This is a genomic window from Rufibacter roseus, from assembly GCF_001647285.1.
Classification (GTDB): domain Bacteria; phylum Bacteroidota; class Bacteroidia; order Cytophagales; family Hymenobacteraceae; genus Nibribacter; species Nibribacter roseus.
This window is the reverse complement of the sequence record NZ_LRML01000007.1, coordinates 173015-279439: the sequence shown is the minus strand read 5'-3', so window position 1 is coordinate 279439 and position 106425 is coordinate 173015. Positions and strand designations below refer to the sequence as shown.

The 106425-nt window shown below is 48.8% G+C and carries 112 protein-coding genes, 2 tRNA genes and 2 pseudogenes (1 of these 116 running past the window's edge); 77 read left to right on the top strand and 39 right to left on the bottom strand.

Going from position 1 to position 106425, the window contains the following annotated elements; translation table 11 throughout:
- Window positions 1-265 precede the first annotated feature (265 nt).
- The 3 genes from A8O23_RS12960 (at window position 266) to A8O23_RS12950 (ending at window position 2875) form a co-directional block, all read left to right on the top strand.
- Window positions 266-958 carry an ABC transporter ATP-binding protein gene (locus A8O23_RS12960; RefSeq protein WP_066621846.1) on the top strand — a complete coding sequence of 231 codons (693 nt, stop codon included), beginning with the start codon at window positions 266-268 and terminating at the stop codon, window positions 956-958.
- 297 nt (window positions 959-1255) lie between these two features.
- Window positions 1256-1759: a hypothetical protein gene (locus tag A8O23_RS12955; RefSeq protein ID WP_066621845.1), complete on the top strand. Its 504-nt coding sequence runs from the start codon at window positions 1256-1258 to the stop codon at window positions 1757-1759.
- 294 nt (window positions 1760-2053) lie between these two features.
- Window positions 2054-2875, top strand: a complete 822-nt coding sequence (locus tag A8O23_RS12950) for a hypothetical protein (RefSeq protein WP_066621844.1) — start codon at window positions 2054-2056, stop codon at window positions 2873-2875.
- Between the two features lie 113 nt (window positions 2876-2988).
- Here the strand turns inward: A8O23_RS12950 and A8O23_RS12945 are convergent, their stop codons facing one another.
- Complete coding sequence (locus tag A8O23_RS12945; protein ID WP_066621894.1) at window positions 2989-3936, bottom strand: gamma-glutamyl-gamma-aminobutyrate hydrolase family protein; 948 nt, start codon at window positions 3934-3936, stop codon at window positions 2989-2991.
- Window positions 3924-4927, bottom strand: a pseudogene (locus A8O23_RS12940) (amidoligase family protein). Before A8O23_RS12940 ends, A8O23_RS12945 begins: the two are co-directional and overlap by 13 nt.
- A 237-nt stretch (window positions 4928-5164) precedes the next feature.
- Between A8O23_RS12940 and A8O23_RS12935 the strand changes: the two are divergent.
- Together A8O23_RS12935 and A8O23_RS21990 are read left to right on the top strand one after the other, a co-directional pair.
- Window positions 5165-7072 carry a RecQ family ATP-dependent DNA helicase gene (locus tag A8O23_RS12935; protein ID WP_066621843.1) on the top strand — a complete coding sequence of 636 codons (1908 nt, stop codon included), beginning with the start codon at window positions 5165-5167 and terminating at the stop codon, window positions 7070-7072.
- A 390-nt stretch (window positions 7073-7462) separates the two neighbouring features.
- On the top strand, window positions 7463-7597 hold the full coding sequence (locus tag A8O23_RS21990; RefSeq protein ID WP_262506449.1) for a hypothetical protein: 135 nt from the start codon (window positions 7463-7465) through the stop codon (window positions 7595-7597).
- A 273-nt stretch (window positions 7598-7870) separates the two neighbouring features.
- On the opposite strand, the gene A8O23_RS12930 is transcribed toward A8O23_RS21990, so the two are convergent.
- From A8O23_RS12930 to A8O23_RS12915, 4 genes are all read right to left on the bottom strand, one after another.
- Window positions 7871-9076: a phosphoglycerate kinase gene (locus A8O23_RS12930; protein ID WP_066621841.1), complete on the bottom strand. Its 1206-nt coding sequence runs from the start codon at window positions 9074-9076 to the stop codon at window positions 7871-7873.
- Between the two features lie 423 nt (window positions 9077-9499).
- Window positions 9500-10297, bottom strand: a complete 798-nt coding sequence (locus tag A8O23_RS12925; protein ID WP_066621839.1) for a hypothetical protein — start codon at window positions 10295-10297, stop codon at window positions 9500-9502.
- Between the two features lie 240 nt (window positions 10298-10537).
- Window positions 10538-10741, bottom strand: a complete 204-nt coding sequence (locus tag A8O23_RS12920; protein WP_066621837.1) for a helix-turn-helix domain-containing protein — start codon at window positions 10739-10741, stop codon at window positions 10538-10540.
- Window positions 10742-10743: 2 nt separating this feature from the next.
- Window positions 10744-11271 (bottom strand): DUF2975 domain-containing protein, encoded by a 528-nt coding sequence (locus tag A8O23_RS12915; RefSeq protein WP_066621836.1) that lies wholly within the window; start codon window positions 11269-11271, stop codon window positions 10744-10746.
- Between the two features lie 399 nt (window positions 11272-11670).
- Here A8O23_RS12915 and A8O23_RS12910 point away from each other — a divergent pair, with 399 nt between their 5' ends.
- The 4 genes from A8O23_RS12910 to A8O23_RS12895 are packed head-to-tail and all read left to right on the top strand — an operon-like array spanning window position 11671 to window position 17290.
- A complete protein-coding gene (locus A8O23_RS12910) occupies window positions 11671-14373 on the top strand; it encodes a D-alanine--D-alanine ligase family protein (protein ID WP_066621835.1) in 2703 nt (900 codons plus the stop codon).
- The gene (locus tag A8O23_RS12905) at window positions 14370-15158 is read left to right on the top strand and encodes a PASTA domain-containing protein (RefSeq protein WP_066621834.1); all 789 of its coding nucleotides are present in this window, start codon (window positions 14370-14372) and stop codon (window positions 15156-15158) included. The genes A8O23_RS12910 and A8O23_RS12905 overlap by 4 nt, the downstream gene beginning before the upstream one ends.
- Window positions 15159-15167: 9 nt before the next feature.
- Complete coding sequence (locus A8O23_RS12900; RefSeq protein WP_082883037.1) at window positions 15168-16988, top strand: T9SS type A sorting domain-containing protein; 1821 nt, start codon at window positions 15168-15170, stop codon at window positions 16986-16988.
- Window positions 16985-17290 carry a rhodanese-like domain-containing protein gene (locus A8O23_RS12895; RefSeq protein WP_066621826.1) on the top strand — a complete coding sequence of 102 codons (306 nt, stop codon included), beginning with the start codon at window positions 16985-16987 and terminating at the stop codon, window positions 17288-17290. The genes A8O23_RS12900 and A8O23_RS12895 overlap by 4 nt, the downstream gene beginning before the upstream one ends.
- An 873-nt stretch (window positions 17291-18163) precedes the next feature.
- On the opposite strand, the gene hrpB is transcribed toward A8O23_RS12895, so the two are convergent.
- Window positions 18164-20602 (bottom strand): ATP-dependent helicase HrpB, encoded by a 2439-nt coding sequence (gene hrpB / locus A8O23_RS12890; RefSeq protein WP_066621892.1) that lies wholly within the window; start codon window positions 20600-20602, stop codon window positions 18164-18166.
- A gap of 134 nt (window positions 20603-20736) precedes the next feature.
- Between hrpB and A8O23_RS12885 the strand changes: the two genes are divergently transcribed.
- Complete coding sequence (locus tag A8O23_RS12885) at window positions 20737-23304, top strand: AAA family ATPase (protein WP_066621824.1); 2568 nt, start codon at window positions 20737-20739, stop codon at window positions 23302-23304.
- A 279-nt stretch (window positions 23305-23583) separates the two neighbouring features.
- Here the strand turns inward: A8O23_RS12885 and A8O23_RS12880 are convergent, their stop codons facing one another.
- The gene (locus tag A8O23_RS12880; RefSeq protein WP_204377691.1) at window positions 23584-23790 is read right to left on the bottom strand and encodes a GNAT family N-acetyltransferase; all 207 of its coding nucleotides are present in this window, start codon (window positions 23788-23790) and stop codon (window positions 23584-23586) included.
- Between the two features lie 557 nt (window positions 23791-24347).
- Between A8O23_RS12880 and A8O23_RS12870 the strand changes: the two genes are divergently transcribed.
- Together A8O23_RS12870 and A8O23_RS12865 are read left to right on the top strand one after the other, a co-directional pair.
- A complete protein-coding gene (locus tag A8O23_RS12870; protein ID WP_074988375.1) occupies window positions 24348-25007 on the top strand; it encodes a GNAT family N-acetyltransferase in 660 nt (219 codons plus the stop codon).
- Between the two features lie 177 nt (window positions 25008-25184).
- Window positions 25185-26096: a hypothetical protein gene (locus tag A8O23_RS12865; RefSeq protein ID WP_066621820.1), complete on the top strand. Its 912-nt coding sequence runs from the start codon at window positions 25185-25187 to the stop codon at window positions 26094-26096.
- 251 nt (window positions 26097-26347) lie between these two features.
- Here A8O23_RS12865 and A8O23_RS22095 read toward each other — a convergent pair.
- The 3 genes and pseudogenes from A8O23_RS22095 to A8O23_RS12855 all read right to left on the bottom strand — a co-directional run.
- Window positions 26348-26509 (bottom strand): annotated as a pseudogene (locus A8O23_RS22095) (GNAT family N-acetyltransferase); the annotation flags it as partial.
- A 28-nt stretch (window positions 26510-26537) separates the two neighbouring features.
- Window positions 26538-27128 carry a TMEM175 family protein gene (locus A8O23_RS12860; RefSeq protein WP_066621817.1) on the bottom strand — a complete coding sequence of 197 codons (591 nt, stop codon included), beginning with the start codon at window positions 27126-27128 and terminating at the stop codon, window positions 26538-26540.
- A gap of 177 nt (window positions 27129-27305) precedes the next feature.
- Window positions 27306-27608, bottom strand: coding sequence for a GNAT family N-acetyltransferase (locus A8O23_RS12855; protein ID WP_066621815.1), 303 nt, complete (start codon window positions 27606-27608; stop codon window positions 27306-27308).
- A gap of 165 nt (window positions 27609-27773) precedes the next feature.
- On the opposite strand from A8O23_RS12855, the gene A8O23_RS12850 reads away from it, so the two are divergent.
- A complete protein-coding gene (locus A8O23_RS12850; protein WP_082883035.1) occupies window positions 27774-30923 on the top strand; it encodes a DUF7948 domain-containing protein in 3150 nt (1049 codons plus the stop codon).
- Window positions 30924-31032: 109 nt separating this feature from the next.
- Here A8O23_RS12850 and A8O23_RS12845 read toward each other — a convergent pair whose 3' ends face one another.
- The 6 genes from A8O23_RS12845 to A8O23_RS12820 form a co-directional block, all read right to left on the bottom strand.
- Window positions 31033-31926: a pirin family protein gene (locus tag A8O23_RS12845; protein WP_066621812.1), complete on the bottom strand. Its 894-nt coding sequence runs from the start codon at window positions 31924-31926 to the stop codon at window positions 31033-31035.
- Window positions 31927-32219: 293 nt separating this feature from the next.
- Window positions 32220-35084 carry a TonB-dependent receptor gene (locus A8O23_RS12840; protein ID WP_082883034.1) on the bottom strand — a complete coding sequence of 955 codons (2865 nt, stop codon included), beginning with the start codon at window positions 35082-35084 and terminating at the stop codon, window positions 32220-32222.
- 310 nt (window positions 35085-35394) lie between these two features.
- Window positions 35395-36468 (bottom strand): zinc-binding metallopeptidase family protein, encoded by a 1074-nt coding sequence (locus A8O23_RS12835; RefSeq protein WP_066621809.1) that lies wholly within the window; start codon window positions 36466-36468, stop codon window positions 35395-35397.
- An 88-nt stretch (window positions 36469-36556) separates the two neighbouring features.
- Complete coding sequence (locus A8O23_RS12830; RefSeq protein WP_066621807.1) at window positions 36557-37426, bottom strand: transglutaminase-like domain-containing protein; 870 nt, start codon at window positions 37424-37426, stop codon at window positions 36557-36559.
- 22 nt (window positions 37427-37448) lie between these two features.
- Window positions 37449-38402, bottom strand: coding sequence for an alpha-E domain-containing protein (locus A8O23_RS12825; RefSeq protein WP_074988373.1), 954 nt, complete (start codon window positions 38400-38402; stop codon window positions 37449-37451).
- Window positions 38403-38712: 310 nt separating this feature from the next.
- Window positions 38713-40314, bottom strand: coding sequence for a circularly permuted type 2 ATP-grasp protein (locus A8O23_RS12820; protein WP_066621802.1), 1602 nt, complete (start codon window positions 40312-40314; stop codon window positions 38713-38715).
- A 627-nt stretch (window positions 40315-40941) separates the two neighbouring features.
- Between A8O23_RS12820 and A8O23_RS12810 the strand changes: the two genes are divergently transcribed.
- Entirely contained in the window at window positions 40942-41958 is a 1017-nt protein-coding gene (locus A8O23_RS12810; protein ID WP_161486736.1) for an SGNH/GDSL hydrolase family protein, read from the top strand.
- A 115-nt stretch (window positions 41959-42073) separates the two neighbouring features.
- Here A8O23_RS12810 and A8O23_RS12805 read toward each other — a convergent pair whose 3' ends face one another.
- Window positions 42074-43558, bottom strand: coding sequence for a glycosyl hydrolase family 8 (locus A8O23_RS12805; RefSeq protein WP_066621798.1), 1485 nt, complete (start codon window positions 43556-43558; stop codon window positions 42074-42076).
- Window positions 43559-43908: 350 nt separating this feature from the next.
- On the bottom strand, window positions 43909-44838 hold the full coding sequence (locus A8O23_RS12800; RefSeq protein ID WP_066621796.1) for a hypothetical protein: 930 nt from the start codon (window positions 44836-44838) through the stop codon (window positions 43909-43911).
- A gap of 400 nt (window positions 44839-45238) precedes the next feature.
- On the opposite strand from A8O23_RS12800, the gene A8O23_RS12795 reads away from it, so the two are divergent.
- The gene (locus tag A8O23_RS12795; protein ID WP_161486735.1) at window positions 45239-46885 is read left to right on the top strand and encodes a L,D-transpeptidase family protein; all 1647 of its coding nucleotides are present in this window, start codon (window positions 45239-45241) and stop codon (window positions 46883-46885) included.
- Window positions 46886-47269: 384 nt separating this feature from the next.
- Entirely contained in the window at window positions 47270-48175 is a 906-nt protein-coding gene (locus A8O23_RS12790) for a glycoside hydrolase family 43 protein (RefSeq protein WP_204377695.1), read from the top strand.
- 214 nt (window positions 48176-48389) lie between these two features.
- On the opposite strand, the gene A8O23_RS12785 is transcribed toward A8O23_RS12790, so the two are convergent.
- Window positions 48390-48809, bottom strand: a complete 420-nt coding sequence (locus A8O23_RS12785) for a hypothetical protein (RefSeq protein ID WP_066621794.1) — start codon at window positions 48807-48809, stop codon at window positions 48390-48392.
- A gap of 93 nt (window positions 48810-48902) precedes the next feature.
- Window positions 48903-50174, bottom strand: coding sequence for a cation:proton antiporter (locus tag A8O23_RS12780; RefSeq protein WP_066621793.1), 1272 nt, complete (start codon window positions 50172-50174; stop codon window positions 48903-48905).
- Between the two features lie 343 nt (window positions 50175-50517).
- Here A8O23_RS12780 and A8O23_RS12775 point away from each other — a divergent pair, with 343 nt between their 5' ends.
- From A8O23_RS12775 to A8O23_RS12760, 4 genes are all read left to right on the top strand, one after another.
- Complete coding sequence (locus A8O23_RS12775; RefSeq protein ID WP_066621791.1) at window positions 50518-51351, top strand: alpha/beta fold hydrolase; 834 nt, start codon at window positions 50518-50520, stop codon at window positions 51349-51351.
- 97 nt (window positions 51352-51448) lie between these two features.
- Complete coding sequence (locus tag A8O23_RS12770; protein ID WP_066621789.1) at window positions 51449-52129, top strand: haloacid dehalogenase type II; 681 nt, start codon at window positions 51449-51451, stop codon at window positions 52127-52129.
- Window positions 52130-52549: 420 nt separating this feature from the next.
- On the top strand, window positions 52550-53953 hold the full coding sequence (locus A8O23_RS12765) for an erythromycin esterase family protein (protein WP_082883041.1): 1404 nt from the start codon (window positions 52550-52552) through the stop codon (window positions 53951-53953).
- A gap of 94 nt (window positions 53954-54047) precedes the next feature.
- Window positions 54048-55202, top strand: coding sequence for an MFS transporter (locus A8O23_RS12760; RefSeq protein ID WP_066621787.1), 1155 nt, complete (start codon window positions 54048-54050; stop codon window positions 55200-55202).
- Window positions 55203-55295: 93 nt separating this feature from the next.
- Here the strand turns inward: A8O23_RS12760 and A8O23_RS21455 are convergent, their stop codons facing one another.
- The 4 genes from A8O23_RS21455 to A8O23_RS12745 form a co-directional block, all read right to left on the bottom strand.
- Window positions 55296-55478, bottom strand: coding sequence for a hypothetical protein (locus tag A8O23_RS21455; protein WP_153042194.1), 183 nt, complete (start codon window positions 55476-55478; stop codon window positions 55296-55298).
- A gap of 526 nt (window positions 55479-56004) precedes the next feature.
- Complete coding sequence (ggt, locus tag A8O23_RS12755) at window positions 56005-57597, bottom strand: gamma-glutamyltransferase (RefSeq protein WP_153042196.1); 1593 nt, start codon at window positions 57595-57597, stop codon at window positions 56005-56007.
- 223 nt (window positions 57598-57820) lie between these two features.
- Complete coding sequence (locus A8O23_RS12750) at window positions 57821-58948, bottom strand: site-2 protease family protein (RefSeq protein ID WP_066621785.1); 1128 nt, start codon at window positions 58946-58948, stop codon at window positions 57821-57823.
- Entirely contained in the window at window positions 58938-59582 is a 645-nt protein-coding gene (locus tag A8O23_RS12745; RefSeq protein ID WP_066621783.1) for an HAD family hydrolase, read from the bottom strand. The genes A8O23_RS12750 and A8O23_RS12745 overlap by 11 nt, the downstream gene beginning before the upstream one ends.
- A 79-nt stretch (window positions 59583-59661) precedes the next feature.
- On the opposite strand from A8O23_RS12745, the gene A8O23_RS12740 reads away from it, so the two are divergent.
- Both A8O23_RS12740 and A8O23_RS12735 read left to right on the top strand, forming a co-directional pair.
- A tRNA-Ile gene (locus A8O23_RS12740) sits at window positions 59662-59735 on the top strand.
- Between the two features lie 192 nt (window positions 59736-59927).
- Complete coding sequence (locus tag A8O23_RS12735; protein ID WP_066621780.1) at window positions 59928-61223, top strand: phage integrase SAM-like domain-containing protein; 1296 nt, start codon at window positions 59928-59930, stop codon at window positions 61221-61223.
- On the opposite strand, the gene A8O23_RS12730 is transcribed toward A8O23_RS12735, so the two are convergent.
- Window positions 61220-61477, bottom strand: a complete 258-nt coding sequence (locus A8O23_RS12730; RefSeq protein ID WP_066621778.1) for a hypothetical protein — start codon at window positions 61475-61477, stop codon at window positions 61220-61222. The genes A8O23_RS12735 and A8O23_RS12730 overlap by 4 nt on opposite strands.
- A 92-nt stretch (window positions 61478-61569) precedes the next feature.
- Between A8O23_RS12730 and A8O23_RS12725 the strand changes: the two genes are divergently transcribed.
- Entirely contained in the window at window positions 61570-62343 is a 774-nt protein-coding gene (locus A8O23_RS12725) for an antA/AntB antirepressor family protein (RefSeq protein WP_066621777.1), read from the top strand.
- 33 nt (window positions 62344-62376) lie between these two features.
- On the opposite strand, the gene A8O23_RS12720 is transcribed toward A8O23_RS12725, so the two are convergent.
- From A8O23_RS12720 to A8O23_RS12695, 6 genes are all read right to left on the bottom strand, one after another.
- A complete protein-coding gene (locus tag A8O23_RS12720) occupies window positions 62377-62577 on the bottom strand; it encodes a hypothetical protein (RefSeq protein ID WP_066621776.1) in 201 nt (66 codons plus the stop codon).
- Window positions 62578-62609: 32 nt separating this feature from the next.
- Entirely contained in the window at window positions 62610-62963 is a 354-nt protein-coding gene (locus tag A8O23_RS12715) for a hypothetical protein (RefSeq protein WP_153042193.1), read from the bottom strand.
- A complete protein-coding gene (locus tag A8O23_RS12710; protein WP_066621770.1) occupies window positions 62963-63328 on the bottom strand; it encodes a DUF4236 domain-containing protein in 366 nt (121 codons plus the stop codon). The genes A8O23_RS12715 and A8O23_RS12710 overlap by 1 nt, the downstream gene beginning before the upstream one ends.
- A 208-nt stretch (window positions 63329-63536) precedes the next feature.
- Window positions 63537-64127 carry a hypothetical protein gene (locus tag A8O23_RS12705; RefSeq protein WP_066621768.1) on the bottom strand — a complete coding sequence of 197 codons (591 nt, stop codon included), beginning with the start codon at window positions 64125-64127 and terminating at the stop codon, window positions 63537-63539.
- An 11-nt stretch (window positions 64128-64138) separates the two neighbouring features.
- Window positions 64139-64504: a DUF4359 domain-containing protein gene (locus A8O23_RS12700; protein WP_066621762.1), complete on the bottom strand. Its 366-nt coding sequence runs from the start codon at window positions 64502-64504 to the stop codon at window positions 64139-64141.
- Between the two features lie 80 nt (window positions 64505-64584).
- A complete protein-coding gene (locus A8O23_RS12695) occupies window positions 64585-65418 on the bottom strand; it encodes a S24 family peptidase (RefSeq protein WP_066621760.1) in 834 nt (277 codons plus the stop codon).
- Window positions 65419-65528: 110 nt separating this feature from the next.
- Here A8O23_RS12695 and A8O23_RS12690 point away from each other — a divergent pair, with 110 nt between their 5' ends.
- The 28 genes from A8O23_RS12690 (at window position 65529) to A8O23_RS12555 (ending at window position 81530) form a co-directional block, all read left to right on the top strand.
- Window positions 65529-65807, top strand: a complete 279-nt coding sequence (locus A8O23_RS12690) for a hypothetical protein (protein ID WP_066621758.1) — start codon at window positions 65529-65531, stop codon at window positions 65805-65807.
- A gap of 2 nt (window positions 65808-65809) precedes the next feature.
- Window positions 65810-66157 carry a hypothetical protein gene (locus tag A8O23_RS12685; RefSeq protein WP_066621756.1) on the top strand — a complete coding sequence of 116 codons (348 nt, stop codon included), beginning with the start codon at window positions 65810-65812 and terminating at the stop codon, window positions 66155-66157.
- Between the two features lie 67 nt (window positions 66158-66224).
- The gene (locus tag A8O23_RS12680) at window positions 66225-66629 is read left to right on the top strand and encodes a hypothetical protein (RefSeq protein ID WP_066621754.1); all 405 of its coding nucleotides are present in this window, start codon (window positions 66225-66227) and stop codon (window positions 66627-66629) included.
- Window positions 66630-66655: 26 nt separating this feature from the next.
- A complete protein-coding gene (locus A8O23_RS12675; protein WP_066621752.1) occupies window positions 66656-66982 on the top strand; it encodes a hypothetical protein in 327 nt (108 codons plus the stop codon).
- On the top strand, window positions 66979-67254 hold the full coding sequence (locus tag A8O23_RS12670) for a hypothetical protein (RefSeq protein ID WP_066621750.1): 276 nt from the start codon (window positions 66979-66981) through the stop codon (window positions 67252-67254). Before A8O23_RS12675 ends, A8O23_RS12670 begins: the two co-directional genes overlap by 4 nt.
- Window positions 67255-67369: 115 nt before the next feature.
- Window positions 67370-68503, top strand: a complete 1134-nt coding sequence (locus tag A8O23_RS12665) for an AAA family ATPase (RefSeq protein WP_066621748.1) — start codon at window positions 67370-67372, stop codon at window positions 68501-68503.
- Between the two features lie 50 nt (window positions 68504-68553).
- Entirely contained in the window at window positions 68554-69585 is a 1032-nt protein-coding gene (locus A8O23_RS12660; RefSeq protein ID WP_082883030.1) for a helix-turn-helix domain-containing protein, read from the top strand.
- A complete protein-coding gene (locus A8O23_RS12655) occupies window positions 69554-70180 on the top strand; it encodes a hypothetical protein (RefSeq protein WP_161486734.1) in 627 nt (208 codons plus the stop codon). Before A8O23_RS12660 ends, A8O23_RS12655 begins: the two co-directional genes overlap by 32 nt.
- Before the next feature lie 167 nt (window positions 70181-70347).
- Entirely contained in the window at window positions 70348-71481 is a 1134-nt protein-coding gene (locus A8O23_RS21750; RefSeq protein ID WP_066621739.1) for a DNA cytosine methyltransferase, read from the top strand.
- Window positions 71478-71699 (top strand): hypothetical protein, encoded by a 222-nt coding sequence (locus A8O23_RS12645; RefSeq protein ID WP_066621734.1) that lies wholly within the window; start codon window positions 71478-71480, stop codon window positions 71697-71699. The genes A8O23_RS21750 and A8O23_RS12645 overlap by 4 nt, the downstream gene beginning before the upstream one ends.
- The gene (locus A8O23_RS12640) at window positions 71668-72399 is read left to right on the top strand and encodes an HNH endonuclease signature motif containing protein (protein ID WP_082883029.1); all 732 of its coding nucleotides are present in this window, start codon (window positions 71668-71670) and stop codon (window positions 72397-72399) included. Before A8O23_RS12645 ends, A8O23_RS12640 begins: the two co-directional genes overlap by 32 nt.
- Window positions 72396-72779, top strand: coding sequence for a hypothetical protein (locus A8O23_RS12635; protein ID WP_066621732.1), 384 nt, complete (start codon window positions 72396-72398; stop codon window positions 72777-72779). Before A8O23_RS12640 ends, A8O23_RS12635 begins: the two co-directional genes overlap by 4 nt.
- A gap of 33 nt (window positions 72780-72812) precedes the next feature.
- On the top strand, window positions 72813-72995 hold the full coding sequence (locus A8O23_RS21445) for a hypothetical protein (protein ID WP_153042191.1): 183 nt from the start codon (window positions 72813-72815) through the stop codon (window positions 72993-72995).
- Window positions 72996-73008: 13 nt separating this feature from the next.
- Window positions 73009-73197, top strand: a complete 189-nt coding sequence (locus tag A8O23_RS12625) for a hypothetical protein (RefSeq protein ID WP_153042190.1) — start codon at window positions 73009-73011, stop codon at window positions 73195-73197.
- A 2-nt stretch (window positions 73198-73199) separates the two neighbouring features.
- Window positions 73200-73616, top strand: coding sequence for a YopX family protein (locus A8O23_RS12620; protein WP_066621728.1), 417 nt, complete (start codon window positions 73200-73202; stop codon window positions 73614-73616).
- A gap of 122 nt (window positions 73617-73738) precedes the next feature.
- On the top strand, window positions 73739-73912 hold the full coding sequence (locus A8O23_RS21605) for a hypothetical protein (RefSeq protein WP_161486733.1): 174 nt from the start codon (window positions 73739-73741) through the stop codon (window positions 73910-73912).
- 56 nt (window positions 73913-73968) lie between these two features.
- Window positions 73969-74358, top strand: a complete 390-nt coding sequence (locus A8O23_RS12610; RefSeq protein WP_153042189.1) for a hypothetical protein — start codon at window positions 73969-73971, stop codon at window positions 74356-74358.
- A gap of 108 nt (window positions 74359-74466) precedes the next feature.
- On the top strand, window positions 74467-75186 hold the full coding sequence (locus A8O23_RS12605) for a DNA methyltransferase (RefSeq protein WP_066621723.1): 720 nt from the start codon (window positions 74467-74469) through the stop codon (window positions 75184-75186).
- Window positions 75187-75339: 153 nt separating this feature from the next.
- Entirely contained in the window at window positions 75340-75516 is a 177-nt protein-coding gene (locus A8O23_RS21600) for a hypothetical protein (protein ID WP_161486732.1), read from the top strand.
- Between the two features lie 223 nt (window positions 75517-75739).
- Window positions 75740-75812: transfer RNA gene (locus tag A8O23_RS12600), tRNA-Met, on the top strand.
- 490 nt (window positions 75813-76302) lie between these two features.
- Window positions 76303-76608, top strand: coding sequence for a hypothetical protein (locus A8O23_RS12590; protein ID WP_066621719.1), 306 nt, complete (start codon window positions 76303-76305; stop codon window positions 76606-76608).
- A 30-nt stretch (window positions 76609-76638) separates the two neighbouring features.
- A complete protein-coding gene (locus A8O23_RS12585) occupies window positions 76639-77127 on the top strand; it encodes a terminase small subunit (protein ID WP_066621718.1) in 489 nt (162 codons plus the stop codon).
- On the top strand, window positions 77102-78616 hold the full coding sequence (locus A8O23_RS12580) for a terminase large subunit (protein WP_153042188.1): 1515 nt from the start codon (window positions 77102-77104) through the stop codon (window positions 78614-78616). The genes A8O23_RS12585 and A8O23_RS12580 overlap by 26 nt, the downstream gene beginning before the upstream one ends.
- Window position 78617: 1 nt before the next feature.
- Entirely contained in the window at window positions 78618-79985 is a 1368-nt protein-coding gene (locus tag A8O23_RS12575) for a phage portal protein (RefSeq protein ID WP_066621716.1), read from the top strand.
- A 9-nt stretch (window positions 79986-79994) separates the two neighbouring features.
- Window positions 79995-80195, top strand: a complete 201-nt coding sequence (locus A8O23_RS21440; RefSeq protein WP_153042187.1) for a hypothetical protein — start codon at window positions 79995-79997, stop codon at window positions 80193-80195.
- A 2-nt stretch (window positions 80196-80197) separates the two neighbouring features.
- Window positions 80198-80413 (top strand): hypothetical protein, encoded by a 216-nt coding sequence (locus A8O23_RS12565; protein WP_066621712.1) that lies wholly within the window; start codon window positions 80198-80200, stop codon window positions 80411-80413.
- Window positions 80410-81165 (top strand): phage minor head protein, encoded by a 756-nt coding sequence (locus A8O23_RS12560; protein WP_066621710.1) that lies wholly within the window; start codon window positions 80410-80412, stop codon window positions 81163-81165. The genes A8O23_RS12565 and A8O23_RS12560 overlap by 4 nt, the downstream gene beginning before the upstream one ends.
- 83 nt (window positions 81166-81248) lie before the next feature.
- Entirely contained in the window at window positions 81249-81530 is a 282-nt protein-coding gene (locus A8O23_RS12555) for a hypothetical protein (RefSeq protein WP_153042186.1), read from the top strand.
- Between the two features lie 128 nt (window positions 81531-81658).
- Here the strand turns inward: A8O23_RS12555 and A8O23_RS12550 are convergent, their stop codons facing one another.
- The 7 genes from A8O23_RS12550 to A8O23_RS12525 all read right to left on the bottom strand — a co-directional run bounded on the left by A8O23_RS12550 (window position 81659) and on the right by A8O23_RS12525 (window position 83732).
- On the bottom strand, window positions 81659-82045 hold the full coding sequence (locus A8O23_RS12550; RefSeq protein WP_066621706.1) for a LexA family protein: 387 nt from the start codon (window positions 82043-82045) through the stop codon (window positions 81659-81661).
- A gap of 57 nt (window positions 82046-82102) precedes the next feature.
- Window positions 82103-82363, bottom strand: a complete 261-nt coding sequence (locus A8O23_RS12545; protein WP_066621702.1) for a hypothetical protein — start codon at window positions 82361-82363, stop codon at window positions 82103-82105.
- 38 nt (window positions 82364-82401) lie between these two features.
- On the bottom strand, window positions 82402-82680 hold the full coding sequence (locus tag A8O23_RS12540) for a DUF6527 family protein (protein WP_066621700.1): 279 nt from the start codon (window positions 82678-82680) through the stop codon (window positions 82402-82404).
- 6 nt (window positions 82681-82686) lie between these two features.
- On the bottom strand, window positions 82687-83067 hold the full coding sequence (locus A8O23_RS12535) for a hypothetical protein (RefSeq protein WP_066621698.1): 381 nt from the start codon (window positions 83065-83067) through the stop codon (window positions 82687-82689).
- The gene (locus A8O23_RS12530; RefSeq protein ID WP_066621696.1) at window positions 83060-83242 is read right to left on the bottom strand and encodes a hypothetical protein; all 183 of its coding nucleotides are present in this window, start codon (window positions 83240-83242) and stop codon (window positions 83060-83062) included. Before A8O23_RS12530 ends, A8O23_RS12535 begins: the two co-directional genes overlap by 8 nt.
- Before the next feature lie 167 nt (window positions 83243-83409).
- The gene (locus A8O23_RS21595; protein ID WP_161486731.1) at window positions 83410-83550 is read right to left on the bottom strand and encodes a hypothetical protein; all 141 of its coding nucleotides are present in this window, start codon (window positions 83548-83550) and stop codon (window positions 83410-83412) included.
- On the bottom strand, window positions 83547-83732 hold the full coding sequence (locus A8O23_RS12525; protein WP_153042185.1) for a hypothetical protein: 186 nt from the start codon (window positions 83730-83732) through the stop codon (window positions 83547-83549). Before A8O23_RS12525 ends, A8O23_RS21595 begins: the two co-directional genes overlap by 4 nt.
- Before the next feature lie 102 nt (window positions 83733-83834).
- Here A8O23_RS12525 and A8O23_RS12520 point away from each other — a divergent pair, with 102 nt between their 5' ends.
- From A8O23_RS12520 to A8O23_RS12400, 26 genes are all read left to right on the top strand, one after another.
- Window positions 83835-84560 carry an HK97 family phage prohead protease gene (locus A8O23_RS12520; protein ID WP_066621691.1) on the top strand — a complete coding sequence of 242 codons (726 nt, stop codon included), beginning with the start codon at window positions 83835-83837 and terminating at the stop codon, window positions 84558-84560.
- A gap of 1 nt (window position 84561) precedes the next feature.
- Window positions 84562-85788 carry a phage major capsid protein gene (locus A8O23_RS12515; protein WP_066621689.1) on the top strand — a complete coding sequence of 409 codons (1227 nt, stop codon included), beginning with the start codon at window positions 84562-84564 and terminating at the stop codon, window positions 85786-85788.
- A 56-nt stretch (window positions 85789-85844) separates the two neighbouring features.
- Window positions 85845-86048 (top strand): hypothetical protein, encoded by a 204-nt coding sequence (locus tag A8O23_RS12510; RefSeq protein WP_066621687.1) that lies wholly within the window; start codon window positions 85845-85847, stop codon window positions 86046-86048.
- Window positions 86045-86254, top strand: coding sequence for a hypothetical protein (locus A8O23_RS12505; protein ID WP_066621685.1), 210 nt, complete (start codon window positions 86045-86047; stop codon window positions 86252-86254). The genes A8O23_RS12510 and A8O23_RS12505 overlap by 4 nt, the downstream gene beginning before the upstream one ends.
- On the top strand, window positions 86254-86871 hold the full coding sequence (locus A8O23_RS12500) for a head-tail connector protein (protein WP_153042184.1): 618 nt from the start codon (window positions 86254-86256) through the stop codon (window positions 86869-86871). Before A8O23_RS12505 ends, A8O23_RS12500 begins: the two co-directional genes overlap by 1 nt.
- Window positions 86871-87194, top strand: a complete 324-nt coding sequence (locus tag A8O23_RS12495) for a head-tail adaptor protein (RefSeq protein ID WP_066621682.1) — start codon at window positions 86871-86873, stop codon at window positions 87192-87194. Before A8O23_RS12500 ends, A8O23_RS12495 begins: the two co-directional genes overlap by 1 nt.
- Entirely contained in the window at window positions 87194-87544 is a 351-nt protein-coding gene (locus A8O23_RS12490; RefSeq protein WP_074988371.1) for an HK97-gp10 family putative phage morphogenesis protein, read from the top strand. The genes A8O23_RS12495 and A8O23_RS12490 overlap by 1 nt, the downstream gene beginning before the upstream one ends.
- Before the next feature lie 146 nt (window positions 87545-87690).
- Window positions 87691-87987 (top strand): hypothetical protein, encoded by a 297-nt coding sequence (locus tag A8O23_RS12485; RefSeq protein WP_161486730.1) that lies wholly within the window; start codon window positions 87691-87693, stop codon window positions 87985-87987.
- A 12-nt stretch (window positions 87988-87999) separates the two neighbouring features.
- On the top strand, window positions 88000-88425 hold the full coding sequence (locus A8O23_RS12480; RefSeq protein WP_066621679.1) for a phage tail tube protein: 426 nt from the start codon (window positions 88000-88002) through the stop codon (window positions 88423-88425).
- A 4-nt stretch (window positions 88426-88429) separates the two neighbouring features.
- Window positions 88430-88837, top strand: coding sequence for an SAM domain-containing protein (locus A8O23_RS12475; RefSeq protein ID WP_066621678.1), 408 nt, complete (start codon window positions 88430-88432; stop codon window positions 88835-88837).
- A 20-nt stretch (window positions 88838-88857) separates the two neighbouring features.
- Window positions 88858-89196: a phage tail assembly chaperone gene (locus A8O23_RS12470; RefSeq protein WP_153042183.1), complete on the top strand. Its 339-nt coding sequence runs from the start codon at window positions 88858-88860 to the stop codon at window positions 89194-89196.
- Window positions 89193-91400: a hypothetical protein gene (locus A8O23_RS12465; RefSeq protein ID WP_066621675.1), complete on the top strand. Its 2208-nt coding sequence runs from the start codon at window positions 89193-89195 to the stop codon at window positions 91398-91400. The genes A8O23_RS12470 and A8O23_RS12465 overlap by 4 nt, the downstream gene beginning before the upstream one ends.
- Window positions 91400-93823: a hypothetical protein gene (locus tag A8O23_RS12460; protein ID WP_066621673.1), complete on the top strand. Its 2424-nt coding sequence runs from the start codon at window positions 91400-91402 to the stop codon at window positions 93821-93823. The genes A8O23_RS12465 and A8O23_RS12460 overlap by 1 nt, the downstream gene beginning before the upstream one ends.
- Before the next feature lie 8 nt (window positions 93824-93831).
- Window positions 93832-94896 carry a hypothetical protein gene (locus tag A8O23_RS12455; RefSeq protein WP_066621669.1) on the top strand — a complete coding sequence of 355 codons (1065 nt, stop codon included), beginning with the start codon at window positions 93832-93834 and terminating at the stop codon, window positions 94894-94896.
- 3 nt (window positions 94897-94899) lie between these two features.
- Window positions 94900-95913 (top strand): hypothetical protein, encoded by a 1014-nt coding sequence (locus A8O23_RS12450; RefSeq protein ID WP_066621668.1) that lies wholly within the window; start codon window positions 94900-94902, stop codon window positions 95911-95913.
- A 215-nt stretch (window positions 95914-96128) separates the two neighbouring features.
- A complete protein-coding gene (locus A8O23_RS21435; protein WP_153042182.1) occupies window positions 96129-96335 on the top strand; it encodes a hypothetical protein in 207 nt (68 codons plus the stop codon).
- A 43-nt stretch (window positions 96336-96378) separates the two neighbouring features.
- On the top strand, window positions 96379-96963 hold the full coding sequence (locus A8O23_RS12445; protein WP_066621667.1) for a hypothetical protein: 585 nt from the start codon (window positions 96379-96381) through the stop codon (window positions 96961-96963).
- Window positions 96960-97148, top strand: coding sequence for a hypothetical protein (locus A8O23_RS12440; protein WP_066621666.1), 189 nt, complete (start codon window positions 96960-96962; stop codon window positions 97146-97148). Before A8O23_RS12445 ends, A8O23_RS12440 begins: the two co-directional genes overlap by 4 nt.
- Before the next feature lie 27 nt (window positions 97149-97175).
- Window positions 97176-97469: a hypothetical protein gene (locus A8O23_RS12435; protein ID WP_066621665.1), complete on the top strand. Its 294-nt coding sequence runs from the start codon at window positions 97176-97178 to the stop codon at window positions 97467-97469.
- A 2-nt stretch (window positions 97470-97471) separates the two neighbouring features.
- Window positions 97472-98050: an N-acetylmuramidase family protein gene (locus tag A8O23_RS12430; protein WP_066621664.1), complete on the top strand. Its 579-nt coding sequence runs from the start codon at window positions 97472-97474 to the stop codon at window positions 98048-98050.
- Between the two features lie 3 nt (window positions 98051-98053).
- Window positions 98054-98548 (top strand): hypothetical protein, encoded by a 495-nt coding sequence (locus A8O23_RS12425; RefSeq protein ID WP_066621663.1) that lies wholly within the window; start codon window positions 98054-98056, stop codon window positions 98546-98548.
- Window positions 98549-99089: 541 nt separating this feature from the next.
- On the top strand, window positions 99090-101639 hold the full coding sequence (locus tag A8O23_RS12420; protein WP_082883028.1) for an N-6 DNA methylase: 2550 nt from the start codon (window positions 99090-99092) through the stop codon (window positions 101637-101639).
- Window positions 101632-102837, top strand: a complete 1206-nt coding sequence (locus tag A8O23_RS12415; protein ID WP_066621661.1) for a hypothetical protein — start codon at window positions 101632-101634, stop codon at window positions 102835-102837. Before A8O23_RS12420 ends, A8O23_RS12415 begins: the two co-directional genes overlap by 8 nt.
- 46 nt (window positions 102838-102883) lie before the next feature.
- Complete coding sequence (locus A8O23_RS12410) at window positions 102884-103786, top strand: hypothetical protein (RefSeq protein ID WP_066621658.1); 903 nt, start codon at window positions 102884-102886, stop codon at window positions 103784-103786.
- Between the two features lie 114 nt (window positions 103787-103900).
- Window positions 103901-106249, top strand: coding sequence for a type I restriction-modification system subunit M (locus tag A8O23_RS12405; RefSeq protein WP_066621656.1), 2349 nt, complete (start codon window positions 103901-103903; stop codon window positions 106247-106249).
- Window positions 106249-106425, top strand: the 5' end (the start) of a protein-coding gene (locus tag A8O23_RS12400) for a restriction endonuclease subunit S (protein WP_066621654.1). It continues 1098 nt past the right edge of the window; the window shows 177 of its 1275 coding nt (coding positions 1-177); its start codon is at window positions 106249-106251; its stop codon lies beyond the right edge, outside the window. The genes A8O23_RS12405 and A8O23_RS12400 overlap by 1 nt, the downstream gene beginning before the upstream one ends.

Below are 106425 nucleotides of genomic sequence, written 5' to 3'. Positions count from 1 at the left end.
CGTGTTTGAAAAGAACCTTGAATGAGTCCTGAGTCGCGAGTCCTGAGTCTTGAGTCAGAAATCGGAACACATATTTCTTCTACGGAAGCAATGCCCCAGCGTTAAGGGGTAGTTTGTATTGCTGAATATTGTTCATGACACTATATTTAAACTCAGGACTCGCGACTCAGGACTAACCCCTAAGGGGTTTCCGCCGTTTGCCCCTTAGAGGCTTATTTTGCCATGGGTTTGCAAATGCCGCCTCTTCCTTATTGTTTTGTACTACATGAGCACAGAAAATCCAGTTTTATTGGAGGGTCGCGGCCTTACCAAATCGTACGGCAAACTGCAAGTACTAAAAGGTATAGACATTACCATTGGTGAAGCCGAAGTGGTTTCTATCGTGGGGGCCTCCGGTGCCGGCAAAAGTACTTTGTTGCATTTGCTGGGTACCTTAGATGTGCCAGATGAGGGAGACGTGTACTTACACGGGCAACGCATCTCCAGCATGAGCAACAAAGAAATGGCACGGTTCCGAAACCAGAACATTGGCTTTATCTTTCAATTCCACAACTTGCTTCCCGAGTTTACGGCGTTGGAGAATGTAAGCCTGCCAGGGTTTTTGGCTAACCGCCCAGAAAAAGAAGTAGAAGCGCGTGCCAAAGAGCTGCTGGAGATGTTGGGCTTGAGCCACCGCCTAGACCACAAACCCTCTGAGATGAGTGGGGGAGAGCAGCAGCGCACCGCCGTGGCACGCGCCCTCATCAATTCGCCTAAACTCATTTTTGCCGATGAACCCTCTGGAAACCTTGATTCTAAAAACGCCGATGAGCTCCACCAGATTTTCTTCAAGCTCCGCCAAGATTTAGGTCAGACCTTTGTGTTGGTCACGCACAACCCCGCCCTCGCCGACATGGCCGACCGCAAACTCACCATGAAAGACGGGTATCTGTTGCACCCTAGCGAGGTGGCTGAGTAGACGTTTATTCCTTGATAAATCCTTTAAGCTTTAATTTTAGCCTCTCCTTGGGGAGGGGCTAGGGTGAGGGGCAACCTTAGCTACGAAGGAATAGTCTGAATTTTGAGAGAGCTTTTCAGAGTTAATTGAACAAGCCTTACCAGTGTAACAGTTTTCCCTTCATTCTAACCTTTTTCCTGGATTTTCTCCTTTCTTGTTGAAGGTCTTTATCCAACCTCTTTTTGTGATTTTGTTGGTGATTTCAACAAAAACACTAACTTGACCAAGCCTAATTGCTAGACCTTGGCAAATCAGTTAATGAATTCAATAGAAACATATAAAGCACAATACTACGTCCATAAATTTGGTAGTTTACTGTTTGGGTGTTCTTTTTTCTTTGGGGGCCTGTCAACACTACTTAAGGGAGGAGCAATAACCATTAATGAAGTACCTACAAAGGCGACTTTTGAGAATGTGTTTCCCTTTTTATTCATTGGAGGGTGCTTTATAGGGCTATTTTTCTGGATTTGCTTTAAGTATTTTAGAGTTTCACTTACAGATGCATATGTAAAGAAACAATTAGTGTTTGGTAGCAAGTATTACAGCTGGGAAGATTTTGAGGAGATTGAGGAAGTTAACCCGTTCCGTAAAGGGATAATTTTCAAATTCAAACCAAAAGGAGAACGTGCTTTCTATGCCCAAGGAGATAAACCTGTACGTGTTTTTACCAATCCACTTAACTCTAAATGGTATTCACCCACCGTATTAGAATCCAAGATGGAAAATTTAATAGACATAAAGAAACGCAAAATGAATATTTGATTTTTATAATTTACCCTTACAATTTTATTACTCTACCAATGATGGATTGCAATAGAAGCAATTGCCATTAGGCTGTTTACCCACCAGTATAAAAATAGCATTTTAATAATTACCTCTCCCTTCTTTTCTTGATATTAACCTGTTCTAATTCACTGTTTTAATTTTTGCTAAAGAAAATTTAGCAAAGACATATAAGTGGTTGATAGTCAGAGGTAAAAATTGTGTTAAAAGTTTAACTGTAGGGCACTATTCCGACGGTGGTTCTGTTATGATTCTGAACTGTAACTTAAAAACATGCAGACGAAAGTGAATCAAACAAGTAACGACGAAAAAGGATTGAAGAAGCATAAAATAGAGAGTTTTGATATCTCACGTTCTGACGAAACCATGCACCTGGCAGTTGACCTGGCCAAGTTCATCAAAGAAAACCGACTCTTCCAGAATATTCAGGGTAAAGAGTACGTGAACGTGGAAGGCTGGCAGTATGCCGGTTCGCGCTTAGGTATTTTGCCGGTGGTAGATGAGTTGACTAACATGAGCGACAGTTCAGAGATCAAGTATCTGGCCAAGGTAAATCTGCTGAACCTGCGTACTGAGCAAGTGGTAGGGGCCGGATTTGCCATTTGCTCTAACAAAGAGCAAGGCCGCAAATACTACCAAGAATATGCTATCGCCTCCATGGCTCAAACCAGAGCCATCGGGAAAGCCTATAGGAACGCATTGGCTTGGATTATCAGAGCTGCAGGGTATGAGCCTACTCCTGCTGAGGAGATGGATTACCAAGGGAATACGCCAGAGCCTAAAATCGCTCCCGCTGAGAAGCCAGCTGCCGCGCCTAAAACCATGAAAGCAGTACCAGCTGAACCAGTAGTGGAGGCCAAAGCGTCAGAACCAGCACAACCAGCCGGTGCCGAAGAGGCTACCGTGAAATATGCCACTGCCCGGCAGAAAGAGGAAATTATCCGCTTGCTGAACAATCCGGTCATCACGCGTCAGGAGAAAACAAAAATGCTCCTGAACATCAATAAACTAGATGAAGAGCGTGCGAAGCAGTCTATTGGTAAACTGAAGAAAGTAATTGACGACCGCGAGCAAGAACAATCTGCCGCCGCTTAATTTTAGAAACAATCATTACAAAGAAACCCGACCTATGGTCGGGTTTTCTGTTTTAAGGCTGTTTTTCAGAAAACGGCTCAAAAACGGTAGTAAAACTGTTTAAGTCGTACCCATTACCTCTTCCGCATTTCTTCTTGCAGCAACTGCTCCTCCTTGTCTTCCAAGGCCTCCAGAGTTGGGTTTCTGGGGGTGTTGAGAGCTTCTTGCATGTCTTTGTCTTCAATTTGCTGGTGAACAGCTTTTGCATTCTCTACCAAAGCTTTGAAGATACGGCGCTGCTCTTTGTGGTTAGGCAAATACTCAGGGTGCCACTGTACTCCAATCAGAAACTTTTCGGTTAGGTGTTCCGTGGCCTGTACTACCAAATTGGCTTCCTTAGCGACAATCCGCATGCCGTAGCCGGGTTCTTTTACAGCCTGATGGTGAATGGCATTTACCCGTAATTGACGCACTCCCATTATCTGAGCCAGCTTGCTGTCTGGCTTTATCCTTATTTTCTTTACTGGAAAGATGCTGGAAGGATTGGGTTCTTCTAAGTAGAAACTGTTGATGTCTTGGTAAAGGGAGCCGCCAAAGTATACGTTCATTAATTGGGAGCCGCGGCAGATACCTAACACGGGCAGTTTCTTTTCTACTGCCTGATGAATGAGCTGAAACTCCAGATGGTCTCTGTCACGGTCAATGGTCCAACCTTGGGGCTTACGGCTGAAGATTCTCCGGAACATGAAAAGAGCCGGGTAATAGAGCCAGCGGGTAAACCGGCCAATCCGTTGGAAGATGTTTTTACGCGGGTGTTTCAGCGTTCTGTTTAAATACTCCTCCAGCACCTCTGATTGTTGGTAGGCTCTGGGGTCTACGTCCGCTCCGCCACCTATGATCAAGGCCTGCAAACCATCGGCAGTTCTGGGATTATTGGGGGTGATTCTTACCGGCCTACCGCCAGCAAGCCGAACCCCAAGGGCGGTGAACAGCCATGCGGCCTCGCCACCCTTGTCTGGTCCGGTAATGCCTATGGTAGGCCGGTTTCGGTTTATCTTGTATTTCTTTCTTAGGCTAACCAATCTTTTGTTTTGTTTATCCACTTTTGCTCAAACCCTATGAACGTATCTGCTTTCAAGGCAAGGTAGTCTTCGCTCATGGCGTTTATTTTTGCCGGGTCGCTGGCTAATTCTTCAATCACCACCCAGTTATTCCACTCCTGCGCCAAGGTCCAGTTAGGGTCTGAGATGCGGCTGTTTGGTAGGCGGTAATGAAAGGTTTTACGTGCTTTCACACTGCCTAGGTTGGTATACTGCGCAATTTTATCTTCCCGAAGGGCGGCAAAAAGCGGGTACATGTCCAGCGGACGGTTCCGGTCTGGGTTGAGGGTATGATAGTCATCAATGAGCGTATCTAAGTCGGGTGCATAAGAGGGGGGCAGCACCAAGGCAATATACTCAGCCGGATAGGGATTGATGAAAGAAGTCATGCGGCGGGCGAAATCGGTGTCTCCTGCCTCCAGCAGCCAAGGGTACAGCAGCAGAAATGCCCTGATGTAGCGCAAAATTGTTTCGGTTTCGGTGTCAGGTAATTCTGTGTTAATGTGTGTTCCGAAGGCATTGGTTAAAAACGCCTCCGTTCCCTCGGCATGGTGTTCCATTAAGGCTTGCCTAAGCGGTTCCAGCTGGTCCAGTTGGTCAAAGGGTATGGGCGGGCGCCCACTTCATAGGGGATCACCGTCTGAATCATGCTTTCTAGTGCCGACTCCACCTTATCTTCCAGAGTAGAGTTCCCTATCTTTATATTCTTTAAATCTATGTTCAGGCTCTCGAAAACAGATTTATACTGTTTTTCGGTCAGGAGTTTTAAATCAATTTCCACAGAGAAATCGCCTAGGCGCGTGTTGACCACTTTCTGCGAAAAGCGGTGCTTCTTCTCTATGGTGCCGCCGTACAGCCCTTGAACTATCTGTACACATTTGTCAACTTTTACGTTGGCAAACTCCAGTTCAAACCCGACTGTCCGCACCTTGCCTTCGGAGTTATGTTTAATAGGTAATGGCTTAAATGGCATCTTCTTCAGATTTATACGTTACATCTTCCTCAAAACGGAATTCTTATATTATCGTTATCCGCTGCTCGTTATACGGTATTCGAATTTTACAAGAAGAAGCCTTGCCTAATAAAATTTGGCTTTAGAAAATAGTTAGAGCAGAGGGAAGACTTAAAACTTTCCCCTCTAATATCGAACAACGAATAACGAGCAACGAACAACGGATTCCCAACAACGAATAACTAACTTTGACCTGAAATGGCAGACATTCATGACATACTAAAGGAGCATTGGGGGTACGAGGCTTTTCGGCCGGGCCAAGAGGAGATTATTTCTTCGGTACTGGATGGCAAAGACGCTTTGGCCATACTGCCAACCGGCGGCGGCAAGTCTATCTGCTTTCAGGTGCCGGCGCTGGTGCAGGAGGGGGTGTGTCTGGTGGTGTCTCCGCTGATTGCGCTCATGAAGGACCAGGTGGAGAATTTGAAGCGACGCGGAATTTCTGCCGCGGCTCTGCATGCCGGACAGCCAGCCCGTGAGATGGACCTGATTCTGGACAACTGCGTGTATGGTGGTGTCAAGTTTCTGTACGTTTCGCCGGAACGATTGCAGACCGACTTGTTTCTGGAGCGGGTAAAACGGATGAAGGTGAACCTTTTGGCCGTAGACGAAGCGCATTGTATTTCACAGTGGGGCAATGATTTCCGTCCGCCGTATCTGCAGATTGCCAAATTACGCGAGGTATTGCCGCAGGTGCCGGTGCTGGCGCTTACTGCCTCAGCTACCGAGGCAGTGAAGCAGGACATTCAGGAAAAGCTGGAGTTCCGGGAGCCGCTTGTGTTTCAGCAAAGTTTCGCCCGTAAAAATCTATCTTATTCAGTTTTGCCTACTGAAGACAAAGAAGTCCGGCTGCGCGAGATTCTGCAGAAAATGCCGGGCACCGCCATCGTGTATGTGCGCAACCGCCGCCGCACCGTTGAGCTGGCTGACTGGCTGAAGAAACAGGGAATCAAATCGGCGGCTTATCATGCGGGTTTACCGCACCAGACCCGCGCCGCCGCCCAAACCGATTGGGTACATGACCGCGTGCGGGTGATGGTAGCCACCAACGCCTTTGGTATGGGCATTGACAAACCCGATGTGCGGTTGGTGGTTCATCTTGATTTACCGGATTCTCTGGAAGCTTATTACCAGGAAGCGGGCCGGGCCGGGCGTGACGGAAAATACAGTTACGCTACCGTTCTATTGGCCCCCGCTGATACGGCAGATTTGCTGCGGAAGGTAGAGGAAGCTTATCCGCCATTAGAGACGCTGCAGCGCGTATACCAGGCGTTGGCAAATTATTATCAATTAGCTACGGGCAGCGGGGCATTCCAATCTTTTGACTTTGACTTAGCTGAGTTCAGCCGTACGTATCAGCTGTCAGCAGTTGAGGCGCATTATGCGTTAAAGCAGTTGCAAACTGAGGGGCTTTTGGAGCTGAACGAAGGGTTCTATAGTCCGTCAAAGGTAAACATACTGCTGGGGCATGAGCAGTTGTATGAGTTTCAATTGTTGAACGAGACGCTGGAACCTATCATCAAAGGATTGCTCCGGCTATACGGCGGCGAAATGTACAATGACTTTGTCAGAATTTCTGAGAAAGGGTTAGCCAAGCACCTAAACCTGGCAGAAGCCACCGTGAAACAGCAACTGCAGCACCTGCATCAGCGCAAAGTGCTGGTGTATGAGCCACAGCACGACGGGCCGCAGGTTCAGTTTATTCAGCCCCGGCATGATGCTTCCTCACTGCCGCTTGACAAAAAACGATTGGTAACATTTCGGGAGCGGGCGCTGGCGAAAGCGAAATCGGTGACGGAGTTCATGCAGAATAGTGAGGAGTGCCGCACCATTCAAATTTTAGCGTATTTCGGTGAAGAATCTAACACCGTTTGCCGCATCTGCGACTATTGTTTAGCTCAGAAAAAGAAGAAAAAGTTAGACGAGAACCGGCTGCATTTAGAGGCGAAGGTACTGGCGCATATCAAGGAAACACCGCTGCACCCCAAGTCTATCGCCATGCACTTTAGCTCTTCTGAGCAGGAGTTGCTTGGGGATTTGATTCAGGAGATGTTGGAGAGTGGGGTGGTGGGGTATACGAAGGATGGGAATTTGGAGAGGAAGTAATAGATTTCTTCTAGATATTCAGGTATTATTTATCCTCCTCTTCGGTCATCCTGAGCGCTAGCCGAAGGATCTAACGAAGATGCAGTCTTCTACCAGGTATTTTACTCCCACCTCCACTTTACCCCTCGCTGTTGTTGGTGTTCTCACGGACAACCTGAATTCAGTTGCCTCCACCACCGCTTTACCCTCCGCCGTTGTTGCGTGTTCTCACCAACAACTTCAATGCTGTTTCTCCCACAACCGCGGTTGCTTTATTTCTGCCTGCCTCTCTCCCTGCCGAGGTTTGTCACTTTTCTCCTTGATGAGAAAAGTAACCAAAAGAATCAAGAAGCCCCTGACTCGCTGCCGCTAAGACAAAAGGGGCTTCATCTATTTTACCACTTGGCCAGTGTGCGAAGTTCCATAGAGGAGGTGGCCATTACTGCCTTGGACCGCCTGTCCGTGCTCCCGCTAAGCGCCTGCGTGCCCTTGGCACTGCGTTGCCCGCTCCCGCAGGAAAGGCTAAGGTGGTTTCATCAACCCTAGCTTAAAGTTAACTCCTGCAAATACTCCCCCTTTGAAGGGGGCGAAGGTGGATGTTTACACAAGCTGATCCACGCATTGTTGATGCTATATCTATAATATTTTTTAAAGGGGCGGGGCTTCATAAGTTTTCTAACTGCCAGAATATAATCAACTACAGTAGCAGTGACATGGGTTAAGCTGTTTTCAGCCTCTTTTCCCTAAAACAGCCCTAAAACAGAGGAGGCGGCAAGTGATCTTGCCGCCTCCTCTGTTAGCTATTTAAACCGCCTGCTACTACAGTGGGCTTTCTTCAAACTGAAGAGCTAGTACGCCTGGTAGTTGCTTGCCTTCCATGTACTCTAGTAGGGCGCCGCCGCCGGTAGACACGTAAGACACGTCGTGGGCGTGGCCCATTTGGGTTACGGCTGCTGCTGAGTCGCCGCCGCCAATGAGGGAGTAAGCGCCGCTTTTGGTGGCTTCTACCACGGCCTCGGCAATGGCTTTGGTGCCAATGGCAAAATTCTCGAATTCAAAAACACCCATAGGGCCGTTCCACAGAACTGTTTTGGAATTGCGTACCACCTCGGCAAAAGTAGCGCGAGTTTCTGGTCCTATGTCCAGACCCATCCAGCCGTCCGGAATGGTGCCGCTGGTAACTACGTCGCGGTTGGCGTTGTTGTCAAAGGCATCAGCAATAACAGTGTCTGACGGTAAGTATATTTTTACGCCTTTTTCTTCGGCTTTCTTCAGCAGGTCTAACGTGAACTGCAATTTGTCTTCTTCTAAAAGCGAGTTACCGATTGTTCCGCCTTGGGCTTTGGCGAAAGTGTAGCTCATACCGCCGCCAATAATAAGGTTATCTACGCGGTCAAGCAATTGCTCAATTACCTGAATCTTATCTGAAATTTTAGCGCCACCCATAATGGCGGTAAAAGGACGGTCAGCGTATTGCAGTACCTTTTGGGCGTTTTCCAGCTCAGACTGCATAACCGTGCCGCATACTTTATCATGCGGGAAGTAGTCGGCGACAATGGCGGTAGAGGCGTGGGCGCGGTGAGCAGTTCCGAAGGCGTCGTTCACATATACATCGCCCAGCAGGCTTAGTTTCTCCGCGAAGATCTGATCGCCTTTTTCTTCTTCTTTGTGGAAACGAAGGTTCTCCAGCAACAGAATCTCACCAGGTTGTAGGCCAGTGGCCAATTCTAGCGCTTCAGCGCCAACACAGTCAGGTGAGAATTTAATGGTAGTCTGGAAAGTCTCGCGAAGCGTAGGTAATAGGTGCTTTAACGAGTACTTCTCCTCCGGACCACCTTTGGGTCTGCCCAAATGCGACATCAGAATAACCGAACCACCGTCGTTCAGAATTTTTCGGATGGTGGGTACCGCCGCTCTAATGCGGGTGTCGTCGGTAATCTCAAAATTATTGTTGAGGGGTACGTTGAAATCTACACGTACCAGGGCTTTCTTGCCGCTGAAGTCGTATTGGTCAATGGTGGTCATATGGGTAAAGTTTGGTACTAGCTACGCAATTCCTCCTGTATCAGGTGCAGGCAAATATAACAATTCTATTTAGTTATGGCGCGAAGATGGCGTTTTAGGGCTATTTTCTGAAAATCAGGTCTGAAACGAGTACGGGTACTACCCCTGATTTAGTTCGGTAGCGTCTGATAATTTTGTTTAGATTCGTATCGGCCAAGGTTTTGGAGCCGTCGCTTATTTACTTTTTATGTTCACCCACCTGCTGGTCAATACCCAGCGGTACAGCATTGAGATTGGTTTTGTGGAAATACGGTGAGCGTGGTAATTATGCAGTTCTTAGTGTTAGTGGACATTCTGTCACAAACCTTGAAGGCGACCAATGCAAATCCGGTGGTGTATATAAGGGCGGATAGATAAGGGAGGTGAAGAATTATTTAGTCAATTTTATATTGAACTGAGTTGTGTTCTCATCACTTCAAATTCATGTATAACCGTGAAGTTTGATTGTACATTTCCTTCTTGTTTTAAAGTTATTTCGCCGCTAATTATATAGGAGCCAATTTCTGAAGGGAAAAACAGTAAAATGTAATGAGGCCCTGACTTTTTAATAAAAGGTTTTAAGGTAATATCGCTGCCATTTCGTTTACAGGTAACCCCAGAGAAGTCAAATTCTGTATTCGGGTAACTTTTTTCTTTGGCATATAGGGTTAGAATTACTGGCTCTTTAATTTCGTATACTTTTTTGTCGAGAAGCAATGGAATGGTAAAGGAGAAATCACAGGAAATAACATAAGCTCCAACTTTAGCTGCGTGCGTTTCAATTAGTTCCCCTTCTGCCACGGTGGTCAAGTGTAAAAGATTATAGTACAAAAGGCTATCTTCTGATTCTCGTACTTGTTTCCGTAACTCGTTTATAGAACTCAATAACTCTTTTCTGTTTTCTTTCTGTTTTTTATACCGTGCCTCAATAGAATCAGAGTAGAGCAATAGGCTTTCTTTGGTTTGGCTGCGCATGAAGTCTTTTCGCAAATCAGCTATCTTGTGGCATTCTGCTAACCTCCTTTTATCATTAGCACGAAAACCAGTTTCTTCAATCATCTCACGCATTGAGAAAATAATACGCTCATTCGTTGAGATATTCCGGCTGCAGGCCTCTCTTCTTACTAATAACTCAGATGAATTATATTTTTCAGAACAGGAGAAAAGCACAAGGGCAAATAAAAGTTGTAAGACTATTTTCATGTACCTGGTTTTTTAGGAAGTAAAGATTGATGATAGTCTTTTCAAGTGTACTGTTGTGGGAAACTTGTCTAACAGGGCAGTGTTTATAACTACAACTTTTAATGCTTTAGTAATTTACAGGTAAAATCTAAAGAATAATAAATATATTTTAAAGATACTGCTCCGTCTCCTTGCTTTTACCTTTTGGTAAAGTGCTTAGATTCTGCTGTTTATCCAAATGGAATGAGTTGCTGCATCAGGTCATTCCACGTATTCCAGAATATCGGCGGGTTGACAATCTAGTGCTTTGCAAATGGCTTCTAAGGTGCTAAACCTAATGGCTTTGGCCTTTCCGGTTTTCAAGATAGAGAGGTTAGACAGCGTCAACTCCACTTTCTCAGAAAGTTCATTCAAAGACATTTTCCGTTTCGCCATCATCACATCTAAGTTCACGACTATGGGCATGGTTAAACAGTTAATTCGTTTTCTGTCTGTAACTCAATTCCTCTTTTGAAGACCTGGGCAATAATGAAGATGATGCCGGCTAAAAACAGGAATTCACTGCTTTCCCAGTGCAGGGGCAGAGCAATTCCGCTTTTCAGAAGCACTTTACTGTAGCTCTCCGCCACCAAACCCACAATGCCGGTACCTAGGGCTGTATGACTTATTTTGGAAATGAGCGCCGCATTGGTTGCATTGAAAGGAGTGGCATAGTCAAATTGAGAGAAAATCTTCACCACTAAATATGCCAAATAAGTTTTCATGCCAGACAGGAAAATAACCAAAGACATTACTGATACATATTGGTTTTGGCTGGCCTTAAGTAAAGAGTGAAGGTCAAGGCCCAGGTAAATATCTTTCGCCCCTTCTGGATTCACGAAAAGGCTGACAAAAAATGAAATGACCAACGCACCAGTTTTGATGCACAACCCAATGAACACTATCCAGAAGATAACATTCATGATGGTTAAAATAAGCTTTGTTTTAGTTTCCATTTTTTATGATTTAATGTGATGATGCAATAGTCAATAAAATTTTATTGAAAAACAATAAATATATATTAAATTTAAAAATGGTATAGGATGTAGGAGGGGGTGTAGTCATACAGCAGAAAGTAAACTTTTTACTTTTGCAGGTAAAGTCATTCAAGGTAACCGGTGTATGCCTGCAGGTCTAGTAAAAGAAGCTGGTGTTTTCGGGCGGTTTTTGTAAAAACAGGCTAAAAACACCAGAAGAGGTAACTCAAGAGTTTACCGTTGATACCTAAGTTACATCTTGGTGTAAATATATTTTCCGGGCAGAAACAAGGAGAGAAGGAGAGTAAGCCATTTTGGGCGCGAAAATCGAGGAACGAATAACTAACAACAAATAACGAAATCAGTATCTTTGCCTTAATGAAAATTGGAATCATCTTCGGAGGACCGTCCCGGGAGCGCGAAATCTCTTTCGCCGGCGGTCGTACCGTCTTCGATAATTTAGATAAATCGCTGTTTGAGGCCGTTCCGGTGTTTGCCGACAGCCTGGGCAACTTTATTCGGCTAGACTGGCACTACATCTACAAAGGCACCATCCGCGACTTTTATCCGCCTGTTGATGTGGTTCCGCACACTGAGCACGGTCTGCAGATGTACCTGGAGAGCCTGGGGCAGCTGAGCGAGGAGGAGTTAGATGCCATTGCCGCCAAAGTAGGCAAACGTATTCACCCGCACCAGTTCAAAGAACTGTTTGACTTCGCGTTCCTGACCCTGCACGGGCCGTACGGCGAAGACGGCAGCATTCAAGGCTTGCTGGAGTGGTACGGTATACCGTATTCCGGTTCCGGCATTTTGCCCTCGGCCATTGGTATTGACAAGATTGCCCAGAAAGCGCTCTTGAAGCAGCATGGTTTTGCCACGCCAGATTACCGCATCCTGAGCCTGAAAGAGTGGAACGCCACCAAAGACCATAGCACCATTCTAGACAATTTAGTAGCCGACTTAGGTCTGCCGCTGGTGCTGAAGGCTCCGCACCAGGGTTCATCTATTGGCGTATCCATCATCAAAGAAAAGAACCTGCAGTTGTTTGAAGAAGCGGTGGCACGTAGTCTATTCTCCATTACCCTTCGCAAAAGCGAGTGGAACAGAAAGAATCAGACGCAGCAGCTGAACTTCGTCAAAACCCTGACTGATATCCGCGAAGGCATTGGCTTGCCGGTACAAACCGAGGCGGGCGAATTGATATATGCGCCGGAGGAACTGCTGAGCTTCCTTTCGGCCTCTTTTTCAGAAAACGGCCCGGAAACCCTCACGCTTACCAACGTGGAGAGCGAGACGCAGGTATTGGTAGAAGGCTTTATCAACGGCCGCGAGTTCTCCTGCATTGTGGTGCAAGACCAGCAGGGAAACCCCATCGCGCTGCCGCCTACCGAGATCCGGAAAGGGGGCGAGGTGTTCGATTACCGCTCTAAATACCTGCCTGGCCTGAGTCGCAAAATCACGCCTATTGATTTGCCTACGGAGCAGATTCAGGAGATCCGGAAGCAGTGCGAGCGCCTGTACACTAGCCTCGGCTTTAACGTGTATGCGCGTCTGGATGGTTTTATTACCGAAGCAGGGGAGATTTTCCTGAACGACCCCAACACCACCTCTGGTATGTTGCCGTCGTCGTTCTTCTTCCACCAGGCCGCTGAAATTGGCCTGAACCCGTCGCAGTTCCTGACTTACATTATTAGAACTTCATTGGCGGAGCGCATTAAGTCGGGCAAAAACACCGCTCAACTGACAGCCTCGCTTAAAAAGTTAGATGCGGCCATGGCCGATGAAAGAGCGCACCGCCACGACAAACTGCGGGTAGGCGTGATTATGGGTGGCTATTCTTCTGAACGACATATCTCGGTAGAAAGCGGCCGGAACATTTACGAGAAGCTTTCTTCGTCTACCAAATACGAGCCGGTGCCCATTTTCCTGACCGGCAACGACGAAACGCACCAGCTGTACCAGATTCCGATCAACATCATGTTGAAGGATAACGCAGATGATATAAAGGAGAAAATTGAAGCGGCAGAGGCAGGCGTGCCAACGCACCCGGTGCTGGCGCAGATAAAGGAAGAAGCCAACAGCATCACCAAACTGTACGCGGGTAATTCTCTGCAGAAGCCGCAGCGCCTGACTTATGAACAGCTGAAAAGTCTGGTAGACGCGGTATTTATTGCTTTGCACGGCCGTCCGGGCGAAGATGGCTCCTTGCAGGCGGAGCTGGAGAAATTCCATATTCCGTACAACGGTTCGGGTATTCAGAGCTCGCAGGTGACCATCAATAAGTTTGAGACAAACAAGATTCTGCGTGAGAACGGGATCAAGGTGGCGGAGCACATGCTGGCCTTCAAGAAAGACTGGCAAGCCGATAAAGAAGCATTCTTCCAGCACATTGAAACAAACTTCGGCTATCCGTTTATCGCCAAACCAGCTGACGACGGTTGCTCGTCGGCGGTAAAGAAAATCAAGAGCCGGGAGGAGCTGGAGGCTTTTGCAGAGCTGATTTTCAGAGACAGCGTGGAGATTCCGGAGAATCCGGCCCGGGTGCTGAAGCTGAGCTTTAAAGAAGAAGTGCCGCTAAAAGGCTATTTCCTTATTGAAAACCTCATCAGCAAAGAAGGCGCGAAGCACTTTTTGGAAATTACCGGAGGCCTGCTTACCAGTTATGCCCCCGACGGCAAAACCCAATATGAGATCTTTGAAGCCTCTGAGGCATTGGCGGAGGGTGAGGTATTAAGTTTGGAAGAGAAGTTTTTGGCAGGCGAGGGGCAAAACATTACACCTGCCCGCTACGCCAAAGACCCCGAGGAGCGCCAGCGCATCTCGGATCAGGTGAAGAAAGACCTGAAACGCGTGGCTGAAATCCTGCGCATAGAAGGCTACGCCCGTATTGATGCTTTTGTGCGCATACATGAAGACGGAAACGTGGAAACCATCGTTATTGAGGTAAATTCATTGCCCGGCATGACACCCGCCACATGTATTTTCCACCAGACCGCCATTAACGGCTATAAACCTTACGATTTCATTGACCGCATTCTGCAGTTTGGCATGGAACGTACCAAAAAGATTGTCAATTCATGATAAAGTTATTGAGAGCCCAGACGCTGGGTGATGTGTTCAAGCATATCATCATTATGGTGGCCATAGTGGCGCTGCTGTTGTTCCTGTTCTTTTTTGTGTACCTGCCCAGCACCACCAACCACGGTGAAACCATTACAGTGCCTAAAATCACGGGCATGAGCGTAGAAGAGCTGGAAGATTTTCTGGGAGACAAAGACCTGAATTTCTACGTGAGTGACTCTACCTACCAGCAGGGCGAGGAGCCTTTCACGGTCATTACCCAGGAGCCCAAGCCAGGGGAGAAGGTGAAGAAAGGGCGGAAGATTTACGTGAACATCAACATGAAGAATCCGCCGCTCATTAAAATGCCAAAGCTGGTGGATGCCTCTATTGGAACCGCTGAAAAGATTCTGAAAAGCTACGATCTCATTTTGGGTGAGATCAAGTACGTGCCGGACTTGGCACATAACTCAGTACTTCGCCAGTTTGTGAACGGCCGTGAAATTAAACCGGGTGATCCGGTAGCCAAAGGCTCCAGGGTTGATCTGGAAGTGGGCAACGGCGAAGGAAATACTGAATTAGAAGTACCTGATCTGGTAGGTATGCCCATAGATGAGGCTATTATGGTCATTGCCGGGCAAAACCTGCAGCAAGGGGCGGTTATTTACATGAATGCTCCCAACGGAGAGCCAGACGGAACCGTATTGAAGCAGAGACCGGTGCCAGGCGAAGGCGCCATGATCAGAACCGGTGAACTAATTGATCTTTGGGTGGCTGGACCTAAACCACTGGAGCCCATCAACTAAAATTGAAACATGCAGAAATGGTTGGCTGTTTTGTGTATTGGATTGTGCAGCGTAGGGCATGCGTTTGCTCAGGTGCTCACCCCAATCACGAAACAGCCAGTTTCTTTTTCTGACCAGCCGCACACAGCTAAGGCAACAGGTGAGCCTGCTCCCTTAGCTGACGAAGACCCCATATCACTTCCTTTTTTTGACGATTTTTCTAAAGCCGAAGGAAATCCTGACCCGGCCCGTTGGTTGAGTAAAGGCGGTGTGCTGACGAGCAACCGCTTTGCCGCTAATTCCCGCACAGTCTCTGCCGCCACCTTTGATGGCTTGAAAGCGAACGGTGAGCCTTATGGGGGAATCTCTTCCGTAGGCCCCACTGATACCCTTACGTCCCGTCCTTTGCTCTTGGGTCATCTGCAGCCCCAGGACTCGGTGTACCTGAGTTTCTTCTGGCAAGCGGGCGGACTACTGGATGCACCTAACTTTTCCAGCGCCAACCTCTATTATCTGGCCCTGGAGTTCAAAGAAGCAAGTGGTGTCTGGACCCAAGTGTGGAGCCAGCAGGGCAACGGGCGCAGCACTGATTTTGCCGCCGTCATGCTCGCACTAAAAGAGGCGAAGTACCTGCACGACAACTTCCAGTTTCGGTTTGTCAGTAGCGGAAGCCAGTCTGCCATGCGTGATGTGTGGCACCTGGATTATGTAGTTCTGGACAAAAACCGCCGAAAAGGGCAACTACAAACCTTGGATGTAGCCCTTACAAAGCATATTCCTTCGTTGCTACGCCGCTTTACGGCTATGCCCTATTGGCAATTCATGCTCAACCCAGCCGCCGAGTTACGCACTGACGTAGGGTCTGAGTTGGTGAATTTAAGCGGAGTGCCCGCTGCCATTAGCTGGCGCGCGTACACCAAGAATCTGTCTACGGGCGCCGCAGATACATTTCTAACTGGCAGTGCAGCTATCAATCCGGGCACTAGGCGCACCATAGCCGCAGCCCCTTCGGTAGATTTTATCCGGAACCAGAACGGACCATTTTCCCTTCAGACTTCTCTGTTTCTGAGCACAAAAGAGCCAAACTTTTTCACCCGCTATAACGACACCCTCACCAGAAGAACTGATATTCAGAATTTCTACGCCTATGATGATGGCACCGCCGAGACAGGGTTCAGTTATCCGTCTAGCAACACGGTGCAAATTGCCTATCAGTTTGAGGTGACACAGCCTGATAAGGTGAAGCAGGTCATGATGTATTTTACCGGCACCAACACCCCTGGCACCGAGTTGTACCTGAGGGTTTGGACCGACAACGGGGGCAAACCCTCTGACCAACCCGTGCATGAACAGCGGTTTTTAGTGCCCGCTACCCTGAATGAATGGTTAAATGTAGAACTGACCACGCCCATTGAAGTGCAGGGGCGCTTTTATATTGGCTTCCGCCAACCCGGCGGCTCCGCGTTTGTGAATGTAGGATTTGATTTTCAGGAGAACGCCGTGGAAAAGATCTTCGCCATTAACGGGCCGGGAGACTGGAGTACCATATCTGGTTTTGCAGGAGCTCTGATGATGCGCCCGGTCATGACAGGCCTTTTGACTTCCGTAGAGCCTGAACTTGCCGAGAGCAAACCATTTCTCTACCCTAACCCAGCCACAGATTTTGTAACAATTGGGCAGAAGCTAAACCGGCTGGAGCTCTACAGTTTAACAGGTCAAAAACTACGGGTATGGGAGAATTTGACAGCAGGAGCGCGTCTGGAAATAGGCGGTTTGCCCGCGGGTGTTTATCTTGTCAAGGCATTTAACGGTACCCAATTTAGAACTACTAAACTTATCCTTCAGCCATGATAGTATCTGATATTACTGCCGCCGAACTGAAACAGCGTTTGGCCAACAATGAAACCCCCATCATTATTGACGTGCGTGAGCCTTGGGAGCACGAAGAGCAAAACATACCAGGCAGCCAATTAATCCCTTTGGGCTCTCTGCCTGAAAAAGTGGGTGATCTGGAAGAGTACAAAGACAAAGAAGTGCTCATGCTTTGCCGTTCGGGCAAACGCTCTGCCACTGGGCAGGCTATTCTGCAGCAGCAAGGTTTCAGCAACGTGCGTAACATTACGGGTGGCATGCTGGCTTATAACGAGGCCTAAGTTTTTTTTTGCAAAGCCCCGTTTTTGCCTTGTTATTATAAAAGCAGGGCGAAAATGGGGTTCTGCTTTTTGGGGAGCAGTATACTTTTGTGTTTTGAATGATAGGCTAAAAACATAGTTATGGTGAGCAGGAATGATTTTAGGTTTCTGTCGCATTAAAGGTATTCCCCCTTTGAAGGGGGCGAAGGGGGATGTTTACACAAGCAGATCCACGCATTCCTAATCCTTCTCATTTGCGGTCATCCCGAGCATTGCCGAGGGATATAAAGAAGACCTTCTGTAGCAGGCTATGATGCTTCTGCCACCGCAGTTGGACAGGTCGCGACCTGTCCGTACATTATCTTTTTTCCCGCTCCCGAGCTGGCGTAGCGGCTGCTGATCCAAGGCCTGACGAGACAGCCTTCTCCGTGGCTCTGGCTCCGTGCGCTCACGGCCGCGAGGCCCCGCCCTGTGGATTCGCACTGCCCTTTTCACTAGACCTTCGGTCTTGCCTAAAGGCACCGCTCAAAGCGAGGCGCTCATCCCCACGGCTGGAAGAGGTTCCAATTCTGCCTCTTGTGCTGCTGTTGAAATGCTGCTGTTGGTTTTCTATTGCTGTAGTTCCTGGGTAGAGTCACTCGCGCTAACGCGCATCTCCTTTTCTTTCTTTAGATGATGATAGTTGTTGTTGTTGTGCGTAGAGTTAGCGACAGCGCTCTACGCACTGCCGGACAGCCAATCTCCAGATTGGCGCCACTGCTCACTATTTACTGCTCACTGGTTACTGTTCACTGCTTACTGCTATGGTGTAGACCTGCCAGTATCTGTGCCAACAGCCAGTCAACTCCTAAAAAACAATCAACAACTAACAATCAACAACCAACAACCAAAGTTCTACCGCCAATTCACCTTCGGGAAGCGTGCCTTCAAAGAACCTCTCATTAACCGGTATTCCTCTTCCCAGAAATAAGGCAGGCTATTCACTATTTTCAAAGGCTTAAGGTCTGGGGTGAGCAAGTGCAGGGATACGCCTACGTCGCCACCGTCTACCGTTGGATGCTTTTCCCAATCAAAAATGTCTTGTAGCCGGACTTCCAGCACCGGCGGCTGGGCGTTCTCTGGGTAATATAGTTCTACCGGATGGCCGTCTGGCAAGGAGAGTGTGGTTGGGGCCAGTTCTTCCAGCAGCTTTTTGTGTTCATTACTCAGCATGTTTTGCAGCAAAGGCAGCAGGTCAATGTCAAACAGATCCTGACCAATTTCCACGTCTTCTAAATGATACGCCAGCCACTCGTGGCAGGTGAGCAAAAGGGTGGGGGTGCTGATATCGGGGAAGCCTTCGGTGGGGTGCCATTTACGGAGGCTGAGCACGCGGTTCTGGAACTGCTTTACCTCTTCGGAGAAGTTAAGCCAGTCTTCGCCTTCACGCTTGATGGTTTCGCAGATGGCTTGTACCAAAAAGCGTTCGTCGGGCTCGGGGAGGGGTTTGCTCTGGAGCACGATGTTGCCGATGCGCAGGTCCCGGGATGCCGTTAATTCGCCTTCCTCGGGGTCCCAGCTGACCACATCTTTCTGCTTCACCAGCGGAGCCAGGTCTTTGGGGTTGAGCGGCGAGGCCAGGAAAATGCGGCCCGGGCCGTCGCCGCCGGCGTGCAGGTGGGCAATGGCTAGCCAAGGGTCATGCGCCAGGTCGTCGCGGTGGCCGGCAGAGGCGTACTTGCCGTTGGCGAGCTGGAACTGGGCGTTGTTGCCGGGGCGGGCGCAGGCGATGCGCTCGGGGTAGCAGTTGGCCAGCAGGAAACCTGTTTCATAGGGGTCTACGGCGCCGTTTTCGGGCTCTATTTTGAAAAGTCGGCGGTAACTGGCGGCTATCTTGTCAATTTTAGAGAAGCGTTTCTGGTGCAGGCCCTCTTTACGGGTGCGCCGGAGCGCCTCAATGCGCAGGTTCAGGTCAATGCCGGCCTCGCGGGGCAGCGGGTCGCGCTCTTCCAGCAGGGCGGCAATGTCAGTGGCCAAAGCCAGCTGACCGCTTTCCTGGGCGGCCAGCAGCATGTGGGCCAGGCGCGGGTGCGTGGGCAGGGCGTGCATGGTGCGGCCGTGCTCGGTGATGCGGCCGTTCTCCAGGGCGTTGAGTTGGTGCAGGGTTTCTTGGGCGTGCAGCAGGGCGGCTTTGGGCGGCGGCGTGAGCCAGGTGAGCGCCCTGATGTCGGTGATGCCCCAGGCGGCCATGTCCAGCACCAGCGGAGCCAGGTCGGCTTCCTGAATCTCGGGGGTGCGGTGCGGGGCCAGGCGGGCGTGCAGGTTCTCGGTCCAGAGGCGGTAACAGGTGCCGGGGCCTAAGCGCCCGGCCCGACCGGCTCGTTGGTCGGCGGCGTCTTTGGAGATGCGTACCGTCTCCAGGCGGCTGAGGCCGGTGGCGGGGTCAAAGCGCTGGGTTTTGGCGAAGCCGGTGTCTACCACCACGGTCACGCCCTCAATGGTAAGGCTGGTCTCAGCGATGGAGGTAGCCAGCACCACTTTGCGCTTGCCGTTGCGGTCGGGCATAATGGCGGCGTACTGTTTGCCGGGGGGCAGCATGCCGTACAGCGGGTGGATGGCCACCTCGCGCAGGCCGCGCCGCAGCAGGGCCTCTACTTTCCGGATGTCCTGTTCGCCGGGCAGAAATACCAGCACATCGCCCTCTTTCTCTTGCAGGGCCTGGCGCACGGCGCGGTCGGTCATCTCGTGCAGCAGTTGGGCATCAGTCTCGCCGGCGTACTGCACGTCTATGGGGTATTGCCGGCCCTCGCTCACCACGGCCAGGGCGTTGAGCAGGCGGGTGAGTTGGGGCATGTTGAGGGTAGCGCTCATGACCAGAATGCGCAGGTCAGGGCGCTGGGTGGCCTGGGCTTCGCGGGCGAGGGCCATGGCCACATCGGCGTGGATGCTGCGCTCATGGAACTCGTCAAAAATGACCAGCCCCACACCCCTGAGCGCGTTGTCTGAGTGCAGCATGCGGGTGAGAATGCCCTCGGTGACTACCTCCAGGCGGGTTTTCTCTGAAATGCGGTTCTCAAACCGGATGCGGTAGCCTACGGTCTGCCCCACGTCTTCGCCCAGCAGCTGCGCCAGCCGTTCGGCAATGGTGCGGGCCGCCAGCCGACGGGGTTCCAGCATGATGATTTTCTGCCCGGTCAGCCAGGCCTCGTCTAAGAGGGCCAGCGGCAACAGGGTACTCTTGCCCGCCCCCGGAGGCGCATTCACAATGAGCGTGTTCTGGGCAGCGAGGTGTTCCCGCACGGAAGGGATAATCTCCCGAACGGGCAGGTCTATGGTAAATGGGTTGAAAGGCAAGGGGATGAATTTTATAGAATTCAAAAATAGTATATAAAATAAAAAAAAGATAAAAAATAAATATTAGGATCTTATATATATGAAATAATTAATTTATAGATTTACGAACTGACCTATTAAAAATTATATAATAAATGGAAAATTTAAAAAGTCAAATAGCTAACTGGCTGATGCAATATCCTTACTGGCTTCAGTTTTCAGGTAAAGCATTACTAGATGGGGAAAATTTGAATGAGGAGCTAATTAATGCAACATATGAATTGTTTTTAGAGGATGAAGGATTGAAGCCCAGTATAATAGTAAGGCAGCCAATATTATTTGAAATTGAGGAAAGTAGTCAGATTGGTGAAGATGACCTAAGATTAATAGAGGTTAAAGATATACAGAATGTAAACGCATTAGCTACTGGTCAAATAATACCCTTCCATAATAACCTTACTGTAATATTTGGCGCTAACGGAGTTGGTAAGTCAGGTTATGTAAGATTATTTAACAGAGCGTTTAATTCTAGAGGAGACAAACGTATTCTTAACAATGTTTATGCAACTGTTAGTAATGGAGAAGCATCATGTAAGTTTGTTTTTAAAGTTGGTGATGATAAGCAGTATGAACTGCTCTATCCTGAAAATAAAGGAAGTAGAGAATTTAATAAATTTGCAATTTTTGATACTGAATGTGCTAGAGCTCATATTCAGGAAGAAAATAAGCTGTTGTTTACACCGAGAGGGTTTGAGTTTTTTGATCAACTGATTACTATTTTTGAAAACATAAAAGAGCGATTGAGTGTTGAAATTGGAAAAAATAAGAAAGAGAACGAGTTTGTAGCTCTTTTTAAAAATGATAATGAAATTAGAGATATAATTCATAAACTAAATTTTGATTCTGATTTAAATAAAATTAATAATTTAAAAGATTATGATAATGATGAAAGAGAAGCCTTGCGAAAACTTAACCTTATAAAATCAGAGTTGACTTTATTGAATATTCCTTTAAAGATAACAGAAGCTCAAAAAAAGTATAGTTTAGTAGAGTCTTTTTTATTAAGTATTAATCTAATTCAAGATAAATTCTCTAAAAAGAATTTAGAAGATTTTTGGAGTTATATAAATACATATAAAGACCTTCAGCAAAAATCATCTGTAGATGGCGTTAATGCTTTAAATGATTTAAATATTGGAGCTCTTGGAAGTAAGGAGTGGAGAGAGTTTATTATTTCCGCAAAAAATTATATTGCAAAATTGTCAACGGAGGGAGAAGTTAGTCCAGACTATCCAGTAGAAGGTGATAAATGCATTTTCTGTCTTCAGGATTTACGTCAATCTGAGAATGATATTGTTAATAAGTATTGGCAATACTTGAAGAGTGAATATGAAAGATCTTTAGAAGTTATTTCTAAAAATTTAGGAGAAATAAAAAACAGACTTCAAAATTTATCTATTCCTGAACTGTCTGACGATTCTGTAGTTTTAAATTGTCTTGCAGAATCTGATGTTAAAACGGCTGCCAGATGGAAGGCTATTGTATTGAAGTTTCTAGATGTAAAAGGTCAATTAATAAAAATATGTGAAGAGAAGGCATTTGTTGAATTTGATATACCATTTGAGGATACCCAAGATTTAAAAGATTTGCTAGAAAAGTTTTCAATTGAAATAGAAAATTTAAGAATTAAAAATCCAGCAAACGAGCTTGTTGAAATAGAAAAACAAATACAATTTTTAAATGATAAGTTGTTGTTAAATAATTTACATAATAAAATATTATTGTATGTGAATCAATTACAATGGGCTGAAAAAGCTGGTCGCTCATTGAATGGCTTACGAACAAATTTTATTACAACTAAGCAAGGACAGTTATTTTCTGAGCATATTACTAGTCAGTATACTCAAACCTTTAAAAAAGAGTGCGAATTTTTGAAAGCCCCAGCAAGTGTTGATATTAGTCAAAGGAATATTAAAGGTCAAACATTAAGAAAGTTGCAGATAGCAGGGCAAACTGCGAATTCCGTATTAAGCGAAGGTGAACAAAGGTCAATATGTTTGTCAGACTTTCTTACTGAAGTACAGCTTAATCATAATAATAGAGGTGTCATTTTTGATGACCCAGTTACTTCACTTGATCATGAGAGAAAAGAAATAATTGCAACTCGCTTAGTTCAAGAATCTAATAGAAGACAAGTAATTATTTTTACACATGATATTTCTTTCCTTATATACCTTCAACTTAAATCGGAAAATCAACAAATAGGATTCTCTGTAACAACTCTTAGAAAATTTGGATCTAAAGTAGGAATTGTTAACCAAAGTATGCCTTGGATAGCTCAGAAAGTGAAAGACAGAGTAGGGTATTTGAAAAATGATCTTGTTAGAATAAAAAAGCTTGAAAAGGAAGAGAGAGTTGATGAATATAATTATGCAGTAAAAAGTTGGTACGGGCTTCTTAGAGAAGGGTGGGAAAGATCAGTTGAAGAACGATTATTTAAAGGGGTTGTCGAGCGATTTAATTTAGGGATTCAAACACAAAAACTTAAAAATGTTGCCATAACTGAGGAGTTTATACAAGCTATAGAACAAGGAATGTCTGAATCATCTAAATGGGTACATGATACTTCTCCAGAACTTAATACCACTTTTCCTAATTCAAATAAATTAAATGAAGATTTATTGTTTTTTGAAAATTTTACAAAGAAATGTGTTTCTGCATAAGTTTAAGTTACATATAAATATTAATGAATTAATCTGACTAAAAGTTTGAATCAGCCTTCCTCATAAAAACGCTCAATCCTCTTATATGGTATTAACCACATCAACGCCACCAGCACATAGACACCATTCGCGGCCCAGGGGCTCCAAATGGAGAGGGCTATGCCGGTCAGGTACAAGAGCGGGGAGAGTTTGTCTTTCAGATCTTTGCCTATGGCTTGTTTACGTTTTTAGCCTCATTTTCTAAAATGAAGCCAAAAACAGATAATTCAAAATCTCACTTTAACTCACAATCAGCCGCTCTTTAAACAGCACATCCCTAATAGATTCATCTTTTTTGAAGAGCATTTTGGCAAAGGGGCACACCGGGTTAATTTTGATGTTTTGGGCGCGGGCATACGCTACGGCCGCCATGACCAAGGCATTGCCAACGCCTCTCCCCGAAAAAGCCGGGTTCACCTCTGTATGCTCCATCACCAGTTTCTGCATGATGGCCAGGTATAGGTGAGCAGCCCCGCCTGGGCCTTTAGTTTAATGCTTCAATGTGGCCGCTGTAAAAGTACAGATAAGTCCTCCATTACATCTGTTGTTCAAAGACTTAAATCCCAGTCTTGAAATATTAAATTTTATTAATGTAATACTTTTAAATGTAACCTTTCTGGTAAAGGAGCCCTCTACCTTTGTGTCGTTCAATGAATCATTTATTCAACCACTTCATTAGAAAAGACTATGAAAACGCTTCCTCAAAACCAGAACACAGCCTGTGACAACGTAGAATGCACTTGCCAATCTTGTGACTGCGAAACCACTTGTGCTCATAACGCCTGCACCTGCTCTTGCGGCTGCTGCCAATAAGGTAGCCTTGCCGGCTGTGCTTTTTAAGCGCAGCCGGCACTTTTTTTCTTCCAGGGCAAGGTTGGGGTAGGCTTCAGGCCAGAAGAAATTAACCTCCAGCCTCTCATGGCCTCCCGCCTAGTTTCCACTTCTCAGCACGCTTCAAAATAAATTCTGCTACACCATCTATTACAAAGATTTTCTCTACCACTATGTTATACAGCTTTACCACCCACAATACCTTACAGCCACTGGCGCCTATGCCGGGTCTTACAATCTCTGAATGCCATGATCCGCAGCTAATGGCCATGGTAGGGGAGACAACGCAGGAAGAAACCCAACAACGCTTCGCCAACGGGCACAAAGCGTTTGTCGCCTATTGGCACGGTGAGCCTGCCTCCTTCGGTTGGATGGCTACCACCAAGGCCCGTATAGGAGAACTTAACCATGAGTTGGGGCTTCCTGCCCAACATGCCTACCTCTGGAACTTCAGGACCTTGTCTCGGTTCAGAGGGCAGGGCATCTATCCGCATTTGCTGCAGTACATTTTAAGCACTGAGAGAGCCCACACCGAATGTTTCTGGATTATGCACGCCCCGGAGAACAAAGCCTCTGAGCGAGGAATCACCAAAGCCGGCTTTAAGTTTATGGGTAAAGTGTCTGTGGTCAACGGCCGCGAGGTGATTTTCTATGACCAAAACCGTTCCGTTGACCTTACCGACGTGTTGGCTATGCTGGGCTTTACCGCCTCAGAAGAAGAACAAGCCACCTGCTGGAACTGCAGCAGTCCCTACATTAAAAACAAAAAACCCCAATGCTGCTGCTCTGAGGCTAAAACCGAATGCAACGCTCATCTTTTTCAGGCAGGGTAGACCAACCCCACGCCTTGGGACTATACAGCTGAAGTGAAAAGCATGGGATAAAGAAGCCAACGCTACTAAAAGCTCATGCAAAGCCAGAGGGTAATGGTTAGCAGGTTTCTGAGCAACCTGCTACCTTAGCTGCGGCTATTGATCAAGTAGAGAACAATTTACAGCTCTGTACAAGTTTTGGAAAAGTTACTGGAAGCCATAGACCAGCAAATGGTTTTTCACCAGAAAGTGAATCTGCTGTGCGCTGATTCCCTCAGCCCCTTCGGGTTTACGCCCGCTTTGGTGGATTATTTGCAGCAGCAGGCCCGTGCGCTGGTCAACCTGAGCCAACCGGAAGAAGACTATCTGCTGGAGCGCCTTGTGCACCAGGCCTTGGTGACGTTTAGCCAGGCAAACCAATTCTACCATTTCAATGCTTTTGACCGGGAGTCGCTCAAAAAGGTGTACCAGAAGTTGCTGAACCAGCTAAAAGAATTGCCGCAACCTATACCCGAGGAAGAGCTGCAACAACTGGCCCGTCGCCACTATCGGATTTTGCAGGGATGGCTTAAGAAAACCAATCCCTTTGCCAAGGCACTCTATACCGCCGAGGAACCTTACCTGGCGCAGGAGGTGGTTTGTGAGGAATATTCGGCGGCAGCCCAATTACAGCTTTTAGGCATAGACCCTGCAAAACTGCAGGAACCCATTCTGGATCTGGGCTGTGGGCAGCAGGCGTACCTGGTGCACCATCTCAGAAACCTTGGTTTAGAAGCCTATGGCATTGACCGGAATGTATCTCCGGGCAAGTTCCTTTTCCAGACCGATTGGTTTGAGTTTAATGTAGAAGACCGGCAGTGGGGCACCATACTCAGTAACGTAGGTTTTTCAAACCATTTCAGGCACCACCACCTGCGCGTTTCTGGCGACTACACCGCCTATGCTTCCCGCTACCGGCAAATTCTGTTGTCTTTGAAAAGAGAAGGCGTTTTCTATTACGCCCCAGATCTGCCTTTTGTAGAGCAGCATCTGCCGTTAGATGAATTCAAGGTACAAAAACAGCCTGTGCCGGGCACCAGTTACCATGCGGCTGCTGTGGTGCGGTTGTAGGTAATCGCTATAGATTTTCCTTTGGATTGATGAAATAGGGTGCGCTGTCTATTTGTATGCTCTTCAGAACTCTCCTGCTTTTGTCTACAGCAGCGAGGGTTCTGCCGCCTCGCTGGCGCGAGCTTGCAAAAATCAGCTACTACTTGAATTGACTCTTGAATGATAGAGGAATAAGTATTTACAAGATGCTATTCTATTTTTAGCCTCATTTTCCAAATTAAGCCAAAAACAGAAAATGCAAAAACTCTACTTCATCCTAAAACCAACCGCTCTTTAAACAGTAAATCCCTAATAGAATTATCTTTCTGATAAAGCTTTTTAGCGAAGGGACACACCGGGTGAATTTTGATATTTTGGGCGCGGGCATACGCTATGGCCGCCATGACCAAGGCATTGCCTACGCCTCTCCCTGAAAAAGCCGGGTTTGCTTATGGTCAAATTCTAATTGCCCTTTTCCTGAAGTTCGTACACCCGCTCAATTCTTTTATCTGGTATCAACCACATCAACGCTACAAACACATAGACGCCGTTCGCGGCTAAGGAACTCCAGAAGGAGAGGGCTATGCCGGTCAGGTACAAGAGTGGGGAGATTTTGCCTTTCAGGTCGTAGCCAATGGCTTTGGCCAAGAGTGAGTCTTTGCCGTTCTTTCTGATGATGGTCTGCTCCAGGGTCCAATAAGCAATAGAACAGAAAAGTAAGACAATGCCATACAAGGCCGTAGCCGCCGGCGCAAAGCTGTTTTCGCCCATCCAGCCGGTGGTAAAGGGAATCAAAGACAGCCAGAAGAGCAGGTGCAGGTTGGCCCAGAGCACATAGCCATTTACGCGGTTGGTGCTGTGGAGCATATGGTGGTGGTTGTTCCAATAAATGCCCAGGTAAAGAAAGCTAAGCACATAACTCAGAAACACGGGGAGGAGCGGTTGCAAAGCCTTCCACTCGGTGCCGTGCGGTACCTTTATCTCCAGTACCATAATGGTGATAATAATGGCTAACACGCCATCACTAAATGCTTCTAACCTGTTCTTGTTCATCTGGAGAAGGGTAGCTACAGGAGAGTTTTCCCTGTTTGTATGGCCGGTAAGGTACTATTTAATAGTATATTTTATAAAGTTAATATTCTTTATAGGCACTTTCAGCTGCACCAATATTATTTGTTTTAGGCCTCGTTTTTCAAAACCAGGCCTAAAACAGCTTTTTTTTTCTATGCTTCATCCTACTATCAACCGCTCTTTAAACAGCACATCCCGTATGGTTTCGTCTTGCTTGAACAGTTTTCTGGCGTAGGGGCAAAGGGGGACAATCTTTATTTGTTGGGCGCGGGCATAGGCCACGGCGGCCATGACCAGTTCCCGGCCCACGCCTCGGCCTGAGAAGGCGGGGTTCACCTCGGTATGTTCAATCACCATTTTCTGGGGCGTGTCCCAATGATAGGTAAGCAGGCCCGCCTGGGCCTTTAGTTCAATGGCTTCAAAGTGGCCGTTGGTGTCGGTGTTGAGGTGATTGATTTCCATAGGAGTGGGGCAGAAGTTTGCTTACTAGGAGTAAGGTACAAAAAGAAATTTAATGCTAGTAGAGCATCGGGAATTTCTGTTATTGAATCTCTGAAAATTACAGTACCTTAAACCTGTATTATAAAGTGAGATTGAATACTCCATTAGTTTTAGATACTGCTCTGTATGCGCCCCTTTGTACTGGTTCTCCTTTGTTTTTTATTTAGCCTAACAGCCTTTGCCGATGCGCCTGCACCAAATCGGTTTCCGGGGTTTGTGCAGAATAAGGGGCAGTGGGCGTCCCAGATCCTGTATACCACAGATTTGCCCCAGGGCTGGCTTTTCCTGGAGAAAAACGGGTTCACCTATGGGTTTTATGAACCGGATTTCTTTCATCTGGAGGAGCAGGAAGAAAAGGGGGATGCCCAAAGGAAATACCATCTGGGGCAGGTAGAAGAGGGGGAGGCGCCAAGGAAGTACAAGGGGCACGGGCTGAAGGTGGAGTTTCTGGGCGGGAATCCCAAAGCCGCCATCACCCACCATGCTACCTTGGCGGAGCGTCGCCATTATTTTATTGGGGCAGATCGGGCCCAATGGGCTACCGGGGTCACCACTTCCCAGGAGGTGCGGTATGCCAACCTCTTCCCGCGCGTAGACCTTAAATTCTATGCCAAAGGAGGCAAACTCAAATATGATTTTGTGGTGCGGCCGGGGGGGCAAGTGCCGGCTGTGAAAATGAAGTACACCGGCGCCGAGAAACTGGAAATCAGGAACGGGAAGCTGTACGTGAAAACGTCTGTGAATGAGTTCACGGAGGAAACGCCATATGCCTACCAGGTGGTAGACGGTCAGCAGCGGGAAGTGCCCTGCGCGTTTACGTTGGTGAACGGGGTGGTCGGCTTTAAACTGACGGGCCGTTACAATCCGGCCCTGCCCCTCATCATTGATCCTGAAATTGTTTTCATCAGCTATACCGGCACCACCACTTCGGTGTCGGCTAACTGTGCCACCGCCGATGACCAAGGCAACACCTATACGGCGGCGCAGGCCATGGGACCCAATTACCCCGTAACCGCAGGTGCCTTTCAGACGGTATTGCAGGGCACAAACTTAGCCATTTCAAAATTCAACCCGTCCGGTACGCAACTGCTTTTCGCTACGTACTTCGGCGGACCCGGCACCAGTTATCCCTTGGGCATGCTCATCAATAAAAAGAATGAGCTTGTCTTCTGCGGTACCACCACGTCAAAACAACTGCCCGTATCCCCTACGGCGTATAACCCCATAGGGCCGGCATCCTTTTCAGACTTCTTTATATCCAAACTAAACGCAGACGGCAATGACTTGTTGGCCTCTACTTATTTGGGCGGGAGCCAGATGGAAGCATCCATTGGTTCTACCGTACCTGCCGGCCTGGCGGAAGACAAAGAGGGTAATGTGATCCTCGCCTCTTCTACCAACTCCACAGATTTTCCTCTAGTGAACCCTTTGCAGTCACAGCATAAGGGTTTTCAGGATGGGTTCATCTCAAAACTAGACCCTTCGCTGTCTACGCTGTTGTGGTCTACCTATGTGGGCGGTACGCTCACTGATCGATTTTCAGATGTGAAAGTCGGGCCCTCCTCCGGGAACATCTACCTGGTAGGAAGCACCAGCAGCGCTGACTTTCCCGTGACCTCCGGAACAGTGAACAGTACCTTTTTAGGCACCAAGGACGGGTTTGTGTTGGTAGTGAACCCCGATGAAAGTAAAATGGTGGCGGCTACGTTTCTGGGTACCTTCGGCAACGACCTGGCGCAGCTTCTCACGCTGGACGAGGAGGAAAACGTATATGTGGCAGGGTATACCAGCGGTAGCTACCCGGTAACTCCAGGGACATTCCACACGGCTGGCGGCGCGGGCGGGCATTTCATTCATAAGTTAAATAATACGCTCACCACTACGTATTTCTCAACCCATTTAGGGAACAGTACCTTGTCTATTCCGGAGCCCATTCCCACCGCTTTTGAACTAGATGCATGCGGCAACATCTATTTAACGGCGTATTCTGTGCCTGATAGCCCGGTCACCCCCAATGCCTTTTATACTGTTCGCCGCAATCTATACCTTTGCCAATTGTCAAAAGATGCCAAAGAACTAGTATTCGGTACTTTCTTTGGAGGTACCGAGTTTGGGCATGTCCATTTGGCAAATCATAGTTATATATCTAAAAAAGCGGTTTTCTATAACATAGAATGCGCTGCTATTCCTACCGTTATTGCCACTCCGGGGGCCTATTCAGCCGGTCAAACTACCTCGTTTGACGGAATCATCTCCAAATTCCGTTTTGACCCACCGCATTTGGCGGCGGCGGGCGCTCTTACCCCTCCGCAGGGCTGCGCCCCTTATCAGGTGCATTTCCAGAACACAAGCGTGAATGCCATTTCCTATTCCTGGGATTTTGGCGATGGTACACCACCATCTTCTGAGGCTAATCCACGGCATAGCTTTGCAAATCCCGGCAATTACCGGGTGCGCCTGATAGCGAGAAGTGGCTTGGCCTGTTTCCCCTCGGACACTACGTATATTCAAGTGCTGGTAAAGGATGCTGCGCCAGTAACGGCAGCTGCGGCCACGCCCTTGCCATCTTGTGTAAACTACCAGGTAACGTTCTTTAACCAAAGCGTAAATGCTAGGACCTATCTCTGGGATTTTGGAGATGGCAGCCCCCCCGTCGCGGTTCCTAATCCCACCCATACGTATCAGCGGGAAGGTACTTTTCAGGTACGGCTCATTGCCTTTAACCCGGAATCATGCAATACCTCTGACACCGTTTTTGTGACGGTGAAGGTAATGCCGGTTATTACGGTGGCAGCCCAGGTGCAGCCTGTTCCCGTAGGCTGCGCCCCTTACACCGTACAGTTTGCCAATCTTACGGGTGGCAATACCTCTTACACCTGGAACTTCAAGGACGGTTCCCCCGCCTCTACAGAAGAAAATCCTACGCATACCTTTCAGGCGCCGGGTAGGTACCAGGTGCAGCTGACGGCAAAAGCCAACACTGATTGTTCGGTGGCCTCCACCTTTACGGTAGAGGTAGAGGTGCTGCGCATGTTGGTGGCACCTAACATTTTCACCCCCAACGGAGACGGTAAAAATGATTTCTTCACCATCGTCAATTTAGGACCCCGCACAAAGGTTAAAATCTATAACCGGTGGGGTAATCTGGTTTTTGAGAGTGATGCCTATGATAACCGTTGGCAGGGCCGCGGGCTAGCAGAGGGTACCTATTTTTATACCGCAGAGGCGCCAGATGCCTGCCAACCCATAAAAGGGTGGGTGGAGATTCTCCGGTAGATGCCCTCTTCTTCCTTAACCCCATCTCCTGCTTCTGTGGCCATGACCAGGTGTGGGTAAGTCAGCCTTCTGTTTTTGCCTTTATAAGCACCATTGACTGGTCAAGTTTCTACTTCTCCTTTAACGCCACCGGCTGCGGCGGGAGGGGCACGAAGTCGGTTTCGCCGGGTACGGGCGGGAAGGTCTGGGCGAGCCAACGTTCTTTGGCGTCCTCAATCTTTTCGCGGGTGCTGGCCACGAAGTTCCAGTAGATGAACCGCTCCTCGGGGAACGGCTCGCCGCCGAATAAGTACACCGTGCTGTTCTCCAGCATCTCAAATGAGCAGAGCGTGCTGTCTTGGGTCACCAGCATTTGCTTCGGTTCAAACACGTGGCCTTCGCCCACAATGCCGCCTTCCAGAATGTACAGTCCGCTTTCGCCGTACAGGCCTGCGCCAATGTTCACGGTTTGGCGGTGGGTGCTCTTGATTTCCAGAAAATACAGCGGACTATATACCGGCACCGGCGACGAGTGCCCCAGCGCCTGCCCGGCAATGAGTTTGAAGGTGAGGCCGTCTTCCTGCCAGGTGGGCAGTTCCTCTGCGGGGGTGTGCGAGAAGGCGGGTTCCATGTCCTCTAAGTGCAGCGGCAACGCCACCCAAATCTGGAGACCGTGCAGCATCTTTTCAGAGTTGCGCAGGTAATCAGGCGTGCGCTCGGAGTGTACAATGCCGTGGCCCGCCGTCATCCAGTTCACCGCCCCCGGTTGTATCTCCAGTTCGGTGCCCAGGCTGTCGCGGTGCATCATGCTGCCTTCCAGCAGGTAGGTAAGCGTGGAGAGGCCAATGTGCGGGTGCGGGCCCACGTCCAGGTTCTCGTGGTCAGAGAGGCAGGCGGGGCCCATGTGGTCAATAAACGCGAAGGGGCCTACCATGCGCTTGCCCCTGAACGGCAGCAGCCGCCCCACCAGAAAGTTACCGATGTTGCTGGGCCGTTCTTCTATGATATGTTGTATGTTAGACACAGTGTTGAATTAGGAATTAAGAATTAGGAATTTCGACCTACAGAAGTAAAAGTAAGGCTTTGGCTTCCGTTTCAACCATGGTTTTGGGCCACGGGGCTTGTGGTGGTAAGGTAGAAAATTGGACTGAGATTTTGAAAAGGGATTGAGTAGTTAATTTTAAGTATTCTTCTTGGAACAGAGCATCCTTCTGCGTTTTGGGGCTACTTTCCTGAAAACAGCTCCAAAACGCACACCTCTCCGCTGGCGCGAGCTTGCAGCTCGTGTCCTTTCTCAGAACTTAACGCAACTCCAGATTAGTACCGTCCGCCACCTTGCCTTGCAGGGCGTTGGTTGTCTCTGGTTCCTCGGTCTTCACGGTCACCAGGGGCTCTTTGGGAGCGGCCTCTTTCTCCGGGGGCAGCACCCGTAAAAGATCTGATGTTGTAGGAGAAGGTAAACATGAAAAAGCGCTGCAGCACCGTAGACTGCACGTCTTGTATATAAGCATCTGCAATTACCCGCTGCACGCTCACGTTTTGGCCTAACAGGTCATTTACACTCAGGCTAATTTCGCCCTTCTGGCTTTTGAACACCCTTTTGCTTATGCTCATGTTTAGCAACGTAATGTGGGGGTTAATGTCACCAGAAAGACCCGCATTGTACTGGTGGCTTACTTCAGTGCGGTAAATCACGCCTTTCCAGAATTTGAGGCTGGCCCGTAGGCTGGAGTTTTGTATAAAGTAATTGTTGTTTTGCTGGGCGCGTAACGTGAGGGTGCTGTTGACCACATTGTAACTGGAATGGGTAGAGGCGTTAAAATCTATGTTTTCACTGATGTTGCTGCTCAAAGATGCGCCTAGACCATAATTGGTGGAGGTAGAGAAGAAGGCTTCTCCATTGAACAGACCAGGAGTTTTGTTAAAGCCCATTGAACCATTCACGCTGAAGTTAGACTTAAGGAAACTTACTGGCTGGCCAAAGCTCATAAAGGCGCGGGTGCTCCAACTACCGTCTAGGTTTACAGGTCTTATGAGCTGCGCCCCCTGGCTAATCTCCAAGCCCCTAAGTAGTGGTTCGCTTTCAAGGTTCACTTCAGTGGTGCTGTTGGTGATGTAGTCATCTGTTTTTGTGGCGTTCACAAAAAAGGTGAACACACGTTTGGTGTCTAAGTTGAAAGACCTATACCGTAAATTCGCCGAATTGCTGAATTCCTGTACCAGTCCTGTGTTTCCTACCCTGAACCGGAGCGGGTTGTTGTTGTCTACCACTTCCTGCAACTGAGAAACCGATGGGGCGTCTACGTTGGTACGGTAATCCAGCTGCACGTTTTTGGTCTTGGAGAACTTGTATTCCAGCTGCGCAGAAGGCAGTAAGTTATGGAAGGTGCGGTCTAACTGGTAATCTGTTGGGAATTCCTGCTGGTTCTGCAGGTTGGCCACCTGATACTGCCCCTCTACCTGCACCCGTACTTTTTCAGTGTTGTACAGGTAGCTGGCTTTTCCGTTCTGCCTCAGGTAGTCACTCACGAAGGAATTGCTCAGGCGGGTGTTCAAATTGGTATAGTCATTTTCTTCCCAATCATACGCCAGTCGCTCAGAATCCTGGTTTCGGTTGCTGACACTGTACTCCGCCTGAACGCGGGCGAATTCTCCTACTTTTTCGGCCACCGCTACATTTCCGCGCCAGGTAAAGCCACTCTGCGAAGCGGTGATAAGCTGGTTCAGGTATTTGCTTTTCTCTGGCCTCTGAAAGTCTACCACATCATTTATCTGGTAATTTTCACCGTCATTAAGGGTTTTGTTCAGGTTGAGCCCCAGCGTGATGGTGCGGCCGGGCTTGTTAAACCTATGACTGAAGTTGATGTCATTGCTCAGGTTGTAGGTAAGATTTTCAGCGGTAGAAGAATTGTTTCTGGAGGTCAGAATTGCCTGATCATATACCTCATTCTCTGGATTCTGGTCATAGACCGAAAGCCCCATAGAGCTGGAGTAGGTGTCGTTGTTCTGCAAAGACAGCCGGGGAGTGATTAAGAGCCTGTTCCGGTCATTGGGTTTGTAGTCAAACCTGAAGTTGACGGAGTGGTTTTCGGTGCGGTTAGTGTTGTAACTGTCGGTGGTGTTTTGCTGGTCGTAAAACGTTGACTTAAAGTAATCCTGAAACACCAGGCGGTTGTTCTCGTTATGGTTGTTGCTGTAGTTGTAGTGGCCACTTACTTCAATTTTTTCTCCCCAGTTGTCATTGTAATTCAGCCCAAGGGTATTGATGGTTGAAATGCCTGCTCCTCCGCTTCCACCTCCGCCGCTCCTGCGGCGACCACGCATGCCGCCGCCTGGTGCTTCACCCACAGAGAAGTCTTGCATGTTGATGTTGTTGGCCAGACCATTTACCGTAAGCCGCCGTCCGTCATCAAAGAAATTGACGCTTGCGCCTGCCATGTATTTCGTGTCAGGGCCTACTCCCGCGGCCACTTTCCCAAACTGGCCTTTCCGCCGGTTTTTCTTCGTAACAATGTTGATGGTTTTGGCTCGGTTGCCGTCATCAAAACCACTGAATTCTGCCTGATCACTTTTCTTGTCAAAGATTTCAATGTTTTCAATCACTTCGGCTGGCAAATTACGAAGTGCCGTATTGGCGTCTTCCCCAAAAAAGCGCTTGCCGTCTACCAATACCTGCCTTACGTCTTCGCCCTGCGCCTGTATTTTTCCGTCTGTCACTGTAACGCCCGGCAGCTTGGTCACCAGGTCCTCGGCGCTGGCGTCATCTGACACCTTGAAGGCGGCCGCATTGAACACGGTGGTGTCTCCCTTCTGCGTACCCGGCGGAATTTGGCCTACCACCTCAATTTCTTTCAGCAAAGTAGAGCTTTCTACCAAAGTTAAAGTGCCCAGGTGAACCGCCACCTGTTGTACCTGCACTGCCTTACTCAGGGGCTGGTGGCCCAGATAATTGATCAGCAGGGCATAACTCCCCGGCTGTACCCCCTGAAAAATAAACTTTCCGTCTTTGTCAGTACCCACTGCCGTTCTTGTTGAATCTGGCAGCATGATGAGCTGCACCGTGGCGCCTGGCAGCGTTTCTTTGTGGTAGGCACTGCTTACCGTACCTGTTACCGAAACGCCCTGAGCATGGGCAGACAAAGCACTAAAGAAAATGAGAAGGAAAAGTAGGCAAGATTTCATATCAGGAGGCTGAATTCTCCCTTTGGACTGATAAACAGGAGTATAGTTTATTTACGATATGAAAAAATCATCTTTTTTTTTCTGCAGCGCGTCATGATCCTGCTCATGCGGCAACCTATGAGTGTCTGGTTTTTACAGAAGAGTAAGAAAGAAAAGGTGAAAATCTTAGCCGGTGTTGTAGCGGCAGGTAGACATCTTGTGCAAAGAAGTTGCCAGCCCATTGCCCTTCCGACTATAAGGGGTATGTGCAGTCTGACGGTTTGCCTTTGTTTTGGGGCTATTTTCCAGAAATTAAGCCTAAAACAGGGAGTTATTTTTTTCTGTTTCTGGCAATTAAGACATGTATGTAGGTGAGCTTTTCCACAACAGGTTTAGAAAATGTTTCAGGGAGAAGGTCGGGCAGGCCAAGTGCACGGTTTACCTCATTTACTTTGAGACTTAGATCTTCATACCGTAGCAGCATGTCCTCTAGTTGGGCGGTTTCAAGGTCTTTGTTAGGCAGCTTCAGAAGGTCCGAGTTATCGGCGGTGTCCAGTACGGCAAGCATATCAAGATACGTGCCCCAGGTTTCGGCAAAGTCTTCCCAGGGATGCATGGTGGCGTAGGCGCTGATGTAGCCCTTCGCCCAATTAGCCTTCGGCCCGTTTTGGTAGTATTGGTTCATGGCGTCTGCATAAGACGGATTCTCATGATCGCCGAAAATGGCTTTGAAATTTTCTTCGTCTTTGTTCTGGATGAGCAGCTGCCAGTAGTAATGTCCTATTTCATGCCGGAAGTGGCCAATGAGGGTGCGATGGTCTTCTCCAAACGACACCCGCAGTTTCTCCCGCTCCACTGGGTCGGCTTCCCGGAGGTTGATGGTGATTTTGCCATCGGCGTGGCCAGTGTATACTTTCTCTTCCTGGCCAATGCCCATCCAACCCATGATAGGAGAGGGCTGGGCGTCTTCTTTGAAATCAAAGGACAGGGGCAATTCAAAGTTTTCCTGATCTGATCCGTAGGGTAAGCCCACGCGGTCCAGGAGGTACAGCAAACGGCGTTTGGCCACTTCCAGCTGGTACCATTTGGTTATGTTGCCATCTACTGACAGATCTGGAATGGTCTTGGTAAGCTGGCAGTAGTTGCACAGGCATTGGCCGTTCTGCTGCGGCTGCGCCTGAGCTGGTACAAAACGGTTGCAGACGTTGTAGGTGCTGTAGTTATAGCACTTTATTACCTGCGCCTTACAGTCTGAATTGGTACAGGTGTAGCCGCCTTTTCCATTGGGCTCCATGGCATGAATGCCTTTGCACACTGGGCACCAACCTACTTCGCGGTTGCAACAAACACACTGTGAATTCTCGAAAAACAACTTATTGCCACAGGCACAGTGGAAGGTCTGCATAATTTTAATTCTTAAAGTACTCTGAATGGGTAAACGGAGGCTACCGGCGGAGGTTGATTGTTTCTCAACTCAGGCGGGTGCGGTAGCCTTATTGATTGTGATACGGCTCAGGCAGGGGAGTGATTTTTACCCCATAGTCGGTGGTGTGTCCGCCGTTGGTTCGGAGCATGCCTTTAATGGGGCTGCAGTCATTGTAGTCTGTACCATGGGCGGCTTTTATATAGTGCACATCGGCGAGCAGGTTATTGGTGGGGTCAAAGCCCTGCCACCCAAAGCCCGGAATGTATGCTTCGGCCCAGGCATGCATGACGGCTGTTCCCGTTAAGTTGAGCCCCTGGTTCAGGTAACCTGACACGTACCGGCACGGGATTTTGTTTAACCGCGCTATCCCAATGAATAGGTGCGTAAAATCCTGGCATACGCCACGGCCAATCTCTAGTACTTCGTTCGCCGTAGTGCACACATGGGTAGGCTCCGGGTCAAACTCCAATAGCTGGTACAGGTGGTTGTTCAGCTGCTGCAGGTACTCATAAACCGTTTGGTTTTCTCCTCTAAACAGTAGCTTGGGGTAGTGCTTTGGGTTTAGTTGGGTGTAGCGGCCCGTGCCCAGAAACAGGTGGTAATCCAGGAAAAAGTTATGGTCATGTAACAGGGCTTGCTCCTGGGCTACGGTCATGTTGCTGCCATACGGAAACAAGGCGAAACTTTTCTCTACCACGGCTTTCATGCAAAATTCAAAGTGGGTGAAGGACTGGCTGGCACGTAAGCAGGTTACATCAAAACCAAATGGGTTTGAGTGATGGAAAACTTCGGCCTCAAGTGAGTTAGAGAAACTGTACGTGCGTAGCCGTTGGGTTTGGTCCTGACAGGGCAGCACCAGAAAAGAGAAAAAGGCCTCTTTTACGGTAGCTTCATATGTGTTCTGGGTTTGATACACCACCTCATATACTGTCCTCATACGCTTAAAGCCGTGCCGGGTATTAGTTTGACTTTAGGTATTTCAGATCTAATTTCTGGGCCAACTCATAAATGTTGTCCAGCGTTTTCTTCAGGAAAGATTCAGTTCTTTCTTCCACTTCCTCTATGGTCAGGTACTGGAACCGGCACGCCAGTTTTCCCGCAATAAACTCTATAGATTCTTTTCTTGTTTCTTCCTGTTGAAATGCAATGCCCTGTATGCATTCGCGTACACGTTCCATACTGTAGGCCACTGATTTAGGGAACTGGGTGTCAAACAGCAAAAAGTCAAGCACGTGTTTGCGGGTAGGGCTGGTGCGGTGGCAACGCATGTACATGTCAAAGCCCTCGGTACTTTCCAGAGTGGTGGTCCACTGGTAATTTTCCAGGGCGCTTTCTTTCTTCATTTCCCCCAGCCGTTCAATATCGTTCATTTTGGTTTGCAAAATCCGGATGACCTGTATAGCCCGCTCCAGGTGAACGCCCAGCGAAATAAGCATCCAGACATCATTGTGGAGCAGCGTGTTTTCTATGTAGCCTTTGGTAATGTAGCTGTTCTCTTCAATTCGGCGGGCAAAGAACTCAATCTCCTGCGCCGGAAGCTCCCCGCTGAGCGAGCCGTTCACTTTGTGGTAAAACCGGTTAATGGCCTCCCACAGCTCAATGGAAATATTGTCGCGGGCGCCACGGGCGTTTTCTCTTATGCGGCCAATGTAGCTCAGCAACGAGAACGGGTTGTCTTCAGAAACCGAAATAAAGTTGATGACTTTGTTGTCTTCCACCTGCTGGTGTGCGTTCTGGTAATCTTCTTTGCTGCCCGTCATGTCCAGTATTGATTCCAGCACAAATTCCCTGCTCTGGCCTAGCGGCGCATCAACTGATGATACATATTGAACTCTGGTGTAACGGGCAAAATGCTCTGCTCTTTCAATGTAGCGCCCCATCCAAAACAGGCTGTTTCCAATTCTTGAAAGCATATTTTAAGTAGTTCTGAGTCTTGAGTTCTGAGTCCTGTGTTTTCAGGACTCTTGTTTTTGTTTTTTTAATAGTGGTCTTTCTGGCATTAATATATCACCTGAAAAGTTCCTTGTCCGTTCTGCATTTGCTGTCTATAGCTCTGCGCTTTTTTTGTGCTGTTCTGAATTGGTAAATCCGAAAGAGCGGCGAGAGAGGCAGAGATCAATCCTATTCCTAAACTTGCAGAAGATTTGTTCTTTCACTATTCAAAGCTTTCCTGTTTTTGGCTTGTTTTCTTAAAAGGAGGCCGAAAACGCGGTTGGAAAGAAGTTACTCTGTTTTCATGGAGCCCATGGTCATTCCATCGGGTCCCATAGACATGGTTTTACCGTTCATAGACATAGCCTGCTTGCCTTCTTGCTGGTTCTGCGACATATTCATGGCGGAACCTTCTTCCATCATAACCCAAGTGTCTTTGGAGCCGCCGCCTTGCGAAGAATTCACGATAAGGCTATCTTTTTTGAGCGCCACCCTTGAAAGACCACCCTTTAGCACAAACTGCCGGTCTTTGCCCAGTAAAGTAAAGGTTCTCAGGTCTACATGCCGGGGTTCAAACTGGTCAGCGCCCTCAATAAACGTGGCATGCACCGAAAGATCCATGATAGGCTGTGCTATGTATTTGCGGCGGTTTTGGGTGACTAGTTGTTTAAACTCATTTATTTGCTCCTTGGAGGCTTTGCTCCCAATTAAGATGCCGTAGCCGCCACTTTCATCTACCGGCTTTACCACCAACTTCTCCATGTTCTCTAGTACATACTGCAGGTCATCGTCTTTTTCGCAACGGTAGGTGTGTACGTTGTTTAGAATAGGCTCCTGCTGAAGGTAATATCTGATGATGTCTGGCACGTAAGAATACACCGCTTTGTCATCAGCGAAGCCAGTGCCAGGGGCGTTCAAAAGATTGACGTTGCCTTTCTTGTAAGCCGCCATAATACCAGGTACCCCCAGCATAGAATCTGGCCGGAATGTCATAGGGTCCAGAAACTCATCGTCTAAACGACGGTACACTACATCTACCCGCTTCGGGCCATTGATGGTCTTCATGTACACAAAGTTCTTCTCCACGTACAGGTCGCGGCCTTCTACCAATGGAACCCCCATGGTCAGCGCCAGAAATGCATGTTCAAAATACGCTGAGTTATATACCCCCGGAGTTAATACCACGCACGTAGGGGCGTCTATGCCATTAGGTGCTACTGATTGCATGGTGGCCAGCAGTTCCTGCGGGTATTCATGCACGGTGTTTACATTAAACTGACGGAACATCTGGAAGAGCGTGCGTTTCATGGCTACCCGGTTAGACAGCACGTAGCTGATTCCGGAAGGGCAGCGCAGGTTATCTTCCAACACATAGTAGTTGCCATCACTATGCTTGATAAGATCAGTGCCCGAAATATGGTTATAGATGCCGCCGATAGGTTTCATACCCAGCATGGCCTTGAGATAGCTCTTAGAAGAAAAGATAAGCTCAGACGGAACCACCTTGTCGCGCAGGATATGCTGATCTCCATAAATGTCTTCTATGAACAGGTTCATAGCCTGGCACCGCTGGATAACCCCTTCTTCTAACCTGGCCCATTCGGCCGCCGGAATAATGCGCGGGAACAGGTCAAACGGGAAAATGCGTTCTACTCCCTTGGCCTCGTCTGAGTACACCGAGAAGGTGATTCCCTGGTTGAAAAATGACATTTTAGCGTGTTCGTTCAGCTCCTTGAATTCATCTTTGGAAAATTCTAAAAAGCGACGGTACACTGCTTCATAATACGGGTGGACTTCGCCAGATTTCTGGAAAACCTCATCTATAAAATGCGGCGGAGTGTGATAGTCTTTGAAAATGTCACTTATATGGTTCTGACGCACAACTGCATCCATAATGGTCAGGGTAAAATGTTAAGTTTTAAAGAGAAGCTCCTTTTTAGTTCTTTTAAAAAAATAGCTGGTGCTGTACTGGGTTTTCGCCTTTGTTATAACGAATACGCCGCAGATCTACCTGCTTTGGTAGGTTTTTTCTGGGGGAGTACGCGTATTTCTTGATGGATTTAAGAAAAGGCAGCATAGTCACGTTCGCAGTTTCTTCAGTTGTTGCCTCTGTAAGTTGGCTTCTTCTAAGACACTATGCCTTACGGAAAAGGAGGTGTAAAAGGTGGGCGAATAACTTTTTTTACTTAAAAATCAGTATTAACCATGGCAAGCTCAGTAATTGCCGCATCAACGAAATTTGCATTTGGCAACAAAAACAATTGAGTGTAGCTATGTTTTGGGCCTACTTTTCTAAAAACAAGCTAAAAACACTGTTGGGCTGAAGTGTAAACAAGCAGTAACGTTTGATTTGACTTTTAACCTGCTACAGTTTTAAACAAAGCGATTAACTTGCAGGTGGTGTAAGATTTTTACTTGATGATGTTGCCAATGAAACTGCTGCTCTTTTGTTTCGCCACCTTCTGTAGCTTTTTTTGCTTTAGTTGTTCTTCCTATAAAACGGGAGCTTCCATAAAACCGATGGAATTGACCGCTGCTGCCTTACAACCTATTGGGCGGTACCAGATCAACACAAACAGTAACCTGGAGCTTATTACTTCAGCCGCGCATGTGGGGTTTTCCTTTGAGGGAACTGAAGCAACAGTGGTAGCCGGGGCGGGATGGGAAGATGGTCATAGCTACCTGCAGTATGAGCTGGATGGAGTGTTTCAGAAGCGGGTGCGGATAAATGGCCTAACAGACACCTTGGCAATCAACGCACCTACGTCTGGGAAACACACCGTCTGGTTGTACAAAACCACTGAGGCGCACTCTGGACCACTAGTCATTCAAAAAGTAATAGCTCCCAAGGCTACAGCAGTTACCCGCTCTTCAGCGCCCCTGATCGAGTTTATTGGCAACAGTATAACCTGTGGCGCTGCCGCTGATCCGTCAGAAGTACCCTGTGGTACCGGTGAATACCACGACCAGCACAATGCCTACATGGCGTATGGCCCCAGAGTGGCGAGGGCTCTTAACACTAACTTTGTACTGAGTAGCGTGAGTGGCTATGGGGTGTACCGGAACTGGAATAACAACGGACCCTCCTTGCCCGATGTGTATGAAAAATTAGACTTTCAGCCTGCCACTACCCAACGCTGGGATTTTAGAAAGTTTACGCCTGAAATTATAAGCATTGCCCTTGGTACCAATGATTTCAGTGACGGCGATGGAAAGTCAGTGAGGCTGCCTTTTGACAGCGCCCGTTTTGTGAGCCGCTATGTGGAGTTTGTGAGGAACGTGAAGTCAAAGTATCCGCAGGCGCAGGTGGCACTACTGAGCAGCCCCATGCTGAACGGTGCTAAAAAGCAGAATCTGGAAAATTACCTTGCCACCGTAAAAGCCCAAATTGATCTGGCTTTTCCTTCTGACAAACCTGTTGCACTGCACTTTTTTAAGCCCATGCAAGCCACAGGCTGTACTGGTCACCCCAGTGTTTCCGAGCACGGCATAATGGCCAATGAGCTGATGCCGTTTTTCAAAAAGCTGCTGGAATAACCTTCTAACCTGCATTAGTCCGTTAACATGGAATATTTTGGTTAACCATTAAAACAACAAAAAGGCCTGCCGTATGAAACGGCAGGCCTTTTTGTTCATTGTTTATATATGTCTCTTATACAGCTGGCTCGTAGAATAAACCGGTAAGTGTGAATAGGTACAGCACGCGGGTGTTCAGGTTAAACCAGTAATTGTCTCTGAGCTTGGCTAGTTCAGTGCCGAATCTGTCTACCCGTTCCTGGCTGTGGGCCATTGCAGCTACCGTAAAGCCGCCTAAGAAGGCGCTGTTGTTGCCATTGGTGCCGCGGGGGGTACCGTTTAATTCGTACCCGTCTTTGATGTTGGCAGGCCCTACTCCGTTCGCGAAATTAGATACTTTCTTTGCCCAGGCTTCAGCCTTGGTGTTTCCGTTCCAGAGGTAATCTAAGGTAATTCTCCAGGGAGCGCGGCAAGCATCATAACCAAAATGACCTGCTCTTCCGCCAGGACCAGGGGTGCCGCTGGCAGTCTGCCAATCTGGTACCAGTCCGGTGGTAGGGTGTGCGCCCGCGTTAAGTAGATCATACGTGTCATCGGCTAGCTGAGACCATTTGCTGTTACCGGTAACCTCCGCGAATACTCTAAAGAAAGCAGGGGTGTGGTACATGAGGTCGGTCATATTACAGCCACCCCAGGCAACGTTGCTGTAGCCGGGTGCCAGTACGTAAATGCTTTTCCCGTTTACGGTGCAACTCACAATCAATTTATCACTGATGATTTTCAAGATATCTTTGGCGGCGTTCAGGTAGGTAGATCCCCATTTATTGCTGGCTACAATCAGCGCGAAGGCTACGTCAATGTCTCCGTCGGTAGCACTGCCGGGGTCTAATATGCCCGAGCAAGTCACAGACCAAGCCATCATGTTAGCAGCCTGAGGAGTGCGTTTGTTGTTATAAAACCGGTGAAGCCCGTCAAAGGTGGTTTTGTCTTGGGCGTAGGCAGCCAGCAGCATGCCAAACCCAATGGCTTCAACTTTGGTCTCAGCCGCCGGGTCAGCAATGACACGGAGACCATCACCGCAGGCCACCACCTGGGTGGTTTTCCAGCGGTTGTACTCGCTCATGGCTAATTCTGTGGTAATGGTGGCGGGTTTATACCCAAGCATTTCACCTGGTTCTGGGTTCGAGCCGCCGTTGTTGGTTTTAGGTTGAATGGGTAAGTCCTTTTTTACCGTTTCTCCTTTTTTATACTCAACAGCCACTGAACCTATTACTTCATTTGAGCCGTCTAGCACGGTGGTGTACAAGGTGCCCGAGGTAGAAAGATTTGGCACCGTCTGAATATTGAAAAGAGCTACTCCGTTCGCGTCTGAAGTAACTTTGCGTAATGCGTTACTAGGTACGCGGCCGGAGCTTTGGGTAGATGGATCTTTGAATAGAAGCACTTCAATGCCAGCGGCTTTCTCACCGGACGTAGCATTTTTAACAGTCACCTCAATTTGAGTGGCAGTGGGTTCCGTGCTTTGCCCCCCGTCATCTTTTCCGCAGCTAACTAAACTACCCAGTGTTACCAGGCAGCACAAGGTGTACACCATTGTCTGCAACTTGTTATAATACTTCATGTACTTGTAAGCTTATACTTTTAATAAAATAGAAAAAGACACGCCACTATTTCAGGAAAATATCAAACCACCACGGGTATGGTAATGGTTCATTGTCATAAAGTTAGTAATAAAAGTGTTGAATTAACAATTAAAATAGAATGAAAATTTTCAGAGGGGACAAAGAATGGATTTTCCCGCTTCTGTTTTAAGGCAGATTTTTAAAAAACAAGGCTAAAACGAGAATGGCAGAAATTTTAAATTCCCTTGCTATAGTTGTCTTAAAGTACATCAAAAAAAATCTCCTGACCTAAGAAGTGAAGTTCTATAGTCAGGAGATTCCTATACTCAACTAAAATGAGGTATTGATGTTAATGGCCACCTAATTCGCTCACGCCACGGTCAGTGTTTTGCGAGGAGTTGCCGTAGCTGCTTCGGCCGTTACCGTAGCTGCTGCCACCCATTGGGCTTGTTCCGCTAAAGTTGCCGGAGTAGCTGCCGTACGAGCTGTCGCCCCAGGTGCCGCCTCTGTGTCCGCCGGTGTAGCCATGGCCGCCGCCGTAATTTTTACCTCCGTACGAGCTGCCCATGCCGGTGCCTTCGTTCTCGGCAAAGTTACCGCGACCATAATCTGGAACGCCCCGGTGTGAGTGGAAGCCACCATCACCTAAGCCTCCGCCGTATTGGCTGCTGCGGTAGCCGTCACGGTCGCCGGAGAGGTAGTTCTGCTCATTTTGCTGGGTGCCGTAACGGTGCGGACTGTTCAAGGTGTTAAACCGGTCTGAGGTGCCGTCAAAGCTGGAGATGCCGTAACCCTGACGAATGTTGCCCAGAAGGTCCTCGTCCTGGCCGCCTCTGGTTAAGGTAGGGTCATGCCGGAAGTTGTCCTGGTACTGGTTTCCAAACTGATCACGGTCGCGCGAGTAGTTATTGGTATAGCGTTGATCATGGTTTGAGTCGCTGCCCCAGTTTTGCCTGTTTGGGTTCTGGTTGCTGAAGCGCTCGTTGTGCTGTTGGTCTTGGTAGGAGGAGCGGTTGAAATTCTGTTCATTCCTATGCTGGTCCTGGTTATTTCTGGGGTACTGGTGCAGGTGATTGTAGTCTCGGCTCATGTCACGGCCATGCCAGTCATTATATTGTTGGTGATCGCCCCGAATATAGTCGCGCTCAGGCCATGCCTGGTGCCGAAAGTCCTGCGTTCTTACCTCAAATCTGTTGCCGGTATTGCTGGTGTGGTAACTGTTTCCATCATTTGTATAAAAGTCACCGTAGTTCTGGTTTTCTCTATCTCGTCTCTGCATCGGATGTTTACGTTAAGTGAACAATAGATTTCTCCATTATTAACGAGTGCCAGTGGAAGGGGTTTAAACTTCTAATGCTCTGTTTCTCTTCAGTCTTTAGTATCAATCAAAGAATAATCTTTACAAACTGCTATTGCACAGCGGGCTGTTTTCGGCCTGCTTTTAATCAAAAAGGCCGAAAATGATTGCCAGAAGGCAGGAATTCAAAGAAGAACAAACCTTTTGGCCTTGATTTTGTATTATATAGAGACCGGCTCTCTTGTGCATTTCACATAATCGCCCTTCTCGTCAGCTTCAGCAAGGGCAAGAGCCAATTGATTTAATAGTTTCCTTTGATAGTAATATGAGAGATTCCACTGCCCTTTATATCCGCTTACCAAATCTGTTTTTGTGTTTTTTTTTGATATGTCTATTTCTGATCAACGCACCTGTTTCTGCACAATCAGAAAAAACCACTGGTGCTACCTCACACCTTTCCGCAGATACTTTACGAGCCGACAGTGCCTTTGTGCACCAATACGTCCAGCAGCAAGAGGAGTACCGGCAGCACTTGCCACTGGTAGAAAAGTTTTACCAAAGCCGCCGTTACCAGCTGGCCTGGTTCAGAAACGGCAAACTTGTATCTCACGCCGATAAACTGATTGAAGCCATTGAGCATGCCCGCAAAGAAGGCCTGAACCCGAAAGACTATCGCGTAAAAAATATAAGGGAAGCTTACAGGGCTTTTGAGTCAATGAGCCAGGTAGACCCGCGGAAAGAGAAAACGCAGCAGGAACTTGATGTAGCCCTGACTGCCTCTTATTTTAACTATGCCTCTGATTTTTACAAAGGTACCGTAGACCCGCACAGCACTTCGGCAATTGAGTGGGAGATAAGAAAAAACAAAATAAAGCTAGACAAAGCATTAACCGAGATTCTGGCGCAGAAGGATTCCACACATCCTTTCTATGAGTTCGAAGCCCTGCACCAGGGGTACCAGAAACTTAGAGAGGCCTTGGTGCGCTACCGGCAAATAAAAGAGCAGGGCGGGTGGTCTGAAGTGAAAGGACAAGATATTGTAAAGCCTAACGACACGGCACAGGTGGTAGTGGAGGTCAGAAAGCGGTTGCTGCCACAGCAAACCGTGCAGGAACAGGACACCGCTTTTTGGGTGTATGACCTTCAGGTGGAAACGGCCGTGAAGGATTTTCAGAAACGCCACGGCTTAACGGTAGACGGAATTCTTGGACCACAGACTTATGGTGCTTTAAACGTAAGTGTAGACGAACGCATTGACCAGATTCTCCTGAACATGGAACGCTGGCGCTGGCTCCCGAAAGACCTGGACGCCGACAACAGCCAGAACCGATACGTAATGGTAAACATACCGGGGTTTAGAGTATCAGTATATGAAGATGGAAAAGAGGCATTGCGTATGAAAGCGGTGGTAGGTAAAACCATGCACGCCACCCCAATTTTCAGCCACCAAATTCAGTACCTCATGTTCTCTCCGTACTGGAACGTGCCTAACAGCATTGTGGAGGAAGAGATTGCCCCCAAACTGCAGCGCAACCGCAACTGGCTATCAAGCCAGAACATGGAAATGGTGAACACATTTGGACCCAACGCCCGCCGTATACCGGTTAGCCGTGTGAACTGGTACACCATGACCCGCCACAATTTCAAATACCGCATCAGGCAGCGACCTGGACCAAACAATGCCCTAGGCCGGGTGAAATTCATGTTTCCGAACGAATATGCTGTTTACCTGCACGACACCCCCGCTGACCATCTTTTCAGTGAGGCAGGGCGTGATTTTAGCCACGGTTGCGTGCGTGTTGAACGTCCCGCTGAATTGGCTACCTACCTGCTACAAGAGAAGCCCGGCTGGAACCGTAACCGAGTGGAAAATGCCATGAACGCTTCTACCCAACAGCGGGTAGACTTGCCAGAAAACGTGCCGGTGTATTTAGTGTACTTTACCGCCTGGGTAGAAGATGACGGTACTGTCCATTTCAGAGACGATATTTATGGCCATGATAAAGCCTTGGCGCAGCGGTATTTCTAAAGATGAAGATGTGAAAAAAATGAGAAGAGGAGCTGTAGTTTAGATCTTACTGAACTGCAGTTCCTCTTCTCATATTGGAGTTTCTGTAAATTAACTACTGTCACTGGCGCAGTTGAGAAGTTGTGACAGTGCCAGAAATTTTTGTTTTAGGGCTGTTTTCTGAAAAGTAGCGTCAAAACGCTGGCAGGTGCTGATCCTTACGCAGAACCACAGTTGTATTCTTATATTTATTTCCGGTATTTACACCCTTCATTTCTAAACTGAAACCTGAAACACATGAACAAGTGGTTTGCTTATGGTATAGCAGTTATGTTTTCTGCTGTGTCTTGTCAGTCATCAAAGGAAGCTGGTAAAATTTCAAAAAGAGAGGCGGAGAAGGTACCTATGTCGGGTAACCCCATATTCCAGGGATGGTACGCAGATCCGGAAGGGGCTATTTTTGGGAAGAAGTACTGGGTTTTTCCCACATTCTCGGCCCGTTATCCGCAGCAGGTACGGTTTGATGCCTTTTCCTCGCCAGATCTGGTTACCTGGACAAAGCATGAGCGCATTTTAGATACAGCAAGGGTGAAGTGGGCGAAGAAAGCCATGTGGGCTCCGGCCATTGTGCAAAAGGGAAAGCAGTACTTCTTGTTTTTCGGGGCGAATGATATTCAGAGCGACCAGGAGGAAGGCGGTATTGGCGTAGCTGTGGCCGATCAGCCGCAGGGACCTTACAAAGATTATTTGGGCAAACCGCTGGTAGACAAATTCCATAATGGCGCGCAACCCATAGACCAGTACGTGTTCAAAGACAAAGACGGCCAGTATTACCTGATCTACGGCGGCTGGCGGCACTGCAATATTGCTAAGCTGAAAGATGATTTTACCGGTTTTATTCCGTTTGAAGATGGAACCACATTCAAAGAAATAACCCCGAAAGGGTATGTGGAAGGACCCATCATGTTCATTCGGAACGGGAAGTACTACTTTATGTGGTCAGAAGGGGGCTGGACTGGTCCTGACTATTCTGTGGCCTATGCCGTAGCCGATTCTCCTTTCGGACCGTTTGAGCGGGTAGGTAAGATTCTGCAGCAAGATCCTGAAATAGCCACCGGAGCCGGTCATCACTCGGTCATGCAGGTGCCGGGCAAAGACCAGTGGTACATTATCTATCACCGCCGCCCCCTCACCGAAACCGACCGCGACCACCGAGTGACTTGCATTGATGAAATGCACTTTGACGAAGATGGAATGATTAAGCCGGTAAAGATTACCAATACCGGCGTAGCCAGAAACCCTCTTAAATAAATTTAATAGACGTCTTGGTCTTTGATTAAGAGTAAAAACGTAGCCAGAAAAGTATCTTTAGACACACACAGGTACATTTGATTTTGTGCCTGAATTCTAAGCACATGATGCAAATTCTGTTTTAGCCTTATTTTTTAAAATGTAGCCAAAAAAGAGCCCTCTGTTGTGAAAGCAACAGAGGGCTCTTTTTATCAGATTATTACGTCAGGAACAATTAGTTTTTTCTGTCGTTGTCGCCCAAGTTTCTCAGGCGGGCCTGCACTTTATTCTCAGTCTCGTTCCAGCCATTTTTAACCTGCTCCCATTCTCGCTTGGTTTTCTCATCCCAGGTATTGCTGCGGGCGTCAAGGTCAGCTGTGCGGCGATTGTATTCGGCTTTAACTTCTCTCCACTCTGCCTCGGTGGCGGTTTCAGCGGCAGCGGTCTTTTCGTTTACCCACTCAGAGAATTGGTGTACTTCATGGTCTGCTTCGCCCATCTCATTTTCAGTTTCCTCCGCTACTTCGTGGTTTCTAGTGTTCAGTTCCTCCGTTTCTGTTTCGGTTGCAGTTTCAGAGCGTTGCTCACAGGCGGGCAGAAACGCAAAAAGTGAGGCACCCAGCGCCACAGAAAGAATTCTTGAGGTAATTTTCATAGTCTTCTACAGTTTAGTCTGCCGAGTTGTACGGAAATATCTGAAAAACGATATGTAAAGACCTCGTACTACATGAAAGGAGAAAGCTGTTGTTTAGGTGGTCTGGTGGTCTTTGTCTGTTGCACTTTCCTGACTTTGGCGGTATTCGTTTTCCCAGCGGCTGTAGAATTTGGCGAATGGGTAGCCTGTGAAACCATGTACTATGGTAGAGCCAAAAATAACAAGGCTACTAATAACCCAGATCTCATTTACATGCGTTTTGGAAAGACTATGCACTGCGTAATACATAGCCGCTACTCCAATTGGGCCAAACCACCCCACCATAAACAAGTCAGCTTTTTTAGGCAGTTTTTTCAAAAACGGACCTAAAGCAAGAATCACTGGCAAACGGCGGAGCAATAGAACGGCTATAACAATCCAGACGGCGTTCCAGCCAAGAGCAAACCATTCTTTCCAGGGCAGCACCAAGCCAAAGAGCAGAAAAATAGGAATAGTGAAAAGGCGGCCCATAGATTCTTGAATTTCATCTTGCTCAATGTCTTCGTCTTCGTCTAAGGCCATGTTGGCGGCAAAGCCTGCAGCAAACACCCCAAGAATACCGTTGCTGTCTATTGCCTCCAAGCCTCCTAAAACGGTGAAGCCCAGTGCCAGGGAAAAGGACAATAAGGAGGATTCAGACATCCAGCCTGCGTCCCGGGCTTTCAACAGCAATTTCCCAGCCACATACCCTACCACAAGACCGATAACCACTCCACCAATGGTTTCCCATAAAACGGCTTTCAGAAACCACTCCTGCCAGGCATGATGATCGGGCTTTTGAATTAATAGCATGGGTAAGAACACCAGCGGAAGAGCCAAGCCGTCGTTCGCGCCTGATTCAAAGGAGATGCTATGCCTGATGCGCTCCGGCAGCAATTTTTTTGCCGTTTCACCGGACACCACCGTAGAGGCCACCACAGGGTCAGTTGGGGTGATGATGGCGCCTATGAGAAAACTCAGAAGCCAATCAAAACCAAGAATGTAATGGATGAGCAGCGTTGAGATACCGCACATTCCCATCATACCCAGCAAAAGCAGAATAGATTGCAGCCGCCAGTGCCGTTTGGCATAAGACTTTGGTATTCTGAAAGCAGTAGCCATAAGAGCCATGGCGATGGTAATCTGCGTAGCAACCTCCAGAATTTTTTCAGCAGAGCCCCAGCTGAACAAGTTGAGCATGTCCAGTACTTCAGGGCCTAATATAATGCCTGCCGCCAAGGCAATAATAGGTTCGCTGAGCACTGATTTCTTGATTTTCCGGTACACGTACCCCATGGTCAAGGTAAGAGCACTGATACACGCTAATGCAATAGAAAAATCTTTCATGCCAATACCAGTTTAAATGTTTGCTGGTGTATACTGGCTACTGCTGCTGCTGGGTTAGCGATACAAACTCAAAACTGCGAAACTGGCGGCTTCCATCTAATTTATAGTATTTATACGCTAGGCTTTTAGGTATTTAATCGCCTTTTGCCCTAAGCCTGACATTCTACTTTTACCTGTAGTTAGTTGATGTGCGTGTGGCCTTTGAATCTGTTTTTCAAAAGGTCTGCTGGGGCTGAAGAAAAGTAATTGATTAGTTCTTTAGAAAAGTTGAAACCTGAAAGGAAGAATAACCGAACAGAGACAATTACAAGGTTCCCTAATCCTGCCCTAAGACAGACAACACATGAAGGTGCACATTGAAAACCACGACACAAAATTATACACCGCCATTTACCCCAATGCCACTAAGGAAACGGTGATACTGTTGCACGGTGGTCCTGGTGTGCCCAACGGATTGACCTTTCTAACAAATTACCTGAGCCGGAACTTCCAGGTAGTTCTGTTTCACCAACGGGGCACGCAAAAGTCACCAAACCCTTCGCAAAGCTACTCTATGGATGATTATGTGTCTGACATCAATAGAGTGGCAGACTATGTGAAGGTAGAGAAGTTCCATTTGTTCGGACACTCCTGGGGTGGCCTGTACGCGCAGATATACGCCCACCAGCACCCCGAAAGGCTCCTGAGCTTATTTCTATGCAGCCCCGCCTCTGGTACCGGTAGCCAATGGAAAGACACCATGCTGGAAATAGCACGCTACAACAAAGACAAGTGCAGCACTTTGGAATGGCTGAGTATGAACATGCATGCCGGCATGGGCCTGTTGGGAAGCGACTCGGGGTACAAAAGTTTCTTCTGGCAAGCCTTGGAGAACTTCAGCCGCGACTTCAAAGAGTCTCACCCTGAAGATTTTGGGGTAGACTGTATCAGAGCTGAGGCCATTAACCTCACCCAAAAAAGTATTTTAGCTTACCCTCCGTTGCAGCAGTTCCAACAGGCGCAAGTAAAAATTACCATTGCCTATGGCGCCCAAGATATCATTGGCGACAGTAAGAAATATGTGTTAGAGCGTTATCCAAATGCCAAAGTGCATACAATTCCTAAGAGCGGACATATACCGTGGTCTCACAACCAAAAAGAGTTTGTGAAGGTGCTGAAAGAGCATTACGGTCAGTAAATCATATCTGCCAGGCTTGTGGGGTCATACTATGAGCGGCAATGGCGACTAATTCTGATAGACGTCGTAAGAAATAATTTACCCATATTTATTTTTTATGACCTCTACTAAAAAACGCCCTGCCGTATTGCTTTTCGATGTTAACGAGACTTTGCTTGATCTTTCAGACATGCAGAAGGCTGTAAACGAAGCCCTGCATAATTCATTGGCCTTTAAGTTTTGGTTTGCCCAATTATTGGAATATTCACTTGTAGAAAATTCAACAAACACTTACCACTACTTCAGCGAAGTAGGGCAAGCGGCCATGCAAATGACCGTTGAGAAAATGGGGCTTGATCTGCCAAAGGCAAAACAAAAAGAACTGGTAGAGATGGTGAACAAATCAGAACCACACCCTGATGTAGTGCCTGGTCTGGAGAAATTAAAAGAGGCAGGGTTCAGATTAGCTACCCTCACCAACTCACCAGCAAAATCAAGTATTCCGCACCTGGAGGCAGTGGGCCTGAAAGATTTCTTTGAAGAAACCTTAAGCGTAGATAGTGTGCAGAAGTTTAAGCCCCATGGCAGCACCTATCAATTTGCCTCCGAAAAGCTAAACGTAGCCTTGCCCGATATAATGATGGTGGCCGCCCATGGCTGGGACATTGCGGGCGCTTTACGGGGCGGCACCCGAGCCGCTTTTATTTCACGCCCAGGGCAAACACTGTACCCCTTAGCGCCTGAACCAGAATTATCGGTACCTACTATTTCTGCCCTGGCCGAACAACTCATTTCCTAAGCTAAATCTCCCTTTGTCTTTTTGGCTTGATTTCCTGAAAACAGGCTGAAAACACTGTTTCTACTTAAAGGGAATGCACTAACGCAACGTTTGCGGGCAATTCTGTTAGACTAGGTATAACTACTAGATTCTGTTCTGTCCCTTAACAAATACAGATTAAGGGCGTACCCAAATACAGTTGCAAATGATGAACCAAAATGGTGGAATAAGTACAAAAACTTCCAGCGGAGACGGGTGGGGCACTGCATAAAAATTTTGCCCAAGAGAGGCTATTAGGTGGTGCTGGCTTGTCAAGGCGTAAGCAGTGGTTGTATCCATTTTAGGCCTGTTTTTCAAAAATCAGACCTAAAACATAACCGATTACACCACCACTTGTGCCTAAACAATGAACAATCAGCAATTCAATTAGTTGGTATGAACATGCAAGAGAGAAAGAAACGCGCCAGTTGGCTGCTTGCCCTGGTTTGCCTGCTGGCTGTCAGTTGTAAGCAGGCACCGCAGCAGGAGGGACAAGTAACTGGTGGCGCGCAGACAGGCAATACGGTAACGCTTACTATTCCAAATCATCCGCTCCGCAGTGAACAAGACCTGGATGTGCTCCTGCAGGAAATAGGAGATGCCAGAATTGTGTTGTTGGGTGAAGCCTCACATGGTACGGCTGAATATTACACCTGGCGCGCCGCCATCACCAAACGGCTCATTCAGGAGAAAGGCTTTGATTTCGTGGCCGTGGAAGGGGAGTGGGCCGATTCTTACCGGGTAAACCAGTACATCAAAGGTCCACAGCGCGACAGTGCCACTACGGTTCAGCTACTGGAGCAGTACAACCGCTGGCCCACCTGGATGTGGGGCAACTACGAAGTTGCCAGCCTGGTCACCTGGATGAACCGCTACAACCAAGAAAAACCTAAAGAGGATAAAATAGGCTTCTTCGGTTTAGATGTGTACTGCCTGTGGGAGTCAATGACGGAACTGATGCCTTATGTAAAAGAGCACCCAGAACTGGTGGAATCTGCCCGAGAGGTGCACCGGTGCTTTCAGCCTTTCAGTTCAGATGCCATGGAATACGCCAGAGCCGTGGCCAACGCCTCAGCTAATTGTCGGGCAGAAACAAACCGGCTTTGGCGGGACGTGCAGAAACTGGGCAAAGCCGAAGGGGCCGCCAAGTCTGAGGCTCAGTTTGTGGCTGAGCAAAATGCGTTGGTGGCGTATAACGGAGAGCGCTACTACCGTGCCGCCGTAGAAAGCAACACCGAGTCCTGGAACATACGTGACCGCCATATGACCCAGACCCTGCAGCGCCTGCTAGCCTTTCACGGGCCGCAGTCTAAAGCCATTGTATGGGAGCACAACACCCACGTAGGTGACGCCCGCTATACTGATATGGCCTCCAGCGGCGAGGTAAACGTAGGCCAGTTGGTACGGCAGGAATATGGGCAGGAGAACGTATTTATCATCGGATTCGGATCTTACCAAGGCACTGTTATTGCGGCCAGAGGCTGGGGAGCGCCCATCGAAACTATGGAGGTGCCGCCAGCCCAGCAGGGCAGTTGGGAGCAGATACTGCACCAGCTCAGCCCCTCAGATAAAATTATCTTCTCCAAAGATTTGAAAAACAACAAACCTCTGAATAGGCCGGTAGGGCACCGTGCCATTGGCGTTGTATATAATCCGCAGATAGAGCACCTGGGCAATTACGTGCCATCGGTCTTGCCTAAACGCTACGACGCCTTTCTTTTCATAGACCAGACACACGCGCTGCACCCAATTGAAACCATCACCGTTCGCAACGAGCCGCCAGATTTATATCCGTCAGGAAAATAATAAGAGCTATAGGCGCATGTTTCTGTATTCCTGAAACCATTTATGGTGGTGGAGGTAGTAAAATACCTCATATTTGTGTCTTCATTTTACCTGAATGCAATCTATTTTAAAGCAGAGAGTAGCTCTCAGCGTATTCTTTTTTTTATCTGGTTTTAGTTTTTCCAGCTGGGCCTCCAGAATTCCTACCATTAAATCTATTCTAGACCTGAACGAAGCCGAGTTGGGTTCGGTGCTGCTGGCTATGCCGGTGAGTTCCTTGATTGGGCTTCCTATCTCGGGTTGGCTGGTTTCCAAGTTTGAGACGCGCCAGCCATTGGCGGCAGGTTTTCTCTTGAACTCTTTCTGTTTGGCAGCCATAGCTTTCGCCACCACCACTATGAGTCTGGTGCTGGTGTTGTTTCTGTACTCCCTGAGCATGCGGATCTTCAACATCTCTATGAACACGCAGGCTATTACGCTGCAGAAGTTGTCTGATAAAAAAATCAACGGCTCTTTTCACGGCCTCTGGAGTTCTGGCGGCATTGCCGGAGTAGGCTTTACCACCTTGCTGGTCTCTTTTGGAGTGGACATTGTCCCGCATTTACTCATAGTAGCTAGTTTCTGCTTTTTAGCGACCGTATTTACTTTCAAACACTTGCTCCGCCGAGACAAATCTGAGACTGGAAACAAACTGGAGTTGAGCAAACCGGACCCTTACATTTTATACCTGGGCTTGCTGGTGTTTTTCGCTGCCGTTTGCGAAGGGGGTATGTTTGACTGGAGCGGCATCTATTTCCAGCAGGTAGTGGGTGAGGAGATTTTTTCACTGGGCTATCTGGTGTTTATGACCTTCATGGCTCTGTCGCGGTTTATCTCTGACAGAATTGTGGATCGCATTGGTATGCCAACCACCTACATTATGAGTTCGGTGCTGATCTTTTCCGGCATTACGTTAGCCATTGTTTTTCCAACGTTCTGGCCCGCCCTGATTGGTTTTTCATTGGTAGGTTTCGGCACGGCCTCGGTCATACCAATGACGTATACGCTGGCCGGAGCATCGCCTAAATATTCTCCCGGCATTGCTATTTCCTTAGTAACCACTTTTGGCATTGTTGGCATGCTCATTGGCCCACCCATGATTGGATATCTGGCGCATGCCTTCGGGTTGCAGCAGTCGTTTATTTCGTTTGCCTTGGCCGGTATCATGCTCATTCCGTTTTCTCGTTTATTCTTCCGGATGGAGAAAAGACTTGTTGCCGCGAAGGTGTAGTGTGTTGAAAAAGAGGGATGTTTCCCTCCCTATAGATTTTCCTAAAACACGCATTCCTGATATTCCCCCTTTGAAGGGGGCGAAGGGGAATGTTTACACCTTCCGATACTGGCTTTCCTGATTCCACTCCTTTACAGTCATCCTGAGCATTGCCGAAGGATCTAACGAAGACGTTCTGTAGCAGGCGATAATGCTTCTGCCACCGCAGTTGGACAGGTCGCGACCTGTCCGTACATTATCTTTTTTCCCGCTCCCGAGCTGGCGTGGGTTCTGCATATCCAAGGCCTTACCAAACCACCTTCTCCGTATCTAAGGCTCCGTGCGCTCACGGCCGCGAGGCCTCGCCCTGTGGATTCGCACTGCCCTTTTCACTAGACCTTCGGTCTTGCCGCTGTCGCGGCACCGTTCAAAGCGAGGCGCTCATCCCCACGGCTGGAAACAGTTCCAATTCTGCTTCTTGTGCCGCTGTTGAAATGCTGCTGTTGGTTATTTGCTTCTGTAGTTCCTAGGTAGAGTCACTCGCGCTATCGCGCATCTCCTTTTCTTTCTTTTGTTGTTGTGTGTAGAGTTAGCGACAGCGCTTTACGCACCCTCGGACAGCCAATCTCCAGATTGGCGTTACGGTTCACTGCTCAGGGGCGGCTACTGACACAGACACTAGCAGGCCAATAAGACGCTGCTAGGTCTCTTGAACTGGCGTTTTCTGACTAGAGGCACTCGCGCTCCGCAGGTCTCTTTTTCTGTTGCATTTACAGGCTGTTTTTCGGAAAAGAGGTCTAAAACAAAGGGAAATGGAAGCGAATCAAAACCCAGCTGCTGCGTCGTCGCCTCTTGGGTCGGCGCCGCCTTCTAGTTGGCCGTTGGGCAAAACTAATATGCCGGCGGCGCGGCCTATGCCTCCGGTCTTTGGGGCAATTTTGTGACCTCTGAGCCACAGTTTTAGTCCGGTGCCAAAGCCTAAGGCACCCCACTCAGACAGCACCCAGTCTGGGGTCCATTGGTGGTGGAAGCGGCCGGCGCTGATGGCACCTTGCATGGTGAAGTTGTGCCTAGTTACGTTCTGTATGATTTGGTAAACAGTGGTGATGATAGTAGAACCACCCATGGCCCCGACCACCATATACAGCTGATCTTCTTTCTCTAGAATGGTGGGTGTCATGGAGGAGAGCATGCGTTTGTTCGGTTCTATGGCGTTGGCGTCTTCACCTACCAGGCCGTAGCTGTTGGGGTGGCCGGGCTTTACGCTAAAATCATCCATCTCATTATTCAGCAGGAATCCGGCTCCGGCCACAAATACCTTGCTCCCGAAACTACTGTTCAGGGTGGTAGTGACGGAGATAGCATTTCCCTCAGGGTCTACAATAGAATAGTGGGTGGTATTGGGACTTTCAGGAGGGGCAGGGGTACCGGCAGAAACGTCATCGCTGTCAGTGGCTTTGTCTGGGGAGAAATCACGCATGCGGCTCTTGATGTAGCTGGTATCCAGCAGTCCCTGCACGGGTACCTGGTAAAAGTCGGGGTCGCCGAGGTGTTTGGCGCGGTCGGCGTACACGCGGCGCTCGGCTTCAATAATGAAGTGAGCGGTTTGGGCGGTGTTCCAACCCCAATCATGGAGTGGGTAGTCTTGCGATAGGGTGAGCAGTTGCACCAAGGCAATACCGCCGCTGGAGGGTGGGGGCATGGAAATAACTTCCAATTCTCCGAGTTGCTGCTTGATTGGGTTTCGCCAGACGGAGCGGTAATTAGCCAGGTCTTCTTTAGAGATAATGCCTTTGCCCCGCTTCATTTCAGCCTCAATTAAATCAGCGGTAAGACCTTCATAGAAGCCAGCCCTTCCCTGGTTTCTGATACTCTCAAGGGCTCTTGCCAGGTCAGGAATGCGTAAGGTGTCGCCCACTTTCCAACCATTTGACAAGACAAACTCAGGGCGAAGGGTGTTGTACTGGAGAAAATCTTCGCGCTGTTCGTTTAGTTTTATGGCTTCTTTGCGGGTAAGCGGAAAGCCTTGAGCGGCCAAATCTATGGCTGGCTGCACCAATTGAGCCCAAGGTAGTTTGCCGTATTTTTGATGGAGTTGCACCATGCCGTCTACGGTGCCGGGTACTCCTGCTGCTAAATGGCCTTTCAAGCTGAGTCCCGCAATAACTTCGCCTTTCTCATTCAGGTACAGGTCTCGGTGCGCGGCGGCAGGGGCTTTTTCGCGGTAGTCTAGGGCGGCGGTGGTGCCGTCTTTCTGCCTTAGCACCAGAAAGCCGCCCCCGCCAATGTTGCCGGCATCTGGATAAACTACGGCTAGAGCAAATTGCACGGCTACGGCGGCATCAGCGGCGTTGCCGCCCCGGCGCATAATCTCAGCGCCCACAGCAGAGGCAAGCGGGTGCGCAGATACCACCATGGCTTTGTCAGTAACCAGTCCTCTGGTATGCAGATCATGGTTTGAGCAGCCCCATAAGGCTGTAATAAAAAAAAGAAGCGTGAGCTTTAGGGAATTCAACTTCAATATTTCGTCTGGTTTCCTCCGTTTTTACCCTAAAGAAGGGGAGGAGGTTTAGAAATATTGTCTAACGCATCCTGTTGCAGGCTATATTTTTCATGGGCGAACCTAGGTGCTTAGAGTATTATTCAAAGATGAACGGCGCAGGGCTGAAGCAGAGAATAAATACTACAAGAGCTATCCAACCTAACACTTTCCGCTTCTGATCAAGAGGACGCTCGTCGGGGCAGGGTGGGTGGAAGATGCCCATCATTCGGGCTAATATTAAACCGAACACGAGCCAACCATTGTACCCCTTTATTCCGGGCCAGAAATACTGACAACAAATCTGGGCAGAGAAAACGGCTACTACCAGCATGAGGCTTCTAGCGGCTTCCGGAAACAGCGGGCGAAACACAATCATGAGGTACAAAGCGTACCCACCCCACCACCACCAATAGTCGGTTGGGCTGGTGTCTAGAGGAATAAACCCAAGGCCGGCATAAAAGATAAAGGCGGTGAACAAGATGGGCGAGAGCCGGTTGAAGCGCTCGTAGCCTAACAAACCGTAGAGGATATGGCCACCGTCTAACTGACCGATGGGCAGCAGATTCAAAGCCGTAAAAAATAAGGCTAAAAATCCTGCGAACAGGTAGGGGTAATGCGATATTTCATAATGGTTGGGCAACCGCTCCGGATCGGCCACAAACTGCTCGAACAGGTAAAACAGCAGGTTGTTCCCCAAGGCCATATTGCCTTGCTGGCTGTACACAAAGTCTTCATACTGGTTCCCAAACTGTGCGTACGCCGGGTGAATGTCAAAGATGTACTCAGGCGGGGGTAAATGCGTAAAACCATACCAAAGCAGGGGTAAGGCCACGGCAAAACCAGCCAATGGACCGGCAATGCCCACATCAAAAAACTCTTTGCGAGAAAAGATCCGTTCCTTTATTCTGATAAAAGCCCCCAACGTACCTATAGAACTAGTTATGCCCAGCCATAACGGAATGTAGTAGGGCAGGGTCACCTTGATCTTGTAATAGCGGGCGGTGAAATAATGTCCGAACTCATGCACCGTCAGCACGCCCAGAAATGAAAGGGAAAAGGCAAATCCTGCAAAAAACTCCTGCCAAGTAAGAAAGCCACCCCAGTCTAAGCTTCCGTCGGGACCTACAAAGAAAAGTTTCCCGTACCGCCACTCCGCCCCGGCCAGTGTGGTAGTGGTCAGGGTCACCAGAAATAGAAAAACGTGCAGCAGTATTTTAGGCCTCATGCTCGGCAACCGCTTCTTTCAGGGCTTCATTGATGGTGAGCGGCGGAGCCAGGTGAAGGGTGTGCAGACCCACTTTTTTTGCGCCTTCAATGTGCTGAATGCTGTCGTCTATGAAAAGGGTTTCTTCTTTCTCCAGATTATTCTCGGCTACTATGTGCTCAAATACTTCGGCTCCGGGCTTGCGCATGCGCGCCAGGTGCGAGTAATAAGGTTTCTCGAATAGCTCATCCAGGCTGGGTATGCCAAAATTGTCTGACACAATTTTATTGAAGGCAATCATATGGATGGCATTGGTATTACTGAGCAGAAACAACCGGTATTTTTTGCTCAGCGCCCTCAATAGCTCAATTCGCTCGGCCGGGATGTCGAGCAGCAAAGAATTCCAGGCTTCGTCAATCTGTTCATCGGTGGCCTCAATTTGGTACTCTTTCCTTAGCCCGTCGCGGAATTCCTGACTTGAGATATCGCCCCGCTCGTACAAGTCAAATAATTCTGACTGAGCCTTTTGGCTGAAATCTACCTGGGTGCCGGGTTTGGCGTAGGCGGCTAATGCATTGGTACCTTTGGCGTAGTCAATGTTGATGATCACCCCACCTAAATCGAAAATGATATTCTTGATAGAAGAAAAATTCACAGAATGTTCGGTTTTTGTTTTGTGTTTTGCTGCACAAATTTGTAAAATTGCACTCCCAAATCAAAGAAATGGTTTGGACGGGCCTATAGCTCATTCGGTTAGAGCAACTGACTCATAATCAGTAGGTGCTTGGTTCGATTCCAAGTGGGCCCACGATACCCCTTTTTAACCCCTAGATAACACCAGTTTTCTAGGGGTTTTTTCTTGCTTTCTGCGCTGCAAACGCACTTTTCTAGCTAATCCATTCAAAGCTACCCCTTGGTTACAAAGGGTAAAAACGCACCCCCTGTACCGCCCCCTTTTATTTTATTTTCTACCTTTGGGTACGTCTAAACCGGTACCAGGATGGAGATAAAATTTTACCCTAAAATCGAAAAGGAGCCGGACGGCTCCATAAAAACCAACGCGAAAGGCATGGTTTCCCTCCAGATGGTCATCCATCACAACGGGGAAAGGAAAAAAATAGGCACTGGGGAGTCCGTCTTTCTGCACCTTTGGGATAAGGAGGAGGAGCGGGTAGACCGCAAGCACCACCCCGACGCCGCCAAGATCAACGCCAAGCTGAATAAGCTGATCGTGTGGGCGGAGGAAGGCGAGGGGAAGGTAAGGGCCAGGGACGGGTATGCCACCGTCTCGCAGATAGCGGAATACATCAAGCAGCAGTCCAAGCCCTGGAAATACAAAGAGCAGGCACAGGGAAAGCAGGAGTTGAAGCGCGACCTTGAGAGCCTTTACGAGCACTGGAAGGAGGTGAACAAAGACTACCTGACCGCAGAGAGCCTAAGGAAGTACCACCAGGTCGTGAACCAGATGACCACCCACAAACCGAAGGTTACCATTGACGACATAGACGAGGCGTTTATGCGCAAGTACGCGGCCGCGCTGGCAAAGCAGAAGCTCAAGAGCGGCACGGTGCAGAAGCATTACCAGTTCGTGAAGGAGATGCGCGCGCTGGCGGGGCTCCCCTCAAAGGAGAAGTGGCTTGTTCACAAAACGCAGTACAGCCCCCAGCTAGACCTGACCGCCGATGAGTTCATTAAGCTAATCAACGCATGGCTGCCGACGGAGGGGCTTTCAAGGGAGCGGGACATGTGGGTGCTGCAGGCGTTCCTCGGGCTCAGGCCGGGTGACTTCGCCAAGGTGAAGCCGCACCACCGGAAATCGGTAAAGATAGCTGACCACGGGGAAGTGCAGGTGATGGAGATAGACCAGGGCAAGACCATGAACCCGGTTCAGATCCCGCTGCCTCCTTTGGCGGTGCGGATTTGGGATAAGTACGAGGGCAACTTTATCCTACCCACCCAGCAGGAGAGGGGGCGCTACATCAAGAAGGTGGCCACCGCCGCAGGGCTGAACCGCATGTACGTGAGGCGTGACCTGATAGGGGGCAAGGTAAAGGAAACCTTCATACCTGTGGACAAGGCGATCTCTCCCTATACCGCGCGGCACACGGCGGCCTCTCTGGTGTACGAGGGGAGCGGCGGTGATGACTCGCTGGCGGGGTGGCTATTAGGCCACGCGCAGCACGGCATAAAGGGCACCACGGGCGTCTACGCGAAGGACAAGGCGGCTAGGGTGCTGCCTAAGATACTGGCGGCGTGGGAGGCGATACTAGGCGACAGGGTGAAGTGGCCAGGCTAGTTCTGCGCCAACGTCAAAGGGGCGGGGGTGAGGATGCCGTGCAGGCGCCAGTAGGTGGCGATGCCCTGCTCCGCGTCCGTAAAGCGCGAGGTGATCAGGTCTATGGCCTTTGGGGTGTTGACCCACACGCGCAGCAGTATCTCCCTGCCGCCGCGCTCGGGGCCGTTGAAGAAGTCCACCTTGTAGATGTTGGAAACGTTGATCAGTACAGGCAAGGCGCTGCCCTCCTGCGGTAGCTGGATGAATTTTGGCATGGTGAAATAAATATTTAGTGGGTGTAATTATCGGGGTAAAAGTTTGTACATTTACAAGTGAACATTTTTGTACACCGCTAAATCTGCCTCTAATGCTAGAAATCCATTATTCTCAAAAAGGGACACCCTTTGTCTGGGCGAGTAATCTGCACTCAGAATTAAATATAGAAACCCCGTTACGGGTATGGTTCCCAAGAATGATAGATTATGGTTTCGAGCTCAATCAAGACTACAGTGAACACAATCTTGAAGTAGTTACTAGCAGGGGAGGGAAGTCGATTAAGAGAGACTGGGCGGTGCAGCTTGATATGGCAAAACATATTGCCATGGTTCAGAAATCAGAGATGGGTAAACGGGTGCGGCAGCATTTAATGGATCTTGATAAAAAGGTTCAAGATGGGGCTTACCTTACCCATGCTCAGATAAGCGTTTTGTTTGATGTGGTGAAGGCTTTGGGTTTCTTTTCCGTGCAGGCGTACTTGGAGAAGGAACACTTTACCGTTTTCAACAAGCCTACTGAGTGGTGGGCCTACCGAGCAAAGCTGTTTAACCATAATGCTGACCAGCTAAAGGAGATGGTAAAGGCGATAGGCATTAAATACGAAAGCCAAAGGCAGGCGCTTTTCCACTTGGACAGGTACGAGCTGATCAGAATGGCTATTGTAGACCTGTTGATAGCGATGGGCAAGACAGAAACATACGCTAAGAATGTTGCTTTGTTTGCCAAGCAGATTGCAAAGGAAATAAAGCCCGAGGTCTATGATGACCGTGGGCTAGTGATTGATTTCAAAACGCCGAAGCAGGCCGAGACAATCAAGCACATCATGAAAAGGAGAGAGTCCCCAACACCCATTGACAGGCTTTAGTGAACAACCCCGCCCGACCAGCGGGGTTTTCTTTTACCTCTTCACGGCTTTCACTCCATAGTACACTAACCCACCCCCCGCAAAAGCTAGGGTAAGCCCCGATATAAGGAAACCTGTGTTTGTTTCGCTGCCGCCTGCAATCATGTAGCCGATGCAGTAACCCAAAAGCCCGAGGCCTAGGACTAAGACTACATAGCCCAGTATAACTTTACCGTTTACTTTTGATTTTTCCATAATAAAGCCATCTATTGTATATCTCTCTCCCCCTACCTACACCAAGCCTCCCCCAGGAGGATTCCGTAGGCGTTGTCTTTGGCGGGGTCGTTATGGGAGCCGACCTTTACCACCTTTACTCTGGATACTGTTGTGCTGCTGTCCTTCATAAGCTGGCACAGATACTCGGCGTAACCGTCTCTTCTAGTGCCATCATCTTTCACACCTACATACAGAACATCAGCATCCGTTACGGTGGCATCGAGCACCTTAAGCTCTGCCTTGACTATTCGCAGGGCTCTTTCCTTCTCCTGCTCTTCGCTCAGTCCAGACTCATTGGCACCGGAAGATTGGCAGGATGTGAACAATGGCAGCAGTGAAAAGGATAATAGCAGTAGCTTTTTCATTAGGGGTTATTTAGTGTGTTTGTATTGATTTTCTCTTCTTGGTTCATTTTATATTTATAGTACATTCTTGCCGTTAGGTGGTAAACCTCTACAATTACCCATTTGGCAAATAATAGTAGGTTCCAGGCCACAACAACAGCCGCAATAGCCACTCCTAAAATAAGCATCACCAAGGCTGCGTTGCCGCTTTTCGACCTGCCGAATCCAGAGCGGAAAGACAGGCCGGGTATGCCGGTGCGTATTGAGAATCCTTTAGGGCTAACAGCGCCATACTTGGTTCTGTAGCTAGGGGAAATGCCTGAGCCGCTCACGTTTAAACCTAAGCCCTTGTTTCCTCCTATTCGTTTGCTGTACCTTAATCCCATGGCCTAGCATTTACAGTCTGCTCTATCCACGTATGTTTTATTGTTGTTGCTATTGATGTAATAGCAGCCGCCTTGAGGGCCTAAATAGAGCTGTGCGCCTCCGGCATGGTATCCACATGGTTTATCACCTGTTGATGCTTCTTCATCTGAGCCACTACACGAAAGGATTGCCAATAATAAAAAGGGAAGTAAGAGCTTTTTCATATTATTATTTTTTACCGTATAAAACTTTACCTCCCTCATAAGAGCGAGCTATACTATCCATTTCATCCCAGGCTTTTTTTAGTGCACCAAATTCTCGATACTCAATAAACCCTTTGTTATTTGTAGCAAAACCTGAGATTTGATAATCTGCTGCATCATAGGTCCCTGTTATTATAATTTTTGTCTTATCCCCCGCAGTGATTGAGATATTCAAAATTAAGGCGTCAATAAAACCTTTTGTTGGTCTTTCTCCAGTTGTAATGGTGCCGAAATCTTTGTTAGAATTAGCTATTGGCCAACCAGAATCCGCTAACAATCTACCCATTTTCATGTAAGCCACCTCGGCAGCATCTGTAGTCTCAATATAGATTGCATTGTCTTTACTTTCAGGTGAAGTCTTTGGAGCCACGTAATAGCGATCCAAGCTAGACTTTGACATTGAAGACTTGCCGCTTTCAGTAATGAATTGAATTCGTTCTCTGCCCACGTCTGTAATAGTAACAGCATACTTTGTACCACCCTTTACATAGAGTGTGTCAGATTGGGCGAAGGCTCCGAAGGGCAGGAGCAAGAGGGGGAGTAGTAGCTTTTTCATAATGAGATTAGTTATTGTCCTAAGTCAGCGTTCTTTACTTCGTCAAAGATGAACACATTACCAAGCAGGCCATACCCAATTACCTTTTCTTTCCCCTCCCAAGTCGCTTTAGTTAAAGAGAACAACACATAACTATCGGTGCTAATTGCGTTATCAATCATCTTATCTACAAACGCAAGCCCTAGTGTTGTGCCAATTGCATTCCCTACTTGCTCAAAAGTGTCTTCGCTTTCTGCAGTTTCCGTTGCTATCTCTTCAAGATTCATCTTTTGGGTAAGCATTTGCTTGACCTCTGCTTTGTGAGTCTCTATGGAAGGGTTGGTGGCTGCGAACAATACTAAGACGATGCCTATTAATAAGAGTACTTTTGTGTTCATTTGAATAAGTTTAAAGGGTTTAAAATATTTAATTGTATTATATCTCTTTTCGATTCGGTAAAACACCCGAGAACGTAGGACTATTTCTTTAACTGCTTTTTAAGTCCGTCCATTTCTCTTTTCAGGTTGAATATATCGGCCTCCATGTTGCTCATCTTCACACGCCACTCATAGCGCACGTTAGGGAATTTATTGATCAGGCCGTCTGTAACATGCCACAGCTGCAATACTTCCTCCTTTGGCACCGGGAAACCGCTGTAGGACTCGTTGTCTGACATTAGATATAGGTTTCCTTCAAAAAGGCGGTTAAGAACTCTCTTTATATATACATGGTCTTTGGTAACGACCACATGGATATACCCCTCTTTTATATTGCCTAGATGCCAGTCATCAACATACCTACCTAAGACAGCTGCCTTGTGGTGCAGCGTGGGCTCCATGCTGTCACCGAATACCTCAAAGGCTCTGTATGTGCCGTAGGTGGTGTCTATGTGTGGAATCTTTAGGGTGGGTAGGTTTTTATAGAACTCTGGCTCCTGTAGCAGCGTGGGGTAGCCGCCTTGCGCCTTGGTGTCTACCAGCACAATATTCTCTTCCCCTTGGTCATTTACCGTCACCATCAGAGGCAGGTCGCTCTGGCTGTGCTTTATTTCAACATGAGCTCTGCTTTCATCACCTTTCTTTATAGGCTCTTCGCCTCTCATTAGCCATTCAGACCTGATTTCAGGGAATGTGTCTAAAATTTTAGACAACACTTCATAACCTGGCTTACCTAGTTTCTTGTCAGGGTTCTTATCGCTAGGCATGTAAGTAGCTAATAACCCTCTTGATATGCCTATTTTCTCGGCAAACTGGCTATCAATACCACCTGCCTGAGTTTCAACTAAAAATTTAAGTCTTTGATTAATAGACATATAGATAAAACACGTAAAAAAATTAGAATTATTTTGTACTAAATGCTTGACACCTCGTACTAAATAATATACCTTTACATCATAATAATAACAACAGAGCAATATAACAGATGGAAACCAAGGAGACAAACACAAGGCCTGTCCGTGAGCTGATGCCAGACGGGTACCTAAACCTTGTCGCTCAGGAGAGCGGCATGAGTAACCCAAACATCAGCAACGTGGTGAACAACGAGAAGAGGACTTCTTTTATCTGGCCAATCGTGGAGCGGCTGGCGAAGGAGACTGACGCGAAGGCTTACGAGAAGCGGATGAAGTTTCTGGCCAAGCGTGACAAAGCCCAGAAAGCCCTGAAGGAAGCAACCAGAACCCAACACCAAAACGCCGCATAGCTATGGAAAATAGATTCACCCCTGGCCCTTGGCATGTAGGATATGCAAGCCCCGAATCTAAAGAAAACTGCACCCTTGCGGTTTGGCAAAAAGAAGCACTCGATAGCGGTTTCGGCAGTGTGATCTGTAAAGTTTCTCCTGAATTGACCGCAAATGTAACAGACGAGGCCAACGCAAGATTGATAGCTGCCGCACCTGAATTACTTGAGGCATTAGAAGAGTTATCTGGGTTGATGCAAGGTGTTATTGAAGGAGATTATCAGCCTGATTCTTTCACGCTTCAACTTGCTAAGCAAGCTTATTACAAAGCCACTGGCAATTCTTTAGAACCAAGAAAAGTAGGGGAGTAGCAGCGGAGAAACCCGCCATGTTCCCCTTAACGCAGAGCAAATACAAAGGTTACAATTCCACAAAGAAATGATGCAAGCGCAGATATACCAGGAAGACGGCAGGCTCTATTTCCAGATGGAGATCAAGTCTTTCCCCACCGAGCCCGAGATACTGGATCTGACCAGACAGGCGGTGCGGGAGTTAGCCGAGGCCAAGTACCGTCAGGTGCTGAAGGAGGTAGCTGAGAACGCTTCTTTCCTCACCGTGAAGGAGGTGGCCGAGCTGATGCGCAAGAAGACCACCGAGCCCGTCTACAACCTCATGGAGCTGCCCAAGGGTCACCCGAGAAGGCTCAAGCATGTGTACCACGAGGACAAGCGCTACTGGCTGGTCACCCTAGAGGAGCTGAAGAGATGGGCAAGGGAGAACTCAGAGGAGGGGATAGAGCAGCACATCAGAAGATTCGAGAAGTCAGCAAAGAACAGGAAATAAACAATTCACACTTAAACGTCAAAACCATGTACCAAAACACTACCCCAGTTATCGCCGCCACCGCCGGCACCATCACCCACAACCGCTGGACCATCAGCCCCGAGAAGGAAAACGAGCTTGACGAATATCTGGCCCAGCTGAAGAGAGACGCCATCGAATACATGGTCAACCACCCGATCACGCCCAGCAACCTCTACGAGGTGGAGGGCCGCATCCAGAAAGAGGCGAGAGATGTGCAGCGCGCCCTTGACTCAGGCCATGCCTACAAGATGACCTTCGAGCTGCACGACCTGGTGGTGAAGAGCGCCTGCCTTAAAATCAACTCCAAGCACCTAATGACCATTGAAAGATGAACCAGCCAATCACAGCACATGAACTAGCCTTGCGGGTGTACGAGGTATTCGGCGCCGAACCGGGCTACAGATACCACTCCGCCGACACCTGTTCCGCCAGTGACGAGAAAAGCGGCCCCTACAGCACCGTGAGCATCTGCGTGAAGATCGGGGAGAAGATGTACTGCGCCGGACCTATCCTTTCCACTGTGTCGCAGCAGGATGCCATAGAGAGGGCTTTCCATGACCTGAACAAGAAAGTATTCCTGAAGCTATACAAAGCAGCAGCATGAGAACGCGCCAGATCATCACCAACCCCATTGCCTACACGGGCAAGTGGGAGCAGCTAAGGGCTTACCTCGCCAAAATGAAGACAGTAGTACCCATCACCTTTGAAAGAATCTGATTATGCAATTAAGAAAAGCAACCCGCAAACAAGCCAAGCTGAGAATAGGCCTTTCCGCCCCTTCAGGCTTCGGTAAAACATACAGCGCACTATTGATGGCCTATGGCATCACCTCCGACTGGTCTAAGATCGCCATCATTGACACGGAGAACGGTTCAGGCGAACTGTACTCACACCTAGGTGAATACAACGCGCTGCCACTGGAGGCTCCCTATAGCCCCGAGAGATACATACAGGCTATCAAAGCCTGCGAGGAGGCTGGCATGGAGGTAATCATCATTGACTCTATCTCGCATGAGTGGGAGGGCAAAGGCGGCTGCCTTGAGATTCAGGAAAAACTGGGAGGCAAATATCAGGATTGGGCAAAGGTAACACCGCGCCACCAGGCTTTCATAGAGTCCATCCTTACCAGCAAGTGCCATGTCATCACCACAGTGCGCCGGAAACAGGACTACAGCATGGTACAGGAGGGTAACAAGATGAAGGTAGAGAAAGCAGGCCTTAAGGAAGTAACCAGAGAGGGCTTTGAGTACGAGCTTACCCTGAACCTTGAGATCATCAACGACAAACACCTTGCACGTGCCTCCAAAGACAGAACAGGTCTTTTTGTAGACAAGCCTGAGCAGGTGCTGACAGTGGAAAGCGGCAAGATGCTGAGAGAGTGGGCAGAGTCAGGTGTTGACGTTGCCGCATTGGAGGCAGCGGAAAGAGAAAAGTTAGACAGCCTGCGAAAAGAGCTTATCGAGAAGGTTGACCTGAACCTTGAGTGCTTCGGTGAGGAACTGGCGGAGAAGTCAAAGCGCGCCATCAATAATATGTCGGTAGAGGCTTACCCTGAATGGCTGGAGAGAATCAACAACAAGATAGCCCAGTGCGAGCTTGAGCGTCAGAAACAGGAGGAAAGCCAAGAGGCGCCAGCTGAAATGCAGGTTTCTGCTGAACCTGTAAAAATGGCTACCACCCTCCACAAAGAGAAGATCCTCAAGGCTCTTAACAACCCAGCCATCCCCCGCCAGCGCAAGACAAAGGAACTGCTACGGATTAACGTGCTGACTTATCAAGAAGCGGAAAGCCTCATTGTTGAGCTAAGGGAGCTTATTGAGAAGATAGAGGCGGATCAAGAGGCGGCGGCATAACAGCCCCGCCTACAACAACCGATTCAAGAACGCAGCATAGGAGAGATACAATGGCAAGCGAAAACGGACTATGGATACCAGACAGTATTTGGGAAATAGAGGGGCTTTCCTTTATGCAGAAGGGGTTTGTGGCTGCCATTGACTCACTGGACAATGACCGCGGCTGCTTCGCCTCCAACGGGTACTTCTCTGAGAAGTTCGGCGTGACCAAAGACAGGGCCAGCAAGATCATCCAGGAGCTGAAGGAGCTGGGCATACTGTCGGTGCAGATAAACAAGGGCGCAGGGTACGAAAGAGTGATCAAAGTTATCAGCCTATCTGTGAAAACACCTATAGGTGAAAAAGCAGATAGCTCTATGCCTCAGCACATAGAGGGTATAGGTGAAAAAGCAGATACCCTATCTGCCTCCACGCAGATAGCTATAGGTGAAAAAGCAGAACAGATAATACAGTTAAAGAAAAGAGATATAACAAAGGTTATAACAAAGGGAGAAGGCGCATGCGCGCACACCGCCCCCTCTGACTCTGATTCCCTAAACGACCCCAAAAAAGAGGCCCCCCAGTTGCGCGGCACCCCCCAAAGCAAAGCGACCCAAAAGGCGCAGCAGACAAAGGCGGCGCGGGCGGCAGACGAGGCCACCGAAATCATCTACCCCTTCGACACGCCGGACTTCCGGCTTTGGTGGGGGCACTGGCTGGACCACCGAACCATCAAGGGCTGCGCCTACGCCTCCAAAAAGTCAGAGCAGACGGCGCTTCACCAACTGGCCCAGTTCAGCGAGGGGTTCTGCATTGAGCTGATACAGACGAGCATCGCCAGCGGATGGCAGGGGTTGATTTTCCCGAGAACGAAAGACGATTACAAGAAATACCTAAAGCGGCAGGAAAATGATGAACATGTTAACAACGGCGGAGGAACAGCGGCAGGTGGCTTTGACATGGGCCAATACGCAAGAATGGTTGCAAGTTCTAGCGCAAACCCAGAGCGGTACAAAGGAGCAAATGCAGCAGGCCAAAATGCAGCTGGCGCGCAAGCAGATGAGCCTCACCATGGCTCAGGCTATTGGCGGCACTCAGGTTAGCAGGCTAAAGAAGCAGGACGAGGACATGCTGCTGATGTGCATGGGTATTCTGATCGCCTCCCTCTGCGAGTCGCTGAACCTGTCCAAGGCCATGAATACCCTGCAGACCTATGAAGCCGCCTGCCTGCTTGTGGGCAAGTTCTGGCAGCTGAAGCTGGAGGAGTTCGTGTTCATCTTCAGGGAGGGCAAGACGGGAAGGTACGGGCAGATATTCAACCGCATGGATGTGCAGGTGCTCTCCGACTGGTGCGAGAAGTACCTGAGCAGCGAGTCTAGGGCGGAGTACTTCGAGAGGAAGAACAGCCAGTACAAAACCTCCGAGAAGGAGCCAATTACCCTTGAGATGGCGCAGCGGCTGTCCACCTACTTCAAGCATGTGGAGGCTAAGCCGGTAAAGACGCCGCTCGAGGCCAAGCCGCCAACTTACGAGGATTGGGTGAAGGACTTCACCGCCAACGCAGAACAGTTCACCATTTCGGAACTGAGGGCATGGAGAAAGGAAGGGGAGAAGCAGGGGCGCAAAGACATAGTAGAAATCACAGAACGCATCTTGAACGACTATGAGACAGGCAAACGCACATACCCCGGCACCTGACACCTGCCACCTACTGGACAAGCTGGTGAAGATCCTACGCAGGGCCAATGACGAGGAGCTGCCGGAGTACCTGAGCCACTACTAGAAAAGCACGTCAGACTTCGCGCCCACGGCAAGGGCGGCAGTCCAGGCGGAAATCAACGCAAGACACGAAAACGAAAGACAGCATGAGCGGAATGACACACGGTAGCCTCTTCTCAGGTATAGGCGGCTTTGACTTAGCCGCTGAGTGGATGGGGTGGGAGAACGTCTTTCACTGCGAGTGGAATGAGTTCGGACAGAAGATACTAAAACATTATTGGCCTAATGCTACAAGCTACACAGATATTACCAAGACAGACTTCACTGTTCACCGAGGAGCCATTGATGTGCTCACAGGGGGGTTCCCCTGCCAGCCATACTCCCTCGCAGGTAAGCGGCTCGGAAAGGAAGATGACCGCCACCTCTGGCCGGAAATGCTTAGAGCAATTCGGGAAATTCAGCCAACATGGGTCGTGGGCGAGAACGTTTTCGGCCTTATTAATTGGAATGGAGGGCTGGTATTCCACGAAGTGCAGGCTGACCTGGAAGCTGAGGGGTACGAAGTACAACCGTATGTTCTTCCAGCTTGCGCCGTCAACGCCCCGCACCGAAGGGACAGGGTATGGTTTGTGGCCTACTCCAAGAGCAACCGAGATAGACAGGAGCGAATCTGCAATAGGCTGCAAGGGAATGAATGTGATAGCTGCGAACGGGAAAGAGTGGGGAATAAATGTAGCCACTGCTGCCAAGATGTGGCTACTGCCCACATCTACCACAATGGACAGCATGGCACCCAAGACAGACAAAGCCATCCTGAAGGAAATGACGGTGACAAGGCCAGGGCGAACACAGTTGAGCAATCTCAGGGATGTGGTAGTGAGGCAACCAGAATTATTGCCGACCCCACAGGCAAGGGATTGGCGCTCACCCGACAAGCCGGAAAGCGGGAATTTCAACAGGAAGATGGAGAAGGGGTGGTCAATAGATCTCAACAGTTTGGCGCCACTACTACCAACACCAATGGCATCGGATTGCGGGGAGAAGGTTACGGGACTGGAGAATCAGGGCAGCCTAACAAAGAGAGCCCGGGCAATTACTGGCAAGACTTCCCAACTCAACCCCCGGTTTGTTCTGGAGATGATGGGCTTCCCACCGGATTGGACGGAATTACCTTTTCTAAGTGGCGAAACGAATCCATCAAAGCAGGGGGAAACGCCATAGTGCCCCAGGTGGCCTACCAGATATTCAAAGCAATCAACCAACTAAGCCAAGCCTCATGACCACCCCAAAAAGCCCACTGGAGCAGGCCTTAGAGGAACTGCGCAACGAATACCCAACTCTAGATCCAGCCCAATATCACTACAACTGGCTTAAGATCGGCGTGCTGAAGGGGCTGGAGATGGCAAAGCGGCAAGCTGCCGTGAAAGGCTACCAAGGATTAGACGGACACCCTTACATGGAAGAGTATGAGCAAGAGAAAGAAAATGATTTGGACTGATGCGGCGGTCTCCTATCTGGTTGAGCATTACCCCAACCAGCCCACCGAGAAGATAGCCCAACACCTTCGCCGCCCTTTAAGCAGCGTGTACAACAAGGCGGCGTCAATGGAGCTGAAGAAAAGCGAGGAGTACCTGAGCAGCCCCCTGTCAGGGAGACTGTCAAAAGACCACCAAAGAGGCGGGGTGACCAGATTCAAGAAAGGCCAGCCTGCTTGGAACAAGGGAATGAAAGGGCTTGACCTGAGCGGGGGCAAGGGGCAGTTTCAGAAAGGCAACAAACCCCACAACACCAAAAAGGATGGCGACAGGTCTATCCGCAAAGACAAAAACGGAATAAGCTACGTGCATGTCAGGGTGGCAAAGGGGAAGTGGGTGCATGAGCACCGCCTGCTGTGGGAAGCGGAGAACGGACCTATCCCAAAGGGGATGATGCTGCGCTGCAGAGACGGAGACCAGACCAATACCGCCCCCTCCAACTGGTACCCTGTCAATAGGGCGGAACACGCGAGGCTGAACCACAACCCCGAGAAAGCCTACCTGAACGGCCCCTTCCATAACCTAAGCGACAACTACGTGGCCACCATGATCACGATGAAGGAGCCGCACCTGAAAGAGGAAGTCAAAAAGCAACCTGAGCTGCTGGAAGTAGCCAGACTTAACATGAAACTGAAGCGAGAACTTAAAAAACAGGCGCAATGAAAGGATTAGAGAAAATAGCGCAGATGGTGGGCAAGTCCTACATGTACTGCAAAGAAGTGTATGCCATCAAAGGTTTTATACCTGAGGAAAGGGGTGTTCGGATAAAGACGGACCACAAAGACATCTTTCTTTTAGAAGACGATTTGCCAAGCCGGCTTCAGCTTTTCCTGCCAACAGATGAAACGCGCGCAGAGATACAGGTAATGCCCCAGACAAACGCATTAGGCCAGATTAGGGGTGTGCTTATGGAGACGCTGGAAAAGGTGCAGAAAGACAAAGACTATGTGCCTCAGGCCTCGCAGATCAACAAGACGGCTACTGCCCTTACCAACCTGATGAAAACGGAATTGGAGTTCCTGAAGCTGATGAAGAAAGCCTAAACCAAAACAGCAAACAAATAAAGCAGCATAGATATGGAAATTAAAGGATACAGCTTAGCAAAGAAACTGAATTGGATTTCCCTTGCCCTTACATCTATCACTATTGGAGTGCAATACTTCCAAAGCGGAGAGGTGGACGTGAAGTTAATTTTTGCAGGTGCTTTCTTCTGCGCAAGCATGGGACTGATTGCCTGGTGCGAACGCAATTATCAATAACCAAAAGAAGACCATGAACCCACAACTGACCCTAGGCCTCACGGCGGCAGAGCAGCGTGACGCCACGCTGATAGCGGCCAACTACCCGAACTACCTGCCGAAAACCGACTACGGCCACTGGCTCCAGATGCAGCAGAAGCCCAAGACGCACACGCCGTCCATCCCCCTGAAACCCAACTCAACCGCACGGATAAGTGAATAGATATGAAAACAAGAGAGATAAAATTTAGAGCGTGGGCAGAGCATGAGCGCCAAATGTATCTACCAGAATATACCGATGAAGAAAACTTCTACATATCCGCAGAAGGTGAGGTGAAATATCTAGCTGAATATGGGCTATATGAAAGGAGTACATCAAAAGAATTCCGCAAGGATTGGCACTTGATGCAATTCACTGGTCTGCACGATAAGAATGGTGTAGAGGTTTACGAGGGGGATATGGTGCAATTTGTTAATGGTAATCGAGGTCAAGTGGTGTTTGGTGAATTTAATGCCATGATGGGCTTCTATGTTAAGATTATGATTCCTTCAGGTGCTAACCATATTCCACATCCTGTGTTTCTTGAACAAGACGATGAAGTAATCGGCAATATATACCAACATCCTGATCTGCTATTATGAAAACCCCAGCCCTCGCCCTGCCCCTGATCGCCTGCGGATGGCAGCAGGTAGACCGATACACCAGACTATGCGGTTTCAGGATACCAGAGCCGCCCCTGTACCGCTCGCCGCACTCGGGTAAGGTGTTTCCCTTATCGGAGGCCTTACGTCGCCACAGAGCCCGCCAAATCGCCATTATCGCGGGTGCCGCCATGATGCACGTGGTAGCAAGGAAGGTATTGCGCCACATCGAGCTCTACAGGGCACGCATGGAGAGGGAGCAGGCAGAACGGGTAGAGAAAGCAATGTTTGTTTGACCAGTAACGAAAGAGAGATGATCTACATCGGAATAGACCCCGGCTCCACCACTGGAATGGGTATCTGGCACTCAAGGGAAAAACAGCTAAAGCTACACCAGTTCACCGGTATGTACGAGGCCATGCAATACCTTGACCACTTCGTGCAGGCAAGGGAGAGAAAAGGCGAGGAGGTGCACGTCATCATCGAGGACGCAAGGCTGGTGAAGGGCAACCGGTTCTTCGCCCACCAGAACAGCAGCCGCAAAGACCAGGGCGTGGGTTCGGTGAAGGGAGCCAGCAAGGAATGGCAGCGATTCTGCGAGTATCTAGGCCTCTCCTTTGAACTTAAACCGCCCACCAACACGAAGGTAACACCTGAGTATTTCGAGAGCCTGACGGGGCTTAAAACGAAGAAAACGGAAAGCCACAAAAGAGACGCCGGAATGCTTGTAATAGGGCGGTAAAAGTGTGGCGATAAAATGGTTGCCAAACCCATCAGAAAACGGGCAGGCGCCGCCGCAAAGGCGGAAATTGGAAATAGAAAAAGTGTGTAACGAAAAAGTAATGATACTATGAGTACAGCCAAACCGCCTCAGCACATTCAGATGCTGCATTTAGATAGAATGGCGCTTATGGCACGCTATCCAGACAAGTACTTCAACATTGCTTTTGTTGATCCTGAATATGGAATTGGTGAAGACGGAAAAAGCAACCACTCCAGAGGCTCACTTGCAACAGCAACCAAATTCACTCCTAAGCAATGGGATAGGGAACCGCCACCACAAGCCTACTTTGATGAACTGCAAAGAGTAAGTAAGCATCAAATTATCTGGGGAGGAAATTACTTTTCTGACAAACTGCCCCCTTCTGCAGGTTGGGTTATTTGGGATAAAGTGAATGGGTTAAGTGACCAAGCAGATTGCGAATTAGCCTGGACTTCCTTTGATATGGGCATTAGAATTTTCCGCTTCATGTGGGCTGGAATGAGGCAGGGCAAAAGCATCAGAGAAGGCCACGTGATGCAGGGGAATAAGAAGCTGAACGAGAAGCGCAGGCACCCGACCCAGAAACCAAGGGCACTCTATAAATGGATGTATGAGCGTTTTTGCAAACCCAATTTTAAAGTACTTGATACTGGTTTTGGTTCTGGAAATTCTGCCATAGAGGCGTTCTTTTTCCTTAATCCTGAATTGGGTGGCGAGTACGTGGGCTGCGATATTGATGAGGAATATTTCAACAACGCAGTAGCTGAATTTGAGAGTGCCACACAGCCGCTACCTCTCTTAGTATAAATAAAATCAAATGATTAAGAAGCTAAAAACATACGTCTGCAACTGGTGTGATTTAAAGCTGCCAGTAGAAAACATGGAGGTGTGCCCAAAGTGCAAGGGGCACCACTGCTGGAACTGCTATTGCGGTAATTGTAACAGAGATTAACTAATGATATGAGATACTCGCATGATGAATGGCTAGATAAGCAGGCAGCAGACTATTGGAGCTCCGGCAGTGAACCAGAGCAGGAACTCTGTACCTATTGTGATCTGCCCGCCACAATGATCCACGACCAAGAGCCTCTATGCGCCAGCTGCAAACAAGAGGAAGACGCAGAAAACCAGATGTGACTAAATGAAAGCTTAAAACGCCATACCCCCTCTCACCGCAAGCCTAGCCAATAACCTCTGGCGGGCTCTGCGGAGGGAAAGGAACAGGCGGCGGCTGAGTTGGAAATCCACGGGCAAAGAAAACGTTAAAGTTGTTGTATAATTCGGTAATATTTACGTAATTACTAGCTGTTGGTTAAAGCGTTAATTCAACCTAAGCAGGTCGGGTAAGAGCCTGTAACATCGTGCGGTAGAGCAGTGGTCAGCTCGCTAGCCTCATAAGCTAGAGGTCGGTAGTTCGAATCTACCCCGCGCAACACTTTTTAAACGTGGACGAAGTGAGAGCGACCTCCAGCGTCTTCAATGCAACGGACTAGCTATCCGGTTGGTGCACCAATGCAAGCGAGACGGCTGTAAAAAGCAGATTAGGCCAAGGGTGGTTCGTTCTACTCTTGGCCACTAACAGCAGGGAGAAGCCTTGCTGAGAAGAGGTTCGGCGGATAGTGTAGCGGTGCACAGGTGAGGTAGTCGCCATTAGGTAGACCCAACCCAAGAGCAGGTTCGACTCCTGCCCGACGTCAAAACCGGAAGCAGAAGGCTCCGGAACAGCATGCGCCGCATAGGTCGCGATACCGCCCCTTTGGTTAATCAGCATAAATGTGTTCAGCTAAGCTTGACAATTCATAATGCGAAAGGTAAAGTAAACTCCAGAGGCAAGCGGATTGTGCAGCGGCGCTATTTTATAGTTTAGGTTTGCTCAGGACGGGGTGGCGCATCGCTGCCCCTGCCGAGCGTAATGAATGAGGTATGATACACCCAGATGATGTGAAGTTTCAGTTTGTAAGTTCAATGGCATTGAAGCGGCAACACCATTCATTGTACAGAAACGATGAACTAGGTATTCAATGGGAGCAAATATCAAACAGAACCCCATGCGGCACAGGCATCACGAAAAGCAAGAGCTATTTCTTTATTGATAATGACGAGAGGGAGTTCTTAGACCTTGAGGCGTGTGTGGATGCCTATAATGATAAGTTTCAGTTTGAGGGCGAGAATCCTGACCATGAGGTTAAGTATGTGAAGGTTATTATGAAGCGCGATAAAGCGGCCTAACCCCCAACCCCACAGTAAGCAGTAGTTGAGATGGCAGCACCGAAGAAGAACAAGAACGCAGTTGGAAATGAAGGGGGGAGGCCTCCTATTTTTGCTTCACCAAAGGAGTTGCAATCGAAAATAGATGAATACTTTGAATACATCAAAGGCGATCTAAAAGAGGAGCGGGAGACAATTAACTCTAAGACCGGCGCAACGCAATATATCTTAATCTGGAATAGGGAGCCTGAGCCGGCCACTATCACAGGTTTAGCGTTGTTTTTAGGATTCGCAGACAGGCAAAGCCTTAATGACTATGAAGAGAAAATTGAGTTTTCTTTCATGATAAAAAAGGCCAGAACAAGAGTTGAGAACGGCTATGAGAAAGCCCTTCACGCCCAAAGCCCTACAGGTGCCATTTTCGCACTGAAGAACATGGGATGGAACGATAAGCAGCAAGTAGAGCATAGTGGAGGTATCATAACTAATCCAAAGGAGCTAAGTGACGAAGACCTTGCAAGAATCGCCGCCGAGGGTTAGCCCAGCACAAGCCGCAGCCGAGTTATTGGCGCGTAGACAGGCCCGCACTAACATGCAGGCCTTTGTGCTTTATACCAAGCCCGACTACGTGGTGAAGCCCTTCAATCATGAACTCTGCAAGAAGTTGGACGCCTTCGCCAGGGGCGAGATAAAGAAGCTAATCGTTACTATGCCGCCACAACACGGCAAGAGTGAGCTTACCACCCGCCGCTTCCCAGCCTATCTACTAGGCCGTAACCCTAAGCTTAAGATTGCTATCTGCTCGTATTCAGCCACCGTGGCAGAGAAGTTCAACCGCGACATACAGCGCATCATTGATAATGACTCTTACCACAAGATATTCCCCGACACCGTTCTGAATGAATCCAACGTGGTGAGCTCTGCGCAAGGTTCCTTCCTGCGCAACAGTGAGATATTCGAGACGGTAGGGCATGGCGGCTTTGTGAAGACCGTGGGTGTGGGCGGTTCCCTTACCTCCACGCCTGTGGACATTGGCATCATTGATGACCCGTTGAAGGATCGGAAAGAAGCCAAATCCATCACCGTGAGGGAAAGCGTTTGGGACTGGTACACGGACGTATTCGAGACACGCCTTCACAACGATAGCCAGCAGCTGATCATTATGACGCGTTGGGACCCTAGCGATCTGGTGGGGAAGGTGCTGAAGCGTGACAAAGACTGGCAGATAGTGAACTTCGAAGGCATCAAAACAGGGCCTAAGACCGATTATGACCAACGCGAGGTAGGAGAGGCGCTATTCCCTGAAAAGCACTCCTTAGAGAGGCTATTAGCCATTAAAGAGAGTAACCCCATCACGTTCAACAGCCTTTACCAGCAAGACCCGAAACCAAGCCTAGAGGCGTTGGTGTACCCGAACTGGAGGCAGATACAGGCTATGCCAGACCTGCAACCCACCTACGGCATGGACTTTGGCTTTACCAATGACCCTAGCACCCTGGTGGAGGTGATGAAGCAGAACCTCAAGATATTCACAAAGGAGGTGTTCTATGAGAAGGGGTTGACCAATAACGCCATCAAGAAGCGCACGCTCAACTACTTCCTTAGCACTGGCCGCAACCTGAAGTCTCTGATAGTAGGCGACAGCGCAGAGCCCAAGACCATAGCAGACCTGCAGGCGGAAACCATCTGCAGAGTGGAGCCAAACGACAAGCGCGACTTCCCGAACCTTACAGCCTATATCTTCAAAACGCATGAGGGTGAGTTCTATAAACTTGCGGGACTGAACATTGTTGGCGCGCACAAGCCACCAGGCAGCATCAACGCAGGGGTGGAGTACCTGAATGAGCATGAGGTATATGTAGAGGTGAATTCAGCCAACCTGTGGCAGGAGCGCAACAGCTACGAGTACATAATGATGAACGGCGTATCTACCAACGAGATTTACGACCGTAACAACCACGCGCTGGACCCGATTAGGTACGTGGTGAATACTGTTTACAGCAACAACAAACCCAACAACAACTGGTAACATGAACTTCCTAGAACGCACTAAAACACTATACCAAGCCGCTCTTCTGAGCTACGACCTGCCGATGGCGGTAAAGGCCTTGGGTAATACCTCGGTAACGGTCCAGCAGCTGAACGAGGCGCTTTACCAGTTCCATAACAAAGGACAGTTAATGGTGCCGGCCTATGACTCAGCAAAAAGCAGCAAGGCGTATGTAACTATTGACGATATTTACAGTATAGTCAACTACATCATCACCACCGCATCGCCAATCCCATGGCGCGTGATGGTAAGGCAGCCTGACGGCTCCGCAAAGGCAGAGAACGGCCCCCTTCAACACCTCATAGACAACCCCAACCCGCACCAAGGCAGAGAGCAGATAGTGGAGGCCCTTCTAGGGTATAAGCTGCTTAACGGCAATACTTACCTATGGGCGCCACGGTTAGAGGTGGGGGCTAATAAGGGCAAGGCAAAGGAAATGTACGTTCTGCCCGCCAACCGCACCAAGATCGTGTTTGGTAACGCCATTAACCCCGTCGGCGGCTATAAGCTTTCCTATACCAACTACTCCAAAGAAGACTTCAAGCCTGAGGACGTGCTGCACTCCAAGTACTTCAACCCTGACGTGGAGGAGTTCGGCGATATGTACGGGCTGAGCAAGCTACGTGCAGCCGCCAAGCGTATGGCCATAGCCGGTGAGATCGCCACCGCACAGGGCACCAGCTTCAAGAACATGGGCCCCAAAGGTGTATTGGCAAGAGACGGAGACGAGTTCACGGAAACTCAGGCAACCAACTTGGAAAAACGGTTCCGGCAGAAGTACATGGGAAGCCATAACGCCGGCGCGATACCAATGACCGGAGGCTCTGTTAAGTGGGTGCCGATGGGGTTAAGCCCTGTTGACCTGGATTTGATAGAATCCGAAAAATGGACGTTTGACAAACTCTGCAACGTGTTCAAGTTCCCGAGCCAGGTACTGAACAACGGGGGGGAGGGCACCACCTTCTCCAACAAGCTGGAGGCGAAGAAGATGCTGTACACGGACTGCATCATTCCCGAGCTGCAGAGCGTGATAGCCGATTTCAACCGTTGGCTCCCTATGTATTACGACCCGTCCGGAAACACTTATGTGGAGCTGGACACCTCCGGTATTTCAATCCTTCAGGAGGACAAGAAGGCGCAGGCGGAGATGCTGAACGCCGCGTGGTGGGTATCAGTGGACCGCAAGCAGGAGATATTGGGAGAAACAGTTGACCCTAAGTGGAAGGGCGTGTACATGGTGCCTATGAACATGGTGCCGGTCACTGATCCTTCTGACTTTACCCGTGCCACCGACATTGAGGAAGAGGTAAAACGACTGAAAGAGAAAGGCATATCCGATTACACATAACATAACCGCATGACATTCGACCCCTTTGAGTACCTACCCTACAGCACCAAGGACGTGCGACCGGGGCACCTGAGCGTAGGCTTCGGCATCTACCTGCACCACAGAGACGTGATAGGGCTCACCAAGGGGGTGATGCACATTGAAGAGTTTTACAGGGGCAAGCCGGTGCTGATCGGCAAGCCAAAGAGGTATAAACACCAAAGGAATTAGCAATGGATTATAAAGAATTTAAAGTAACGGGCGCGGGTGTTTTAAAGGTTTCTGAGTCTGCAGAGTGGGAGTGTGGGCAGGATAAGGGCTTTTCATTAGGCTTCTATTTTGGAAAGGATAAACAGGGGTGGCAGTTCTTGGGGAGCGGTGTTTTGCCTATAGCCGAAGCAATAAAATTAGCGCACTTGATCTTGGAAAACGCCCCGAAAGACCAATGAAAACTGAAGCCCAAAAAGCCTTTCTCTGGAAATCAGTAGACCGAAGGCGCGCAGCCTTTGACGCACGCGGTCAGAGACTGATACTGCAAGCCCTTAACAAGCAGATAGCACCCGTGATCGTGGCCATAGAGCAGGGGAAAGACGCAGAGAAAGCCATATCAGAAAAGCCCATTCAGGAGGCTATCACAGAACTGTACGTCATGGTGGGGGTGCACTTCGCCAAAGAGCAGTACGGAAGCCTGAAGAGCCACGAAAGCGACTACCTGACCAAAGCCGATGCCGAGGAGAGCGTGTGGATTAGGTTCATGCGCCGTTTCGCGCTGGAGAAGGCAGGGGACAGGATAAAGGCTATCACGGAAACCACCCTCAAGAAGGTGCGCTCAGTACTGGAAGAGGCGGCAAAGGAGGGGTTGAGCATACCCAATACCGCCAAGTTGATGATAGATGAGTTCAACGGCATCAATAAGCAGAGGGCAACGGTCATTGCACGCACGGAGATCGTGTCAAGCAGCAACCGCGGCAGCCTGTTGGGTGCTCAGAGCACGGGTCTGAAGCTGAATAAAGAGTGGCTCAGCACAAGGGACAGCCGCACGCGTGAGAGCCACATTGCCGTTGATGGCCAGACAGTAGACCTAGAGGGGCTGTTTAAGGTGAACGGGGCAGAGTTGGAGCACCCAGGGGACGGGACGCACGGCGCACCAGCATCAGAACTCGTTATGTGTCGCTGCACACAGGTTTATGTGCCTAAGTGATTTATGATATCAACATCTTTTGTGCGCTTGTTGTAAGAGCGGGTATAACTTCTATCTTTGTTTACACCAAATCCATAAAAGTTATGTTTTTAGAATTACCGTACCCTGAAGACTCTCCAATTAGGCAAACTATTGCACAAAAAGAAATCCATGGAGTGGTTCGTAGTGAACATGACCTTACTCTTACAATAGTATATGACGGGGCTAATGGATATAGAATGGAGCACGTTTATCAAGCGAAGTCAATAAAAGAGCTTGATGAATTGTATGTAGAAATTAGAAAAGACTTGGGTTTAGAAATCCAAAATCCACAACCGGAGCATCAACCTTTATCTCAGAGAATGAGGATAGCTAGAAAGAAATAAGCTAAAGCCCCGCCTAACCGTGGGGCTTTATCATTTAAACCAATCCACCACCCACTCCCAAGCCTCTTTCCCCTTCAGCAGAAGGAGCATGGCCAAGGCGATAACGCTACCCGCTATTACGGTGCTTTTCACCTTCTCCCACCAGTAGTGCTCGTGTTGCCAGTGCCTGCGGTCTTTCTTTTCCATACCAAGTTTCTGTGCACCCCCATAACAACGCCCCATATCTGCCCGTCACTGAGAGGTACGGGTTCGCCTGCCATCGGTTCAGCCAGTAGCCACCCTTTGCCGTCACGCACCTCGTAGCGCCTCATCAGCCACTCCGTGGTGAAGGCCAGCACCAACATTCCGCTTTCGGGTGTCACGTCCCTGTCAATTAGCAGCAGGTCGCCTTTGACGATACCCGCGCCGCTCATGGCGTTGCTGTCCATGAAGACGTGGAAGCGGGAGGCCTCGTTCTCAGTGGCGTAGCTGTTCAGGTCTATGGTCTCGCTTCCGTGGTCGTTCAGGTACTGCATGGGGCAAAGGTACGGATTCGCACGGGTTTGAGAAAAGGAGGGCGGAAACGGGTTAGGCTATCCCTCTTTAGGGTAATCGTCCCAACTGATAACTGTATCGCTTTCATTCATGTGCGACTGTACTTTTACCTCAAAACCATTTTCCTTCAGCTTGATAATAATGTGAGGCGGCAAGTGCCTGTAAATGGTTAGTTGCATTTCGCCTTTGAGGGCTACTTTAGAGATTTGGTCATAGATTCCCTTTACCTCTTCGTCTCGCTTTCTGTCTGCCAATACCTTAGCTTGTTTGGCAAGTGTTAATGCTTCGTGTGCGTACATATCTCAATCAGCAGCACCGCTGCCAGAGGTTTGGTTAGTTAGACAAAGTTGGCCTTGTTGTTGGTTATGATATAGTGTGACTGGCACGGGAAGCCATAGTTCCCTATGGAAGGGTGTAACGAAACGTTAGATCCTTTTTCTGTCAATTGCCAGCCTCCTTTCCCTAAAGGTGTTACCGTTTCGTTGCCGCACCCACAGAGGCATTTATGCAAAGCAGTGCCAAATTCCTTAGAGATATACAGCTTACCTTCTTCCATGCTCTCAGGCACATACTCTACAAATACCGGCTCTATGGCTACCTGTTTTATAGTTTTCATCTTTGGTTAGTCTTTGAATTGCAGTTCCTCGCCTGTGGTAGCAAATATGTAGTTCTGCAACTGGTGTACATAGGTAAGTTTCGCTAGCCTCTTGTCTAGGTTGGTATCCCAATAAACAGACCAGTAGCCTTGTATATGCTTCCGGTAAACGTTTTTCCTGTTGGGCAGCTGAAAGCCGTCTTCCGTCTTTTCAAACCCCGCCCGTAGCAGCCAGTCTACGGTAAGTGGAATGGGGTCTAAATCCTTTACATCAACATCAAGATAAACCGGGCTATTTGCACCAATTAGATTTACTTCATCATCAAGGAAGTTTAATCCTGCCACTTGAAACAGCACATCCTTATAAACCACCCTTGAACTATTGCGCAACTCCCTAGCCTCAATCATGGCGCGCTCCTTTCTGGACAGGTTCTGAGAAAACCAATCTATCTCGCATTGCATTGATCTTGTCAAACAAAAGGGACAGTTCCGCCTTGTCTCCTGGCGTAACGTCCATAAACAGAATATCTTGAATGTGGCTCATGGCCATAGAAAGCTTTCGGTTGATTTTAGATTTACTCATTTCACTTTCTCCTTTCAGTTAAACTTTATATAGCGGAAACAGTATAAATACCTATCCCACCCCCGATAAGCATCCGTGTAAATGTGGGTAACTTGGTTTATTAACATTACTTATGAACATATCTAGCTCTCTGATAAATAGATAAGCTAAACCCGTATTCGTTTCGTCTACTTTGCCTCGTTTTGTCGGGGCTTTTTTATGCGCATGCTCGCCACCTGCTTTTTCCTGAGCACGTTCACCAGCGCCCACTGCTGGCTGTTCTCAAACCAATACCAGACGAGGTAGGGCTCAGGCTGTATGTGCGTCATGGCTTGTCGTCTAGGTTGACTGCAAACGGGAAGCCTCCATTCTTGATAGCGTCCTGCCTGTACAGGTGCCTACGGTAATCCGATAGCGTTGCAAACCCTAATGCCTTCCGCCTTTCCTCCATTGCTTTTTTAAGTTCCGCCGCCACGCTTAATGTTGGTAATCTTGGCTCTTTGCTTTCCATAAATATATGTGTGTCATATTTATACATGAATATACGTAAAGTATAGATTTAAGCAAAGCCTTTTTGCACTTTTGTTAGTAAGTAATAGCAAAATTCGCCGTAATGCTGAATCACTACCTCACCAAAAGCACCAGCCTGAGTTTTAAGGACGTGGACACGGCCAAAGGCATTGTGACCGGCTATTTCTCGGCCTTTGATATTCCCGATTCAGACGGCGATGTTATCCGCAAGGGGGCATACGCCAAAACCATCACTGAACGCGGCCCCAAATCCTCACAGCCCCGCATCAAGCACCTCTTAGACCACAACACCACCAAAGCCATAGGCAAACTGCTGGAGTTGGAAGAGGACGCGACAGGCTTGCGCTACGTGTCGCAGCTGGGCAGCCACACACTCGGCAAAGATGCGCTGGCCATGATACAGGACGGCATCATCACCGAGCACTCCGTGGGTTTCAAGACCATTCGGGAACAGCAGCAGGGTGACTATAACGAGATCACGGAGATACTCCTTTGGGAAGGCTCCAGCCTACAGGCTTGGGGCGCTAACCCGTTCACACCCATCACAGATATTAAGAGCCAGTTAGCGGCCAACCCTGACCACATGGAGAAGGTGTTTGCCCGCTTCGATAAGCTATGCAAAGCCCTTACGGGTGGCAATTACTCAGACGAGACATTTGAGCTGCTCCAGATAGAGCAGAATCAGATAAAACAGGCAATCAAAGAAACGCTCACCGTTGCGCCGGTCACTGACCACCCAACCGCCGAGGCTAAGAAGAATGCCGAACTACTTCAATTATTCAGAAAAGAACTAAAACTGACCTACTAAAATGGCGGATCAATTAGAAGAAATCAAAAAATTAGCCTCTGACATCAACCAAATGGTTGAGAAAGGCAATGAGCAGGCGAAGCTGGCCATCGAGGAGAAGGGCAAGGCTATTGACGCAGCCCTTAAAACCGAGCTGAAGAACGCTTTGGATGCTCACACCGAACTGGTGCAGAAGCAGACTCAGGAGCAGTTTGACGCTCTGCAGACCCAAATCAAGAAGTCCGGCGGCTTCGGCAACAACAGACCCGAGTCATTCGGTGACCTGGTAGCCAAGGAGCTGGAGGCCAACAAAGGCAAGTTGTCAACTAAAAGCCCGTTTGAGCTGGAGTTTGACCGCAAGGCAGTTGGTGACATGACCACTGGGGTGAACCTCGGTGCCGGTGTGCTTCAGCCTTCTTTGCAGCCGGGTATCATCAACCGTCAGGCTTATTTCAACCACGTGCGGGACTTCCTGACCGTGCGCCCTACCACTTCACCTGTTATCGCCTACGTGCGTGAGAACGGCGGGGAAGGCTCTTTCACTACAGTGGCGGAAGGCGCTCTGAAGCCGCAGGTTGACTACGACCTGAGCTACCAGACCACCAACGTGAAGAAGATCGCAGGCCATATCCGCATCTCTGAGGAGATGATTGAGGATGTGCCTTACATCACGAACTACATCACCACCCGTGGAGCCGAAGACCTTCGCCTGGTGGAAGACGCACAGATCCTTTACGGGGACGGCACTGGCCAAAACCTGAGAGGTATCACCTTAGACGCATCCGCCTTTGCCCGCCCCGCAGGCATGGGTACAGTGGCGAACGCCAACAACGTGGACGTGATCCGTGCTGTGATGGCGCAGATCAGAGTAGGCCGCTACGCCGCCTCTGCGGTAATGCTGAACCCTGTGGATGTGGCAATCCTTGAGATGGCCAAAGACACCCAAGGTGCCTACCTGTACAGCAACTTCACCAACGAGAACAGCATCCCTAGAATCTGGGGTCTGCCTATCATCGTGTCTGACTCGGTAACTGCCGGCTCGTTCCTGGTGGGTGACTTCCGCAACGGGGCAGAGCTGTTTGACCGTCAGGCGCTGAACGTGCGCTTCTACGACCAGGACAGAGACAACGCCATCCGCAACATGGTCACTATCGTGATCGAGGAGCGTCTGGCGCTTGCTAACATCCGCCCTGCGTCTTTCGTGACAGGCACCTTCACAGCCGCCAAAGCAGCCCTAGCCGCTGCTTAATTGATTCTTAACGGGAAGGCCTCTGCATAAGAGGCCTTCCCTAAATCATCAAAGCTATGAAAGTAAAAGCACTGAAGACCATTGCCGGGTACTACGGAACCATTGAGGCCGGAAAGGAGAGAAGTATCGCAGCCGATGTGGCAAAAGACTTGGAGAAGGCTGGATTGGTGGAGATAGTGGACGAGGAGACGGCGCCTGAGGAGCCTAAGCAAGGCTCGGATATGACGGCGGCTAAGACCACCAAACGCAAGAAGAAATGAAAGCCATCGTCCTGACCTCCTATAGAGACAAGCACACGCGCAAGGTTCACACGGCGGGGGACAAGGTGACGCTTACCCCTGAACGCCATGCAGAACTCAGCGCACTAGGCTATGTCTCCACAGAAGAAGCCCCTGCCAAAAAAGAAAGTAAGCCGGGAGCGAAACGCAAAACCAAAGAGGATAAAACCGCCAAAGACACCAAGTAGTGGAAGTTGAAGTAGTCACAGACCTTACAGCGGAACCCGTATCCGTGCAGCTTGCCGCCGATTGGTGCAAGCTGCCCGCCCCGATGTACTCGGGTGAGGGAGAGGCGCGGGCGCTGACCTCAGAGGGGGAAATCGTGGCTATGCTCATCACTTCCGCCAGGCAATGGTGCGAGAAGTACTCGGGCTTGTCATTCGGGCCTAAGTCTCTGAAGGCAACTGTTGCCTATGAGGACTACAGAGGTGCCAAGTCGCTGCCCTACGGCCCTAACCAGACCATCACGGCGGTAACGGACGACAACGGGGAGGCAGTGGATGTGGCGCAGTTTACCTCTACCAGCTATTGGGCGGAATACCAGAAGGGCATGTCTGTGAACAACACCTACGGGGAAGACTACGGCGGCTTTGGGGCGGCTTACCAGGCTATGGAGTACACCATTGAGTACACGGCGGGTTTCGCCCCTGAGTCGCTTCCCACTGACATCAAGCAGGCAATCCTGAAGACGGTGCTGGAGCTGTACAACAACCGCGAGAACACGGTGATAGGCACCATCATAGCCAACCTCCCCTTGGGCGCGAAGCAGCTGCTGGACTTGCACAAGCCTAAAGTGATGTTCTGATGCGGACAGGGGAGCACAGGCACCGGATAGGCATTTACAGAGACACGGTCACCGTGGCCGGCAACGGCAACACGGAGGGCGTGAGGGAGCTGGTGATTGAGATGTGGGCAAAGGTTACGCCATTGACCGGTAGTAGGGCGTTGAACGCGGGGCAGATTCTGAACGGAAAGCCCTTTGAGGTAGAGGTAAGGAACCCGGCCCCCTTGGAGATAACGGAGAAGATGCTGGTGGTGTGGAACGGGATGACCATCACCATCCACAGCGTGGTGGAGAAAGACGCGAGGGGTGAGGTACTGCTGATAACGGGGGCTGTGGTGAAGTAATGGCAAAGATAAAGCTAACCATACCCAACCTTGACAAAGCTATTAAGCAGCTAGGCAAGTTCAGGCTGGAGGTAATAGGCGGGGTGGTGAACGAGCTGGACCGCACGGCATTGATGATTGAGTCAGACGCCAAAAGGAACACGCCGGAAGACACCGGAAGGCTCAGGAGCTCCATCGTGAGGCATGAGTACGGGCAGTTCAACCGGACAGTGGGCACGAATGTGGAGTACGCCGTGCATGTGGAGTTCGGCACCAGACACCAGAACGCGCAGCCTTTCCTATTCCCGGCGGCAGAGAAGAACCGGCAGCAGTTTATAGCCAACCTGAAGAAGATACTGAGCACGACATGAAAGACCCGCAGCAGGCACTACGCGACAAGTACCTATCCCTTTTGACAGGAGCGATCTCTGTGAACGGGACGGACTACTTAGCGGTCTACGCGGACTTCGTGCCAAGTACGGCGGACAGGCCCTATATCTTCCTGAGCCAGCAGACGGTGGGGGACGCTCGCACGGGCAACTGCCCAAGCTCGGACTGCACCATTCTGGCGGATATCGTGTGGCAGGCGCAGGGGAACTTAGCCAGGACTAGCGAGGTGAACCATATCGCCTCGCAGGTGATCGAGGCTTTGAGTGCCCTGAACGCAAGGCCCACCAATGATTTGGGCGGCTTTGAGGTGAACAGGCACTACCTGGAGAGCAGCAACACGCTGAACGAGAGCAACGGCTCGCACGTGATCATCAGGCGGCTGCTCAGGTTCAGGGATTTGGTATTTGAAACAGTAACAACTTAAAAGAATAAGAAAATGGCAGTTAATGTACTTAACGCGCAAGACGTGATCATCACAAAAGACGGCATCGTTGTTGGCTGCGCCCAATCCGGAAGCTTAGAGATGTCAAAGGAGGAGCTGGACGCGGTCTGTGCCGCCTCAGGTGGGTGGTCGGAGTCTTCAGAGGGTCGCAAATCTTGGAATATGAGCGTGGATTCCCTTCTCAGGGAGGCCACGGATGCAGACGCAGCCACTAACCATACCTTCCATGATGCCTTTGACCTGTTTGATACAGGCGGGATTGTGGAGGTACAGTGGCAAATAGGCTCATTCACCTACACCGGGCAGGCATTCATGTCTAGCCTTAGTTTAAGCTACTCATCAACCGACGCGCAGACCTGGTCTTCTAGCCTTCGTGGCACCGGGCCATTGGTGAAAGCAGCAGTTGTTCCTGTAGGGTAAGCCTATGAACACGCAGAGAGGATTCGGGCATATCACAGTGGACGGGGTAGAGTACCCCGTCCGCTTCTCATTGAACCAGACACAGATCTTCTGTGAGCTGGAAAAGTGCGACCTGAAGGGCTATAATGACCTATTCGCCTTCTACCCGACAGGCGAGAAGGACGAAGAGGGTAAACCCAAATACGCCAACCGTTTCTCAGAGCAGAAGGTCACACCGGACACCCTAAGGCACCTATTGTACTCAGCCCTGAAAGAGGGGCACAGGGTTTCCAAAAAGGAATTCACCCTCTCCATGGAGGACGTTGGCGACATGCTGGAGCTGATGGAGACCGATAGTTTGGCATGGCGCAACATCCTGCACCTAATAGTTAAAAAGGAGGAAGCCCCACGCCCAAACGACAACCCAAAGTAGAGGAGGAAAGCGCCGAGGAGTTGACCTGGGATGCGGTTAGGAGGCTTGGCTTCGGGGTGCTGGAACTGAAGCCATGGGAGCTTTGGGAGTTGACGTGGCAGGAGTTCTGGGAGATGTACGAGGGGTGGCAGATAAGGCGGCAGTATGAGCATGAGCACACCCGCTACCTAGCCACCATGATGGTGAACACCAGCCTCGGGGCACCCAAGAGGCCGCTTCAGGCAAAGAGCCTTTACCCGCTGCCAGAGCTTGACGGCAAGCCCAAAGCCACAACAGCGGAGGAAATAGAGGCCTTCAGGCAGAGAATAAGCAAGAAACTAGGAAGGGAGATCATTTTCCAGAAGCCCATAAAGGAATGAATGTTGCAGAGCTGAACGTAAAGATATCCGCCGAGCTGTCCGAACTGGACAAAGGGCTGAAGCGTGCAGCTTCCGGTGTTGATGACCTAGGGGATAACGTAGACCGCGCCTCCAACCGGATGCAGAAGGGTACGGCTGATTCCTCAAAGGGCTTCACCTCCATGGGGAACGTGGCAAAGGGGGTCGGCGGGGTGATAGCCGCGGCCTTTACCATTGACGCTGTTCTCTCCTTAGGTAAGAATATTCTGGACACCACCGCCAAATTCCAGAAAATGGAGGCGGTGCTCACCAATACCCTCGGATCGCAGAGCGCGGCGCAGAACGCCATGCTTATGATCCAAGATATAGCCGCGAAAACCCCTTTCGCGGTTGACCAGCTCACTGAAAGCTACGTGAAGCTGGCCAACAGGGGCATACAGCCCACCTCGCAGGAGATCATCAAGCTAGGCGACCTTGCGGCCTCCACGGGTAAGGACTTTGACCAGCTCACCGAGGGTCTTTTGGATGCTATGACCGGCGAGTTTGAGCGGCTGAAGGAGTTCGGGATCACTGCCTCCTCACAGGGCGACAAGGTAGCCTTCACCTTTAAGGGCGTCACCACTGAGGTAGCCAAGACAGACGCTGCCATTAAGGAGTATGTGATGGGCTTGGGTGACGTGGAAGGCGTTAGCGGCTCCATGGCGGCTATAAGCGAAACTTTGACAGGCAAAATATCAAACCTTGGCGACTCCTTCGACCAAATGTTTTTGACTATTGGGAGTCAACAAAGTGGGGTATTCTCATCGACCATCAGCTTCTTAGATGAAATGGTAAAGGGGGTGACTGCCCTAATTGCCACTACTGACCAGCTTGGGCAAAAAATGTCCGCAAGAGGGGTTAGCGAGTATTCGTCTAAGGTTGCAGCAGATTTCAAAGCTTTGGCTGAGCAAACAAAAGCATCAGGAGGGGATGTAGAGACAGCTTTGAAGTCACAAGCCGATGCGCTTATAAAAGATTTAGAAACCAAACAGAGAATTGCCTTATCTAATCTGGAGAAGTTCAGAGAAGAAAGCGGAGGTATTCTAAATAAAATCGGTGAATTAGCCGATCAGTCAGGGGTAAAATATAGTTCCAGAAAAGGGGCAGAATCCACATTGGCCTCTGAAGTATCGCTTATTCAAGGTCAGATTGCAGCTATCGAAGCGGCTTATGCATCAGTGGGGAAGGCCGCAGCCGGTTCGGTAGATAAGCAGATCGGTACGCTTGCACGGCTTAAAAAAGAGCTTGCAGATTTACAAGACATTCAATTAAATGCACTGGGCTCTGGGCGAATAGAGGCCATAAACGAGCAGATATACGCCAAAGAGCAGGAAATCAAGAAGTACCTGGAGTTGGGCGACGCCCAGCGCAAACAGCAGCAGGCGTTGCAGGATCTGCATAAGCAGCTCGCCCTGAACGAGCAGTACTATAAGGCTTTCGGTGACAGCCACGACTATGTGGAGGGGAAAAGAAGCGTGTTGGAGTCTGGCATAAAGAGCCTTATTAACGCAGGCTTCAAACCGGGATCTGCGGCGGTGCAGGAGTTTAAGGCCTATCTTGACAGCCTTGCCCTTTCCACAGAGGCATTGGCCTCTACTGACCTGTTCCAGAATGTCATGCCCACCACCGAGGGCTTCAAGAAAAACCAAGAAGAATTCAAGCCGCAGACGGCTGATATCATCCCTGCCCCTCAGGTAGACTGGGAGGGATGGGATAAGTTTAAGGTAGACCTTAGAGAACAGTATGAAGATGTAAACCTAATGCAAGATGCATTGATGATGGGCACCACCATGCTTACGGACACCTTGGGTGGTGCGCTTGCGGCTGGTCTCTCTGGCGGCATGTCAGCAGGCATCAACGCCCTGGAGCAGGGACTGAAGCAAATGGCGAAGGTGTTCGGGGAGTATATGCTGAAATGGGGGGTGGCGCAGACTATTCTGGCAAACCCCATGGGCCCTGCGGCAATCGTTGCGGGTGTCGCTCTGATGGCGTTCGCTGGGGCAGGGGGAAGCAAGCCGGCCACCGGCGGCAGCCCACGGTCTTCTTACTCCACGCCCACCAGCCGCTCTGGCTCCTACTCATCAGCAGGGGCGGCACTGAACATACAGGGTGAGACACGCCTATCGGGCAATGACATAGTCATTTCCTACCAGAGGTCTCAGGAGCAGGGGAGGAGGACAGGCTAATGGCGCAGATAACCCTTAACGTCACCCAGACCTGTATCAACGGCGGCGGTCGCTTCGTGGTGTCGGTCAACACCACGCTCACGGGCACCATCCGCGTCTACGCCTACACCTTGCCCACCATCACGGAGGACGGGGAGGAGCCGGGCATTGAGCTGTTCCAGGATATCTTCGGGAGCGAGAGCGTTATCTTCACGGGGCTAAAGGACACGGACTGGCACATCTACGCCAAGCACCTGGACTCAGGGGCGGAGAGCCTGGAGGAGGTCTACACCGTCGCCTGCGACATCCCGGTTGACCCAGCGCCCGCCTGCTCCATCCGCATCACGGACGTGGCGGTGGGAGCCACTGAGATCACTATAACAGTGACGGGTGCCGCGGGGGTGGTGGAGTACAGCCTTGACTCATTCGACACGGTGCAGGAGACGGGCAGTTTCCCGAGGCCAGCCCCCGGGGTATACTTAGCCTACGCGCGCGACAAAGACAACCCCGTCTGCGAGAGCTATTTCCTGTTCGCCATCAAGCGGGAGTACGGGCTACTGTACACGCACTCCTTCGGGAGCGCCTTCGCGGGGCAGATCACGCTGAACATCTACGAGAAAGACTATACGGGGGAGGTGATCCCCTTGGAGGTATTGGGCGGCGAGGCCGTGCGTATCAGTATGAACGGGCAGGATGATGACCGCTACGAGGGCATCAAGCCCCTGCAGTGCCAGGTGAGCCTGATGGCTAGGGAAAGTTTCCAGTACTTCAGGCTCTACACAGCCACGGACCGAAAGCACAAGCTCGAGATCGTGAGCGACACCAAGGGCCTGCTGTTTATTGGTTTCCTTCTGCCCCAGTTCTATGAGCAGCCTTACCTGAGCGGCACCTACCCGATCAACCTGACGGCCACAGACGGGCTCGAGGATCTGAAGAACTTCGACTTCAAACCCAGCGGGGCGCCCATGTTCCCGATGTTCATCACCACCATGGAGGCCATCCGATTCTGTCTCTACCAGTTGGAGATAGACCTGCCGATGTACCTGGGGGTGAACTACTACTCTGAGCAGATGGACACAGCCATTGAGCCTTTCCTGCAGTCTCAGATCAATAACCGCTACGCCATGGACGGCAAGAAGAGCATCGACTGCTACGAGGCGCTGGCGGGAATCCTGCAGCCCTACGGGGCGAGGATCTTCCAGATGCAGGGCGCGTGGCATGTGTACGATGTAGAGCAGATGGGCAAGACCTTTGAGCGCCGCCTGTTCTCCAGCGCGGGCACTTTAATAAACGTGGAGGCTCACCAGAGCACCGTAACGATCAATACCCCTACGGAGGGCTTTCCTATATTCATCAACAACAGCCAGTACCTAAACGTGCTGCCGGTGTACCGTGAGCAGAGTATTGAGTTCGACTACGGCGGGAACTTCAATTTCATCAAGTACGGCGACTTTCCGGAGGGCTCCATGCCGACGGGTAACTACGTGCCGGTCGGCTGGAACCTGCAGGCCTACACGGGCCGGACGGGTAGCAGGGGGAAGGAGAACCTTCTCTTGTTCCCTGACCGCCTGGACGGTATGCCTGTCAACCCCTACATCGAGTCGCCGCCCATTCTGTTCAGCACCAACGCGGCCATTACCAGCATTGCGCCGATCAGGGTGAGCCTTAAGTTCAAAGCCCCTTTGCCTGACGTGGGGAGCACACCGCCCCCTGAGGACGGCTACTATATGCTGCGCTACTCACTTAGGATAGGAAACTTCTACGCCACCTCCAGCCAGAGCTGGGCGCAGCAGGAGGCGTTTATCCAGTATGGCGTCTATGCGCGTGACACCTCCATGCAGGAGAGCGTGCGCTATTTCGAGAACCCTCCAGCGGACGGTCCCTTGGTATTACGCATTTACGCACCTATCGCCACGGCGGACGCGAACCTGATAAAGGAGGCGGTCATTGAGTACGAGAGCATAAGGGTGGAGTACGGGGACTTTGACCCTTACAGCACCGACTTCGAGGATGAGATGGTCGTGGGGCAGAACTCCCCCGACATCAGCCTGAAGGCCGACCCGCTGCAGATCCGGCACGGGGACACGAAGCCGGGTGTCTACGCCAACGCCATCTATGTCTCCGAGGACTCCACCAGCATGTGGACGGGGCCTGACGGGCAGACGGAGAGCATACAGGTGCTCTTGCTGCGGAAGATGCTCAGGCACTCCGAGCGGCCACACCTGAAGCTCGCCTGCGACATCAAGGGTGATATTTCCTTTGACGCGGTCATGCAGGACACGGTGCTGCCCAAGACCTTTCTGCCCATCAGCATCTCGTGGGACGTGGTGAAGGGAACTTACCAATGCCAATACTATGAGCAGGAGGACACCACGCCTGTGGAGCCGGTAGATGAGTTGTTTGATTTTGAACTTGCGGACTTTGAGGAAGCAGACTTCTATTAATATAAAATATGGCAATTAGAAACAAGACACAGCTGGAGAGCGATATTTCAGGCAACGTCAAAAGCGGTGGGACCCCCAGCAAGACCACGGCGGCAGACCTGCGCACTGTGTTCACAAACTTAGTGGACACTGTTTTCAACTTCTTCGCCTCCGCCAATACATGGACCGGCGTAAACGACTTCACCGGCACGCTCAAGTACAAGGGCACCGACCTAGACCAGAAATACGCAAGCCTTAGCACCAACCCTCCGCCCACCGAGTCAACGGCTCAGCAGGGCGTGGTGTGGTCAACGCCGCCTACGGTGAGCGTTAGTGGTGGAACAGCCATAATATCAGCTTTTACCCCAACGGTAAACGGCACAGAGCGGAATGTGACGCAGGCTACTCCTACATTCGTGTATCCGGCAGACGGTTTCCACTACAGGGTGTTCGTTATACTGAACTTCGCAGACCCAGCCGCGCCTTACTCCACCCTGAAATTAGGCGACACAGCCGCCACCACGGCACCAGCCGTTGCGCCTACGCTCTCAGACACCACAGAGAAGTACATCAGCCAGTTCGTGGTGCGCAGTGACGGGGCGGTAGTCCCGCCTCCTTCGGCTGAGCTGCAGGAAAACGTAACGCAGACGGGGCAGAACGGCGTGAAGTCCAGCGGTATCTGGAGCTTTGTGACGAATGCGCTAGGGGGTAAGCAGAACACCCTCACCTTCGACAGCGCGCCGACTGCCGCCAGCACCAACCCTGTAGAATCTGGTGGGGTTAAGACCTATGTGGACAACATCTATACGCCACAATTGGATTACAACCAGTTTGACCTCACCTGCGAGGTGGCTTTTGTTGGTAAAGTGGTGATAGAGAGCGTGACCAACATCCGCAACTGCACAGGGTTCAGCTACGCGCTTTTCACGCCCTCCAATGAAACGCTGGGCGCGGCGCGCACCACGCTCACGGACATCAACGCCGACATCGCGGCCCTGGCGGAAGGGGCGGTGTATGAGGTGCATATCACAATCCCGCCGCTCGCGCAGGGGAAGGATTTCGCAAAGGCCATATTAAGGGCTGTTAAACTGTAGACCATGGGGCGTTACATCATAAAGGCCATGCCAAGCGGTATTCTGATCCCCACCCGGTACTGCCTGTGGTTCGACCAGGCTAATGACCGAGTGGACATTCCCTTCAACACGCGCTATAACGTTGGGGTGGGCGACATGGCGCTGGTTTTGCATTTTTACAAGATCGCCACAGACACCAGCACGCGGCTACTCTCGGGCAAGGGCACCAGCGCCGCGGGCTACGCCACGCGCTACAACTTCGCAGTACAGAACAGCCAGTTGCGCTTCGGTTTCGTGAAGGACAACAATGCCTACGTGGCAGTCGGCAGCTTCTCGCCCCTTCAGTGGACGGTGGCCATCGGGCAGCGCGTTGGCGGCGGAAACGAGGGGAACCTTCAGATGTCGAGCTACGAGGTGTACTCGAACGGGGCGAGGGGCACGGTGGGAAGCGGCACGCTGCCTTGGGCGGACGCTAACTGCGACAACACCGCCCGCTTTACGCTGGGGGCGGCGGAGAACGGAAGCAACCCCTTCGGCGGCTTTCTGGGGCCTTCGTCCTTCTTTTCGCGCAAGCTGCTGCCTAATGAGATCGGGCAGATCAGCAACAACCGCTACAACCCCAGCCTGAACGCAGGGTTATGGGGTTTCCACGACAATGCCGGCCTCAAGCTGACAGACCTCGGCTCAGGGCAGAACCACGGCTCGCTGATAAATTACACTGCGACTGAAGTTGACCTTGCCACCAACACGGTATGGTGCCCATACGATGGGGTGTGCGGTTTCAGCACCTCCGCGCAGACCTATACCTTCACCGCCCCCAATGACCTGACTATCTACAAAGCCATCAGAAGGGTCTCCACCGTGGCCTCCGCCTCATGGGTGCTGAAGGAGGCGGACGGTGCGGCGCTGAACTCGGGAACGATGAGCTTTGACTCGGCAGGCCTAGCGTCCTCTTTGGCCATAGCTATGGCACAGGGGCAGAAACTGGAGATCACCTACGCGGTGACCGCGAACGCTGTTATTAACTTATTCTACTAAAGCTATGAAATCAAGATGTTTTTTGGAGGAAATTTTGACACCAGAACAGGAATTAATGATGGTAAACTCAGAGATTGATGCTATCCTCAGCGGCCATGCAGTCACATTGGGGCCATACCCTAGCCCAGAGGGCAGGCTTTTAATTAAGCTTGTTTCCAGGAGGAAAGTATTAGAATGTGCGAATGCCTCCCATGTAGAAATACAGAATTAAAGCTATGAAATACTACTCGCTAATACCCAACTCCGCCTACCCCAGCCTGACCTATCGTTACGATGTTATCACCATGCTGGCGGACGAGGAGGGGAAACTCACAGGGCAGACCCTTTTGGAGGGGCACCACACGCCCGAGCAACTGGCGGAGGTGGAGAGCCTTGGCGGGGTGAACTACACGCCGGAGGAATACCAGAGCAGAGAGGTGTAAACGAAACGATAACAGGCCGCGGCTTAAATGAAATGAGTGAGTAATGTCAAAACGCTTTAAACTTTTCCAGACACTGTTCCAGAATTGGGGCTTTTCAGATGCCGAGGACTACGTCGGGACTGTGTTGGGGGTTAAAGCGATGCCATACCTGGCGCTGCTTGCGCATTTTGTTGGAGCCTTAATCGCGGGAGGAGTCGCCTTCATGGCTAAATGGGTCTGGGAGCCGCCCGGAGCCGCCCTTCTGATTATAGCTATGGACCTGTTGAATGCTCGGTACGGCTATCTGGTGGCAAGGAAGATTAAAGGGGAGGTGTTTAGTTGGAAGAAGTTCCACCGCACCTTCGGGATAATAGTCTCGGATGTGCTGCTGCTTTCCATGATTCACCATGCTGTGCAGTTCTACCCTTACTACGCGCCTCTGAGCCATATCCTATTCGGCTGGCTGTTCATGCACCGTGTAGGGGCAATTGTCAAACACATGGCAGACCTGAAGCTGCAGGACGGAGGGCTTAAGCGGTTCCTATTGAAATGGATTTCCAACAAGATACGCACAGAGGTAGGCACTCAGATTGTAGACAACATACAGGGCAAAGAAATAGACACCCCTAAAAAAGAAGAAACATTATGAAAAATCTATTCACCAAAAACCCATTCACAACCATAGGCGGTGTGGTGGTTATCACAATCGCGTCCGTGGATATGTACCGGAACGGCGTGCACGGCGAGAACATAGGGCTTATGGCCACAGGCCTTGCCCTTTTGAAAGCTGCTGACAGCGGCAAAGAAGCCAAAATTGAAACACATGAAGGGTGACGTGGATAATTTAAAGAAGAAAAGATAATGTTAGGCACTATTAAACAAATCTGGAACGACACCACCAAGAACGCGATAACGGGGAGATACTCCATGAAGAGGTTAATGTCATGGTTGGCTTTCTTTTTTATAATGTTCCTAAGCCTAGCGGACGTGGTAGAGATGCACCTTTGGCCGGAACAGTCTTTTGCGGTCTCTAAGCCAAACGTGGAGGTTCTGTGGGTTTGGGTTCCAATTGTGGTAGGTGGCGTTGGCATCACCGCATGGAGTAAGATTAGGAACATACAGGCAGGATTAACCGAAACCAATAAAGACGAATAGCCATGAGTAAGATTTTAACTATAGATCAGTGTAGGAAACTGGCGAAGGAATTCGACATTGAGTTAGCCGTTCTGCTTGCTGTTAAGGAAGTGGAAGCAGGTAAGAGAGGCTTTGACCCTGCCACTGGAAAGATCATTATACAGTTTGAGCCACATTGGTTTAAAAGATACTCGCGCGTATGGGTACCCAATGGCGTTGAGTCGCAGGAGCCTGAGTGGAAAGCCTTCAATAAGGCGTTTGCCATCAATGCAGAGGCGGCTATGCTGAGTACCAGCATCGGGTTGATGCAGGTAATGGGCTTTAACTACAAAGCGGCAGGCTTCAAGTCAGTTCATGAGATGTGGGATAGATGCAAGGAAAGTGAGGAGGAGCAAATGCGAGCGGGGCTTAACTTTATTAAAAACAACCCCGCCCTCTACAAAGCCGCCAAAGAGAAAGATTGGCACACCTTCGCCTACCACTACAACGGAGCTGGCTATAAGGCCTTAGCAAAGAGACTGAAACGAGAGCCTTATAATATCACTTTGGGTAATGCCTACGCCAAGTATGCAAGGCAATACCCTGAAGCAGTTTTAGCCTAAGCCATGCCCACCATCAGACCTATTCACCTAATCGCAGCCGTGGCGTTGCTGCTTGTGGGCTGTAAAACCACAAAGCCTTTAGACCCCATTCACATTATGGCGGTGGAACTATCAGTAGACAGTCTCGTGCGGCCGTGTATGGCACACGTGCCTATGCAAAAGCCTACCCTTATACAGAGGGTATTCGGCACCGGCTCCAAAACGAAACTAAAGAACGTCACTATAAACGTGAACAGCCAAACGGCCACGGGTGGGTCTACCATAGGGGCTAATGAACAGGGCGGAGCTGATAACAGCAAAGTAAAAAGGAGTGCCACCAGTACAGCCGAAACAACAAACACGGGCGGTCAGGGTTCAAAGGTAGACGGTGACGCCGAGGCCACGGCTTCCAACAAACAAGGGGGCGGGTCGCTTTGGTGGTATGTGGTAGCTGCAGGCGTGGGTTTTGCAATAAGGCAGTTCGCCCCTATGCTTTGGCGTATGGCTATTCCAGCGTGAGCGTGGGGTATAAGTTGTTTGAGTTTTAGCCCTACTATGTAGAGAATTTCGTATATTTGTACAGAGCCGGTTTGGTACCCGGTTTTGACGTCAACTGACCCTGCCCTAAGCGGCGGGGTTTGTTGTTAGAAAGCGCCAATAAAACACCCTAAAACGCCCCCTTTTTGAAAATAAATTTCTATTAAGCTGATAATTAGGCATTTGCTTGGTTCCAAGTGGGCCCACCTGAAAATCAGCCACTTACGAGGTAAAACTTGTAAGTGGCTTTTTTATTTGCACACATTTTGCACACAAATTAGGCTTTTAGTTCACAATACATTTGAACCTACTCCCAAAAAGTAATTAATGAAAATATGTTCTATTCAAATTTAGTAGGTAACAGAATAGACCAGAATTTTAAGAGGCTGATATTTAGTTTGAATGTAAGTATGGCCTTATAAAAGCAAGTAATGCTTGCTAAAAGCTAATACTTTCTTTAGTTTACTTCAATTGTGCAGTTCCACTTCACTGTTAGTCCTCAAGTTTGTAACATCAAAACGAAATGATGTTAACCAATTCCTTTTCTATGCTTTCTTCTACTGAATCTTTTACCACCCTTGAACATAAGTTATGGGATGCATTGAGCATAATAAGAGAGCAGCAAGTGCACTTCCAGGATTTTCACTTAGTAACATATCTTCTGTTTCTCCAAAAAGAAGGTGCACTGGACTTTTTCATCACCACTGAGCCTGGAAGAGCAAAAGAAGACTTGAGACTTTCAATTTCAAGAGGAGATAGAGAAAAGTTTGAGCTGAATAGGCTTATATATGATGCTTTTTATCCAGCTATACAGTATGTAAGCGAACATAACTTTTATGATCTCCTCCGTCTTATTTGTTCAATGGACAGAGACTCGCTTGACATACATTTTGGAGATTTAGTCGAAAACTTAATTTTCAGATTATCCAAAACTGAAGGGCAGCATGGGGGAGAGTATGTACAGCCCCTGGAGTTAACGAGGTTTATTTGTGCCTTAGCAAGCCCATATGCAGGGGCAGAAGTTTATAACCCATTTGGAGGCCTTGCTTCCTTTGGCTTATACTTTGATAAACCTGTTAATTATACCGGCGAAGAAATCAACATGAGGTCTTGGGCTATCGGAATGATTCGCCTTTTGGGTGCAGGTAAGGCGTCTAATTCTGATTTTGTGGTTGGTAATTCTATCGCAAATTGGAACAGACGCTCCAAAAGGTATGATTTAATTGTAGCGAACGCTCCGTTCAATGTGAAGATCAGGAAAGATGAGGCTAATTTGCTTAAGTATCATCGTGATGGTTATTCAAGTATTCAACCTTCATATTTTGACACCTTTCTAATAAATAATTCTTTAGCTGCTCTTAAAGAAAATGGCAAAGCCATATTTGTTCTTCCATCTGGGTTCTTAACTAATAAACAACCTGAGTATGCAAGATTACGACAGGTGTTAGTGGAGAATGATTTTTTAGAAACCGTTATTTCATTTCCTGGTGGTCTCTTGTCAAATACAAATCTGCCTTTTTGTGTGATTGTGCTAAATAAGGTAAAGCAAGACAGAAGTAAAATTCTCTTTATAGATGCAGAAACTTCTGTAAAAGAGGTTTCCAAAAACGATAAAAGGATTGATGCTGATCGACTGCTTTCAATAATTACCAATACTGACAGTTCATTGTCAGAAGCCTCTACTACTGCATTTCCGGAGGCAAAGCTGGTTTACATTGAAGAAGTTGTTAATAACGATTTCATGTTGAATGTTAACCGTTATATTACTGTAGAGCTGCTGGAAGATCTGGACGGAGAATATGTAGAACTTGGCAAGCTCCTTAAACCAGTAAAAGGTTCCAAAATTGGAGATGGCCTTTCAGGAAAGTTAATTCGCATAAGAGATCTTAGCAACGATAAGCTTGACTTTGAGATAAAGGTTAATGAGTTAGTAGAAGTAGATTTACCTAAAAATGCCTCTAAGTTAGATAAATCTGCGCTTTTAATTACTATTAGATGGAAGACCCTTAAACCGACATTCTTTGAATACAAAGGGGAACCAATATACGTTTCACCTGACGTAGTGGCGTTTGAGGTAAACGAGCAGAAAGTTGATGTAGGCTTTTTGGTTCAGGAGCTTTCCACAGAGTATGTTACTGCTCAACTTAACAAGTACCGCACAGGTACCACTATTCCTTATATTCCTATCAATGATTTTATCAAAGTGAGGGTGAAGGTTCCTGCTTTGAGGGAACAAAGAGCCAAAATCATTGGAGCTACTTTTAAAACACTGGAAGATGAGCGTATCGGTATTAAAAAGGAAGCTTATGAGGAGCTCGCCTCTATTAAGCATTCCATGGGCACGCCTTTACTTAAGCTCAACGCCTCAGTCAGAAATATAGAGAGTGTATTGAATAAATTAGACCATGAATGGCAGAGTGTAAAGATGAGTAGCAAGAGCAATCAAACATTAGGTGATGCTGTTAACTCTCTGTATTTGAATTTAAAGCTGATCTCGAATCTCTTAAAGACCAATGAGCTTGAACTAGATAAAAGTACATACCCTTTGGCTCAATTTGACGCGATACAATTCTTTCAAAGATTTGTCAATGAGCTAAGAGCTAATGATAAAAATAAGTTTGAAGTAAGATTAGAAGTCTCTTCAGATGTAGAGGAAGATTTTAAAGAAGGTGCATTTATAAAAGCAAATGAAGAATTGTTGGAGATAGCTTTTAACAATATTGTAGAAAATGCACAGAAACACGCTTTTGTCAAGGATAATGAGAAATATGTGCTAGAGTTTCGTTTAGATCTTTATCTTACTCAAACTTCTGCCTATTTATACATTCAAGTTGCAAACAATGGAAAGGCATTTCCTCATAATTTCAATATAGAAAAACTTACTAGAAAGGGAGCTGTGGGAGGTTCTACAGGCAACTCAGGAATAGGAGGTTACCATATTAATGAGATCGTGAAATGGCATGGTGGTAGATTAGATTTGATGACGGATCCGTATCTGACTTTTCCATTCACAACAGTTTACGAAATTTATATACCTATTAGTGGCAGTCAAGGAAATAATAGATATGAATAAAAGATATAGAATTCTTTGGATTGATGATAAAATTGAAGAGTTTGATGACTTTGTTATTTTAGCTGATAATAATTGTATTGATTTAGAGGGTTATAAATCCTTTGAAGAAGGTTTTAATGTACTTGAAAATGATCTTATCAAATACGATGGAGTGCTTTTAGATGCTTTGTTTTTTGCTAAAAAAGATCAAGTAAGAGGAGAGGAAGATGTGGAAGGTTTGGTAAAAGCTGTTTCTCGCCTAAATGAACTTAAGTCACAAAAGTTAATGCCTTGGTTTATTCTTTCTGGTCAAGATTCTTTCACTAAGGAGCAAAATGGTATACTCAAAGCATACAATAAAAGATGCTTCGATAAAAAAAATGGCGATGATTTGGAGGCGTTACTTGAACTTATTAAGGTTGAAGCTAATGGAGTAGAGGATACTAAGATTCGACACATGTTTCCAAGAGCTTTTGATGCCTGTGAAGCTCTAGGAGCTGAAGCTCAAAAATTTCTTCTGCAAATTTTGAAAAGTACGCAAACCCCTGCTACTCCCTTTGATGATAAGCTTTACTTCACCCAAATCAGAATTATTTTAGAACAATTATTTAGAGAAGCGAACAAACAAGGTCTGCTACATGATAAGTGCTTAGAAGGAGGTAAAGTCAATTTATCAGAATCTTGCTTGTTTTTGGCTGGGAAAGACACTAAGCATTTAGGTATTAAATGCGGTAAAGCACACTTACCCAAGATAATAGCTGATAATGCTTGGGCAATAGTATCCATCACAGGAGCAGCTTCACATACAGAAGGAGAGAATACGCCCGAAGGAAGAGCTTCAATTGCGGAGTACAGAAAGTACGTTGATACACCTTATCTACTCTACAGTCTAACTTTTCAATTAATAGACATTTTAATATGGTTTAAAAGTTATTTTATAGACAATCCAGATAAGGAGAAGAATCAAGTTTTTTGGATTCCCACTTCTCTGCCGCTAAATAATGGAGAGTGGGTAAATGGGAAAGTGGTCAAAATTGCAGAAAACGGCTATGGAACCTTTCAACCCTCAAATGGGAGCAAAACTTTAAGTATTATACCTCCCAAGGTAAAAGAATTTAATTTAAAAGAACAACAAGAAATTAAGGTAACTACAAAGCAAGATGGAACAGGCACCAAAACCTTAATTGAAAATATAAAAATTGAAACTCCAAGTAATTAATTTTCTATTTTAATATTTGTCTTACCCCAAATTAAAATTTTTAAGTATGCCTATTAATGAGTTGGAGAGACATCCATATCTGAATTATTTAGAAGATTTCAATGTGGTTCCAAAACCTGCTTATTCAGGAATAATAATAGGCTCTTTTCCCATTTACGCTTGTACTGACACACTTGATATTAACCTTAATGTTATTCAGCAAAGGTTAAATTTAAATGAGGTAAAAATGAGGTTCTTTTATGGGAGCAAGAAAAGCAACCTTTGGAAATATAGTACTGCAGCATTTGGTGTATTAGATCCTACTTTAGCCATGGCTGGAGATAACTTGACTAGTCTACCTGATTTAGTTAGAGAAAGAACGATAGATTTTTTACAATCTAATGATTTATTGATAACAGATGTAATCCTCCGGACCAATAGGAGGAAGAAGAGCAGTGAAGATTCAAACTTGTGGATTACAGATGATGGAGTGAATCAAAATATCAAAGATAATCTTCAGTTAAATTATAATCTTCGGAATACGCTTGAAAGATTTCCTACAATAAATAATTTGTATTTTACAGCCAATGGAATAGATGGGAAAAGCCCATTTGGATGGTTTCGGTCATTATTTGACAACCTTGAAATACATGAACCTAGAGTAATAGGTGGAAGAACTTGGGGCTTTACTTGTATAGTAGAAAATAGAACTTACAAAGTTTTCCTGTTGCCCACCCCAAAAACTAGAGGTATTCATTTTACTGACAATAGAAGAGTTGAAATGTTTGCTAATTTTCTACAAAGTACTAATATAGAGTTGTATATAAGTATTGATAATGTCCCCCAAAGCCTTTGGACTCCTATGCAGAAGTATGAATTAACAGAAGCACGAGAAGAGTTTTTAATTGAGTGCTACAGGCAAGCATTAGTTCTGAATAATTTGGATTTCACCGGATTTGTTAACAATTAGTTAGTTTGATGATAAATTAAATTAATAGGACACTCACAGTTTAGCTTAACTTTACATACAGTACTCCTCCGAATAAATTTTTCTGATTTTAACAAAATTTGACATAATAACTTCATGAATACAGCAGTACACAACAAACTAGTTTCCTTTATTTGGTCTATTGCAGACGACTGTCTGCGTGATGTATATGTGCGCGGCAAATACCGCGATGTAATTCTTCCTATGGTAGTGTTACGTCGCTTAGATGCACTCTTAGAACCTACTAAAGATGCCGTGATGGAAGAATTAGCCTTCCAGCGCGATGAGGCTCAATTTACTGAGTGGGATGAAAGTGGCTTGCGCCAGGCATCTGGTTACGTGTTTTACAACACTAGTGAGTGGACTCTGCAGCGCTTGCATGATACCGCCACCAACAGCCAGCAAATCCTTCAGGCAAACTTTGAAGACTATCTTAATGGCTTTAGCACCAATGTGAAGGAGATCATTGAGAAATTTAAGCTGAAGAGCCAGGTCCGGCACATGGCTAACAAAGATGTGCTGCTGAACGTGCTGGAGAAATTCACCTCGCCGTACATCAACCTCACTCCTTTTGAGAAAGCCGATCCAGACGGCAGAAAGCTGCCGCCGTTGAGCAACCTGGGCATGGGCTACGTGTTTGAGGAGCTGATCAGGAAGTTCAACGAGGAGAACAACGAGGAAGCCGGGGAGCACTTCACGCCAAGGGAAGTGATTGACCTGATGACCCACGTCATCTTTGAGCCTGTAAAAGACAACCTGCCACCGGTGATCACTATCTATGACCCGGCCTGCGGCTCTGGAGGTATGCTTACTGAGTCTCAGAACTTCATCAAAGACGAGGAAGGGGAAATCAGAGCCACTGGAGATGTGCACCTGTTCGGAAAGGAGATTAATGACGAAACCTACGCCATCTGCAAGTCTGACATGATGATCAAGGGTAATAACCCTGAGAACATACGGGTAGGCTCTACTCTTAGCACAGATGAATTTGCGGGCATGAACTTCAATTTCATGCTGTCTAACCCGCCGTACGGTAAATCATGGGCGAGTGAGCAGAAGTACATCAAAGACGGCAAAGACATCATTGACCCACGCTTCCAGATTAAGCTGAAGGACTACTGGGGAACCGATAAAGACGAGGATGCGACGCCCCGGTCTTCTGACGGGCAGTTGCTGTTCCTGATGGAGATGGTGAACAAAATGAAGCCGCTGAGCCAGAGCCCAACCGGCTCACGCATTGCCTCGGTGCACAACGGTTCCAGCTTGTTTACCGGTGATGCCGGAGGGGGCGAAAGCAACATCCGCCGCTATCTCATTGAGAATGACTGGCTAGAAGCCATCATCCAGTTACCCAACAACATGTTCTATAACACGGGTATCACCACCTATATCTGGGTACTGAGCAACAACAAGGCTCCGCACCGCCAAGGCAAGGTGCAGTTGATAGATGCCGGGCAGTTGTACCGCAAGCTGCGCAAGAACCTGGGCAACAAGAACTGCGAGTTCTCGCCCGAGCACATTAGGGAGATTGTGAACGTGTACGAGCAAATGCAGGCGGTGGAGCTCGAAGGTGACGAAGGCATTGCCTCTAAAGTATTTGATAATGCTGATTTCGGTTACTATAAAGTAACCATTGAACGCCCTAAGCGCCTGAGGGCGCAGTTTAGCGCCGAGCGTATTGCGGAACTGCGCTTTGACAAGGCCTTGCGGGAGCCCATGGAGTGGGCGTTTGACCAATTTGGCGAGGAAGTGTATACTCACCTTGAACAGCACGAGAAAGCCATTCTGGACTACGCCGAGAAACAAGAACTGAACCTGAACGCCAAGCAGGCGAAAGCCCTGGTGAGTAAAGACACCTGGCAGAAAGGACTGGACTTGCTGAACACCGCTACCGAACTCATGCTGGCCATTGGTTCAGAAGAGTACCATGACTTCAATGTGTTCCGGGAGCAGGTAGAAGCAGAACTGAAAGCCAGAAAAATTAAACTCTCTGCCACAGAGAAGAAGGCCATACTAAATGCCGTGACCTGGTATGATGCCTCTGCCGAAAAAGTAGAGAAAGGCATTACCAAACTGACAGGTGAAAAGCTGGAGAAACTGCTTGAATACCTGGGTTGTGAGGAAAGCCAATTGGCAGACTTTGGCTACTACGCTACGGGCAAGAAAGGCGAGTACCTGGAGTATGAGACCGAAAGCGACCTGCGGGATACCGAGAACGTGCCCCTGAAGGACAACATCTATGACTACTTCCAACGCGAAGTGAAACCACACGTTGCCGAGGCCTGGATTAGCTTAGATGCCATCAAAATTGGCTATGAGATCAGCTTCAACAAGTACTTCTACCGCCACAAGTCTTTGCGCAGCCTTGAAGAAGTGAGCCATGATATTTTGGCACTAGAAGCCGAGAGTGATGGTCTGATCCGTGAAATCTTAACCTTAGCATAATGGAAGCGATAGCAGAAGAAGTGCAAGTAATAAAATATCCTGCCTACAAGGATTCGGGCGAAGATTGGATTGGTGAAATTCCTGAGCATTGGGAGATCATTAAGCTTAAGCTTATTTTCAAAGAGAAAAAAATCAAACATAATCCAGAATTGAATTGCGGTTCAATAAGCTTTGGA

Bases quoted from the DNA above. Each gene is read 5' to 3' on its own strand.
- A8O23_RS12960 (WP_066621846.1), top strand. From the start codon at position 266: ATGAGCACAGAAAATCCAGTTTTATTGGAGGGTCGCGGCCTTACCAAA.
- A8O23_RS12955 (WP_066621845.1), top strand. From the start codon at position 1,256: ATGAATTCAATAGAAACATATAAAGCACAATACTACGTCCATAAATTT.
- A8O23_RS12950 (WP_066621844.1), top strand. From the start codon at position 2,054: ATGCAGACGAAAGTGAATCAAACAAGTAACGACGAAAAAGGATTGAAG.
- A8O23_RS12935 (WP_066621843.1), top strand. From the start codon at position 5,165: ATGGCAGACATTCATGACATACTAAAGGAGCATTGGGGGTACGAGGCT.
- A8O23_RS12930 (WP_066621841.1), bottom strand. From the start codon at position 9,076: ATGACCACCATTGACCAATACGACTTCAGCGGCAAGAAAGCCCTGGTA.
- A8O23_RS12925 (WP_066621839.1), bottom strand. From the start codon at position 10,297: ATGAAAATAGTCTTACAACTTTTATTTGCCCTTGTGCTTTTCTCCTGT.
- A8O23_RS12920 (WP_066621837.1), bottom strand. From the start codon at position 10,741: ATGCCCATAGTCGTGAACTTAGATGTGATGATGGCGAAACGGAAAATG.
- A8O23_RS12915 (WP_066621836.1), bottom strand. From the start codon at position 11,271: ATGGAAACTAAAACAAAGCTTATTTTAACCATCATGAATGTTATCTTC.
- A8O23_RS12910 (WP_066621835.1), top strand. From the start codon at position 11,671: ATGAAAATTGGAATCATCTTCGGAGGACCGTCCCGGGAGCGCGAAATC.
- A8O23_RS12905 (WP_066621834.1), top strand. From the start codon at position 14,370: ATGATAAAGTTATTGAGAGCCCAGACGCTGGGTGATGTGTTCAAGCAT.
- A8O23_RS12900 (WP_082883037.1), top strand. From the start codon at position 15,168: ATGCAGAAATGGTTGGCTGTTTTGTGTATTGGATTGTGCAGCGTAGGG.
- A8O23_RS12895 (WP_066621826.1), top strand. From the start codon at position 16,985: ATGATAGTATCTGATATTACTGCCGCCGAACTGAAACAGCGTTTGGCC.
- A8O23_RS12885 (WP_066621824.1), top strand. From the start codon at position 20,737: ATGGAAAATTTAAAAAGTCAAATAGCTAACTGGCTGATGCAATATCCT.
- A8O23_RS12880 (WP_204377691.1), bottom strand. From the start codon at position 23,790: ATGCAGAAACTGGTGATGGAGCATACAGAGGTGAACCCGGCTTTTTCG.
- A8O23_RS12870 (WP_074988375.1), top strand. From the start codon at position 24,348: ATGTTATACAGCTTTACCACCCACAATACCTTACAGCCACTGGCGCCT.
- A8O23_RS12860 (WP_066621817.1), bottom strand. From the start codon at position 27,128: ATGAACAAGAACAGGTTAGAAGCATTTAGTGATGGCGTGTTAGCCATT.
- A8O23_RS12855 (WP_066621815.1), bottom strand. From the start codon at position 27,608: ATGGAAATCAATCACCTCAACACCGACACCAACGGCCACTTTGAAGCC.
- A8O23_RS12850 (WP_082883035.1), top strand. From the start codon at position 27,774: ATGCGCCCCTTTGTACTGGTTCTCCTTTGTTTTTTATTTAGCCTAACA.
- A8O23_RS12840 (WP_082883034.1), bottom strand. From the start codon at position 35,084: ATGAAATCTTGCCTACTTTTCCTTCTCATTTTCTTTAGTGCTTTGTCT.
- A8O23_RS12835 (WP_066621809.1), bottom strand. From the start codon at position 36,468: ATGCAGACCTTCCACTGTGCCTGTGGCAATAAGTTGTTTTTCGAGAAT.
- A8O23_RS12830 (WP_066621807.1), bottom strand. From the start codon at position 37,426: ATGAGGACAGTATATGAGGTGGTGTATCAAACCCAGAACACATATGAA.
- A8O23_RS12825 (WP_074988373.1), bottom strand. From the start codon at position 38,402: ATGCTTTCAAGAATTGGAAACAGCCTGTTTTGGATGGGGCGCTACATT.
- A8O23_RS12820 (WP_066621802.1), bottom strand. From the start codon at position 40,314: ATGGATGCAGTTGTGCGTCAGAACCATATAAGTGACATTTTCAAAGAC.
- A8O23_RS12810 (WP_161486736.1), top strand. From the start codon at position 40,942: ATGGAATTGACCGCTGCTGCCTTACAACCTATTGGGCGGTACCAGATC.
- A8O23_RS12805 (WP_066621798.1), bottom strand. From the start codon at position 43,558: ATGAAGTATTATAACAAGTTGCAGACAATGGTGTACACCTTGTGCTGC.
- A8O23_RS12800 (WP_066621796.1), bottom strand. From the start codon at position 44,838: ATGCAGAGACGAGATAGAGAAAACCAGAACTACGGTGACTTTTATACA.
- A8O23_RS12790 (WP_204377695.1), top strand. From the start codon at position 47,270: ATGTCGGGTAACCCCATATTCCAGGGATGGTACGCAGATCCGGAAGGG.
- A8O23_RS12785 (WP_066621794.1), bottom strand. From the start codon at position 48,809: ATGAAAATTACCTCAAGAATTCTTTCTGTGGCGCTGGGTGCCTCACTT.
- A8O23_RS12780 (WP_066621793.1), bottom strand. From the start codon at position 50,174: ATGAAAGATTTTTCTATTGCATTAGCGTGTATCAGTGCTCTTACCTTG.
- A8O23_RS12775 (WP_066621791.1), top strand. From the start codon at position 50,518: ATGAAGGTGCACATTGAAAACCACGACACAAAATTATACACCGCCATT.
- A8O23_RS12770 (WP_066621789.1), top strand. From the start codon at position 51,449: ATGACCTCTACTAAAAAACGCCCTGCCGTATTGCTTTTCGATGTTAAC.
- A8O23_RS12765 (WP_082883041.1), top strand. From the start codon at position 52,550: ATGCAAGAGAGAAAGAAACGCGCCAGTTGGCTGCTTGCCCTGGTTTGC.
- A8O23_RS12760 (WP_066621787.1), top strand. From the start codon at position 54,048: ATGCAATCTATTTTAAAGCAGAGAGTAGCTCTCAGCGTATTCTTTTTT.
- A8O23_RS21455 (WP_153042194.1), bottom strand. From the start codon at position 55,478: ATGCAGAACCCACGCCAGCTCGGGAGCGGGAAAAAAGATAATGTACGG.
- ggt (WP_153042196.1), bottom strand. From the start codon at position 57,597: ATGGTGGTATCTGCGCACCCGCTTGCCTCTGCTGTGGGCGCTGAGATT.
- A8O23_RS12750 (WP_066621785.1), bottom strand. From the start codon at position 58,948: ATGAGGCCTAAAATACTGCTGCACGTTTTTCTATTTCTGGTGACCCTG.
- A8O23_RS12735 (WP_066621780.1), top strand. From the start codon at position 59,928: ATGGAGATAAAATTTTACCCTAAAATCGAAAAGGAGCCGGACGGCTCC.
- A8O23_RS12730 (WP_066621778.1), bottom strand. From the start codon at position 61,477: ATGCCAAAATTCATCCAGCTACCGCAGGAGGGCAGCGCCTTGCCTGTA.
- A8O23_RS12725 (WP_066621777.1), top strand. From the start codon at position 61,570: ATGCTAGAAATCCATTATTCTCAAAAAGGGACACCCTTTGTCTGGGCG.
- A8O23_RS12720 (WP_066621776.1), bottom strand. From the start codon at position 62,577: ATGGAAAAATCAAAAGTAAACGGTAAAGTTATACTGGGCTATGTAGTC.
- A8O23_RS12715 (WP_153042193.1), bottom strand. From the start codon at position 62,963: ATGAAAAAGCTACTGCTATTATCCTTTTCACTGCTGCCATTGTTCACA.
- A8O23_RS12710 (WP_066621770.1), bottom strand. From the start codon at position 63,328: ATGGGATTAAGGTACAGCAAACGAATAGGAGGAAACAAGGGCTTAGGT.
- A8O23_RS12705 (WP_066621768.1), bottom strand. From the start codon at position 64,127: ATGAAAAAGCTACTACTCCCCCTCTTGCTCCTGCCCTTCGGAGCCTTC.
- A8O23_RS12700 (WP_066621762.1), bottom strand. From the start codon at position 64,504: ATGAACACAAAAGTACTCTTATTAATAGGCATCGTCTTAGTATTGTTC.
- A8O23_RS12695 (WP_066621760.1), bottom strand. From the start codon at position 65,418: ATGTCTATTAATCAAAGACTTAAATTTTTAGTTGAAACTCAGGCAGGT.
- A8O23_RS12690 (WP_066621758.1), top strand. From the start codon at position 65,529: ATGGAAACCAAGGAGACAAACACAAGGCCTGTCCGTGAGCTGATGCCA.
- A8O23_RS12685 (WP_066621756.1), top strand. From the start codon at position 65,810: ATGGAAAATAGATTCACCCCTGGCCCTTGGCATGTAGGATATGCAAGC.
- A8O23_RS12680 (WP_066621754.1), top strand. From the start codon at position 66,225: ATGATGCAAGCGCAGATATACCAGGAAGACGGCAGGCTCTATTTCCAG.
- A8O23_RS12675 (WP_066621752.1), top strand. From the start codon at position 66,656: ATGTACCAAAACACTACCCCAGTTATCGCCGCCACCGCCGGCACCATC.
- A8O23_RS12670 (WP_066621750.1), top strand. From the start codon at position 66,979: ATGAACCAGCCAATCACAGCACATGAACTAGCCTTGCGGGTGTACGAG.
- A8O23_RS12665 (WP_066621748.1), top strand. From the start codon at position 67,370: ATGCAATTAAGAAAAGCAACCCGCAAACAAGCCAAGCTGAGAATAGGC.
- A8O23_RS12660 (WP_082883030.1), top strand. From the start codon at position 68,554: ATGGCAAGCGAAAACGGACTATGGATACCAGACAGTATTTGGGAAATA.
- A8O23_RS12655 (WP_161486734.1), top strand. From the start codon at position 69,554: ATGGCTCAGGCTATTGGCGGCACTCAGGTTAGCAGGCTAAAGAAGCAG.
- A8O23_RS21750 (WP_066621739.1), top strand. From the start codon at position 70,348: ATGAGCGGAATGACACACGGTAGCCTCTTCTCAGGTATAGGCGGCTTT.
- A8O23_RS12645 (WP_066621734.1), top strand. From the start codon at position 71,478: ATGACCACCCCAAAAAGCCCACTGGAGCAGGCCTTAGAGGAACTGCGC.
- A8O23_RS12640 (WP_082883029.1), top strand. From the start codon at position 71,668: ATGAGCAAGAGAAAGAAAATGATTTGGACTGATGCGGCGGTCTCCTAT.
- A8O23_RS12635 (WP_066621732.1), top strand. From the start codon at position 72,396: ATGAAAGGATTAGAGAAAATAGCGCAGATGGTGGGCAAGTCCTACATG.
- A8O23_RS21445 (WP_153042191.1), top strand. From the start codon at position 72,813: ATGGAAATTAAAGGATACAGCTTAGCAAAGAAACTGAATTGGATTTCC.
- A8O23_RS12625 (WP_153042190.1), top strand. From the start codon at position 73,009: ATGAACCCACAACTGACCCTAGGCCTCACGGCGGCAGAGCAGCGTGAC.
- A8O23_RS12620 (WP_066621728.1), top strand. From the start codon at position 73,200: ATGAAAACAAGAGAGATAAAATTTAGAGCGTGGGCAGAGCATGAGCGC.
- A8O23_RS12610 (WP_153042189.1), top strand. From the start codon at position 73,969: ATGGGTATCTGGCACTCAAGGGAAAAACAGCTAAAGCTACACCAGTTC.
- A8O23_RS12605 (WP_066621723.1), top strand. From the start codon at position 74,467: ATGAGTACAGCCAAACCGCCTCAGCACATTCAGATGCTGCATTTAGAT.
- A8O23_RS21600 (WP_161486732.1), top strand. From the start codon at position 75,340: ATGAGATACTCGCATGATGAATGGCTAGATAAGCAGGCAGCAGACTAT.
- A8O23_RS12590 (WP_066621719.1), top strand. From the start codon at position 76,303: ATGATACACCCAGATGATGTGAAGTTTCAGTTTGTAAGTTCAATGGCA.
- A8O23_RS12585 (WP_066621718.1), top strand. From the start codon at position 76,639: ATGGCAGCACCGAAGAAGAACAAGAACGCAGTTGGAAATGAAGGGGGG.
- A8O23_RS12575 (WP_066621716.1), top strand. From the start codon at position 78,618: ATGAACTTCCTAGAACGCACTAAAACACTATACCAAGCCGCTCTTCTG.
- A8O23_RS21440 (WP_153042187.1), top strand. From the start codon at position 79,995: ATGACATTCGACCCCTTTGAGTACCTACCCTACAGCACCAAGGACGTG.
- A8O23_RS12565 (WP_066621712.1), top strand. From the start codon at position 80,198: ATGGATTATAAAGAATTTAAAGTAACGGGCGCGGGTGTTTTAAAGGTT.
- A8O23_RS12560 (WP_066621710.1), top strand. From the start codon at position 80,410: ATGAAAACTGAAGCCCAAAAAGCCTTTCTCTGGAAATCAGTAGACCGA.
- A8O23_RS12555 (WP_153042186.1), top strand. From the start codon at position 81,249: ATGTTTTTAGAATTACCGTACCCTGAAGACTCTCCAATTAGGCAAACT.
- A8O23_RS12550 (WP_066621706.1), bottom strand. From the start codon at position 82,045: ATGCAGTACCTGAACGACCACGGAAGCGAGACCATAGACCTGAACAGC.
- A8O23_RS12545 (WP_066621702.1), bottom strand. From the start codon at position 82,363: ATGTACGCACACGAAGCATTAACACTTGCCAAACAAGCTAAGGTATTG.
- A8O23_RS12540 (WP_066621700.1), bottom strand. From the start codon at position 82,680: ATGAAAACTATAAAACAGGTAGCCATAGAGCCGGTATTTGTAGAGTAT.
- A8O23_RS12535 (WP_066621698.1), bottom strand. From the start codon at position 83,067: ATGATTGAGGCTAGGGAGTTGCGCAATAGTTCAAGGGTGGTTTATAAG.
- A8O23_RS12530 (WP_066621696.1), bottom strand. From the start codon at position 83,242: ATGAGTAAATCTAAAATCAACCGAAAGCTTTCTATGGCCATGAGCCAC.
- A8O23_RS21595 (WP_161486731.1), bottom strand. From the start codon at position 83,550: ATGACGCACATACAGCCTGAGCCCTACCTCGTCTGGTATTGGTTTGAG.
- A8O23_RS12525 (WP_153042185.1), bottom strand. From the start codon at position 83,732: ATGGAAAGCAAAGAGCCAAGATTACCAACATTAAGCGTGGCGGCGGAA.
- A8O23_RS12520 (WP_066621691.1), top strand. From the start codon at position 83,835: ATGCTGAATCACTACCTCACCAAAAGCACCAGCCTGAGTTTTAAGGAC.
- A8O23_RS12515 (WP_066621689.1), top strand. From the start codon at position 84,562: ATGGCGGATCAATTAGAAGAAATCAAAAAATTAGCCTCTGACATCAAC.
- A8O23_RS12510 (WP_066621687.1), top strand. From the start codon at position 85,845: ATGAAAGTAAAAGCACTGAAGACCATTGCCGGGTACTACGGAACCATT.
- A8O23_RS12505 (WP_066621685.1), top strand. From the start codon at position 86,045: ATGAAAGCCATCGTCCTGACCTCCTATAGAGACAAGCACACGCGCAAG.
- A8O23_RS12495 (WP_066621682.1), top strand. From the start codon at position 86,871: ATGCGGACAGGGGAGCACAGGCACCGGATAGGCATTTACAGAGACACG.
- A8O23_RS12490 (WP_074988371.1), top strand. From the start codon at position 87,194: ATGGCAAAGATAAAGCTAACCATACCCAACCTTGACAAAGCTATTAAG.
- A8O23_RS12480 (WP_066621679.1), top strand. From the start codon at position 88,000: ATGGCAGTTAATGTACTTAACGCGCAAGACGTGATCATCACAAAAGAC.
- A8O23_RS12475 (WP_066621678.1), top strand. From the start codon at position 88,430: ATGAACACGCAGAGAGGATTCGGGCATATCACAGTGGACGGGGTAGAG.
- A8O23_RS12465 (WP_066621675.1), top strand. From the start codon at position 89,193: ATGAATGTTGCAGAGCTGAACGTAAAGATATCCGCCGAGCTGTCCGAA.
- A8O23_RS12460 (WP_066621673.1), top strand. From the start codon at position 91,400: ATGGCGCAGATAACCCTTAACGTCACCCAGACCTGTATCAACGGCGGC.
- A8O23_RS12455 (WP_066621669.1), top strand. From the start codon at position 93,832: ATGGCAATTAGAAACAAGACACAGCTGGAGAGCGATATTTCAGGCAAC.
- A8O23_RS12450 (WP_066621668.1), top strand. From the start codon at position 94,900: ATGGGGCGTTACATCATAAAGGCCATGCCAAGCGGTATTCTGATCCCC.
- A8O23_RS21435 (WP_153042182.1), top strand. From the start codon at position 96,129: ATGAAATACTACTCGCTAATACCCAACTCCGCCTACCCCAGCCTGACC.
- A8O23_RS12445 (WP_066621667.1), top strand. From the start codon at position 96,379: ATGTCAAAACGCTTTAAACTTTTCCAGACACTGTTCCAGAATTGGGGC.
- A8O23_RS12440 (WP_066621666.1), top strand. From the start codon at position 96,960: ATGAAAAATCTATTCACCAAAAACCCATTCACAACCATAGGCGGTGTG.
- A8O23_RS12435 (WP_066621665.1), top strand. From the start codon at position 97,176: ATGTTAGGCACTATTAAACAAATCTGGAACGACACCACCAAGAACGCG.
- A8O23_RS12430 (WP_066621664.1), top strand. From the start codon at position 97,472: ATGAGTAAGATTTTAACTATAGATCAGTGTAGGAAACTGGCGAAGGAA.
- A8O23_RS12425 (WP_066621663.1), top strand. From the start codon at position 98,054: ATGCCCACCATCAGACCTATTCACCTAATCGCAGCCGTGGCGTTGCTG.
- A8O23_RS12420 (WP_082883028.1), top strand. From the start codon at position 99,090: ATGATGTTAACCAATTCCTTTTCTATGCTTTCTTCTACTGAATCTTTT.
- A8O23_RS12415 (WP_066621661.1), top strand. From the start codon at position 101,632: ATGAATAAAAGATATAGAATTCTTTGGATTGATGATAAAATTGAAGAG.
- A8O23_RS12410 (WP_066621658.1), top strand. From the start codon at position 102,884: ATGCCTATTAATGAGTTGGAGAGACATCCATATCTGAATTATTTAGAA.
- A8O23_RS12405 (WP_066621656.1), top strand. From the start codon at position 103,901: ATGAATACAGCAGTACACAACAAACTAGTTTCCTTTATTTGGTCTATT.